Genomic DNA, 88,073 nt, shown 5'->3' on the forward strand with positions numbered 1-88,073 from the left:
ATCGTGGCCCACGTCTGCAGCGCGGGCGCCGTCAGATACGGCGCCAACGTGAATCGGCCCACCACCAGCAGCACGATGACGAGCGTGAACCCCCACGGCAGGGTGCCGCCCGCCGAACCTGTACGTCCCCAGGAGTCGGGGGACAGGCTCTCGTCGTCGGCCCACACGCCGCGCGGACCGGATCGAAGCTCGGGCATGCGCCCCATTGTGGCAGGCCGTCCCGGCAGCCCAGGCCGAACCTCCTCTAGAAATCTACAACGTAAAGGCGTTCGGTAGTTTCAAGATCAACAAAAATACAGTCGACTAAAGACCCAACCTCAACAAGCAAAGGCCATCCCGGCGATGCGCCGGGATGTAGCAGTGCAGGTGGCCGGGTGTCCTCCAGCCAGGCCACCGAAGACGCTACGAGCCGGTTGGACGAGGAGGTGTCAGCGGACTCCACAACCACGCGAACGCATCGGGCTGGGGCCGTGCCGGAGAGGGTTCGGGGGCGTAGAAGTTGAACGAGTAAGTCCGATGCCCGAGGAACATGCGGCTCCCTCACCTGTGATGGAACCGCAGGTGAGGGACGACGCTTCGTAGCTTTTCGCAGGTCTCCTCGTATTCGCGTTCCGGGGTGGATTGGCCCATGATGCCTGCCCCGGCACGGAGCCAGGTGTGGTTACCATGCGCGAACAGCGTGCGCAGGACCAGTGCCGCGTCCAGTGAGCCGTCGGTTCCCGCTCGGAACACCGCCCCGCCATAGAGCCCTCGGGGTTCGGGTTCATGGCGGTTCAGGGCCGCGAGGGCGGCGCTCTTCGGTACGACGGTGACCGCCGGGAAAAGTGCCGCGAACGCCGACCAGGGGCCCAGGTTCTCGCGCAACCGCCCGGCGACCCGGGACGCGAGATGCTGTACCGAGCCACGTGCCTTGACCGTCATGAACTCCTCGATCACCACCGAGCCGGGCCGGCAGATCGTTTCCATTTCCTCAGCGGCCAGTCGTACCGAGATCGCGTGCTCGTGCACCTCCTTCGGGTCGGTGCGGAGTTCCTCGCGCAGGCGGTCGTTCTCGGCGGCGTCGGGTCCCAGGGATCGGGTGCCCGCGAGTGGCTGGGTGCGGATCCGGCCGTTCGCCTCTACCTCGACGATGGTCTCCGGGCTGAAGCCGGCGGCTCGCTGGCCGCCGAGGTTCAGCAGGAAGGAAACCGTGGCCAGGAGTTCGAGGGCTCCCAGGGTCTTGATGGCGTTGGCGCTGAATCCCGCGGTCCATTCGGCGCCGTGGATGGTGGCGAGCTTCTTCTTCGGGATGAAGGACTTCGTAGAGCCCCCGGTGATCGCGACCAGGGCGAGCATACCGGCGGCGATCCAGAGTGCGAGGTTCATGACTCCTCCGTAAGGTGTTAGGCGGCCCGGAGGGGCCGGGTGTGGCTGATATGGCGGCCCGGGCGAGTGATCCCGGGCCGGGCGGTGGTGTGGCAGTGCGGGTCAGTTGGCCATGCCGGCGAACTGGCCGGGCTGGTAGGAGCCTCCGGGGTTGCGCACGATCACGTTGAGCCGGTTGTTGGCGTTGATCATGGCGATCAGGGAGACGAGCGCGGCGATCTGGTCGTCGTCGTAGTGCTCGCGCACCCGGTCCCAGGTCTTGTCCGACACGGGGTGGCGGGTGTCGGCGATCCGGGTGCCTTCCTCGGTCAGCGCCAGCGCCGCGCGTTCGGCGTCGGTGAACACCGTGGACTCGTACCAGGCAGCGACCAGGTTGAGGCGGTCTGTGGTCTCGCCGGCGGCGGTGGCGTCCTTGGTGTGGTAGTCGACGCAGAAGCCGCAGCCGTTGATCTGGCTGGCGCGCAGCATCACCAGGTTCTGGGTGGCCTGGGGCAGCGGCGAGTCGACGATCGCCAGGGCGACGTTGTAGATCCGCTTGGCGATCTTGGCGCCGAGATTGTTGTTCATCAGGTCGAAGCGGGGTTCCATGGTCTGCGTCCTTACTCGTGGGTTGGGGGTGCCGCGCGTATTGCTCGCGCGGCCGATGGCAGGAGGCTTGTTGTTCGCGGGTACCGGTCAGCCGAGATTGCCGGGCTGGTAGTCGCCGCCGGGTTGGCGGACGATGACGCCCATCCGGTTGGTGGCGTTGATCAGGGCGATGAGGACCACCAGGTCGGACAGCTGGTCGGCGTCGTAGTGCTCGGCGGCGGCGGCCCAGGCCTCGTCGCTCACGCCGCCGGCCGCGTCGGCGATGCGGGTGCCCTGCTCGGCGAGGGCCAGGGCGGCGCGTTCGGCGTCGGTGAACACCGTGGACTCGCGCCAGGCGGCGACCAGGTTGATGCGGGTGGCGCTCTCTCCGGCGGCCGCGGCGTTCTTGCTCCACACGTCGGTGGCGTAGCCGTCGCCGTTGATCTGGCTGGTCCGCAGCAGCACCAGCTTCTGGGTCGCGGCTGGCAGGCTCGATTCGGCCAGGATCGTCTTGCTCGCCGTGCCGAAGTGGCCGGCGGCCTTGGCCGCGGTGCCGTCGGGGTTCGCGAATAGGCTCAAACGGGCGGTCATGGTGTGCTCCTCGGAAGTCGTCGTCGGGCGAAGTCGGCAAGGAGATGCCGGTGGCCGGTGCGGCGTGACAGCTCCGGCGGTGTGACCTATGTCACTGCTGGTGGGCGTCACGAGAAGCGCGGGGTCGGCATCTGGTGTGGGATACCGAAAGATCCAAAATGGAGGGAGCCGCCGATGACCGAGCACGGTGACCGGACTGTGGAAGCGACCAAGCCATCCGATGGGGGCACCGGCGTGGATGGCGCCACCGAGGCCTTCGTCGCCCACCGGAACCTGTTGTTCACCGTCGCCTACGAGATGCTCGGCTCGGCGGCCGATGCCGAGGACGTCCTGCAGGAGACTTGGATGCGGTGGGTGGATGTCGACCTGGACATTGTGGAGGATCCCCGCGCGTATCTGGTCCGGATCACCACCCGCCAGGCGCTGATGCGGCTGCGTTCGCTGCGCCGGCGCAAGGAGTCCTACGTCGGCCCCTGGCTGCCCGAGCCGTTGCTGACCGCGCCGGACGTGGCCGAGGACGTCGAGCTGGCCGAGGGCGTATCGATGGCGATGCTGCTGGTGATGGAAACGCTCACGCCGACCGAGCGCGCAGTGTTCGTGCTGCGCGAGGTGTTCGACCTGGACTACAACGAGATCGCCGAGGCCGTCGGTAAGACCCCGGTCACGGTCCGCCAGATCGCGCACCGGGCCCGGAACCACGTCGCCGCCCGCCGCCCGCGCACAGCGGTTTCGCAGGCTGAGAACCGCGCAGCCCTGCTGGCCTTCCAACGGGCCGTCGACACCGGCGACATGAAGAGCCTGCTGGACCAACTCGCCCCGGACGTCGTCTTCCTCAGCGACGGCGGCGGTGTGGTCCCGGCTGCGCTGGAGCCGGTCGTGGGCGCGGAACTGGTCGCCAACTTGTTGACGGCGGGGCTGGGCCGGCTGGCAGGCTCCGCCTCGGTGCAGCCGGCGCAGGTCAACGGCCATCCGGCCCTGATCATGCGGATCGATGGGCAGATCGAGGGCCTGCTGGCAGTGCGGACCGAACAGAGCCTGATCACCGGCCTGTACTTCGTGCGCAACCCCGAGAAGCTGTCACGCCTCGATCAAGAAACCGCCCTGCATCGCTGAACCGCAGCCTTGGGAAATGAGGAGTTTGATGATCGACGTGGTCGTGGTCGGCGGCGGGCCGACCGGCTTGATGCTGGCCGCCGAGTTGCGGCTGCACGGCGTGAACGTGCTCGTGCTGGAGCGGGGCACTTGAGCCGACCAAGCAGGTCCGTGCGCTCGGTCTGTACGTGCGCAGCATCGAGGTGATGGACCAGCGCGGTCTGCTGGAGCGGTTTCTCGCCCTCGGTAAGCAGTACCCGATCGGTGGTCTGTTCGTCGGCATCCGCAAGCCGCCGCCGGACCGGCTGGACACCGCACATCCCTACATCCTCGGCATCCCGCAGACAGTCACCGAACACCTGCTGGCCGAGCACGCCACCGAGCTCGGCGCGGAGATCCGGCGCGGCTGCGAACTGGTCGGGCTGAGCCAGGACGACGAAGGCGTGACCGCCGGGCTGGCCGACGGCACCCGCCTGCGCTCACGCTGGCTCGTCGGGGCCGACGCCGGAACCCGGTTACACCTTCGCCCTGCCCGACCTCGCGCCCGGCGCCATCCGCGACCTGCGTGACTCCGACGCGGAGCAGGACGACGACGGGATCTGACCAGCGCAGCGGAACAGAGGGTGGCACCGTGGGAGCCATGGAGGAGACACCGGACTCAGCACCGGCGACCTACGAGGACCTGCTGCGCCAGACCCGCCGGATCTACCGGGAGCTGGATCGGCGTCAAGGTGCTGGAGGGCATCGCCGCCGGCGAGCACACCGAACGCTCCTTCATCCTCGACCTGGCCCTCGCCCTGGCCGAGGACCGCCGCCGCGACATCGTCCGCAAGACCAAGAACGGCCTGGAGACCGCCCGCAAGCAAGGCAAGGTCGGCGGCCGCCGACCCGTCGTCGACGACGACAAGCGCGCCGCGATCCTGGCCCGCCGCCGGCGCGGGGAATCCATCCGCACCATCGCCGCCGGGGTGAAGGTCTCCGTCGGTGTCGTCCACAAGACCCTCAAGACCGCCGAGGGCAACCCCACCGACCAGCCCGGCCTCATCGACTGACCCGACCCCCAGCCACCCGCGTCGGAACGGCCAGTCACGGCAAGACGAGCCCGCCGGGCTCCTTAACGTGACTGGCCGTTTGGTTGCTGCTCAAGCCCCGTCGTGGGCCACCTCCCAGGCGACGGCCGAGCTCATGCTGTGCCCGAACAGGGCGTAGGGGCGGTCGAGCAGCGGCACCAAGGCATCGGTGACGGCCGTGACCAGCTCGTCCATCCGGTCCACCGGGGGATCTTCGAAGCGGTCTTCCCTGCCTGGGTACTGGATGCCCCACAGCTCGATCTCTGGCGGCAGCAGGGCCGCCCAGGGGCGGTAGAAACCGCACGCCGCCACCGGCGTGCGGGAGACAGATCAGCCGTAGCCGGGCTGCCGGCCGCGGGCTCCAGCACCGGATCCACGGGCCGAGACGCCGCGGCGCCGGGTGGTGGCTGGTCTCTGGCCATGGGGCGGGCCCGCCGGGATGGGTATTCACCACGTCACCGGCAGCCGCTCGATGCCGAAGGTGGCCGAATCGTGTTTGAAGTCGATTTCCTCGTCCGGGGTTGCCAGGCGCAGCGTCGGCACGCGGCGGATCAGCGTTTCCAGGGCCACTTCAAGCTCCAGCCGGGCCAGGTGCTGGCCGATGCACTGGTGGACGCCGTAGCCGAAGGCGACGTGGTGGTTGTCCGGGCGGCGGAAGTCGATCCGGTCGGGGTCGGGGAACTGCTCGGGGTCGTGGTCGGCGCCGGCCAGCAGAGCGATGACGCCGTCGTCGGCGGGTATCACCGTGCCGGAGATCTCGATGTCCTGGGCGGCGATCCGCAGCGGGATGGAGTCGGCGATCGACATCACCCGCAGGAGCTCATCGACGGCGGCCGGCATCAGGGAGGGGTCGGCTCGCAGTTCCTCCATCAGATCCGGCCGCTGGAGAAGCAGCAGGGTGCTCAGAGCGATCATGTTCGTGCTGGTCTCGCGTCCGGCGTTGATGGTGATGCCCACGGTGGACAGCAGTTCGGGCAGGGTGACGTTGCCGGTCTGCAGGTGGTTGACGACGAGTTTGGAGAGCAGGTCGTCGCCCGGCTGCTCCTGCCGCTGGGCCACCAGGTCGGAGATCAGGGCGAACAGTGCGTCCAGCGCCTCGGCGACCTGCTCGGCGGTGCTGTGGCGGGAGCCGGAGATGCGGGTGACGTCGCGGAAGAACTCCAGGTTTTCTGCGGGGATGCCCAGCAGTTCGCAGATCACGGAGGTGGAGACGGCGTTGGCGTAGAGGGGGACGAAGTCGACGGGGGCCTCGGTCGCGAGCATGGAGTCCAGGAGGCCGTCCACGATGGTCTGCACGGCGGGCCGCATGGCGCGGATTCGGCGGACGGTGAACTCCGGCAGCAGCATCCGGCGGTAGCGGGTGTGTTCGGGGGCGTCGGTGCGGATGAAGGGGCGCAGCCGGGCCCCGATTTCCTGCTCGCCCTCGCCGCGAGTGGCCGTCGTTTCCCCCTGGCGGAGACGACGGCCACTCGCGGCGATGTCACCGTTGGGCAGCCGGCACCGCCCAGTGCTTGTCGACGAACAGGCGAATCTCCCGCGCCCGCTCGTGGTCCTCGGGCGCCATGCCGAGGAACATGGCGTGGGGTGCGGCCTCGAAGACGTGCAACTGCGCGGGAACGCCGGCCGCCAGCAGTTTCCGGTGCAGGCGCACGGTGTCGGAGAGCAGGAAGTCACGGGTGCCGCTGGTGAGGATCGTGGGCGGGAAGCCCTTGGTGAAGTCCCCGAACAGTGGTGACAGGTACGGATCGCGCAGGTCGTGGCCGCTGGCGTACAGCTCGATGACAGGGGTCAGATCGTCGGCGAACGTGATGTCGATTCCCTTGTTGGTCACCAGGGTGTCACCGGTCTGGGTGCAGTCGGCGGGCACGGTTTCCACCACTGCTCCACCCGGCAGCGGCAGCCCTTCGTCCCGGGCCCGCAGGAGCAGGGCGACGGTGAGGTTGGCCCCCGCCGAGACACCTCCGACGACGATCTCCTCGGGACGGTGCTCTTGAAGCAGCCTGCGGTAGACGGTCAGGCAGTCGTCGAGCGGGGTCGGAAACGGGTGGTCCGGCGGCATCCGGTAGTCGACAGCCCACACACGCGCGCCGACGACTCCGGCTGTCATGATGGCTCCCGGACGGCACAGCTCCCCTCCGCCCTGGATGAAGGCTCCGCCGTGGATCGCAAGGTAGGCCTGGCGATCGTCCGGTGTGACGCCGTCAGGCGTGGCCACGTAGACGGTCACGCCATCGACGTCGATGACCTCGACCTCGGCGTTGACGCCGGTGTCGGCCATGCCGAAGCACGATGCCACCATGGGCCCGGCCGCCTCCGCCGGTACCATCGCGTTCCGCTCCGCTATCAGCGTCCGCCAAGCCTGTCGATCATCGACCGGTGGCCACTGCGTCGGCGGCTGCACCATGCCCATCGCCAGAAACGCCCGCGCCTGCTCGCTCACCGAGGCCGGCACCGGGATGTCCCGCGCGGGCACGTGCATCGCGGCGTGTGTCCCGTCAGTCGTCGTCACTGTGATTCTTCCTTTCGTTATGCGGTGTTGGGCAGGTTGGAGAGGTGCTGCGCCCGGGGAACGTCGAGCTGGGCGCAGCGAAGACCGTCGCGGGTGTTGCCTGCTCGTCCTTGGCGAAGAAGCCGCCGTCGGTAGTGCGGATCGGCGTCGTGGTGTGTCCCGCGATCACCGCGTCCGACGCCCGCAGCCGCTCGAGGGCGACGTCATCCGGAGGCCGGCCCGCAGAAAGCCGGTCATCACGACAGAATCGATCACGCCCGGTGAGCGCACCACCCCCGTTCTGGGGTGGTTGGGACGCTGGCTCGCCGCCCACTCTTGATACGGGACAGCAAGAAGGGCGATCAATGATGGCTGATGGTTCACCTCCGGCGCTGCACGTGCCGGCCCGGGACATTCCCGTTCCCGCATCGGTAAGCGCCCAGGCACAGGCCTTCCTCGCCCAGGGACTGATGCGGACATCGCCGCGCCCATCCCTCGATGACCTGGACGCATGGCGGAAGATGATCGCGGCGACCGAGGACGCGATGCTGCCGATGTACGAGCAGCGTGCTTCCCGGGTGGCGGCCGACATCGCGGAGATCGACGCAGAGGGCACGCGCGTCTATGTGGTCACACCCGACGGAACACTCGGAGACGACCGGCGGGTCTTCCTGGACGTCCACGGCGGTGCCTTGATCCAGGGCGGCGGGGAAACGTGCCGGTTGAACGCCATCGCCACAGCCGGGCAGGTCGGCGCGCGTACGTGGGCCGTCGATTACCGGATGCCTCCCGACCACCCCTACCCCACCCCGCTCGACGGCTGCGTCTCGGCCTATCGGGCGATCCTGCGCGATCACCGCCCCGATGAGGTCATCGTGGGTGGTGGTTCGGCCGGCGCCAACCTCGCGGCCGCGCTCATCCTCCGGGCCAGAGACGAAGGCCTGCCGCTACCCGCCGCCGCGGTGCTTCTCACCCCCGAACTGGACCTCACCGAGTCGGGCGATTCCTTTCAGACGAACGCCGCCGTCGACATCGTCGGCAGCCAGAGCTTGATCCCCGTCAACCTTCTCTACGCCGACGGCCACGACCTGGCTCACCCATACCTCTCGCCGCTTTTCGGTGACTTCGTCAAGGGTTTCCCGCCCACGCTGCTCACCGCGGGCACTCGCGACGTCTTCCTTTCCAATGCCGTACGCATGCACCGCGCGCTCCGAACGGCGGCGATTCCGGCTGAACTTCACATCTTCGAGGCCGCGCCCCACGGAGGGTTCTTCGGCACAGCTCCCGAGGATGGAGAGGTCGACCGGCAGGTGCGCCAGTTCGTCGACACCTGTTGGGCCCGCTCGAACTGATCGCTCACGGAAGCTGGCCGATCATCCTGGCAGCGTTGACGGCCTGCACCCGCGAGTGCGCGTCGAGCTTGCTCATCGCGCTGCGCAGGTAGCTCTTGACCGTTTCCGGACCGATCGCGAGGGTTCGCGCCGTCTCGACGTTGGTGCATCCCATGGCGACACACGCCAGAACATCCACTTCACGCTGTGACAGCCGTGGGGTGTGCCTGTCGCTCGGGGCGGCGGTGAGAGTGAGCGTGGCGCACACCGCGTCGATTCGCGTCCGCAGCTCGGGGTCGGTGAGGGTGCTGCCGATGGCTCGTAACTCGGCGTGGCCGCGGCGCAGCGCTTCACGTTCCGCCGACGACGCCGACGAGAGGGCCGACGCGGTGTGGGCGTGGAGCTCGGCCATCCGCCGCTCGACCTCGTCACGGATCGCGAGCTCCTGCTCAAGGTCGCGGGCGGCGTTGACGGCCGCGCCGATCGACACGTCGGCGAGCAGGCCCATCTCGCGGACCGCGCCGTAGAGTACCGCCCGCACGACACGGCGCACGATCACCGGTACCGCGACCAGTGACCGGATCGACTCGGCCCGCGCCACCTCGTCGAAGTCATGGCTGATCGCGTCGCTGGTGTAGTAGTCGCCGACCGCGACCGGCCGCCGCGTCGCCAGCGCCCGCCCGCCGACGCCGCGCCCGCCTGGCACCAGCAGCCCGCGCAACGACTCTCCGGCGTTCCCGAGCAGCGTGCTCACCCGCAGCTCGCGCTCCCGGGCAACCACGCCGCCGAAGACGAGCGGGAACCGCGCGCCGCGCTGCAGCACGGCGAGCGTGTGCCGAACCTCGGCGGCTTCTCGATCGGCCGGCATCCGATCACCTCCATTCGGGGGTAGCCGATACGGCGTGACGGACTGGATAGTTCGGACAGCGATCCTCGATTCCCCAGCGCCCAGGGAGCCTTCCATGTCTGCACCAGAGCGGATCGTGTCCGAGCTGCTGAGCGTCTACGACCAGCCGGACGCCAACGCCGTCGAGCTTCTCTGCCGTCGGCACCGGTCCGGTGCCGTGGCGTTCACCGTGATCGAGCCTGATCTGTCGAGCCGGGACGTGACGTTCGGCGAGCTGGAGGAGGCGTCCGGCCGATTCGCGGCGGGCCTGGCGGCGCTCGGGGTGTCCGCGGGCGACCGGGTCGCGACCCTGATGGGCAAGTCGGCCGAGTTGGTGATCGTGCTGCTGGGCATCTGGCGGCTCGGCGCCGTGCAGGTGCCACTGTTCACCGCGTTCGCGCCGCCGGCCATCGCCCTGCGCATCACCGGCAACAACACCACGGCGATCGTCGTCGATCCCTCCCAGCGGGCCAAGCTCGACCCCGGCGACGACATCCCGGCCGACCCCGGCTGGACGATCATCACCACCGGCGAGGCGACCGGGCAGGACGTGTCCTTCGGTGACCTGCTCGCCACCGACAGGCCGGTCCCGGAGCCGGTCGCGGTCGGCGGCGACGGCATCTTGATCGAGCTGTTCACCTCCGGCACCACGGGCACACCCAAGGGCGTGCCGGTGTCGCTGCGCGCGCTGGCCGGGGTGCACGCCTACCAGGTGCTCGGTCTCGATCACACCAGCGAGGACGTGTTCTGGAACGCCGCCGATCCCGGCTGGGCCTACGGGCTGTACTACGCGGTCGTCGGCCCGCTCGCGTCCGGCCGGCGCAGTCTGCTGCTGCGCGCCGGCTTCTCGCCGGAGCTGACCTGGCAGGTGCTGTCTCGTTTCGGCGTCACCAACTTCGCCGCCGCCCCCACCGTGTACCGCGCGCTGCGCGACGCCGGTGTGCCCGTGCCGAAAGACCTGAAGTTGCGCCGCTGCTCCTCGGCCGGTGAGCCGCTCACACCGGACGTGGCCACCTGGGCCGGGCGCGAGCTGGGCCTGCCGGTACGCGACCACTACGGGCAGACGGAGACCGGGATGACCGTCGTCAACGCCTGGCACCCCGGCCTCGTGGCTCCCATCAAGCCCGGCTCGATGGGCCGAGCGTTGCCCGGGTGGCGTGTGGAGGTGCTCCGCTCCGACGCCGATGAGGTCGCTTCCACCGGCGAGGTGGGCAGGGTCGCGGTCAACGTGCCCGACAGCCCGCTGATGTGGTTCACCGGATACGGCAACGCCCCCGACCGGACAGCCGAGCGGTTCAGCGCCGACGGCCGCTGGTACTACACCGGGGACATCGCCGCGAAGGACTCCGACGGCTGCCTCACCTTCGGCTCCCGCGACGATGACGTGATCCTCATGGCCGGTTACCGGATCGGCCCGTTCGAAGTCGAGAGCGCGCTGCTGCGACACCCGGCCGTGGCTGAAGCCGCCGTCGTCGGCGAGCCCGACGAGCTGCGCGGCGAGGTCGTCGTCGCCTACGTCGTCACGCAACCCGGCACCAGCACCGGCGACGCGCTCGTCGGCGAACTGCAGCAGCTGGTCAAGACCCGCCTCGCCGCACACGCCTATCCCCGCCGGATCCACTTCATCGACGAGCTGCCCAAGACGCCCAGCGGTAAGATCCAGCGCTTCCTCCTCCGGCAACGCCAGGCCGCCGCGCCCTCGGCCACATGACGCTGGGGCCAGGGTGGCAGGCGGGTCTTTGGGGCTCATCGAGACTCCACGAGTTCGCTTCCTAGCACGTGCTAGTTAGGTAGGAGCGTACGCCTCGCGGTTTGCACGTGCAAGCTACAATCTCATCCGGTGAGCGGGTGGCGACGGCGAAACGGAGTGAAGACCGGTTGGGTGAGAACGCGAGCAAGCGGGTGACAGCCGCGGACGTTGCGCGCTCGCTGGGCGTCTCGCGCGCCACGGTCGGATTCGTGCTGAACAACACGCCTGGGCAAACGATCTCCGAGCCCACCAGGCGGCGCGTGCTCGCCGAGGCCGAACGCCTGGGCTACCGGCCGCACCGGGCCGCGCAGGACCTGCGGCGCGGCAGCAGCAAGATCATCCTTGTCGTGCTGCCGGACCTGCAGATGGAGTACCGGCTGCGCCAGTACCTGGAGGAGACCTCGCTCGCACTGGACGAGGCCGGCTACTCCCTGGCCGTCTACGCACGCCAGCCCGTCAGCCGGGCGCGGCCCCTATGGGAGCTGCTCACCCCGGACGTCGTCTTGGGGATCGGCCCGTTCAGCGACGAGGAAGCGGCCTCGATGCGCGCCTGCGGCGTCACCAAGATCGTCCCGGATCCCGGGCAGTCCGAGACGATGGACGAGGCACCCACGATCATCGCCGGTCCGGCACTGCAGGTCGAGCATCTGCATGATCTGGGCCACCGCCACCTCGCCTTCGCGGCGACCGCGGACCCGCGCGCGTCCTCGCTCCTCCAGGCTCGGGCGGGTGCCGCCCAGCGGACCGCCGCCAGGCTCGGCCTCGATCCCCTCGACGTGCGGGCCATTGAGTACCGAGGCGACTCGGCCGCCGCCGCGGTCCGGCACTGGCACAAGGCCGGTGTGACCGGCGTCGTGGCCTACAACGACGACGTCGCGGCCATGATGGTGGGCGCCGCGATCCGCGCGGGCCTGTCCGTGCCCGGTGATCTGGCTGTGATCGGCCACGATGACATCCCGTTGGCGGCCGTGTTCGTCCCCTCGATCTCCAGCGTGAGCATCGACGCCGCCGGCCTCGGCCGCTATTTCGCCGCGGTAGCCCTGCACGTCGCCGACGGTCGCCCTCTGCCGCACCGGGATTTCGATTCCGACGCCACCCTCGTGGCACGTGAATCCACCGTCGGGAACGGCTGACCTCTCCAGGGCGGACCGTTGGCACGACTCGAAGGCTGGTGGCATGTGGTAGTTAACTGGGCGCGAAAGCACCGATACCTGCCGGTGAGGTAGATCGCGCGGATCGTCTCCGCTACATGGCGCTCGCCCCCGCCCACGCCGTATTTGGCGGCGGGCGAGCAGGCTTGCCGGCTCCGCAGGCGGTGATCTCCCGGGATGCCCGTGCCGCCCGGCCGAGCTGGTTGCACCGCCTCCTCTCCGGGAGAGGCGACCACGTTCGCACCGGAAAAGACCTCTCGGACGGCTGACGGTCAGTCGCCGTCCTCCACGCCCAGCGTGGACAGCGCTGGAGATGATGTCGCTCGGTTGTTCGCTGTCGTGTCAACAACGCACGGCCACCGGGGCGACAGGCTGGAGTACGGGTGACGACGTGCTGCCGGGCGACGCCGAACACGGCGAACCGCGATCGGAACACGACCCGCAGGCGTTCGCGACCATGCCCCTGGCCCTCATCGACGGACTGCGGGCACAACGGCTCTTCGGCCGCGACTTGGTACGCGTGGAGTCGGCCATCCGTGCGTCCCTGGACTCCGCCGTCCCGGCCCTGGCTGGGACGGCGGCGACTCCTCAGCGCCGAGCAGCGGGCACGGGGATGTGAAGCGCGGGTACCTGCGGGCTGGGGCACGTACTGTCGGTTATCGTCACTCTCCTGATCAGGCTGCCCAGTGCCGGTCGGCGAAACTGCGGATCTCACGTGCGTGCTCACGGTCTTCCGGCGCTTGCCCGAGGAAAATGCCATGGCCCGCGGCCTCGAATACGTGCAGTTCGGCCGGCACGCCAGCGGCGCGCAGGGCCCGGTGCAAGCGCACGGTGTCCGACAGCAGCAGGTCGCGGGTACCCGTCAGCAGGACGGTGGGCGGGTATCCCTTGGTGAAGTCGCCGAACACCGGTGACAGGTAAGGGTCCCTCATGTCGTGATCACCGGCGTACAGGCGTGCCGCTGGTTCCGCGCGGTCGGGCAGCACGGTGTCGAGCCCGAGGTTGGTGTGTATGGTGTCTCCCGCTCCGGTCAGGTCGGTGGCCGGGGTGCTCAGTACCAGGGCGGCGGGCAGCGGCAGCCCCTCGTCGCGAATGCGAAGCATCAGGGCCGCCGCGAGGTTGCCGCCCGCCGATGCGCCGCCGACGATGATCTCCTCGGGGCGGCGTTCCTCCAGAAGAGCCCGGTAGGCGGCCAGGCAGTCGTCCAACGCCGTCGGGTAGGGGTGGTCGGGCGGCATGCGGTAATCCACCGCCCACACCCGTGCGCCGACGATGGCAGCGGTGGAGGTTCCCGTGCCACGGCACATCGCCCCGCCGCCGAAGATCCAGGCGCCGCCGTGGATGTCCAGGTAAGTGCGGCGATCGTCGGGCGACACGCCCTCCGGTGTGATGATGTACACCGGGAAGCCTCCGAGATCCTTTTCCTCGACGTTGTCCGCAACGGCGGAGAACAGGCCGCCGAGCATCTGCGCCGACGCCGCGTCGCCGTCGGCGATCATCTTGCGCCAGCCGTCCAGATCCTCCGGCGACGGATAGTCGGGCGCCGGTCCCAGCGGGCCACGAGCCAGTACGGCCTGGGCCTCCTCACTGATCGACGTGGGCACCGGGATGTCCCGGGCGGGCAGGTGAAGCATCGGGTGTGTCTCGTCACTCGTCATGGGTTCCTCACTACGATGCACCTATCACGTGCTAGTTCACTGGAGCGTACGTGGGGGTGTTAGCACGTGCAAGTTACGGCTTACGCTCGATTGCGCGATCAGGTGTGTGGCGCGCGCGGTTGAGATGGATCTGGAGAAACCCGAGACCGCGCCCTGGTCCGACCCCAACGTCATCGGCCTGGACAGCCCCGCGATCGGCCCTCCGGGGCGCTGCTCTGTCAGCGGCCCGGTGCCTGGCGCGTGGTGATGTGGCCGGCTCAGGGGCGAGGCCGATGATGATGGCGGTCTCCACGCGGGGCGGTAGTCGGCAAAGGCCGTCACGATCTGCTTGATGCCCATCGACGTCGTCTTGTCGAAGGCGTCTCATCGATCCTCCTGCTGTGAGCCCCGAACGGGTGTCTTATCTGTCAACGGCTTGCTCCCCGCTCGGGGATGCGCTCGGCGGAGACCGCGGTCCTGCTGTCATGGTCCTGTGATCTCGTTCGACTGATTCAGTGGCTAAGGATGCGTGCCGGGTTGTCGACGACGAGCTTGCGGTAGACCTCGTCGGCGAACCCGAGCTGCGCGAGCATCGGCGGGATGAACTGCGGGAAGCGGGTGAAGCCGTAGTAGCCCCACGTTTTGCTGTGCGCTTTGGTGAAAGTGTCGTGGCCGAGGACGATACGGTCGCCGTTCCCGGCCCGCAGAAGGTCGACGAGACCCTTCAACCGGTCGTAGTCGTCCGGAAGGATCGCCGTCGTCGCCGACCAGGAGTCGAAGCCGATGTTCACTCCCTGATCGAGCACCTTGCGCTGCAACTCGGTCGAGACGTTCCTGACCGCGGACATGTCGTCGACGTACTTCGTGAGCGCGTCCCAGGGACGCAGGAACGAGTCCATATGGATCATCACGAGCCGATCCGGCGACATTCCCGTGGCAAGTGCGACCTCGACGCCCTGCAGCACCTGCGCATGGGACATCGGGAACGAGGTATGGACATGAAGGCTCAGCCCCGTCGCCGCCGAGACCCGCCCGAGCGCACGCAGGGTGATCAGTTCCGTCTCGGGCAGCTCGGCCGCCGGGTCGGCCGCCGACAGCCCGCACTTGAGCAACCCCGGTCGCAGGCCCGTATCTCCGACGCCCTCGACGACCTCGCGTGTGAAGAAGTCGCGGAGGTCGTCCTCGCTTCGGTTGTCGAACCCCTCGGGACGTGAGCCGGCGACGTAGAGCCCGGTGGCGAAGAGCACGTGCACGTCGGCGCGCTCGGACGCGGCCTTCAGGTCACGGACGTCACCGCGCATTCCGAGCGGTGAGGCGTCGCAGACGGCGTTGCCGCCCACCTGCTTGAAGAACCCGAGTTCGGCGGTCGTGAAGTCCACGTCGCCCGCGCTCTCGCACTCCCGCGAGCTCGCGGCCCCGAACTCACGAAGGAACGCGAGATTGTCCACCCGTAGCGCGCCCATCTCGGCGGGCAGCGCCGAACCGGTGTAGCGCTCGACGAACTGCCGCATCAGGGTGCCGTCGGCGTTGAGGTGCTCGTGGACGCTGGTGTAGCCGAGGTCCTCAGGGGCGATGTCGCCTCGGACCGTGGTGATGACACTCATGTCAGGCCTCCTTCGGGGTCGGCGCGCCGATGTGCTGTTCGATGAAGCGCTGGATTTCTGTGTCGCGTTCGCGATCCTCGGGAGCGAACCCGTTGAACAGGGAGTGTGGCGCGGCCTCCCAGGGGTTCGCCGTCGTCGTGCGAAGCAGCACATCGCACAACGAGCGCGCGTTCTCAAACCCTGCGGGTCCGAGAAGCCCTCTTACCGTCATAACTTCTCCTCTTCCGCCTCATGCCGCTCAGGCGCGTCGCTCGGGCCTGATGTGCGGGAATCGTGTGGTGTCCGGCAGCATCTCAATGGGTGGCGCACGGCGATACACCCGATCGGGGGGATCGCCGGCAGACCCGAGACCCTGCGGGGCTCGGCAATGGGATCTGGTGACAGGCCGCGCACAAGGCCTCGGCCACCGGTTCGGTGCGCAGGTGATCAGCAGTGGTCCAGCCCACCACCCGGCGTGAGGCGATGTCGATGACGACCACTGGAGCGGAAGTCACGAAGGCGGGCCTTTTCGCTACGTCGCAGGTCGGGTCCACCAATCTCGGTTGGGTAACCTCAACCACACGTCAGGCGGGCCGATGATCGCCCGGGCGTCGATCAGCCGCAAGCCGACGCAGCAGTAGGCCACGAGCCGGTAGCAGTAGAGGTGGGAGGCGAGGACCGGCCTCGAACTGCTGTATCGCTTCTGGCGGAAGAAGGGACTCCTGGGCTCCTGCGTGGACGAGGGTCTCCTGACGGTTATGGGCTCGGGGCATCGTTTTCCGGAGAGACGTCCGGCGAGGACGGTTCAGGGAGCTGGGGCAGGACAGGCGTACCGGGCCGGGCCGGGCCGGGCCGGGGCTTCCGGCCCGGGGATTGGTCAGGCACGCATGGTGGTGCCGCCGTCGACGCAGATGGTCTGGCCGGTGACCCAGGCCGCGAGGTCGGACAGGAGGAAAGCTGTCATGGCGCCGAGGTCGGCGGGTTCGCCGTGACGCCAGGACGGGGTGGTGGTGAGGATCATCTCGCGGTAGTCCTCGGGCAGATTGCGCTTGGTCTGCTCGGTGAGGACGAGGCCGGGCGAGATGTTGTTGGCGCGGATCTTGTCCTTGCCGTACTTGCGAGCGATGTGGCGGGTCATGGCGCTGATGCCGGCTTTGGTGGCCTGGTAGGCGACGCTGACCTCCATGCCGGCGTAGACGGCGTTGGAGATGGTGTTGACGACCGCTCCGCCGCCCGCGGCGATGATGTGCGGGATGGCGTGCTTGCAGGTGAGAAGGTATCCGGTGAGGTTGACGTCGAGGGTGCGCTGCCAGGCGGCCAGGTCGATGTCGACCACGTTGGTGTCGGCCGCGACCTCCTCGACGCCGATGTTCGCCGCGACGTTGAACAGCCCGTCGATGCGCCCATACGTGCTGAGTGCAAGATCGATCAATGCCTTGACCTGGGCCTCGTCGGAGATATCGGCCGTCGTGGCGACGCCCTGGCCGCCAGCGGCCGTGCAGGCCCGCACGGTCTGTTCCGCGGAGGCCAGGCTGATGTCGCTGACGACGATCTTGGCGCCGCCCTGGCCCAGGAAGCCTGCTGTCGCGGTGGCGATGCCACCGGCGCCGGCGAAGACGATGACCTTGTCGTCGAGTCCTTGCATGGATGTCTTCCTTTCCCGAGGGGGCCGGGCGCCAGCGGCACGCACTGGGAACCCGGCTCGTCCAGCGGCCGGTCGGTCGCGGGACGAAGTGATCCACCACACTATAAACGTGCAGTTGTGTATACTTTAGTACGCCTTAGATGCCGTGACACCCAGAACGTAAGACCCCTGGTCGACCACAGAAAACGCACAAAATCCCAGACGAAAGTCAATCTGCCTCAATCTTGAGGGTCGCTCAGCCTTCCGTTAATAGTGCACGAACGCACGCTTATTGCGTTGATCAGGCGCTCCGCTAGCCTGCTGGTATGTCTTCAGCTTCCGGCCGGTCACTGCGCAGCGACGCCTCACGCAACCGGGAACAGCTGCTGACGGCCGCCCGCCGGGTCTTCGCCGAGCAGGGGCCCGAGGCGGCGCTGGAGGAGGTGGCCCGGGCCGCGGGTGTCAGCCGGATGACCCTGTACCGGCACTTCGCGACGCGCGATGAGCTGATCGCCATCGTCCTGCAGGACAACGTCGCCCACATCGAGCAGCGCGCGCGGCAGCTCGACGGCGTCGTCGACGGGGCGGTCAAGCTGTTCCACGAGATCCTGGCGCTACAACTGGAGCACAAGGGCCTGGTCTACCTGGGCAGCCGCGCCGAGGCCGGATGGGTGGTGGATCTGTCCGCGCGGACCGCGGCGGCCTTCGCTCCGCTGCTCGACCTCGGCCGCGCCACGGGCATCGTGTGGCGTGAGATCACCGAGCAGGACGTGCTCTTGGCCCTCCACATGGCCGGAGCCGCCGTGACCGCCAGCGACGCCCGGGACTGGCCGCAGGTGAAGGACACCGTGCACGGCATGCTGCACCGCAGCCTGTTCGCCACCCAGTTCACCTCCTCCACGCCCACCCCTCCGTGACGCTCGCACCCTGAGTCAGGCGAGATCCGCCGTTCGACGCCTGGCCGGCAGTGGCCAGGGGCGGCCCGGCGTGCTATCGGCAGGTGAAGGCGGCGAAGGCCTTGTCCAGCAGGGCGCCCAGGTTGGGACGGCCTCCGAAATCGGTCCCCGCCCACGCCCCTCGCCCTGGACTGACAGGGGGATGTAGGGCCGCGACAGGACCCGGCCCGTGAGGACAGGACGCGGCGGTGCCACGGAGGAGGGATCGGCCCGCAGGGCCTCAGGTGGGTGAGGGCCGTCCGGTGAGGAACAGGGACCGGTGCAGCATGGCGCGGATCCGGTCGTGGTTCTCGGCGCGCCTGTCGCCGTCGGCGTCGTCCATGGCGCCCTCGGCCATCTGGTAGGCGAGGATCACGTCGCAGACGTAGACGTCGGGGTGGACGATGCCCTCGCCCCGGCCCTGTTCCAGCAGGGGGACGAACGCGGACGCGGTCCGCCCGGCGAGGGTGGAGAACCACGAGGCGCCGGCCTGGGAGAGCATGTGCGCGATGCCGCCGTGCTCGAATTGCAGGCCCAGAACGAAGTCGAACAGCTCGACGACGGCCCCGGGGCGGCCTTCCAGTTCCCGTGAGCGCTGTTCGATCCGCGCCACGTTGTCCTCGAACACGGTGGCGGCGAGCTCCTCGCGGGTGGCGAAGTTGCGGTAGAGCGTGGTCCGGCTGACCCCGGCGGTTCGGGCGACCTCCTCCAGCGGTACGTCGAGGCCATGCTCGGCGAAGGTCTTGCGGGCGGCGTCCAGCAGCCGTGCGCGGTTGCGCACGGCATCGCGCCGAGGGGCTCGCTCGGTGTCCTGCAGCATGGTCGAAGGATAACTTGCCCCTAATCCGTACAGTCGTGTACGTTTCGTGGCGTCCAGGGGTCGCGCACGTCCGGCCCATGTCTCCCGGCCCGGCCCCGCCCGCTCATCCGCTGGTCGCAGGGGCCTTGTCCCGGTGCACCACACCCCCTTTGGAGGGGATCATGTCGAAGCTCGCAGGCAGGACCGCCGTCGTCACGGGCGCTTCCTCCGGTATCGGCCTGGCGATCGCGGAGCGGTTCGCCGACGAGGGCGCGCACGTCTACCTGACCGGCCGCCGCAAGCCCGAACTCGACGAGGCGGTCGCCCGGATCGGCGCGAACGCGACCGGCGTCCAGGCCGACGTCTGCGACCCGGCGGCGCTGGAGGCGCTTTATGGCCGGATCGCCGCCGACGGCCGCCGGGTCGACGTCGTCGTGGCCAACGCCGGCGGCGGCGGGCTGTCCCGGCTGGAGGACGTCACGCGGGAGTCCTTCGACGGGATCTTCGGCACGAACGTCGCCGGGACGCTGTTCACCGTGCAGAAGGCGCTGCCGCTGCTCAACGACGGCGGCTCGGTCATCCTGCTGTCATCGGTCGCGGCCGGCGGCGGCAGCGAGTACTTCGGCCTCTACTCCGCGGCCAAGGCCGCGGTCCGCTCTCTGGGCCGCACCTGGGCCAACGAGCTCAAGGGCCGCAAGATCCGCGTCAACACCATCTCGCCCGGCGCGATCGCCACCCCCGGCCTGGCCGCCGCGGCCCCCGACCAGGACGACACCGAGGGGTTCTACGCGATGCTCGCCCCCGGCATCCCCCTGGGCCGGGTCGGGCAGCCCGAGGACATCGCGTCCGTCGCGCTGTTCCTCGCCACCCCCGACAGTGGCTACATGACCGGCGCCAACCTCTACGTCGACGGCGGCTCAGCACAGATCTGACACACCGCCCAGGCCAAGCACGGAAAGAGGCAGATGGACATGCTTTGGGACTACGAGACCGACTTCCTGGTCGTCGGCAGCGGCGGTGGGCTGGCCGGCGCGGTGGCCGCCGGCGCGGCGGGCCTGGACGTCCTGGTGGTGGAAAGCTCGGAGTTCATCGGCGGATCACTCGGCGTCTCCGGCGGCGTGCTCTGGCTGCCCGACAACCCGATCATGCGACGGCACGGCCTGCACGACTCACCGGAGGCGGCGCTGGAACACTTCGCCTCCGTCGTCGGCGACGCCGGGCCCGCCTCTTCCGACGCCCGCCGCCACGCTTTCATCACCCGGGGCTCCGACATGGTCCGGCTACTGGAGCGCGAAGGCGTGAAGTTCGTGCTGTGCGAGGGCAACAGCGACTACTACGCGGGAATCCCCGAGATCGCGGGCGCGGTCGTCAACGGCCGGGCCATCGAGGCGGACCTGTTCGACACCCGGCGGCTCGGCGAACTCAGCCGCAGGCTCCGCCCCGCGATCGCCGCGCCGCTGGTGGTCCGGACCGGCGAAGCCGGCGCCCTGACCCTGTTCCGGGTCAGCGCCCGCAGCCTGCTCAAAGCCGTCCGGGTCGGCATCCGGACGGCGGCGGCGCTGCTGCAAGGCAGGCGGATGACCTCCAACGGCGGCGCCTTGGCCGCCCGGCTCCTGGAGGTGCTGCAGCGCCGCGAAGTGCCGCTGTGGACCGGGACGTCCCTGGAGGAACTGGTGCGCCAGGATGACCGGATCGTCGGCGCCGTCGTGCGGCGCGACGGCGCTCCGCTGCGGATACGCGCCCGCGCCGGGGTGCTGATCGCCTCCGGCGGATTCGCCCGCAACGCCGGAATGCGGACCCGCTACGGCGCAGACCGGCCCGCCGACGGAACCTGGAGCCTGGCCACCCCCGAAGACACCGGCGGCCCGATCCGCCTGGCCATGGACCTCGGCGCGGCCACCGACCTGATGGACGAGGCCTGGTGGGTGCCGGTCTTCCGCAAGCCCGACGGAGGCCTGGGCATGGTCTTGCCCGAACGATTTCGCCCCGGCTCGATCATCGTCGACGGCCGCGGCGAACGGTATTTCAACGAGGCCGAGTCCGCCATGGAAGCCGGCCGCCGCATGTACCAGCGCGAGGCCGAGACCGGCACGGGTATACCGTCCTGGCTGATCCTCGACAACCGGCACCGCTCCCGCTACCTGCTTGGCATACTGCCCCCCGGCCTCACCCCCAAAAGCTGGATCGTCGGCGGCCACCTCAAACGCTCCAGCACCCTCGCTGGGCTCGCCGAGCAGTGCGGCCTTTCGCCGGCGACGCTCACCGCCACCGTCGAGCGGTTCAACGGTTTTGCCGCCACCGGCGTGGACGAGGACTTCCACCGCGGGCGCGGCGTCCACGAACAATCCCAAGGCGACCCCACCCACCGCCCGAACCCTTGCCTGGGCCCCCTCACCAAGGCCCCGTTCTACGCCGTCCAGATCTTCCCCGGCGACGTCGGCACCAGCGGCGGCCTGCTGTGCGACGAGCACTCACGCGTCCTCGACCACGACGGCGCCCCCATCCCCGGCCTGTACGCCACCGGCAACGCCACCGCCTCCATCATGGGCCACGCCTACCCCGCCGGAGGCGCCAGCATCAGCGCGACCTGCGTGTTCGCCCACATCGCCGGTGAACACGCCGCCTCCGGCGCAGGCGAACCGGCTTGAACCCGCTCTACCGGACACCGCGGGCCGTCACGACCGGCCGCAGACCCCGGGGAGACTGTGCGGCGTTCGGAGACCGAGGAACTCTTGCCATGTGGGGGCGCTGGCCTGGGCCGGTGCCAACCTGATCGGCGGCATGCTGGGCGTCACGGTCGTTTTTGGCGCCGCCCTGGCACTGTCGGCGCTGTTGTCCCTGGTCTCACGGCGGCGGCCGGTCAACGCCGGCAACGTCACCGGGCGCCTGGCCTCGGCGATGAGGGAGCGCGCGGCATGAGCGACTACATCGACCTGGACGCGCTGTGCTCTGCCCGAGGTGTGGGCGGGCAGGATGATCTGGACTTTGGCGCCTGTGCGACCGACAGTGATCGTTTACGCCTGGGTCTGGGTCTTCTGCTTGAGGCGTTCGTAGGGGGTCTGGCCGCCGAGGCCGCCGTGGGGTCGATGGTAGTTGTAATAGTCCTCCCATTCGCGCAGCTTGTCGTTGAACACCTCGGCGTCGTCGATGACGACATCCTCCGGCATCCGGTGGAACTCTTCGGCGTCGATGCGGTGTGAGCGCTCGACCTTGCCGTTCAGCCGCGGAGTGCGCGGTTTGATGTAGGTGTGGGCGATGCCCTTGTCCAGCACGTGCCAGTGAAAGGCCGTCTGAAACTCCGCGCCGTTGTCGGTTTGGACAACCTGCACCTGGAAGGGCAGGCGCTGCAGGACGTAGTCGAGGAACTGGATGGCGGTCTTCTGGTTGAGCTGCGGGTAGATGCGCAGCACTCGCAGGCGGGTGCAGTCGTCGATCGCGGTGAACTGGTAGTACTTGTTGCGGCCCCCTTTGCGGCCGATGACGCCGGCGATGGGTTCGATGAACTTCACATCGATCTGCACCCGGTGGCCGGGCAGCTGCTTCTCGTAGCGCTTCCACCGCTTGTCGTGGCGCTTGTAGCGCTGGGAGGCCGGAAGCCGGCCCATGTTCAGGTGTTTGAGGATCCGCCACACGCCCGAGCGGCTGATGGTGACGTCGTGGTAGCGGGCCAGGTACATGGCGATCTTCTCGGGGCCGAAGTGGTAGTTCTGCCGCAGATGGATGATCTTTCCGACGACTTCGGCGTGGGTGGCGTTCGGGCTGGTCTTGGGCCGCTTGGACCGGGTGCGCAGGCCCTCGACGCCCTCGGCCTGGTAGCGGCGGCACCAGATGTAGTACGCCTGCCGGCTGATCCCGTAGTAGCGGCACGTCAGCGCGACGTTGCCCGAGACCTCTTCGACGTGACGGATGATGGCCAGGCGCCGCTTGGCCTCACGATCCAGCGGGGGGGTTGGGGTGGACATAGATGGTCTCCGTAGTGGCCGGAGATCCGGGTGTCAACGATGTCTGTCAGTTTTAGACTTTGGATGTGGTGCGGGGGCCGGGTGGCCAGGCGCGCATCCGGCAGCCGCTGACCGGGCACAGCAGCACCGGGTCGGTCGCATCGACGGGCACAGCCTGCTTAGGGTCGAGACGTCCGCTGTGGCGGTTGATGGTCAGGCAGCAGGCCGCCTCCGGGATCGGAGGGTTGCCTCAGGTGACGGCGCGGTGCAGCCGATCCGGCCGCGTCATGGGGCCGACATCGCTGGCCAGCGGGGGAGCGACCACCGGCCTTCCGGTATCGGGGGTGCCCGGTGGCCGGTAGGGGAGCATCGGGCCGCGTCGTAGATCGCTCATCGCCTCAGGAGGCACCGGGCGGCAGGGCGCGGCCGGTGCTTCTGCGGCGCCGGGCCGGGAGCCTGTCGTCGACGCGCTCGGCGCGCATCCGGACCGGCTGCGGCTGGGCCGCCCGGGTCGCGGGGAGCGGTGTTGGCGCTGCCGATGTAGAACGAACAGAGAAGCAGGAAGAAAAGAGCAGTCAGGACGATGCGCGACGAGGGGACAGGCACATGGGATGGTCGAGGCCCTCGGCCGAGCGGCACCTGCGGGCTCTGCTCGGTCCCGTGACCCGGCTGCGCCGACTGACCAGCAGTCCACGCTCGCGCGTGTGGCGTGCCGAGATGGACGGAACCACCGCGGTGATCAAACAGATCGTCGGTGGTACGGACGCCGATCTGCGCTTCCAGCGTGAGGTAACCGCGTTGCGACTCGCCGCGCGAGCCGATCCGCCCCTGGTGCCCGAGATCCTCGGCACCGACCCAGAGCACCGGATCCTGGTCCTGGAACATCTTGACGCCGACGACCCGGCCGACGGCTGGGCTGTCGACTACGCGGCGGCGCTGGCCCGGCTGCACGCGACGACGAACGCCGCCGACGCCGGGACGCTACCGCGCTGGTCCCCGCCTGGACCCGGTGATCTCGACGCATTTCTCCGTTTGGCCGACCGGCTCGGCGTCACGGTACCGCCGACGGTTCACGCGGAGTTCGACGGCGTGCTCGACCGGCTCGGCCACGCGCCGGGGAACGCGCTGCTGCACGGGGATCCCTGTCCTGGAAACGACCTGTACACCCGCGACGGAGTCCGCTTCGTCGATTTCGAGCAGGCCGCGCTGGGCAACGGATTGACCGAGTTGGCCTACCTGCGTATCGCCTTCCCGACCTGCTGGTGTGCCGCCGCCACACCTTCACCGCTGCTGCACCGCGCCGAGGAGGCATACCGTGTGGCTTGGCGCGCCGCCACCGGCACCGAACCCCAGGGTGACCTCGCCGACGCGTGCACCGGCTGGCTGCTGCGCGGCGACGCCCTCGTCGAACGGGCCCGTCGCGACGGTACCGACCATCTGGCCAGGGCGACTCACCGTGACTGGCGCTGGGGCACGGCCACCGCCCGCCAACGCCTGCTGCACCGTCTGGGTGTCGTCGGCGAAATCACGGCCGACAGCGCCGATTTCGCGGGCATCGGCGGCCTTACCGCGATGATGCGCAGACGCATGCTCGATCGCTGGCCCACGCTACAACCGCTTTCCCCGAGTCGCCCCTCAGGTCACCACGGCCGTCAAAAAATCAGCATTTTTCGAAGATCATGGAATCGGTCCCGGAACCCGCCCTGACATTTCGAGCACCGGACGATTCCGGATGAGGAGTGTGACGGGGCTACAACTCGGGGTCCACCGATTCCTCGTATGGGGTTGTCACGCCACTTGTCGGCGGCCCGGATGCAGCCGTGCACGACCAGGGACTTCTCCGACCAGCGGCCATGGCGGGCGATCGCCGAGACCGGCGCCCCGTTCTTAGCTGCGGCGGTGGCCCCACCGGAGCGCGGCGATCTCCTGGACCGTCTGGATCCTGCCCGCCGCACTCGGGCAGGTCGCCGGCCCCCTCTAAGGGTGGTGGGGCGGCAGCCCGCTGGAGCCGTTCCACTACATCCCCAACGCCTTCGCCGCAGCACCCATGGACGCCAGACCGATCCTGGCCCTGCTCGCCATTACGGCGGTCCTGCGACGAACAAGACCTCGCCGCGCAACTGGACGCGCTCGCCGAGCTCGGCGTCAGCGCTCGACCCGATCGGCAAGCTGCTGTTCACCGCTTTGGCGATGGTCGCGGAGTTCGAGGCGGACCTGATCCGGATGCGGACTCGTGAGGGAATGAAGATCGCCAAGGTCAAGGGGCGGCTGCGCGGTAAGAAGCCGAAACTGAACGCGCGGCAGGCGGCGCACCTGGTGGCGCTGCACAAAGCGGGCGAGCACACCAGCGCCGAGCTGGCCGAGTTGTTCGGGGTGGCCCGCTCGACGGTGTACCGGGCGGTCGAGCGAGCGGCGGGAGGACAGGGGGCAGCCAAGAGCTGACCGGGACGGTGCCGGCTGACCGCCCCGGTCATCACTCACTCGGATCAACACTCGGGATCTACCAGGGTTCCGTCCCGTGGCTGCCACAAAGTCGTTCGGCATCAGCTCTGCTGGGCAAGGTGCGATGATTCCGGCCGCTGCGTCGTATCAGTCTCAGAGACCTACACGCGACGAAGGGAAAGAGCGGCACGATGGCCAACTACATCGATGTGAACGGCGTGCACACGTGGTATGACGAGCGCGGTGCGGGAGACCCGCTGGTGCTCCTGCATGGGGGCCTGACCGACAGCCGGGACTTCACCGGTAATCTCGACGCGCTGGCCGAGCGGTTCCGGCTGCTGCTCCCCGAGCGCCGGGGCCACGGCCGCACGCCTGACGTGCCGGGACCGTTCTCCATGGAGGCGTTCGCGGACGACACCGCGGCGTTCATCGAGAAGACGGTCGGCGGTCCCGTGCGGCTGGCCGGATACAGCGCCGGGGCGATCGTGGCGCTGTGGACCGCCGTGCGCCGTCCCGACCTGGTTGACCGGCTCGTCCTGATCAGGGGTTCAGGGCGCCCGCCGGGTCGCACAGGCCTTTGACCTCGCGCATCACGTCGTAGAGCTCGTCGCCGTACTGGCGGCGGACGAAGGGGGCCATGACGCGGCCGGTGCCGTGCTCGGCTTTCAGCGTGCCGCCGCGGCGAAGGACGGCCTCGACCAGGTCCTCGGTGAAGTCGGCGTAGCGCTGCAGGTCGGTGCCGGAGCGCTCGTTGAGCATGAAGTGCAGGTTGCCGTCCTTGGCGTGGCCGAAGATGACGCTGCGCTCATAGCGGTGCTTGGCGAACAGTCCGGTCAGCTCATCGCACAGGTCGGCCAGGGTGGGCACGGGAACGGCGACGTCCTCCAGCAGGGCGGTGGTGCCGCTGGGCCGGGCTTCGGCGACGGCGGCGTACAGGCCTTTACGGATGTGCCACAGCGCTGCCCGGCTGCCGGTCTCCCGGCTCAGCCGTGCCGGAGCCGACAGGTGCAGGTCGGCGAACGCCTGCTCGACGGCGCACTCGCGCTCGGCCAGCAGTTCGGCGTCGGATTCCTGCCATTCGACCAGGAGCGTGGCGTGGTCGGCGACGGTGAGCGTACGCAGGGCGTCGTCGGCCTTGGGGTCGGTCTGGGCGACGTGCAGGGATCCGGAGTCCAGCAGCTCGACGGCGGCCGGCTTGGCGACGACCAGGCCGGGCATGGCGGCCATCGCCTCCCGCAAGCTCGGGAAGACGAGCAGGCCGGTGGCGGCCAAGGGGTGCGCGGGACCGTGCGGAAGACCGCCTCGGCGACGAAGCCGAGCGTGCCTTCGCTGCCGATGATCAGGTGGGCGAGGATCTGCGCGGGCGAGGAGTGGTCGAGAGAGCTGTTGAGGCCGTAGCCCATGGTGTTCTTCAGCGAGAACTGGGCGTGGATGCGGCGCACCGAGTCGGAGTTGCCGCGCACACGGTCGCGCAGGCGAGTCAGACCTTGCGCGAGGTCGGGTTCGAGGGCGCGCAAGCGGTCGTCGGCGTCGGGGGCGCCGGTGTCGAGGACTGTGCCGCTGGGCAGCACGATCGTCATCGACTCCAGGGTCCGGTCCTGGTTGACTCCCGCGATCGCGCTCGCGCGCTGGTGGCGGTCCTGGTCACAAGCGGTCCCGCCCGCTGAACTGCAGCAACTGCTCGACGCGGTCGGTGCAGGTCATGGCCTGCGCCTCTATCTCCCACCTTGATCCAACGAACTACCGTAGTGCTCCGTTCCTCAGCGGAGGTTGCGAACGCGCTGCAGGGAAACCGAGATTGTCGGCCCGCCTTCCTGATGCCAGGACCGAGGTGGATCTGTACTTCCGGTGAGGAACGTCGCAGTAGCCACACCTCAATGCATCATGTTCCACCCCATTGGGGCACTTCAGGCAGGGTCCAAGCGCTGCGAAAACCCATCAAGTCGCCCTCTCAGAGATCAGGTGTCCACCAAACCGGGTCAACTCCAGTCCCTCCAGAAGAGCCGCACCCAATTCGGCCGCCGACACGGCAGGCCGTTGGCAGATCCCCGGTCGCCCTGCACTCGTTGCGAGCGGTGCTGTGGCGCCACACCCTTTTGCCGTGACGAGTCACGACTTTCGTCGGCCTAGGGCAAAAGAGTATGGGCAAGTTGCAGATCTTGCTTTATATTACGGCGCATAGCAGCGTTATTTCCTCCGTGTTACAGCGAATGAGACCCGGCATCCGCCGTTCGATCGGCCATATCGGCGGTGCCGTAACCCCCACGCCGCGCTGAACGCGGCGCCCTCACCGAGATGGGACTGGTCATGCGGAAATTACCCCTGTTATCCGTCTTACTGCTCACCGCACTCTCATGGCTCGTCGTACCCGCTCAAGCGCGCGCGGCGGTGCCGCCGCAGGAGCCGGGCGTCACCCTGCGCACCTACGACGTCCAAGTCGAACTGTCCAAGCTCTGCACGCTCAAGCCCGGTCAGACACCCAACGTGGACAAGCTGATGCCCACGATCGACTGGACCTCCGACGCCGACTTCGGCCTGGCCGACATGTTCGTCACCGAGGTCATCGGCAACATCTCCATCGCCGCCGCAGGCACGTACGAGTTCCGGCTCACCAGCGACGACGGCTCCCGGCTGCGCATCGACGACACCGTCGTGATCACCAACGACGGGCGGCACGGGCCGATCGCCGTGGACGGCACGATCACCCTGACCACCGGCTACCACGCGTTGCGCGTCGACCACTTCGAGCACCTGTACGGCCAGCGGCTCAAGCTGGAGTGGAAACCACCCGGATCCTCGGCGTTCACCCTCGTGCCGAACTCGGTGCTGAGCACGGACGCGGACGTGGTGCGGGTCACCGCCCCCGGGCGCAAGGAGTGCGAGAGCGGTGCCGACTCTCCGGGCGACGGGCTGCCGCTGGAGTCGGTACACCCTGACTTCACGCTCACCGACCTGCGACCGAACGGTTTCCAGCCGCAGGTGACCGCGATGGACTGGCTGCCCGACGGCCGGTTGGCGGTCGCCACGTGGGGTGGCTCGGAAACCAAGCTCGGCGAGGTCTACCTGCTCGACAACGTCACAGGCAAGACCTCACCCGCGCAGGTGACCACCAAGAAGATCGCCGACGGGCTTCAGGAGCCCATGGGCATCAAGTACGTGGACGGCAAGCTCTACGTGTCGGAGAAGTCCCGGCTGGTGGAGCTGAACGACACCAACGGCGACGAGGTCGCCGACAACCTCAGGACCGTGGCGAGCTGGCCGTTCGGCGGCAATTTCCACGAGTTCGCGTTCGGGCTGCTCTACCGTGGCGGCCACTTCTACATCAACCTCTCCGTCGCCATCAACTACGGCGGCGCCACCACCGACCCGCAGCCGGCGCGGAACAGGGGCACGACCATCAAGGTCAACAAGGCCACCGGCGAGGTCGAGTACATCGCTGGCGGTCTGCGCACGCCCAACGGGCTCGGCTGGGGGCCGGAGGATGACCTGTTCGTCATGGACAACCAGGGCGGCTGGCTGCCCGCCTCGAAACTGGTGCACATCAAGAAGGACCGGTTCTTCAACCACTACACCAACCCTGACGGCCCGTTCGATGACAACCTGGTGAGCGCGCCCGTGCTCTGGCTGCCGCACAACGAGATCGCCAATTCCCCCAGCACGCCGCTGGTCATGAGGGGGGGCAGGTTCGCGGGGCAGATGTTGTTCGGCGACGTCACCTACGGCGGGATCCAGCGCGGCTACCTCGAGAAGGTCAACGGCGAGTACCAAGGCGCGGTCTTCCGCTTCACTCAGGGCCTCGAGGCAGGGGTCAACCGGATCAGCCTGGGGCCCGACGGCGCCATCTACGCCGGAGGTCTCGGCGCCGGCGGAAACTGGGGCCAGCCGGGCAAGCTCACCTACGGACTGCAGAAGCTGACCCCCGACGACGACAAGGCTTTCGACATCCTGAAGATGCGCGCGATCGAGGGCGGCTTCGAGCTGGAGTACACCCAGCCGCTGTCGGCCGAGACCGCCACGTCGCTGGCGGCCAAGTATCAGGCCACCCAGTGGCGGTACGCCGCGGCCTCCACCTACGGTGGCCCCAAGGTGGACGAGGAGCCGCTGACCGTCACCTCCGCGAAGCCGACCTCCGGCGGGAAGAAGGTCACGCTCAAGATCGCGGGTCTCAAGCCGGGGCGCGTGGTGCACCTGCGGTCGCCGCGTCCGTTCAGCTCGGCATCGGGGCAGCCGCTGTGGAGCACCGAGGCCTGGTACACGCTTAACTCGATGATCGACGGCCCGACGGCGGATACCATGTACGAGGCGGAGAGCGCCTCACACAGCGGCGGCGCGAAGCTGAACACCGACCATCTGAGCTACTCGGGAAGCGGCTTCGTCGACGGCTACTGGGCCGCGGGAGCGGCCACTCAGTTCGCCGTACGCGCAGCCGAGGCTGGCACGTACCACGTGGGCCTGCGCTACTCCAACGGCCCGCACCCCGCACCCGGCACCAAATCTCTGAGCGTGTACGTCAACGGGACCAAGGTCAGGCAGGTGCCGCTGCCCACTACGGAAACGTGGGACCTGTGGGCCACCCGGGTCGAACCGCTCGCGTTGAAGGCAGGCGCCAACATCATCGCCTACAAGTACGACAGCGGCGACACGGGCAACGTCAACCTGGACTCCATCACCGTGGCCGCGCGACCGGTACTCGAGGCGGAGAACGCCTTGCTGCGCGGTGGTGCGAAGGTGAGCACGAACCATCAGGGCTACACCGGCAGGGGCTTCGTCGACGGCTACACGGCCGCGGGCGCGAGCACGTCGTTCACCGTGCGGACGGACTCACCCGGCATGCACAACGTCGGGCTCCGCTACGCGGCCAACGCCGGCACGTCGGTGAGCGTGTACGTCAACGGCGACAAGGTCAGGCAGGTGCGGCTGGCCGGCACCGGCGGCTGGGACGCCTGGGCCGTCCAGACGGAGGCGCTCAACCTGAAGCGGGGTTCGAACAGGATCGCCTACAGGTACGACTCCGGCGATATGGGACAGGTCAGCCTCGACCACATCACCGTGTCGAAGGCGCAGCGGATCACGCTGTTCGACGGGTCCAGTCTGGCGGCGTGGGAGAAACGGGCCGGCGGGTCGGCGACCTGGCCGATCGCGAACGGCTCCATGGAGTCCTACGGCGGCGACATCCGTACCCGGCAGACGTTCGGCGACTTCAAGCTCCACGTCGAGTGGTACGAGCCGGACTACCCGCCGGACGTGACCGGGCAGCAGCGCGGCAACAGCGGCGTCTACCTCCAGGAACGCTATGAGGTTCAGGTCCTCGAGTCATACGGTGACACCACACCGGCCGCCAACGAGGCGGGCGCGATCTACTCCAAGCGCGCGCCCGACCGCAACATGGCCACCGCCCCAGGAACGTGGCAGACCTACGAGATCACCTTCCGCGCGGCCCGCTACACCAGCGCGGGAGTGAAGGTCGACAACGCGCGGGTCACGGTCGTCTGGAACGGCGTGGTGGTGCACAACGACGTGGCCATCGACGGCGGCACAGGCGACAACATCCCGGAGAGCGCGGCGTCGGGCGGGATCCGCCTCCAGGACCACGGCGACCCTGGCGAGAATCCCCGCTTCCGCAACGTGTGGATCGAACCCGTCTCCTGACCTCATCCGCCCGGCAGGCCGTCCCGCCCTCTGCGCGTGGCCGGCCTGCCGGGCCACGAGCGCGCCGCGATGCCATCGTCCTGGACGATCGGCAGATCGGGCAGCGGATACGCTTGCCGACGGCGCGCCCCACCGCCTTGCCCGCCCCCGACGATGCCGCTGTCGACCAAGCCATGAACCAGGCCCTGAACGCCGAGTTCTGCATCTGAAAACAGACCGCCATGCCCGCGCTGACCCGCGCGCCGCTCCTGGCTGCCGCGACCCCAACGCAGTCACCGGCGGGACCATCGAGTTCAGGCCGAATCCGCCGCGCGATGCCCCTGAGCGGGTCAGGGGAGCAGTTCGATCGCCAGGGTGAGTGCGGCGACGATGACGATCAGGGCGAGGAGCACGAGGCCCTCCGGGCGGAACTTCAGGGGTTTCATCATGCTCCTTCCGATGAGGGTGAGCAGGAAGGGAGGGCCGCCGGAGTGCGTCACAGTCCCACCTCACGCCGGAGAAGGTCTTCCGGTTCCTCACGGCGGACCACGAGGCGGGCCTGTCCATCCGCCACGGCGACGACGGGTGGCCGGCCGATGAGGTTGTAGGTGGAGGCCATGGAATGGTGGTAGGCGCCGATGGCGGCCACCACCAGCAGATCACCCGGGCGGACGTCCGCGGGAAGCGGCACATCATCGGCGACGACGTCACCGGACTCGTTGTGGTGGCCGACCACGGTGACCTCGCGCATGGCCTCGCGCGAGCGGCGGCCTATCATCCGGACGGTGTAGCGAGCCCCATACAGCGTGGGGCGGAGGTTGTCACTCATCCCGCCGTCGACCGCGACGAAGATCCGGCTGCCGCCACGCTTGACAGCGATCACCCGGTACAAGGTCAGCCCGGAGGACCCGCTGATGGCTCGGCCCGGCTCTACGGTCAGCCGGGGCACCGCGAGGCCGAGCCCGGCGCACCGCTCCGCGACTGCCGTGGTGACAGACCGGACATAGTGGTGCAGGTCGAGTTCGTGCTCCCGCTCACGATAGGCAATCGCCTGGCCACCCCCGAGGCCGAGCTCGGGCAGGACCACGCCGTGCGTGTCGCGGATGTGGGCGAGCTGCCGCACCATGATCCGAGCCGCTTGCTCATACGGCTCCGCCGTACTGATCTGGGAGCCCAGATGGCAGTGCAGTCCCACCAGGTTCAGGCCGGGCTGCTCCAGGACCCGCGTCACCGCGGCGCCCGCCTCACCGGCGACGATCGACAGGCCGAACTTCTGGTCCTCGCCGTCGGCGCGGATCGCGGAGTGCGCCCCGGCTTCGACGTCGGGGATGACACGGACCAGCACCTTCTGCCGCCGGCCCACGGGGACCAGCGCGGCTATCCGCGGGATCTCGGTGAGGTTGCCCACCACAAGGCGGCCAATCCCGTACTCCACCGCGTCGTGGAGTTCCCGGGGGGTCTTGGCGTTGCCGTGGAAGATGATCCGCTCGGCGGGAAAACCGACGGAGCGGGCGATGGCCAGCTCGCCGGCCGAGCAGACGCCGAGGCTGAGCCCTTCCTCCCGAATCCAGGTGGCCATCGCCCTGCACAGGAACGCCTTGGCCGCGTAGGCGATGGTTGCGCCGGGAAAGGCGGTGACATAGTCACGGCAGCGCTGCCGCACGTCCGCCTCGTCGACGACGTAGGCCGGGGTGCCGTAGCGGCGGGCGATCTCCGTAAGCGACGCGTCGCCGGTCGTGGCGTCGCCGGTGTCCGGGAAAAGGGTCGTCGCCGACCAGGGGCCGCGCGACCTGTCGGTGCTCTGGTTCGCGAGGTCCTGTTCGAGGGTGCACATCACGCGGCTCCGGTGACGGAGGGGATCATCGTCCCGGCAGGGTCGATGACGATGCCGATGACGTCCAGGTCCCGGATCATGCCGCGCAGGGCGGGCTCGCTGAGCCGCATCCACTGCTGCTCGGTACCGAGCACATCGGCCAGACACAATGAAGAGGAGAAGGCCACTGCGGTCTTCCTGCCCGCGGCCGTGCGGAACAGCCGCAGCGAGACGCTGAACCGGCCCTGCCAGATCGGGACGAATAGCGGCACTTCTGACATTTGCTTCCTCCTGGGAGAACTCGTGCAAAAGCGACGCTATGGCTGGGGTAAGCCGGACAAGCGCGACCGATACGGGATCTGGACGCCGGTCGGCGAAACCCTGACACGTGATTGACGCCTACGCCGGGCGAGACCCTGTCCCGGGGCGGTTATCGGCCTGCTCCGGTTCGCTGCGGCTCGGTCGAACAGGCGCGGCGGGGAAAGGCTGATCATCGTCAGGGGTGGATCCCGCCTAGTCGGTGGTTTGTTGATGTTGGGCTGATGTCGCAGTAAGCCGGTGGATAGGGGTGGTCGTGATGGCGACCGCGCGACGTCCGTGTCCGCCGGCGCCGGGTCCGTTGGAGGAGTACGCGGCCCGGTTCGATGATCTGTGGTGCTCGCTCGCGCAGCGCCGGGGTTTCGCGAATATCTGGCCGGGCTGCTGCTACCGCGGGACCGCAACAAGACGCTGACGGCCCTGGCCGGTGCGGAGCCGGTGGCCGGGGCCCAGAACGCGGCGGTGCAGCGGATGCAGTTCTTCTGAGTCGGAGTCGCCGTGGGACCACGAGAAGGTCAACGCCCGGCGTCTTGAGCTGCTGCGGGCCGATCCGGTGACCGCGCCGCATGCGGGCGGGGTGCTGGTGGTCGATGACACCGGGGACCGCAAGGACGGCACCGCCCATCAGTACCTGGGCTCGGTCGGGAAGATCGAGAACGGGATCGTGGCGGTGACCACGCTCTGGGCCGACGAGCGGGTCTACTATCCGCTGCACGTGGTGCCCTACACCCCCGCGGGTCGGCTGCCTGGTGGCCGTAGCGATCCGGCGTTTCACACCAAGCCGCAGTTCGCGGCCGCTCTCGCGGGCCGAGCTCAGGCCGCCGCCGTGCCGTTTCGGGCGCTGGTGGCCGACTGCGCCTACGGCGACAATGCGGCCTTCACCGCTGAACTATGGGCCGCTGGGCTGCCGTTCGTGCTCGCGCTCAAGCCGCATAAGGGCTCCTGGGCCCCGGCCGATGAGGCGCACACGCCGATCGACGCCGCCCGCGAGCTTGCCTGGGGAGGTCCCCCTGGACCAAGGTCGTACGGCGGTTTCGCGACGGCCACACCACCGTGTGGTGGGCCGCCGACGCGGTGCTGGGCGGCTACGGCCCGCACCAGGCGGTCCGGCTGATCGTCGCGACCACCGACCCGGTGACGCTGCCGGCCAAGGCCACCTGGTACCTGGCCACCAACCTGCCCCGCCCCGGCGGTCCGCGTGCTGCCCTCTCGTCTTTCCTGGCCGCCGACCTGGCCGAGATCGTGCGCCTCTACGGTCTGCGCACCTGGATCGAACAGGGCTACAAGCAGGTCAAGGACGAACTCGGCTGGGCCGACTTCCAGATCCGCTCCGATGCCGCGATCCGCCGCCACTGGGCCCTGGTGATGTGCGCGTTCACCTTCTGCTGGCATGCCTGGCCCGCCGATCCGGTCCCGCCACCACATCTCCCGTTCACCCCGGCCGACGCCGACGGCGGAGAGAGGGGGCCCATCGCTACGGCCGTCCGTGCCACTGTGCCGGCCCAGGGCCGCCCGCTACGTCCGCGGTTGGCTGACCCCCTGCGCGCTGCTGCAACGCTGGTGGCGCAGCTGGTCAACCAGGCCTCGCCCGCTGAACTACAAGCCCTGGTCACAGCCGTCACCACAGGATGACCCCTCAACCTCTACGCCCTGCCTTAACAAACCACCGACTAGTGCGTCTCGCGCCACTTGTCATGCAGCAGGGGGATCTCCCGGTGCATGAACAGGTAGAAGTCGCGGAGCTCGGTCATGGTCTGCCCGGCGTGGGTCTGCGGTCCGCCGAGCGCCTCGATGCCCTCGTCGACCATGTCGGCGAGGGTCTTGTAGAGGCCGACCTTGGTCAGCGCGACCTCCCACCAACTGTCGTGGACCAGCCGGTAGACGTCGCGCCGGGATCCGGGCACCGGGTCTCGGGCGACCATTCCCAGCTGGACGAGGTAGCGGACCGCGCCGGAGATGGCGGCCGGGCTGACGTCGAGGCGTTCGGCCAGGTCGGGGGCGCTCAGCGTGTCCTCTTCCGCGACCGACAACGTCACCAGGACCCGGCCCGCCATCGGCGGGAAGCCCCAGTCGGCCAGCATCCGGCTGAGCCGCTCGACGAACTGACGCACCGCTTCCTCGTCCCTCATCCTGCTCCTCTCACCCCGTGTCAAGGATCCGTAGTTTAGTGTCTTCATATCTTTCACGAACTCGTGAAGGCTATGTACATTCTAAAGCGTGAGCAACGTCATCTCCATGTCCGGCGTGACCAAACGGTTCGGCCGGACGACCGCACTGGACGGCCTCGACCTTGAGGTCAGGGCCGGTGAGGTGCATGGCTACCTGGGCCCGAACGGCGCAGGCAAGTCCACCACCATCCGCGTCCTTCTCGGGCTGCTGCGCGCCGACGCGGGCAGCTCTTCCATGCTCGGTGGCGACCCGTGGAAGGACGCCGTCGAGCTGCACCGCCGCCTGGCCTATGTGCCCGGCGACGTCACCCTCTGGCCGGGGCTGTCCGGCGGCGAGGTCATCGACCTGCTCGGCCGGCTGCGCGGCGGCCTGGACCCCCGGCGCAGGGCCGAGCTGATCGAGCGCTTCGAGCTGGACCCGCGCAAGAAAGGCCGCGCCTATTCCAAGGGCAACCGGCAGAAGGTCGCCTTGGTGGCCGCGCTGGCCTCCGACGTCGAGCTGTTCCTGCTGGATGAGCCGACCTCCGGGCTCGACCCGCTCATGGAGGCGGTCTTCACCCAGTGCGTCGGCGAACTACGCGCGCAGGGCCGTACGATCCTGCTGTCCAGCCACATCCTGGCCGAGGTCGAGAAGTTGTGCGACCGGGTGAGCATCATCCGCGACGGCCGCATAGTCGAGACCGGCACCCTCTCCGAGCTGCGCCACCTGACCAGGACCACCATCACCGCGGAGCTGGCCGGGTCGCCCAACGGCCTGCACGGCGTGCACGACCTTCGTATCGACGGCAACCGGGTGACCTTCCAGGTGACGACCGGCGAGCTCGACGCGGCGTTGCGCCAGCTGACCAGCGTGGGCGTGCGCACGCTGATCAGCCAGCCGCCGACGCTGGAAGAGCTGTTCATGCGCCACTACGCCCGGGTGGACAGCTGATGACGGGCACGCGAGCGCTGGTCCGGCTGATTCTGCGCCGCGACCGCGTGATCCTGCCGATCTGGGTGCTCCTGCTGGCGATCATGCCCGTCACCCAGATCTCCGCCATCGGCGGACTCTATTCCACCGACGCCGAGCTGCAGGCCTTCGCCGCCTCCATGCGTGCCACTCCGGCCTTCTTCGCCCTGTACGGCCCGCTGCTGGACTGGCACGTGGCGGCGCTGGGCGTGTGGCGCGCCGGATTCGTTCCGGTGATCCTCGGCCTGGCCAGCCTGCTCACGGTGATCCGGCACACCCGGGCAGAAGAGGAGAGCGGACGCCGCGAGCTGCTGGGCTCCACCGTGCTCGGCCGCCACGCCCCGCTGGCCGCCGCCCTCATCGTCGTCGCGTCGGCCAACGTGATCGCCGGCCTGATCGTGGCCGGCTCCCTCGCCGGGACGTATCCGGTAGCCGGCGCACTGGCGGCCGGGCTCGACTACGCCCTGGTCGGCATCGCCTTCGCCGCGATCGGCGCGGTGGCCGCCCAGCTCACCGAGAGCGCCTCCGGAGCTCGGGTGATCGGCATCGCCGCTCTCGGGCTGGCGTTTCTGCTGCGGATGGCCGGTGACACCACCGACGCCTCCTGGCTGTCGTGGTTGTCGCCCATCGCCTGGGGGCAAAAACTGCGCCCCTTCGCCGACGAGGAATGGTGGCCGCTGGCTCTGTTCGCCGCCTTCATCGCCGTGACCTGCTACGCCGCCTACGCGCTAGCTGCCCGGCGCGACGTCGCAGCCGGCCTGCTACCGCCCAGGCTGGGTCCCGCGCAGGCCGCGCCCGGCCTGGCTGGCCCGCTCGCGCTGGCCTGGCGCCTGCACCGCGGGCTGCTGCTGGCCTGGTGCGCGGGCTTCGCCGTCTTCGGCGCGGTGATCGGCAGCGCCGCCGACGCCGCCTCCTCCGCATTGCGGCAAAACGCCCAGATCATGGAGATGCTCAACCGGCTCGGCGGCGGAACCGACCCGGCCGACCTGTTCATCGCCGTGCTGATCGGCATCTTCGGCATCGCCGTGTCCGGCTACGCCATCCAGGCCGCGCTGCGGCTGCGCACCGAGGAGAGCCTCGCCCGCGCCGAGCCGCTGCTGGCCACCGCGGTCAGCCGCGTCGGCTGGGCGGCCGGCCACACGCTGTTCGCCGTGCTCGGCCCGGCGGTGGTCCTCGCCGTGACCGGCCTGGCCGTCGGTCTGTCGTACGGTGCGGCCTCAGGAGACATAGCCGCCCACCTGCCTGCCACGCTGGGCGCGGCTCTCGCTCAGCTCCCCGCGGTATGGACCTTCTCCGGCCTGGCCCTCGCCCTGTTCGGCCTGCTGCCCCGCCTGGCCGCCGCGGCATGGGCGGTCCTGGCGCTGTTCCTGCTCTTCGGCCAGGTGGGCGCGCTACTGGAGCTGCCCCAGGTGCTGCTGGACCTGTCACCCTTCAGCCACCTGCCCACACTGCCGGGCGGCGAGGTCTCAGCGACCCCGCTGGTGGCCATGACCGCGATCGCCGCGGCGCTGACCATCGCCGGCCTGTACGGCTTCCGCCGCCGCGACGTCGGCTAAGCGTGTTCTTTAACCTCGGGCCTCGAACGGTTTTCGGGGGGTGCGGGTGGCCTCGGTGACTGAGACACCGTCGTCGACCAGGCGGCGCAGCGTCGCCGGTTCGGCGGACCCCCGCAAGACCTTCACTGGCGCTGAACCCGCCGCGGTCGACGCTCAGCTGGGTGGGTTCTTCCACCTGGACGTCGCCGCCCGCCGCCGGGCGATGGCCGCCAACGGGGCCCGCTCGGGCGCTGCAGTTGGGCACGGTGCGTTTCCTGGGCACCTTCCTACTGGACCCCCAAGTTCCGCCACCAGCACCTGGCCGGCCTTGGGCACCACATACGGCTCGGCGAAACTGCTGCCCGCGTCACCGCCGAGGCTGCCCCCGCCACCCGCTGACCTCATTCACAGAAACCCGCTCCGGTGGAAGATGATCTCCATCAGCGCGGAGCTCAGTAAGAAATTTCTGACCGTCTTCCCTGGTCAGATAGTTTCGTCGGCGCCCGAGTAAAGGTCGATAGTGGAGGGCCAGAGGTGGACGACGTTCTCGCCGCTGACGAAGCCGGCAACCTTCTGACCGCGTTTCATCCGGTTACGGAGGAAGTTCGCTTCGATGACGGACCCCTGCCGCTGGCGCTGACGGCGGTGTGGAATGACGAGCGGCTGCTGCTGGTCTCACCGCCTGCGCCGGTGCTGGGAACTGCCCGGCGGCATGATCGACCCAGGTGAGACACCACGCCAGGCGGCCCTGCAGACCGGCCTGGAGGTCGCTGACCTCGTGTTTGCCGGACACGCGCGTTTCGTGCTCGGCCCCGAGAGGCGCGTCGAGTACGCGGCCCTCTACACCGCGCTCACCACCGCGCACCCTGGCTTCACCCCCGACGAGGAGATCAGCGCGATCTGCTGGTAGGACGGCGTTCAGCCCCTCGTCGGCCGCGTCGAGCTGCTGGACGCCTATCTGGGAAAGCTGGCCAGGGTCAGGTAGCTCTGGATAGACCATCAGTGAAGCGCAGGACTGATGTCAGCGGAAACTCAGGTCTGTGACAGTGAAGTCGGGCAAGCGCAGAACATCGTGGCCAGCGCCTCGTACCGGCCCAACGCGCCCTCCACAGGCTCGCGGTGGTGCGGTCCATGGTCGCGGGTGGCGGCGATCGAGTGGCTGGATCCGCTGTGGCCCGCCGGTCACTGGGTCTCCGAGCAGATCCGGGCGGCGGGCGGTGAGCCGCTGCTGGCCGAAGCGGGCGAACGCACCACAGCCATCGACTGGGAGAGGTTGCGAGCCTCCCACCCCGAGGTGGTCCTGCTGATGCCCTGCGGCTTTCCTCCCGAGCGGACGCGAGCGGAGTGGCCTCTGCTGACCCGCCTTCCGGGCTGAGCCGACCTGCCGGCGGTCCGCGCGGGCCAGGTGTGGGTGCTGGACGGTCCGGCGTACTTCAACAGGCCCGGACCTCGCGTGGTGCGAGGGGTGGAGGTCCTCACCCAGGTGCTCCACGGTGTGCGCGCCGGTGCTCCCGTCGAATGTGGGGAGGCGCGCCGGGTCTGACGGGTGGTACGCACTTTGTCGTTGATGGGTGGTGTGCGAGCATGGTCGGCGTAGGCGAGCGCGGAACGAGGAAGCCGGTGTGAATCCGGCGCGGTCCCGCCACTGTGATCGGCGAGCGAATCCCGACGAAGCCACTGCCCGGATAACGGGTGGGAAGGCCGGGAGGAGCGTTGACCCGAGAGCCAGGAGACTCACGCGGTCGCCTCCTCAGAGAAATTGGGGCGGATCTCCCCAAGAGAGGAACGGTGATCGCCATGCCTGGACCTCGGCCTGTCGGCCCTGGGCATGCTCGGCGTGCTGGACTCTCCTGGTGACCCGGCCTCCCACCCGTCGCGGAGGCCGTCGAGGAACGGCGTCCGCGGCCCGCCTTCAGGAGCACGCATGGGCATCCCCCGCTCGATCACCGCGGCACTGCTCGCATCCTTACTCGCCGTCGCCGCCTGCGGCGCCCCGGACGCGGCCACGCCCGCGGCCCCGGCGGCCGAGGGCCGCTGCGTCACCGGTTTCGACCCGGGCCGGGACTACTTCCCGGTCAAGCAGAAGGTGGAGCACGCGACGAACTTCACGCTGACCTACGCCAAGAACCATCAGGTCCTCACTGTCAAGCAGCCCGCCCCCGGTGCCAAACCGGAGACCTACGTGCTGGTGCGGTGCGGTACTCCGGCTCCCGCGCTCACCGGCGAGCTGGCCGCGGCGGTCACCGTCGAGACCCCGATCGAGCGGCTGTTCTCCGCTTCGACCACCCACCTGCCGTTCATCACCGACCTGGGCGTGCTGGAGCGGCTCACCGGTGTTTCGTCGGCCGGGTACATCACCTCCCCTCAGGTACTGGCCCAGGTGAAGGCCGGGAAGATCACCGAGTACGCCAAGGGTCAGGAAGTCGACACCGAGAAGGTGATCGCCGCCAAGCCGGACGTGCTGATGAGCGGCGGCACCGAGGACAAGGCCTACGGCCCGTTGCGCCAGGCCGGGATCAAGGTGGTGGCCAACGCAGAATGGCTGGAGTCCACCGCGCTGGGCCGCGCCGAGTGGATCAAGGTGATGGCCGCGCTGACCGGTACCGAGGCCAAGGCCGGTGAGGTGTTCGGCAAGGTCGAGACCGACTACACCGCCCTGGCCGCCAAGGCCAAGGCCTCCGCGCCGGTCACCGTGCTGCCGGGCCAGATGTATGAGGGGCAGTGGTCGGTGCCCAACGGCGGCAGCTACGTCGCGGGGCTGATCAAGGACGCGGGCGGCACCTATCCGTGGGCGGACACGCCGGGCCCCGGCAGCACCACCATGGACCTGGAGGCTGTGCTGTCCAAGGCCAAGGACGCCAAGGTGTGGCTGGCCACCGTGAACGAGTGGAAGAGCCTGGCCGATGTGGAGAAGGCCGACCCGCGCTATGCCAAGTTCGGCGCGTTCGAGTCCGGGAGCCTCTGGTCGGCGAACAGGACGCTCGGGCCGGGGGGCGGCAACGACTTCTACGAGCGCGGCGTCGGCCACCCGGACCTGATCCTGGCCGACCTGGTCGCGATCTTGCGCCCCGACCTCGCGCCAGGGCACGCCTTCACCTTCTACCAGCAGCTGACCAGGTGACGGCTCTGGCCCTCGCGGGTGTTCCGGCGGCGGCCCAGCGCCGCCGGAGCGTCGTCCTGGCCGCCATCGGGATCACGGTGCCGCTGACGTTCGCGCTGGCGGTCCTGCTCGGCTCGACCTCGATCCCGCTGAACCAGGCGCTGCTCGCTCTGGTGCGTGACACCGGCGCGGACCCGGGGGTTCAGGAGATCATCTGGACGGTACGGCTGCCGCGCGCCATCACCGCGGCCCTGGCCGGAGCGGCCCTGTCGGTCTCGGGAGTACAGCTGCAGACCCTGTTTCGCAACCCGCTGGCCGAGCCGTACATCCTGGGGGTGAGCTCGGGTGCGAGCCTGGGCGTGGCTCTGGTGATCATCGGGTGGGGCGGCGCGGCCGGCGCGTTCACCGCGGGCATCGCGGGCCTGGGCCGGGCGGGCGTGGTGGTGGCCGCCTCAGCCGGTGCGGCCACGGTGCTGGGGCTGGTGATGGTGCTGTCGCGGCGGGTCAGGTCGGTGGTGACGTTGCTGATCATCGGCGTGATGGTGGGGTCGGCCGCCGTCTCGGTGATCACCTTGCTGCTGGTCTACACCGACCCGCAGCGGGCCCAGCAGTTCATCATGTGGGGTCTGGGCAGCTTCGCCGGCACCACCTGGGGGGACCTCGGGGTGTTCGTGCCGGTCTGTGTGGCCGCGCTGGCGGGTGCGCTGGCCGGGGTCAAAGCGCTCAACGCGCTGCTGCTGGGCGAGAACTACGCGCGCACGATGGGCGTGCGGGTACGGGTGGTGCGCACGCTCACCCTGCTGACCTCCTCGGTGCTGGCCGGGGCGGTGACCGCCTACTGCGGGCCGATCGCCTTCCTCGGCCTGGCGGTGCCGCACGTGGCCCGGCTGCTGCTGGGCACCGCCGACCATCGGGTGCTCATGCCCGCGGTCGTCCTGCTGGGCGCCGCCGTGGCACTGGCGTGCTGTGTGGCCACCCAGGCGCCGGGCAGCGGGGTCGTGCTGCCGCTGAACGCCGTGACCACCATCTTGGGCGCGCCGGTGGTGATCGCCGTACTGCTGCGCAGCCGCGCGGCCCGAACCGGACTGGCGGTGTGAGCATGAGCCTGGAACTGCGCGGACTGCACGCCGGATACCCCGCCAGGCGGGGACAGCGGGAGCGTCGCGTGCTCGACGATCTGGACGCCGAGGCCCTGGCGGGCGAGCTGACCGTGCTGATCGGCCCGAACGGCACCGGCAAGTCCACGCTGCTGCGCACCATGGCCGGGCTCCAGCCCGCGCTGGGCGGCCAGGTACGCGTCGACGGCGTCGGCATCGAGACCCTGCCCGCCGCCCACCTGGCCAGGAGCCTGGCCGTCGTGCTCACCGAACGCGATCTGCCGCCGCTGCTGAGCGCCCGCGAACTGGTCGGGCTGGGCCGTCACCCGCATACCGGATTCACCGGACGGCTGTCGCCCGGTGACCACGAGATCGTCACGTGGGGGTTGACCGCTGTGAACGCGGGCCATCTGGCCGACCGGGCGGTGAGCGAGCTGTCCGACGGCGAGCGCCAGCGGGTGCTCGTCGCCCGCGCCCTGGCCCAGGAACCGGCGGCGATCCTGTTGGACGAGCCGACCGCCTTCCTCGATGTCACCTCCCGGGTGGCGCTCATGGGCCTGCTGCGCCGTCTGGCCCGTGAGAAGAACCTGGTCATCGTGGTCTCCACCCATGATCTGGAGCTGGCGCTGCGGGTCGCCGACCGGATGTGGCTGATCGACCCGGCGGGCCGTCTGCACACCGGAACCCCGGAGGAGCTGACGCTGCGGGAGGTGATCGGCGCCTCCTTCGACGGGGCTGAACTGACCTTCGACGCGGCTTCCGGCATGTTCGTGCCGCAGAGCGGGACCGGCGCCACCGTCCGTATCCTCGCCGAGGGCCTGCACGCTCCGCTGCTGGAGCGGGCGCTGGCCCGAGAGGGCTGGCATACGGTCGGCGCCGGGCCTGCTGAGCTGGCGGTGGAATGGACGGGCGACGGCTACGAGGCGGCCTACGACGGCACCACCCACTGGTTCGCCGCCTTGCCCGACCTGGCCACCTGGACGCGTACGGCGCACTCCCGGCTCACCGTCGCCCAGCCCGGACTGCTTCCCGCCTCACCGCCGACGGTGTCTGCGGCGATCGCCGACGTCTCCACGATCAGCGGCTACTTCGACGTCGGGATCGGCCCGATCGAAGCGGGCTGGCGACCGCTCATCGACCTGCTGGTCGACCCCGAGCCCCTGCGGCAGCGAATCACCGATGTCGCCGAACGCCTGGGTACCGACGAGATCCGGGTGGCGGCCTCCATCTTGTTCCAGGGGCTGGCGGCCCGGCTGTGGTCACCCGTCATCGGCGCGGCGGTAGCGCACGACCTGCTCTTGGACCTGGCCCCCTTGCGAGTCCACTGGCAGGCGGCGTCCAGCGGGCCGCTGCCGCTGCGGGCCGAGCGCCTGACCGGCTGGCAGATCCTCGACCCCGCCAGGATCGCCGAACCGCTGCACCGCAACGTGGTGACCGAGTTGCTGGAGCCGCTGGCGCAGGCCGTACAGGAGATCGTGAAGATCGCCCCTGGGCTGCTGTGGGGCAACGCCGCCTCCGCCCTGGCAGGCACCGTCCGTGCCGTCGCCCGCGAACGCCCCGAGCTCACCGCGCGGGCCGTCTCACTCGGACGCGAACTGCTGACGCTGGGGGTGCTGAGGGGCGGCGGCGACCTGGTCGAGCCCGCCCCCGGCCAGCCGTTCTTCGTCCGGCGCAGTTGCTGCCTGTACTACCGGCTGCCCGGCGGCGGCAAGTGCGGCGACTGCGCCCTGAGCGACCCCGAAACCCGCCGCGAGCAGTGGGCGCTGTCCCTGCGACAGACCGAAGGAGCCTGATGAGTCACACCGTCGTCGAGGAGCTCGGGACCGGCACCCTGCACGTGTGGGCACTGCCCACCGACGAGCAGACCCTGCTGGCCCTGGTCACCGGCATCTTCGAAAAACACTGGGAGCACATCTGGTTCGGCGTGATCGTCCAAGGCGCCGCCTGGGAGGTCGCCGCGCCCAACGCACCCGAGCGGATCAGCCTGTACGACGGCTATGTCACCGTCGACTTCGGCCGCTGGCACTTCCACCTGTGCATCGGCGAGCACACCGCGAGCGGTCCCGAACTCGGGCGGATCCGCCGCTGTGCCCGCGCCGAGCTGTATCGCTCCATCGGCGCCGACGGCAGCCCCGTCTCCTGGGGCGTGCGGATGTTCAACGGCCAAGGCGACCAGCTGATGACAGTGCTGCTGCCCAACCCCTTCCTCACCGACCGCCAGCAGATCCTCGACCCGCCCGACTATGAGCGCCTGGCCGCCTGGGACGAACTGCGCGCCACCTACCTCGGCCTCGGACCCGACCCGCTGGACCGCACCGGAAAGGGGTTCAAACACACATGAGCAAGATCACCGCCTGCCGGGACTGCTGCTGCGGCAGCGCCCGGAAGGTCCCCGGTCTCGACCACGGCGAGCAGCTCCGCCGCCTGTCGGAAATCGCCGACATCCACATCAGCGACTGCCTGGACGTGTGCGAGCAGGCCAACGTCATCGTCGTCCGCCCCTCACCCGCCGGACGCGCCGCGGGCGGGCGGCCGGTATGGCTCGGCCTGGTCAACCACCCCGATGCCGCCGAGGACATCGCCGCCTGGATCCAGGCCGGCGGCCCCGGCCTCGCACCGATGCCCGACATCCTCACCCTGCACGCCTTCACCCCGCCCGGCCTGGTCAAAGCGAGGAAAGACCCGCTCGTCCGAGGGCTTTCCGTGGCGAGCCCCGCAGAAGGCGTCTCAGCGAACAGGGAACCGTGATGCCGAACCAGCGCTCTAGCGGCCAAGCGTCGTGTCCGGGCCGGTCTCGCCGGTGCCGTATCCGCTTTTTGTCGTTGATGGGTGGTGTGCGAGCATGGTCGGCGTTGGCGAGCGCGGAACGAGGAAGCCGGTGTGAATCCGGTGCGGTCCCGCCACTGTGATCGGCGAGCGAATCCCGAATCAGCCACTGCCCGTGTGCGGGTGGGAAGGCCGGGAGGAGCGTTGACCCGAGAGCCAGGAGACTCACGCGGTCGCCTCCTCACAGAAATTGGGGCGGATCTCCCCAAGAGAGGAACGGTGATCGCCATGCCGCGCATCTGGCATGAGGGCCTTCGGGATGCCCGCGTCACGAGCTTCTTTTAAAGATCCGGCTCCTTGCCCCATCCCGCTCATCGGGCTCAGCCCGTGAGTGAAAGGACCTGTTCATGACGAGCCGACGCTCGCTTTTCTTCCTCCCACTTCTCATATCCGCCTTGCTGGTGGTCGGCTGCGGAACCACCGAGCAGACCGCCGGTCCCACGGGCGCCGCGAACCCGGCGGCGAGCTCGGCCGCCGCGGGGTTCCCCCTCACCGTGACCAACTGCGGCGTGACCACTACCTTCCAGAAGCCACCGCAGCGGGCGGTGACACTCAACCAGCACGTCACCGAGATCATGCTCGCGCTCGGACTGGAGAAGTCGATGGTCGGGACCGCCTACCTCGACGACGAGATCCAGCCCGACTACCAGGCCGCCTACAACGGAATCAAGGTGCTCGCCGAGGAGTACCCCTCTTACGAGGCGTTGCTGTCGGCCGAGCCCGACTTCGTCTACGGCGGATTCAACAGCGCCTTCGCCGAGAAGGAAGGGCGCGGCCGGGACGCCCTGGCCAAGGCCGGGATCGACTCCCATGTCAACATCGAAGCATGCCCGACCGGTCCGGTGACCATGACCCAAGTCGAGGACGAGATCCGGACGATCGGCAAGATCTTCGGCGTGCCCGACCGCGCTGAGCGGCAGATCGCCGCGATGCGCGGCGTGCTGGACGGCGTCACGGCCAAGATCGACGGGGCCGACCCGATCAAGGTGTTCGTCTACGACAGCGGCGACAAGACCGCCTTCACCGCCGGCGGCGCCGGAATCGGCAACGAGATGATCAAACTGGCGGGTGGGACGAATCTGTTCGCCGACCTTCCCAAGTCCTTCGGAGACGTCTCCTTCGAGCAGGTCGCCGAGCGGGCGCCCGACGTGATCGTCATCTACGACTACGGCGACGATTCCGTGGAGGGCAAGAAGAAGTTCCTGCTCGCCAACCCGGCCCTCAAGGACGTGCCCGCGATCAGGGACCAGCGGTTCGCGGTGCTACCGCTGTCGTCCACGGTGCTGGGCGTACGGATGCCCTCTGGCGTGGAGTCACTGGCCCGCCAGATCCACCCGGACCGCTTCGCGTGACCAAGATCGCCCCGTCCAGGCCGTCGGCACCCGTGGTCGTCGGCGGCCGCGGGCGCGTGCCGTACACGCTGGTCCTGGCGGTGCTCGCCGTCGCCGTGGTGGCGGTCGCCACGGCCGGGATCGCGGTCGGTTCGGTGCTCCTGCCGTTCGGCGAGGTGTGGGCCATCGTGCTGCACCGGCTGTATGCGCCTCTGGTCGAGCCCACCTGGGCACCGGTCAGGGAGACGATCGTGATGGACGTCCGCGTCCCTCGCATTCTGCTGTGCGGCGTGGTGGGCGCGGGGTTGTCGGTGTGCGGGATGGCCCTGCAGGCGCTGGTGCGCAACCCGTTGGCCGACCCGATGCTGCTCGGGGTGTCCTCGGGCGCGACGGTCGGCGCGGTCGTCGTCATGGTGTTCAACGTCTCGCTGCTGGGGGCGTTCTCGCTGCCGCTGGCCGCTTTCGCCGGTGCCTTCGCGGCGCTGGTGCTGGTCTACTTCCTGGCCCGCACCGGCGGGCGGATGACGACGGTGCGGCTGGTGCTGTCCGGGGTCGCCACGGCCGAGGTCCTCTCGGCGGTGGCCAGCTACCTCATCGTCACCTCCAACGACCCGCACAAGGCCGATTCGGCGCTGCGCTGGATGCTGGGCGGCCTGGCCGGCACCACCTGGGACCTCGTCTGGATCCCCGCGGCGGCGGTGCTGCTCGGCACCGGCGTGCTGCTGGGTCTTGGCCGCCCGCTCAACCTGCTGCTGGCCGGGGAGGAGGCCGCCGCCGCCTTGGGGCTGAACGTGCACCGCTTTCGCGGCGCGCTGTTCGCGCTGGTCGCCCTGATGATCGGCGCGATCGTCGCGGTCAGCGGTTCCATCGGGTTCGTGGGGCTGATGCTGCCGCACGTGGTGCGCCTGCTGGTCGGCGCCGACCACCGGCGCGCGCTGCCGGCCGTCGCCCTGCTGGGCGCGGCCTTCCTCATCGCCGCCGACCTCGCCGCCCGCAGTGTGATCGCCCCCGAGGAGATCCCGATCGGCATCCTGACCGCCCTGACCGGAGGGCCTTTCTTCCTGTGGCTCATGCGGCGGAGGGCGGCCCGGTGATCCCGGCGGACAGACCCGCGGCTCTGCGCCTGGAGGGCGTCGGCGTCGTCGTCAGCGGCAAGGTCCTGGTGCGGGAGGTGTCCTTGGACGTCGCCCCGGGCGAGGTCGTCGCGCTTGTCGGCCCCAACGGCGCGGGCAAGTCCACCCTGCTGCGCACCCTCTACCGCGCACTGCGCCCCACGTCGGGACAGGTGACGTTGGACGGCGAAGACGTCTGGCGGATGACCGGCAGGCGGCTGGCCCGGCGGCTGGCCGCCGTCCTGCAGGAGGCGCCCGGCGAGTTCGAGCTGACCGTGTACGACGTGGTGGCGATGGGCCGCACCCCCTACAAGCGGGCGTTCCAGGGCGACGACGCCGACGACCGGGCCATCGTCACGGGCGCGCTGCAGGAGTTGGACGTCGCCGATCTCGCCCAGGCTCCGTTCGACCGGCTGTCCGGCGGCGAGAAGCAGCGCGTCCTCATCGCCCGCGCCCTGGCGCAACAAGCCGGGACGATGGTGCTGGACGAGCCGACCAACCATCTCGACCTGCGCCACCAACTGGACGCCCTGCGGCTGGTGCGGCGGCTCGGGGTGACCGCCGTCGTCGCGCTGCACGACCTCAACCTGGCCGCGGCGTTCTGTGACCGGATCTGCGTCATGGACACCGGCCGCCTGATCGCCGCGGGCCCGCCCGCCCAGGTGCTCACCACGGCACTGCTGGCCGAGGTCTACCGGGTCGAGGCCGAGGTCACCCTGCACCCCCGCACCGGCGTCCCGCAGATCAGCGTGCTTGCGGGAGAGCTGACATGACCCGCCTGCGGCCCGCCCGGCCCGAAGCCGTCGCCACCGCACTGGTCGACCTCGCCGACCTGGGCCCTTTCTTCACCCTCGCCGTCGGCGAGACCGACGGCGCCTGGCGGCCCGTCACAGACGCCTACACGGATGGGCTCGCCTATCTGGTGGCCGACCGGGTGACCCGGTACGGTACGCCCGAGCACCGCATCGCCGCGTCCGTCGTCCAGCTCGGCCACGCCGCCCGGCTGTGGTCTGTCGTCCTTGGCTGCGTCGTCGCGCACGATATCGTCCCCGACCTCGGAGACCTCCACCAGCAGGTGGACGGGCCCGCTCTCCGGCTGCCCGCGGCCCGCGGCTGGTACGCACCCGAGGGCGAGGAGACCCCACCGGGGCTCGACGTGAGGCCACCTACGACGATCTGGGCCGCACCATCACCACCACGCAGATCGAGCGCATCCCCGCCACCGTCGCACACACCACCGCGCTGACCTACGACACGGCGGGCAACCTCACCAAAACCGTCGCCCCAGGCAACAAGACCACCAGCTACACGGTCAACGCCGCCGGAGAGGTCACCGTCGCCACCGACCCACTCAACCACTCTTCCACCTTCGGCTACGACCTGCTGGGCCGCACCACCAAGGTGACCGACGCACTTAACAACTCCACCGAGGCCGAATACGACCTGGCCGGACGCAAGATCGCGACCAAGGACCTCACCAGTACCAACGCAGTGGTGCGGACCTTCGGCTTCGGCTATGACCCAGCCGGCAACCCGACCAGCACTACCTCCGGTGAAGGTCACGTCACCCAGCGCACATTCGACGAGCTCGGCCGAATGACCTCTCTCGTCGAGCCAGTCGCCGCGAGCACGTCGATCACCTCGACGTTCGGCTACGACGCCAGTGGCGCCCGCACGCGCACCACCGACGGCCGCGGTAACCCCGTCTGGACCACCTATAACAGCCTGGGTTTAGTCGAATCCATCATCGAACCATCCACCGCCGCCCACCCGAATGTGGCCGACCGGACCTGGACCAGCGTCTACGACGCCGCCGGTAACACCACCGCCACCCTGCAGCCGGGCGGGGTGCGCATCGACCGCACCTTCGACCATCTGAACCGGGTGACAGAGGAGAGCGGCAGCGGCGCGTCGGTGACCACCCCCACGCGCACCGTCACCTATGACCAGGCGGGCCGGATGACCGCGATCGGTGACTACACCCTGGAATACAACGACCGCGGCCTGCTGACCAAGGTCTCCAAGGCCACCAACCAGGTCGCCGCCTACACCTACGACGCCGCAGGCAACCCCACCCAGCGCATCGACCCGACCGGCACCGCGACCTACACCTGGGACGGCGCCGACCGGCTCAATACCGCCTCCGACCCGGTGACCGGCCGGACCTGGACCTACGGCTACGACAACGCCGACCGCCTCACCACCAAGACCTCAGCCACCCCGGCGGGCACCCAAACCTACGGCTACGACGCCGTCGACCGGCTCACCTCCCAGGCGGTGAAGAACAGCTCCGGCACCGAATTGTCGAAGATCGTCTACGGGTGGGACAAAGACGACAGCCTCACCACTAAGCCCACTACCGGCACCGCCGGCGCCGGCGTCAACACCTATGGCTACGACCGTGCCGGACGGCTGACCTCCTGGACCGCGCCCGGCGGCGCCGTCACCACCTACGAATGGGACAACTCAGGCAGCCGCACCAAGGCCGGCAGCGAGACCTTCGTCTACGACCAGCGCAACCAGTTGACCTCCGGCGCCGGCGTCGACTACACCTACACTCCCCGCGGCACCACCGCCACCGAAACCAAGGCGGGCATCACCCGCAACCTCGTCTTCGACGCCTTCGACCGAATGGTCTCCGACGGTGAGGCCACCTACGGCTACGACGCGCTGGGCCGGATGGCCTCACGCACCGCCGGCACCACCCAGCAGCGCTTCACCTACTCCGGCCTGAGCAATGACCTCGTCACCGCCGCTGACGGCACCAATGCCACCATGGCCAAGTACGGGCGCGACCCTTTCGGTGGCCTGCTCAGCCTGCAAGAAGGCGCAAGCCCCGCGCTCGCCACCATGAGCGACCTACACGGGGATATGGTCGCCACCTTTTCCGGCACCGCACTGGTCGACTCGGTCGCCTACGACCCCTTCGGGAAGGTCACCCACCGTTCCCGCAAGTTACCGGCCGGTACAACAGGGTTTTCCGGGGCGCACACCGGGGCCCCGGCGGTAATGCCGGACCCGCCCGGCGCGGCCGCGCTCCGGAGCCGCTCGGCCCGGGCGGGCAGAAGGCGACGCAGAGGCCTCCAAGTCGATCTCAAGCGTGATCTTCTACACCTACGGGTGTGAATACGACCCCGCCACGGCAGCGCCGCTCACTATCTCGCCGGACCCTGCTCCTGGGCGGACTCGGCGCCCTGGCCGTCATCGGCGTGCCGACCATGGTCGCCTGCACCCCCGACCCCACATCGAGCACCCCCGACCCCACACCGAGCGCCGCCAACCTCGCACCGAGCGCCACCCTCACCGGCCACACCTCCTTTGTCACCTCGGTGGCGTTCAGCCCGGACGGCGAAACCCTCGCCACCACCAGCGGCGACAACACGGTGCGGTTGTGGGACGTGGCCGGCCACAACACCGCCGCCACCCTCACCCGCCACACCAACGAGGTCTGGTCGGTGGCCTTCAGCCCGGACGGCGAAACCCTCGCCACCGCCAGCGCCGACAACAGCGTGAAGTTGTGGCCGACCCGCTGACCCAGTAGATGGGGTGCCACCGGAATACGGCTGGCATGGGCCGTCGAGCGACAGGGACTTCTTGGACGTAGGTTTTCGGACGGCATTCGCGCAGGTGAGCCCGTCGTCCGAGAACGTGTACGTTTCCGGACGACGGGCGGCTGGGCTTGCAACGTCGCATGTCAGAGGCTCGGCGGCCCGAATCTGCCGTATTCCGGGGTCTCGGTAGCAATGAAGAAATTTTCAACGAAGTAGCGTCTGACCTGCGGTAACGGAGGAGTTTGACCTCCTGTGGCGGGTTGATGATCACTGCCGCTACGTTCGTTCCGGTTTTGTCCGGTACGGCACGTGGAGTGGTGCGTTGTCAGAGAAGATGTTCTCCGAGGAGCAGTTGGAGCAGCTGCGTTCGTTCCCGGAGATCAGTGCAGATGAGTTGATCCGGTATTTCACGCCAACGGCGGCTGACGTGGCGTTCGTTGATCCAGGTCGTGGGCGGCGCTCCGTGGACCAGCTGGGCATGCTGGTCCAGCTCTGCACGCTGCCGTGGCTCGGGTTTGTGCCCGACGATGTGGGTTCGGCGCCGCCGGCGGCCGTGGCCCGGGTCGCGGAGCGGCTGGGTGTGTCGCCAGCGGCGCTGCGGCTGTACGGCAAGCGCGATCAGACCCGCTCGAACCATCTCGGCCAGGTCGCCAAGTATCTGGAGTGGCAGACCGCCCCGGCGGGCAGTCAGGCGATGAAGGAGCTGGAGCAGTTCCTGCTGGACCGGGCGATGGAGCACGACGCGCCGACGCTGCTGTTCAACCTGGCGCGCGAGTATCTGATGGCGGCCAAGGTGATCCGGCCCGGCGCGCTCATCTTGGCCAAGATGGTCGGCGCCGCCCGCAAGGCGGCCTCCGATCTGACCTCGCAGCTGGTGGGGCACCTGCTGACAAAGGAGCTCCGTGCCGATCTGGAGCGGATGCTGGTGGTGGATGCGGGGCTGGGGATGACCCGGCTGGAGTGGCTGGTCAGTCCGGCCAGGGACGCTTCGGCGACGTCGGTGAAGACCGCGATCGACAAGCTGACCTGGTTGCGCGCGATCGACGCCCACCAGATGGATGTGTCGGTGCTGCCGAACGAGCGGCGCCGGTTCCTGGCGCAAGTCGCGCGCCGTTCGAGCAATCAGGGTTTGGAGCGGCGCAAGGAGCGTAAGTTCCCGATCCTGCTGGCCTTCGTCGTCCAGGCCGCGGTCGACCAGCTGGATGAGGTGGTGGCCCTGTTCGACCAGGCGGTGTCGGCTCGTGAGTCGCGGGCGAAGTCCAAGACGGATGAGGCGCTGGTCGAGCGGGCCAAGAAGGGTGAGGCTCGGCAGCTGGTGATGGAGATGATCCTGCCGGTGCTGGCCGACCCGTCGATTCCCGACGATGAGGTGGGCGGGATGCTGCGCGAGCGGATCGGCATGCAGCGGCTGCGGGAGATCACCTCCGATGCGTGGAAGCCGCTGCCCAGAGATCACGGTCGGCTGTCGGAGCTGGAGTCCTCCTACACCTACCTGCGCCAGTTAACTCCGAACGTGCTGGCCGCGATCGACTTCCAGGGCGGGCCAGGGACGGCCGAGCTGATGGAGGCGGTGGCCATCTTGAAGGAGATGAACCGGCTCGGCGGCCGTAAGGTGCGGCGCTGGCCGGCTGATCGCCGAAGATCAGCCGGGTGTGGGCCTCATCCACCCCGATGGGGCCCCGGCAGGGCGGCCCGTGCCTGACAAAGCCATCATGAACCAGGTCATCTCACGGGTGCGCCGCCCGCGATTCTCGATCGGCGGAGTCAGTGATCGTCTCGTGCGTCGGCGAAGGTGGCGCCGATCTCTGTCATCCGCTCGGCCGCGTAGGCGGGGTCGATCAACGCCTCGGGGGTGTGGATGCCGGGTGGCACGGGGTCGCCGCGCAGGCCGAGCAGCCGTTCGACGCCGAGGGCGATGCCGAGTGCCGTCAGGGGGCGCTGCCCCTCCGGGTGGAGGAGGTAGCGGCTCGTCCTGAGTGGTGCGCCCGCGCGGTCCACGCCTTCGAGGTCGATCTTGACCTCCGTGGACGCGGGTCCGCCGCGGCGCCGGCCCGCGGATTCGCCGATCGCGAACGCGAAGCGGACGTTGGGCGCGCCCGTCGCGACGGCCAGGCTCGGCACGTCGAGGATGGGGACGATCTGGGCGGGCAGGACGGTGCCGTCGACGCTGGTGACCTCCACCTGCGCGTCGGGGCCGCTGACCCAGCCGAAGACGCCGTCGCGGCGGACGTGTCCCGCCGAGCTGGCGGCCAGCAGGCGTGCCATGTCCACCGTGGCCGCGGGCCCGCCGCTGTCCTGTTCATCCAGTACGCCGCTGACCTCGATGGTGTCGATCCGGTCGAACTCCCTGGCGAGGTCGAGCACCGCGAGGACGACGAGCCCGGCGTACCAGTGGCTGGCCAGCAGGATCGGCGCCGCGTCGGCTCGCAGGCCGGCGGCGACGACCTCGGGGCCGATGTCGACCAGGCCGCTGGAGATGCTGACGTACGGCAGGCCGCGGTCCTGTGCGTAACGCAGTCCGTTCAGGTGGCTGTCCCACACCGTTGCCACGACGGCCGAGTAGCCGTCGGTCCGCTGGAGGCCGAGGTCGCTCCGCCGCAGATCGATGGTCACGGCTGTCGCGGCGCCGAGCTCGTCGGCGACCCGGCGGGCGCGGCCGAGATCGCGGCCCGCGATCGTCAGCGGCAGCTCCGGGTACCACCGGCGCAGGAGGGCTGCGGTCCCCGCGCCCGCCTGGCCGGATCCGCCCATGATCAGTACGGAGTGCTCCACGGTGATGTCCTCTCGCTAACCTGCATTCTGTAACTTACATTTTGTAGCTTACGCTGGGAGGCAACGCAAGGGAGGACGATGACCACGGGATCGACTCGCCTGTCCAAGCCGGCCAGGCGGGAGCAACTGCTCGACACCGCCATGGCGATCGTGCGCGCCCACGGCACCGACAGCCTCACGCTGCTCAGCCTGGCGGAGGCCGCCGGAGTGAGCAGACCGATCGTCTACGACCACTTCGGCACCCGCCCCGGCCTGCTGATCGCGCTCTACCGGCGGCTCGACGAGCGGCACCGGGCCGCCTCGAAGGAGGCCCTGCGAGACGCCCCGGCCGTCCCCCGCGAGATCGCCCGCGTCCTGAGCGCCGCCTACTTCGCCTGCGCCACCGACATGCCGGAGTGGACCGTCGTCTCCGCCGCGCTCAAGGGCAACCCGGAGATGGAGGCGATCGAGCGCGAACTGCTCGACGACTACACGAACCTGATGGCCACCGCCCTGCGGCCGTACTCCGGCCTCACGCCGGAAGCCCTCCGGCTGCGCTGCGCCGGCGCGCTCGGCGCGGCCGAGGCGATCGCCGCGGAGCTGAACCGGGGGCGGGTCACCGTCGCGGACGCGGTCACGGCGCTGACCGACCTGATCGTCGGCGGCACCGGCGCCGGGACCCGGGTCTGAGACGGTCCCGGGTGTGGCGGTGCTGTGGAGGTATCGGGCGGGTACCGTGCAAGGCATCCCCTAACCGCGGGCGGGGCGACGGCGCACGTGGTAGGCGTAGGCCAGGGCGAGCACTATCGGGCCCCACAGCGCGACCGGGGTGATGCACACCCTGGCCAGCGCCTGCCACCAGTCGTTCTCGTACGCTATACCGTCGGAGACGCCGACCCAGGTGAGCGCCATCCAGACCGAGATCGCGGTCAAAAACAGCCCACCGACCATGGCAGGGACGACCGCCGCCATCGGCGGCACACGTCTGCCGCCGATGACCGGGATCCAGCTCGGGACCACCTCGCCCCAGCCGCGCACCAGACCGATGCTGAGCAGCGCCACCAACTCAGTGAGCACACTGAGCCCGAAGACATAGGGGATAGTGATCCACAACGGTGCCACAAGCGCATCGTTGAGCTGGCCCATGTCGAAGTGAAAGGCAAACGGCAACCGCCACAGGCACGAGGGGAGCAGCAGCCAGGGAAGCGCGTAGGCGGCACGGAGCGCCCAGCGTGGGACGGGCTGTTCGGTGTCGCTGGTGGCCGGGGCCGCATGTAGCAGTTTGATCGCCATAGCTGCACTCTCTCGCGGCATTTGAGGACAAATGATCCCCCGTGAGGGCGAACCACCTCCCCCGCGTGAGCTAGTTACGGGGTCGGTACTGTGGCCGCCGCCGACCTGATGGCCGCGACCGGCTCCGCCGACCTGACCGCCGCGATCGGCACCAGCGCCGGCGAGCTCGCCGAGCACAGCCTGCGCTGCCTCAACGGCACTCAGGTCACCCGCCGCATGGCGATGCGCGCCCTGGCCGACCTATCTGGGGTCCCGGTAGTAATCGGGGCATGACGAGCATCCGAACGAAAAGTCCCGTTAGCAGAGGAGAGTTGAGTGGCTTACCGTGACTTTTCGTTCAGGTGTGTGTCGCCGGGAGATTTGCACAGGTCATAACTGGAGGCCTGCGGGCACACCCGGTTATGGTCGGCGGTCGTCTGAGCTACCGGCGACAACGAGTCGGCGTTCCTCATCGGCGTGTTGAGCGTTCTACTCCCGGACGCGTCCCCAGCCGCCAAGCCGCGTGGGGTACCTGACGTGTGATGGAGGCATGTCTTTTTCGTCTTCGCATTCGGGTGAGGTTCCGAGTACTGCCGGGCAGCCGCCTGTTGTCCACGCGGTCGATCTGACGCGCACGTTCGGCCGCCAGAGTTCGCTGGTGACGGCTCTGGACCGGGTTTCCGTGGGGTTCGAGGCGGGCCGGTTCACCTCGATCATGGGGCCGTCGGGGTCTGGGAAATCGACGCTGCTGCATTGCCTGGCGGGTCTGGAGCGGCCGACGTCGGGGTCGGTGCTGATCGGGGGAACCGATCTGGCGCGGTTGTCGGACGGGCAGTTGACGACGCTGCGGCGGGATCGGCTGGGGTTCGTCTTCCAGGCGTTCAACCTCATTCCGACGTTGACCGCAGAGGAGAACATCACACTGGGCGAGCGGATCGGCGGCCCTCGGGTGGATCGGCAGTGGATGGCGCATCTGGTGCGGGTGCTGGGGCTGGGCGACCGTCTAGGGCATCGCCCGAGCGAGATGTCCGGCGGCCAGCAGCAGCGGGTGGCGATCGCCCGGGCGCTGGCGCACCGCCCGGCCGTGGTGTTCGGCGACGTGTCGGGCGACCGAGTCGACGCCAGGGCGGGCGTACCGCTCCAGGGAGCGGACGGAGGCGTGACGGGAGCGGGCCAGCAGTATCGGGGTGGAGGTGCCGTCCTTGGCGTCGTGTGTCAGGGCACTGTGACGTAGCCGGTGAAGCGTCCACCCGTTCAGGTCCTCGATGTCCTCGGGTGAGGCGAGCGGGTTGGCCGGCAGCCGGGTGTTCTCCTCGAAGATCTCCTCGGCCCGGCGGTAGGAGAGCCGGGGCCGGCTCCGAGCATCACGCAGTGCTGCATGTCCGTTCGCCGTGGCTGTACGAGAACAGGGCCGAATGCGCGAGCCCGCCAGGAGATCGGGCCACCACGATCGGGTCATTGTTAAGGAAGTACTTGACTATAAATGTGTGCCGACTCATAGTTAAGGACATGCCTAACTATGGCGGATCGCTGGACCGGGTGTTCCAGGCGCTGGCGGATGGAACGCGCCGGGCGATGGTGCAGCGCCTGATCCGCGGGCCGGTGTCGGTCAGCGAACTGGCCAGGCCACTGGAGATGTCGCTACCGGCGGTCATGCAGCACATCCAGGTGCTGGAAGCGTGCGGGCTGGTCAGATCCGAGAAGATCGGCCGCGTCCGCACCTGCCGCATCGAGCCGGACGTACTGCGGACGGCCGAGGACTGGCTTGCCGAGCAGCGCACGTCCTGGGAACGACGCCTGGACCGGCTCGGCGACTACCTGCTCGATGATCCCGGCACACCGGAGCAAGGGAGCTTGTGATGATCGACCGTTCTGTCACACACGCCACGTTCACCCTCGAACGCCTCTACCCGGCCACGGCGGCCCGGGTGTTCGCGGCATGGGCCAACCCGAAGGCGAAGGCCCGCTGGTTCTCCACCCCCGATGCGGACCATGAACTGGACTTCCGGGTCGGGGGCCGGGAGGTCAACCGCAGCCACCCGGACAGCGGCCTGTCGATGACGTTTGAGTCGTTGTACCGCGACATCGTCCCAGACGAGCGCATCGTCTACACCTCCATGTTGCACGTGGGAGACGACCTAGCGACGGTGTCGCTGACGACCGTGGCGTTCTGCCCGGCCGATGGGGGCACGCAGCTGGTCCTCACCGAGCAGGGCGCCTTCCTCGATGGCCGGGAGGAGCCCTCCTGGCGGAAGCACGGCACCGGCGACTGGCTTGACGCGCTGGGCGTCGAGCTGGGTGCGGGAGGGCATGAGTGAGCCCGCGGGCGGCCGCCTTGAGGTGGCGAGTGCTGGTGCTGCTGGGCACGGCGTTCTTCATGACCATCCTGGACGGCACCAGCTTGCTCACCGCCCTGCCGGCCATCGAGCGGGAGTTTCGGGCGCTCGGCCTCGCCGTCCAGTGGGCGGTCACGGCCTACGCGCTGGCCTTTGCGGGCCTGCTGCTGTTGTGCGGCCGCGCCGCGGATCTGCTCGGCCGCCGCAGGGTCTTCCTGGCCGGAATGTCGCTGCGCGTGGTGGCCTCGTTGGGATGCGGGTTCGCCCCGACGGTCGAAGCCCTGGTCGCAGCCCGCGCTTTGCAGGGTGTGTCGGCCGCCATCATCGCCCCCGCAGCCTTGTCCATGGTGATGAACGCCTTCGCCGAAGGCAGCGAGCGGAACAGGGCACTGGGAATCTGGGGCGGGATCGGAGGGCTCGGTGCCACCGCCGGGCTGCTGCTGGGCGGCCTGATCACCGATACGCTCGGCTGGCAGTGGGTCTTCTGGATCAACGTCCCGGTCGGGGTGGTGGTGCTGATCCTCGCGCCGGTGGTGCTGATCGAGAGCCGGAACGAGGTGCGTGTCCGCTCCTTCGACCTGGCCGGGGCGCTGACGGTCACTTCGGCTCTCGTGCTGTTCGTCTACGCCATCACCGGCGTCCCTGACGTCGGATGGTCCAGCCACCAGGTCCTCGGGCCGCTGGCGGGTGCGATGGCGCTGACCGGCTTGTTTGTCGTGATCGAACGGCGGTCCAAGGCGCCGCTGGTGCCATTCGGGGTCCTGCGGTCGCGTTCCCTGGTCGGTGGCGACCTCCTGCTTCTCGTCACGGGCATGGCGGTCGACGGCATGCTCATCATCCTCACCGCCCACGCGCAGTCGGTGCTCGGCTGGTCGCCCGTGCGGTTCGGCCTCACGGCCGGGGTGATGACCGTGGCGGCCGTCGTCGGCGCTCTGGTCTGCCAGCGGGTTGTGACCAGGATCGGCGTGCGTCCGGTCGCGACCGTCGGCACTGCCCTGCTCGGTGGAGCCTGCCTGCTGCTCACCCGGGTGGTGTCCGAGCACAGCTCGCCGGAACTGCTGACTTTTGCCCTGTTGGTCTTCGGGGCGGGCATGGGCACCGCCACCGTCTGTGCCCAGATCGCGGCGTTCACCGGTGTCGCCGAACGGCACTCCGGTCTGGCCGCCGGACTCGCCGATACCTGCTTCGCGGTTGGCACTGCCCTCGGCGTAGCCATCGCCGGCAGCGTTGTCGCCGCGCATGCACCCACGCCTGGGATCGCCGCGCCGCAGACGCTGGTTCCCGGTCATCAGGCCGCGTTCGGCGTGGTCGGCCTCGTCGCGGCACTGGGCCTGGTCATCGCTCTGGCCATGCTCGGCAAGCGATCGGCACCGGTCCCCAAAGAGACCGCGGCGCCTCCCGTTGACCAGATCGTGACCGACCGCATTCCCGCCTGACCCATTGAGGAGCTTCCATGTCCGGCTGTGACCCGGTCGCCGAGATCGGCCCCTTCAGCGACTCCGGCGCCGACGTGATCCCCTGGCCGATCGCACTGCGTGAGCTGGAGCAGGCGCGACTGTTCTGGCTGTCTACCGTCCGCCCCGACGGCCGACCCCACGTGACACCGTTGCTGGCCGTCTGGACCGGCGGCGCCCTGTACTTCGCTACCGGCGACCAAGAGCGCAAGACGCGTAACCTCCACACCAACGACCACTGCGTCATGACGACCGGCACGAACGTCCTGGACGGTATCGACATCACCATCGAGGGACGTGCCGAGTTGGTGTGCGACCCGGCTGAACGCAGCACCACCGCCGACGCCTACGAGGGCAAGTACGGCGACCTCCTGACCAGCTCGGACGGCACCTGGTATGGCCTCGGTGATGCCATCCGCTCCGGCAAGGTTCTGCTGTACCGCATCGATCCGGAGGTCGGATTCGCTTTCGGCAAGGGCGAGACGTACAGCCAGATCCGCTACCGCTTCCAGCGCTGACCGTTGATTCCGCGGCCGCGTGTCAGGCGGCCGAGCACCGGCCACCGTCGCAGAATGAGGATGTCGGGCTCGCTCTCGCGCATCCAGCACGACGTACACAGACCGCTCCGGCGGACCTGGCGGTTGGTCCAGAAGGCGGGTTCGACCCCGGACCGGTGGGCCTCTCGGTCATCGTCCGGCAGGCGCCACCACGCGGGCGAGGTCAGCACGGTGGCCCAGGGCCCGGGGCAGCCACATGCCGGGGTCGCGCCATGCGAGACGGAGCTTGAGCAACAACGGAACGGCCAGTGGCGGTAAAGGGTGCCCGGAGTTGGTGAACACTCCAACTTCTCAACACGTTTTCCGACACCGGTCGGGCGGTCCGCCATCCGGACCTGCCAGTAGGAGTGGAACGGTGAGCCGGGCTTACTGTCACATCAGTTGACAGTTGGGCCGATCGGCCCAACTCATGCCCCCTGTTGAGAAGAGGAGACCGGGTACCTACTCTCGCAAACGATCCATTCCCGGAGCAAGATCGAAGTCCGAAGGCGAGAGCAGCCGGGCCCTCGATCTGCTCCCACAACTCGTTCTCACGCGAACGCGGAGCTGCTCATTTCTGAACCGGAGGGGACCGGCCACCTGATCCGAGAGAAAGCAGGCAGCGTCCCGGTAGGGGAGGACTGACCGCAGGCCGGAGATGCCCCGAGCCATATACCGGACAGTGCATGGATTCTGTCCGGTTCCCGAGACGGCGTCTGACCAGGTCAGAGCAGTGAGACCGCTGCGGGAGCCAATCCGGCCCCACCCCGGGCACGGCTATCCACAGCCGAAACCCCGGCTGCCGTCTCCATCGCCCGACCAGCCCTATTAGCCCTTTCCGGCGTACTTGGTCTGCCCCCCGGTAGGGCTGAAGCGGTGATGATCTACTGGGTCAGCGGGTCGGCCACAACTTCGCGTTGTTGTCGGCGCTGGCGGTGGCGAGGGTTTTGCCGTCCGGGCTGAACGCCACCGAGTAGATCTCGTCGGTGTGGCCGGTGAGGGTGGCGACGGTCTTCCGGCTCGCGACGTCCCACAACCTCACGCTGTTGTCGGTGTCGGCGGTGGCGAGGGTTTTGCCGTCTGGGCTGAACGCCACCGAGGAGACGCTGTTGGTGTGGTCGGTGAGGGTGGCAACGATGTTGAGGCCGGCCACGTCCCACAACTTCACGCTGTTGTCGTCGCTGCCGGTGGCGAGGGTTTTGCCGTCCGGGCTGAACGCCACCGAGAAGACGCTTTCGGTGTGGCCGGCGAGGGTGGCGACGGTCTTCCGGCTCGCGACGTCCCACAACTTCACGCTGTTGTCGGCGCTGGCGGTGGCGAGGGTTTCGCCGTCCGGGCTGAACGCCACCGAGAAGACCCAGTCGAGGTGGTCGAGGGTGGCGATGGTTTTGCGGCCGGCCACGTCCCACAACCTCACGCTGTTGTCGGTGCTGCCGGTGGCGAGGGTTTCGCCGTCCGGGCTGAACGCCACCGAGCGGACCTCGCGGGTGTGGCCGGTGAGGGTGGCGACGGTGTCGCGGCCAGCCACGTCCCACAACCGCACCGTTCCTTCGACTCCTTCGACGTTGTTGTCGTCGCTGCCGGTGGCGAGGAGTTTGCCGTCCGGGCTGAAGGCCACCGAGCGGACCCAGCCGGTGTAGCCGGTGAGGGTGGCAACGGTTTTGCGGCCAGCCACGTCCCACAACCGCACCGTGCCGTCGAAGCTGGTGGTGGCGAGGGTTTCGCCGTCCGGGCTGAAGGCCACCGCGGCGACCGGCCTGGTATGGCCGGTGAGAGTGGCGCTCGGTGTGAGGTCGGGGGTGCTCTGTGTGGGGTCGAAGGTGATCGGTATGACGGTGGTGCAGGCGGCCGTGGTCGGTACGCCGATGGCCAGGGCGCCGAGCCCGCCCAGGAGCAGGGTGCGGCGAGATAGTGAGCGGCGCTGCCGCGGAGGAGTCGTATTCACACCTGTAGGTGTAGAAGATCACGCTTGAGATCGACTTAAAGGTGTCTGCATCACCCTCTGCCCGCCCAGGCCGAGCGGCTCGCCGACGGCGAACGGCTCCGCAGCGCGGCCGCGCCGGGCGGGCCCGGCATCACCGCCCAGACCCCGATGCGGGCCCCGGAAAACCCGGCCGTACCGGTCGGTAACTCACGGGAATCTGTATTCCCGTGAGTTGGGAAAACCCACACCCGTTGGGGGCATACGTCTTTACAGTGAAGACATATGTCTTCACACTGAGGACATGGATTCGGTAGGCGCGTCGGTGACGCGATTCGAGGAACTGGCGACCGCGCTCGGTCAGGTACGGGCCCGGGAGAGCGAATTGGAGGCCGAGCTGCTGACGATGGCCCGGCACCTGCGGGGCGCGGGCGTCCAACAGCGGCTGCTGGGCCGCCTGCTGGGTGAGCGCGCTGCGATGAAGCCCGCCACCGCCCTCAAGTGGCTGCAACGTCACGGCGTCGAGGCCGACCCGACCATCGGCGCGGCCGACGGCCAGCCGCCCGCCCCGCTCCCCGTGCAGGCGGTCGAGGCAGTCGCACCGAAGGAGCCCGCCACGAAGCCGAAGACGCTGGAGACATCTGTCCCCGACGTGGTCGACGACGCGCCCGGCCCCGCCGCCGCACCGGCCGCCGTGCCCGCTCCACCGGCCGAGACCACACCCTCGCCCTGGGAGCGCTACGGTGACCCGGCCAACCGGCGGCGCTGGTACAGCGACGACGAGCTCACCGCCGTCCAGCTCGTCGCCACCGGCGATGTCGACGGCGGCTCCTGGGTCATCGTCGCCGGCGACATCCTCGGCACCGTCCGACCGCACCTGTCGGCCCGCGGCACCCGGTCGGGATGGGAGGCCCGTCACCGCGGCGGCGGCACCGTCTACCACCTGAGCGGCAAGGGCCGCGGCAGCCACCCGGCCACCCGGGACACCGCGGTCGCCGAGCTGGTGGCCGACGTCCGGCATCGGTGGGCCGAGCAGCGCCGGCGCTGACGCGACGGCTGAACCGTACCGACCGCAGTCCGATGTAGGGGGGCAGACCAAGTACGAGAGAAAGGGATAACGGCGCGATGACCCCCTCACAGCCGTCGCGCGACGGATGACCGGCATCCATGATCGAATGCAAACTTTCTTCACTGTTTTTTTCCAGGCGGCCCGCCCCGGAGGGCCGCCGGCAGGAACGAGTTGCCGAAAGATTTCGCGCCCTGATCGGCTGGGGCCGAACCGAAGCGAAGCTCCATGTCACACAGAGCTACTTTGCCCCTGGTGACGCCGACCAGAGTGGGGGCCACCTTGGCCGGCTGCGGGCAGGCCAAGCCGGACTCGGTCGACCGGTCACGTGTTGGACGCGATAGAGCCGGCGACCGTGCCCACCACCCCCACCACGGCTACCGCGCCGGCGGCGGACATGAACGGCCACAACCTGTTCACCGGTGCGAAGAACACCAAGCCCATCAGTGCCACTCCTAGAAGGGCCAGGCCGCCAAACGCGGAGGTGAGGTGGGCCAACACGCCCTTCACGTCCCGCAGCCCTGCCTTGTCGCCTTCGGGGGTGATCCGGGCGGCGTAGACGTCGCCCGGATCCGCTTTCCTATGGGCGCTGACCTGGACCGTCTCGCCGGTAGCGTCGTAGACGAAGGTTCCATAGCAGAACCGCTTTCGTCTGGAGTAGTCCTGACACCCCAGCACGGTCACGGTTCCAGGTGCGGCGCTCTCGCTGATCGCCAGCCGGACGTCGGGCATCGCCTGGACGGTGGCCGCCGCGGTCCATCCCACGCCTGGGGCGAACATGATGACCACAATGCAGATATTCCTCAGGAGTGACTGAACGGACGTGTCACTCCAGCGAACCTTGCGAAAGGGCCCGGAACTCCTATAGCTGCGGCGAGCCGCGACTCGGTTGACCAGCGGAGAGGTGGGGCGGCGTTTACTGCGGGTCGTCCTGGTACGACGTGAGCGGCTCATGACCGCAACCTGGACCAGAGCGCTTGCAACCCGTTTGCGAACGACTGATCACCTTCGCGGGGATCCAGGGCGCCCCGCCATCGCGGGACGCCGACGTGCCGCTGGGTGGACACGGGCAGGGCTGCGGCTCTGCGGCCGGTCCCGACCCGCGACGCCGCGGACCCAAACGGCGGTTGCCGAAAGAACCCACGCCGATGCGGGCCAGTGGCGTTAACGAGCCCGCGAGGATGCCGGGTGCACGGTGAGGAATCCGTCGCCGCGCCTCCGTAGGATCACGCTTGTGCCCCCTCGATCGATCGCCAGACTCCGCAACGCCGGTGTGACCACCATCTGCGTCGGCGTTCTCGCCGTCATCCTGATCGTTCTGAGACAGACCCCGTTGCTGGCCCAGTTGCTGGGCTTCCTCTCCAAGACCCTGAGACGCAACAACTCGTCGCCGGTGGAGCCCGAGGTGGCGAGCATTCTCATCCTCTGCGGGGCCGGTGTCGTGGTGCTGGGGATCGTGATGGTGGTGGCGGCCACGGTGCTCCAGGCACGCGCTGCGCAGGGGTCCCAGTAGCTAAGTTGCCGAATTGTTCTTATAGGGGTCAAGCGGCGGCCCTGCGGCCGCGCGGCCCGCCGCGCGCCCGGCGGCCAGCCGGCCGGGCATGCGGCCTGGAGGCCGGTCCCGGCCGCCGCCGCCACGCGCGCTCGGTCCCGCTCACCGGGGCCGCCCACCCCAGCACGTGACGTCAGGACGGCAGCATCCCCCGGTAGTGCCAGATCCAGGGATCGGCGTCCTGGAGCGGCTCATACACCGCCCGGCGCTCTTCACCGGGGACGACCATGTACGCCCCGGTCTCCAACGCATCGTTGGCCAGCACCATCGGCCCGGGGACCGTCGCCCCGTCCAAGGGGCCACGGGGCATGACGAGCATCGGAACGAAAAGTCCCGTTAGCAGCGGCCCCAGCTAACTATTTGATCTTCTGCTCGCCCTGGTTGCTGGGACTGCCCTACTTTCGGCGGCTATGCCAGTCGAGTTTTTGAGTGATGATGAGGCGGCCGCGTACGGCCGGTTCTCTGGGGCCCCGTCGCAGGCGGAGCTGGAGCGGTTTTTCTTCCTGGACGACGCGGATCGGGCGCTGATCACCGAGAGGCGCGGGGCGCACCACCGCCTTGGTTTCGCCCTCCAGCTGACCACCGCTCGGTTCATCGGGCGTTTCCTGACCGATCCGCTGGACGTACTCGACGAGGTGCTGCACTACCTCGGCGATCAGCTCGGGATCGAGGAGATCTCGCAGATCAGCCGGTATACCGAGCGGCGCAACACGCCGTTCGAGCACCAGGAGGTGATCCGGGACGCTTACGTGTTGAAAGAGTTCTCCCAGGCGGAAGCGGAGTTCGTCGCCTGGGTTGACGCGCGGGCGTGGAACACCGGCGACGGCAAGAAGACGATTTTCTACGACGGGGTGACGTGGCTGCGCACCAACAAGGTCCTGCTGCCGGGGGTGACCACGCTGGCCCGGCTGGTCGCGCGGGTGCGTGATGAGGCCACCGACCGGCTCTACGACACCCTGCACGAGGTGTTGTCGCCACGGCAGCGGGTGATCTTGGAGATGCTGCTGGAGGTGCCCGACGGCAGACGTGCCTCAGACTTGGAACGCTGGCGCAAGAGCCCGGCGGTGCCCTCGGGCAGGAACCTGGAGAAGGCGCTGGAGCGTGCCGCGGAGATCCTCGGGGTCAGGCTGGGGGCGATGGTGCTGCCACCGCAGGTGCCGCACCGGCGGATGGTGGACCTGGCCCGCTACGGCATGCAGGCCACGGCGACCACCCTGCGCCGCCACGGCCCTTCCCGCCAGCTCGCCACGTTGCTGGCCACGGGGATCTACCTGGAGGGCAAGGCAGTCGACGACTGCCTGGAGATGCTGGATCTACTGGTCACCACCGAGCTGCTCGGCAAGGCCGAGAGCGCGACCGACAAGGAGCGGGCCCGCCGGCATCCGAAGCTGGCCAAGCACTCGGCCACGCTCGCCGCGGCGGTGGAGATGCTGCTGGAGGTCAGCGAGTACGGCGAGGAACTCCGGCTGGATCAGGTGTGGGAGGCCATCGACGCCATCGTGCCCAGGCGGGAGTTGCGGGAGGCTGTCGCGGCGGTGACCGAGATGGTGCCGCCGCCCGACGCCGACTCCGACGGCGAGATGCGGGCGCTGCTGGCCTCCCGGATCGCGACTGTGTCGGGGTTCCTCAAGACGCTGACCACGGTGATCGAGTTCGGGTCCAACGCCGAAGGCGCGCGGGCGCTGGCGGCGATGAAACAGCTGCCTCGGCTGCTGGACGGCCGCAAGAAGAAGGTCACCGATGCCGACATCGATCCCGCGCTGGTGACCGGGTCCTGGAAGCGGTTGGTGTTCAAGCGCCTGCCGAACGGCAGCACCGTGGACAAGAACGCCTACGCCATGTGCGTGCTCACCCAGTTCCACCGCCACCTCAAGCGCCGTGACGTCTACGCCGAGGCCTCGGCACGCTGGCGGGATCCACGCGGGCAGCTGCTGGACGGCGCGCGATGGGAGGCGGCCAAAGGGCCTGCGCTGGTGGATCTTCAGCTGCCTGAGGACCCTGGGCAATTGCTCGCCGAGCACGCGCTGGTACTGCATCTTGCGCTCAACGATGTCGCGGGCCGGGCCGGGCGCGACGGGGTGGACGTGAGCGTGGACGCGGAGGGACGACTGCACGTGGCCAAGCTGACCGCCCTGCCGGAGCCACCGTCCCTGATCGACCTGCGCAAGCGGATCCTCGCGATGCTGCCGCGGGTCGACTTGCCCGAGCTGCTGCTGGAGGTGATGGGCCGGGTTCCGGCGTTCGAGGCCGCGTTCATCTCGGTCGCCGGCGGGGTGAGCAAGCTGGCCGACTTCCCCATCTCGGTCGCGGCCTGCCTGACGGCCCAGGCGCTGAACATCGGGTACGCGCCGGTGGTGAAAGCCGGGACGCCCGCGCTGGAGCGTGGCCGGCTGTCGCACGTGGCGCAGAAATACCTGTCGGCCGAAACCTACACCCTGGCCAACGGCCCGCTGATTGACGAGCAGGGCAAGATCGGTTTCGCCCAGGTGCTCGGTGGCGGGCTGGTCGCGGCGATCGACGGGATGCGATTCGTGGTCCCGGTGCCCTCGATCTACACCCGCCCGAACAAGAAGTTTTTTGGCCGCTCACGAGGGGTCACCTGGCTCAACATGATCAATGACCGTGGGGTGGGGCTCGGGGCGAAGGTCGTCACCGGCACCGTGCGCGATTCCCTCCACATGATCGACGTGGCGTTCCGGCGTGATGGTGGGCCGCGCCCGGAGGTCTTGGTGACTGACACCGGCTCCTACAGCGACGTCGTCTTCGGCCTGGTCCACTTGCTGGGCATGCAGTACCGGCCCGCACTGGCCGACATTCCCGACCAGAAGGGCTGGCGCATCCAAGACGCCGACTACGGCAGCCTGTCCCGGTTCGCGCGCGGGAAGATCGATCTGGAGAAGATCAAACGGCACTGGGGCGACATCCTGCGCGTCGTGGTGTCGATCTACACCGGCGAGATCCGCGCCTACGACCTGATGCGCATGATCCAGCGCGACGGCAACCCCACCCCGCTCGGAGAGGCTATCGCCCACTACGGACGCATCTTCAAGACCCTCCACATCCTCACCTACGCGGTCGAAGAGCCCTACCGGCGCGACATCAAGGGCGTGCGCAACCTTCAAGAATCCCGACATTCGCTGGCCGGGAAGATCTTCCACGGCAAGAAGGGCGAGCTCTACCAGCGCTACCACAAGGGCATGGAGGACCAGCTCGGCGCGCTCGGCCTGGTGCTCAACTGCGTCACGTTGTGGAACACCTTCTACATGGACCGGGCCCTCGATCAGCTCAAAGCCGAGGACTATCCCCTGGCCGAGGAAGACGTCGCGCGCTTGTCGCCCTTCGTCCGCCGGCACATCAACGTGATCGGCACCTACTCCTTCGCCCAACCTGACCTTGGTCCAAGATCCTTTTCTGTGATCTTTGTGTTGTGATGATGAGTCTGACAAATGGTTCATATGGTGTCTATGGGTTGTACTGCTGTGATGGTGTCTTACTGATCGTTTAATGCTGTTGTTGCGGTCTTGATCGCTGGTTGTTGTCATGGCCCTTGTCATGTCGAGTGTCGGGTTGGCTGCCTCTGCCGTACCGTTCGCCGGGCTTGTCCGGCACTCGGTGGTGGGGCCGCTCTGGCAGGGTGGAGTGCCGTGAGTACCGACGAGCAGCATCTGGTTCCGGCCTCGCGTCGCCGTGGCGGCCTGGCCGCCACACGCGGTGGCCACCAAGAGAGCGAGCGGTCGTTTTTCTGCCGGATCTGCCAGCGCGCCGAGCGCGGGGTATGGGTGCCGGCGGGCTGGTATCTCCTCGAGCGCGCGCCCGGCGGCAAAGGCCGCCACATCCGCCTCGGCTTGTACTGCAGCGTCGCCTGCCTGGTGCGCGCCGGGGAGATGCTGGAGGCCGGGGCGGCCGAGCACGCCGCCCGGATGGACCTGCCCACCGAAGAAGACCGGCGCCGCGAACGCGCCCGCGTCGTCGACATCGCCCAGACGTTGCTCTCGGGCGGGCTGACGATCCGCCAAGCCGCCGAGAGCCTGAAGGTGGAGACCTTCACCTTGAAGGCATGGTTGAAGGAAGCCGGCATCCAGATCAGCCCGGCCGCGGCCGCGCCAGTGACGGCGGGGTCGTCGGGCGGAGCGGGTCCGGGGGAGCGTCATCCTGTGAGCGTGGTGAACGAGCTGACCCAGCAAGGCCGCATCGAGGCGGTCACCTGGCAGGTGGAGTCGACCGGCCCGTCGCACGCGCCGGCCTTCACCGCGGCTGCCAGCACCCGTCTGCTCGCCACGAACACGCCGGTGCGCGGTGAGGGGAGCGGGGCAAGTAAGGCGGCCGCGCGGGCGGCGGCCGCGGCCGCGCTCCTGGCCCACCTCGATGCTCTGTAAGGGCCGACAGCCGACGAGCGGGGTTCATTGGCCAGGATCAGCACCGCTCGCGTGTACGTGGTGACAGCTTCGTTGACAACAAGCCGTGTTCCGGCCGCCCCCCTTTAGCGGTTTGGAGCCTTGGGCAGGAAGGGGCCCTCCGCTCCCTTCAGCTTCGTGGTCACCGTGGCGGCCGCAGGGGCTTTGATGGAGACATTGCGCCCCCAGCCCGTGTAGCGAATCTCCGCGCGCTTCTTATTGCCGAAGGAGCTGTAGGTGGTCAGCCGGTGGGGCAGGCCTGAGGCGCTCACGACCAGCTTCCAGCGCACGACTGCCTTGTCATTGACGCCCCACCATATGGTGGTGCGCGCCCAGGGCGAGAGCTTGATGAGCTCCTTGAGGGTGATCTCTCCGGCGTAGGTGCTGCCACTGCGCTTGGATTTGGCGAGCATCATCTTGAGGGTGCCCGGATCGGCGGCGTTGATGAGCTCGCCCAGCATGGCCGAGCGGCCGGAGGTCCATCCGGGTGACTGTTTCCACCAGACCTTGCCCTTCGGCATGAGGGTTCCGACGATGAACCCCCGGACGTAAGAGGTCCTGCCGATCCTGATGGTCTGCTCGGGATCCCTCATGAAGGAGAGGTCCTCTTTTTCATCGGTGTCGAAGGAGTCCTTGGGAGGTTCGTCCTCGACGTTGAGCCTCGCTGTGATGTCGGAGGCCACGATCCCACTCCTGTCGTACTGCAGCAGACCCTTGCGTTCGAAGAACGACTTGTCACCGGCTCGCGTGGCCGATCGTTCGGTGTAGGAGACGCCCCGGCCCTGGGCGAGCTGCTTGGCCAGCGCCTTAACCGGATCTGCGGGGGCGGCCTGAGCGGGGGTAGCGGTCATGACGGTGGCGATCGCCGTGGTGAATACGACCGCGAACGTTTTCTTCATGTGACGAGATCTTGGTCTACGCCGATCACGCCCGTGTTTCGATTCCACGCGGTGATCAGCCAGAATCCGGTCTTTCAGCAACGCGGTCGGCGCGGTCGGCTGTCATAGTCATGCGGCGGCCGCCGGACGGAGCACAGTTCGGGTGGCAGCCCATGGCCGACACCGTGTCGGGAACGGCGTCGGGAACGGCTCCGGCGGCTGGGACGGAGCCCCCGAGCGCGTCCTTCCGGGGTCGGTCAGGAGGTGGTCGCCGGGTGCGGGTTGCCGAGGTACGGGAACCGGTCCAGGGTGTCGGTGTGCGGCGTCAGGCCGGTGGGCGGGGCCTCGTTCTTGGTGAGGAGCGCGACGCGGATGTTGATGACGTCTTCGGTGAAGGTCCGGCCGTTGGGGTAGGCGGCCGGCTTGGACGGGTCGAAGTGCAGCACGTCCGGCAGGAGGCCGTGCTCGTCGAGCGCGGTGATAGCCTCCTCGCGTGAGTAGCCGCCGGTGTGGCCCAGCAGGTGGACGAACTGGTCGGTCCAGTTGTCGCGGTCGTTGACCGGCTCGCCGGCGTTGTAGTCCTCTTTGGTGTCGTTGGTGTTGAAGAAGCTGCTCATGGACGGGTGTCCGGCCCGGTCGGCGTGGACGAGCTCACCGTCGCGCAGGACGCTGCACCGGCCCCAGATGTGCAGTTCGGGCTGGGGCGCCAGTTCCACGGTCGGCAGTTCGACGGCCATGGAGAAGACGTTGGCCGTGAGGTTGGAGTCGACACCGGTCCACGGGGACTGCCCGCCCAGATGCGGGGCGGTGAAGTTCCGCTTGCCGCTGGTGTCGAACAGGTTCTGGATGCCGTCGTTGTCGAAGAAGAAGGCGTCGCTGCGGCTGCCGGCGGCCACCTGGTAGTCACCGCTGGTGACCACGTTGGCCTGAGGGCCGAAGGAGACGGCGGCGTCCGACACGATCTTGGTGCCGGCCGCCTCGGGCTTACGGGACTCCGCGCCGGTCGCCATGAAGACGCTGTAGGTCTGGGAGCCGTCGGACGCCGGTGGGCTGAAGACCCAGCTGAAGGCGATGTCGGTCAGGTAGTCGCCGTCGTTGTCGACGTTCAGGCGGTATACGGCGTCAGGGTGCAGGGCGTCCGCGATGGGATTGGCGTTGAGGATGATGACGGTCCTGCTCGGGTCCCCGGGTGCCGCGAAGGCGTAGAGGTCGCACAGGTCGAGACGCTGGTCACCGAGCGGTGGCCCGAGGCTGAGGCCGGTGAAGTGGTTGGACATGTCAGGCCCTTTCATGGCTCGCTCACAAGACACCCATTGGAACGCTCCATTCGACTGCCCGTGTGGCGTGGTCACGTCCCGTGGAGTGGTGCAGAAGTCGATCTCCGCTCGATCCCGTTTCTGCAGGTTAAGCCCTCCTTGTCAAAATTCACGAGAGGCAGTGACGGGTGGCGAGTCGCACCGGCGACACGTCCGGGAACGGGTTCGCCTGCCGGGCCAGCGCTCCCGCCAAGGTCTCCACGCCCCAGCTCCAGGTCCGACTTGGCCAGCGTCTTCTCGATCGTGCACGCGGCCAGCTCGTCGGCCAGCGCCAGGATGACGGGGGTTGCTCGCCGCGAACGGAGGTCTCGGTAGTATCGACGGAATTTTCAATGAATATGCAGGTCAGAGCTCCCTTAGGGACCTTCAGGCACAGCGTGGAAGATGGGCCGCTGACCTGCATATCCGTTGCTTCCTACGTGGTTACTACTGGGGGGCAGACCAAGTAAGCCGGAAAGGGCTAATAGGGCTGCTCAGAGTCCGCGCTGGAGCCTGATACGTGATCGGTTGTGCTGCTCGACCGGCGGCAGGGGCTCCTGGGCGGTGTCCTGTGAGGTGGGCTCCGGCGTCGGTTCCGGGCGGATGCCGAACGGGCCGGGCTGTCCCGGCAGCGCGGCGCCGAGTTGGGCGGCGCCGCTTTTGGCCCGGTAGGGGGTGCGGATCACCGGGTGCCTGCTTGCAGTTCGGCCGGGCGGCGGGCGGCGCGCAGCTCGCGCAGGTTGGGGATGTGGTTGTAGAGGGTTCCCGGGCTCACGCCGAGGAGTTTGGCGATCGAGGTCACCGAGTGTTCGGGGTTGGGCAGCATGTCGCGGGCGGCGCGCAGCAGGTCGGGGGTGACCACGGTGGGGCGGCCGCCGACCCGGCCGCGTGCCTTGGCCGCGGCCAGGCCCTCGCGGGTGCCGGCGACGATGAGTTCGCGGATGAATTCGGCCAGGGCGGCGAAGACGTGGAAGACCAGTCGCCCGCCCGGGGTGGTGGTGTCGAGGCTCTCGTGCAGCGAGGTGAAGCCGATCTCGCGGCGGCGTAGTTCGCCGACCATGGCGATCAGGTCGGCCAGGGAGCGGCCGTAGCGGTCCAAGGAGGGCACCACCAGGGTGTCGCCGGCGGCCAGGAAGGCATGGCAGGCATCCAGCTCGGGCCGCTCAGCACTCTTGCCGGACTTTTTGTCGGCGAAGACGCGGCGGCATCCAGCGGCGGCCAGGGCATCCAGCTGGCGTTCGAGCTTCTGCCCTTCGGTGGAGACGCGGGCGTAACCGATGCGGATCTCGCTGGGCCGGGCGGGGAAGGCGGCGAGCGGATCGTCGGGGAGCCCCAAGACGGTGGTCACGCCGTGGATTCTCTCAATAAACGGTGTTGTGGGGTTGTTGAACCACCGGGGTTTTTGAAGGGGTTTTTGAAGGGCTGACGGGCCGTTCGGCCACCCCTTCCGCTGATCGTCAATAAACGATGGTTTTTTGACGGCAGATGACGATGGGCATGAGCCGCGATACCGCATCAACCCGGCCGCTCCGCTACCGGCCGAGGTGCTCGCCCTCACCGCCGACGAACGTGCAGAGGAAGACCACCTGTACTGGAGCGACCTGTACCAGGAAGCTGAAGAGGCGGCCGGGCCCTGTACGGCCGCGGAGTGAGGCCGCTCATCGGTATCGGGCGCTCTGGGGTCGTGAGGTGATGGGCCTCTTACCGCTGTTGTCAGGTGGGCAACTTCAGCCAAGCCAGGCCGCGGCGAAGCCGGCGGAGCCGGTGAGCTCACGCCGGTCTTCTTGCGGAACTCGACCGTGTAGTTAGCGGGTCAGGTCGTTGGGGTCGAACGGCACCCGGAGCAGCAACGGGCCGGTGGTGATCCACAGGTGGTCTGGCGCCGCGGCGGAGCCTGGCCCGAGCCTCCCAGTGATCGACAAGCCGTTCCTCAGTGCGGGTCCCTAGCCTCGCACCATGGACGTCGAAGAGCGGATCGAGAGGTGTCTGAAAGGCTGGTCGAGCGAGCTCGACCTGTCCGGGACCCCTCTGGAGGCGATACCCGAATCGGTCGGCTCCCTCACCGGTTTGAAGGTGCTTCGCATGCGCGGTTGCGAGCTGACCGAGGTTCCGGACTGGGTACGGAACCTCACCGCTCTCACCATGCTCGTCCTGGAGAGCAACCGGTTGACCGCGGTGCCGACGTGGCTGGGCGATCTCACCGATCTCACCTCGCTTTATCTGAGCGACAACGGGCTGAGCGACCTGCCCGAGTCGCTGGGCCGCCTCACCGAACTCAGGGAACTCGCCGTGAACGAGAATCGGCTGACCACGCTCCCCGAGTCACTGAGCGGCCTCACCAGGCTCGCCCGGCTTGAACTGAGCGACAACGAGCTGACCGACCTGCCCGAATGGCTGGGCGGTCTCTCCGCGCTGGTCTGGCTCGATGTGCGCGGCAACGGCCTCACGTCCGTACCTGAACGACGCCGGAAGCTCGCCCCGGCCGAGGCTGCTCTTCGCGCGCTCAGCGACGAACTGCGCGCGCTGCGCCGAAGGAGCGGCCAGCCGAGCGTGCGGGAGCTGGCGTCGCGGATCAATGAGCTTCCCAGCGTCGTGCACACGGTGCTGCACTGCCGGTTTCTGCCGAGCTGGGCGCAGGTCGAGGACCTCGCGCGGGCGCTGGACGGGCAGGCCGAGTCGCTGCGGCCACTGTGGAGGGCCGCCTATGAGGCATCCCCCGAACGTGCCGTGGTCGACGGGCTGTACCGGCCGTTTGGTGGCGACCCGCGCACCGGCCGAGGCCGGCCAGCGGATCCGATCATGGTCGACTACGACATCGTCCCTGGGCCGGTGGTGCCGGACGGCCCGGGCCTGGAGTATCTGCTCGGCGGGATCGCCCCCCATCCGGGCGGTGTCCACGCCTTGGCCTACCATCCTGACGGCCACCTGCTGGCCACCGCCAACGACAGTCGGGAGGTGTGGTTGTGGGACGCGGATCTCTACGAGGCCGTCACCGGCGCGCTGACCGGGCCCACCCAAGACGTCACCCATCTGGCCTTTCACCCCCACGGCCACCTGCTGGCCGGCGCCGGCGCGGACGGCACGGTGTGGCTCTGGGACGTGGCCACCGGTGACCCCGCCGCGGTCCTCACCTCCGACAACGGCCATGAGGGCGACATCACGAAGATCGCCTTTCACCCCGACGGTCACCTGCTGGCCAGCGCCGGCGCGGACGGGACGGTGTCGGTGTGGCACCTCGACAGCGGCCGACCGGCCATGGAGCCCTTCGCCTGTCATACCGGACCCGTGTGGGCAATGGCCTTCCACCCCGACGGCCGGGCACTGGTCACCGCCGGCCGCGACCTCGCGGACGAAACCACCGCGACGCTGCGGTGGCACGATCTGAGCACCGGCGCCTCCGACACTCGCCTCCTGGCAGGTCAAGACATCCGCGACGCCGTGGCGGTCTTCGATCCCGACGTCACCCGGCTCGCCACAGCCGTACCGCAGCGGTACAAGACGCCGGCACCCCGACGGTCCTACACCAGCCTGGTGCGGTTGTGGGACACGGCCACCGGCGAGCCCGCCGGCGACCCGTTCCAGTCCGTCGTCGAGAGGGTCTGGGCACTGGCCTTCCACCCCGACAGCAGGCTACTGGCCATCGGCGGCTACAAGCACTCCATCGTTAACCATCGGTTGCAGCTGTGGGATCCGGTCACCGGCGCCTACCGGCTCCTGTCCGGTAGGTGCGATCAACCCGAACATGCCTACACACTGGCCTTCCATCCCGACGGCCAGGTCCTGGCACACGGCGATTACGAGGCCAGAAACGGCGTCCAGTTCTGGACCACCACCGCCAAACCGGTCGGCGCCCCTCTCCTGCACACCAATTCGGTGCCGCAGCTGTTCTTCCATCCCGACGGCCGGTCGCTGGCCACCGCGTGCTACGCCCAGGCGCTGAGGTTGTGGGATCCGGCCACCGGCGAACCCCTCAAGGCCCCACCCACCCCGGAGCTCGCCGACGTGGCTCTCGGGCCAGGCGGCCACCTGCTGGCCACCTCCGACACCGAAGGGGTGGTACGGCTGTGGGACTGGCTCACCCACGAGCCCGTCGGCACCCCCATGGCCGGCCACAGCATCGACAACCTCGGCATGTCCGAAACGATGATCGCCTTTCACCCCGACGGCCACCTGCTGGCCACCACCGACTTCACCTTCTCCCCAATCACCGGCTACCACGGGATCGTGTGGTTGTGGGACGTGGCCACCGGCGAGCTGGCCGACTTCTTCACCACCGACCCCGTCACGCAGATCGCCTTCCATCCCGGCGGGGAGCTGCTGCTCTACACCACCCCCAACGGGACAATGATCCGGTATCTGGCCACCGGCGAACTCATCTGCGACCCACTCCCCAGCGGGCCGATCGCCTTCCACCCCGTCAGTCATCTACTCGCCACCAACGAGCACGGCGCGGTGCGGTTGTGGGATCCGTTCACCGGCGAACGTGTCGGCGCTCCCCTCACCGGCGACGTCGACGCCTGCGCGATCGCCTTCCACCCTGACGGCGAAATGGTGGCCACCGGCCACGACGACGGCACACTACGGCTGTGGGACATGGCCACCGGTGGACTTCTGGGTGCTCCCCTGGCCGGACATCACAGACGTATCGAAGCGCTGGCCTTCCACCCCGACGGCAATCTGCTGGCCAGCTCCGGCGTGGACGGGGCGGCACGTCTGTGGATCCGCCGAGAGGGCTGACGCCGAGACCTTGGCCGCGACCGCCTGGGCGGGTACGACGCTGCGCGTGGCCAAACCTCAGATTGTGAGCACAACCGGGTCCGGTTCCGATTCAGGCGGCGAGGTCAAGAACGGTGAAGTCGACCTCCCTGAGTTCAGGGTTGAACGCCTCAGGCTCCACCCCGATCTCGTCGGTGGCATAGGCGCCGAACCGGCGGATGTGGGCGCGCAGGTAGGGCGAGATTGCGCCGAGCTCTTCGGCGGTGATGGGCCAGCCTTCGGCGATTAGGCCGCGCACCACGTCCATCAGGTCTAAGGCGTTGTGGAAGATGACCAGGTTGGCCAGCAGCGTGTTGAGCTTGATCAGTTTTTCCTGCTCGTCGGGGTCGTTGTGGGCGATCACGCCGTTGTTGCCGAACCCGAGCCACTGGGAAAAGGCGTTGTAGGTCTCGACCTTGTTGGCGGCCGCGGTGACGCGGGCGCGCAGCGCCGGATCAGCCAGGTAGCGCAGCAGTGCCACCGTGCGCACGCTGCGGCCGACCTCGCGAAAGACCTTGTAGATGCGGTTCTTGCGAGAGTTGGAGCGCAGCCGCCGCATCAAGGTGGCCGAGGACAGACGGCCCTCGCTGATGGAGATGGCCACCTGCATCAGGTCGCGCCAGTGCCGCTCGATCAGCTCCCAGTCGATCACATTGCGGCCGTGTTCGCCGAACAGCTCGTCGATGTGCGGGTAGATCAGCTGCGGGCCGGCCCGGAAGAAGATCAGATCCTTGAAGTTGCGGATACGCGGCATCAGGTCGAACCCGAACAGCGTGGCCAGGGCGAAGACCGGCGTCGACTGGCCCTGGGTGTCGGCGTGCACGGTGGTCGGCTGCACCTCGGAGGTGTTGGCCAACAGGCCCTCGATCAGGTGCACCGCCTCCCACACCCCGCACGGGATGAACCGGGAGAACAACGCGACATAGGTGTCGGAGATGTAGTGGTAGGCGATGCCGCCCACCCCGCCGTACCGGATGGACGTCTCGGCCAGCAGGTTGTCGATGTAGGTCTCCACCTGGGTGCCGTCGGAGGCCACCGCGCTGCCGTCCCCCCACGCCTTGACCACGTCCAGTTCGGCAAAAGCGTTGACGACGCAGGCGATCGCGGCGTTCAGCTTGGCGAGGTCGATGTGGCGGTTGCGCACCATCGACAGCTCCCGGGTCGAGATGCCGGACAGGTGCTTGGCCGCCTCGTACGGGCCGACGTTGATGCCGCCGGTGAACACCGCCAGCGAGTACCGGCCCAGCGGATCTTTGATCTTCGGGTCCGAGCCGGACGCCGGGCCGAAGTGGTGGTGCCAGCCCAGCCAGTGCGCGGTACGCGCCACGATGGACAGCAGCGAGCGCTCGGGCATGCGCCGGGCGATCGCCTCGGCCAGGTCCTCGGCGGCCTTGGGGGCATCAGAACCGCGGCGCCGCTTGAGCGCGGGCGCCCCGTCCTCAGTGATCGTCAGATCGGTGTTGTCGGCGTATCCGGCGTCCAGACGCGCGGCCGCTGCCAGGTGAGCGCCGCGCAGGTGCTCGACGAAGCCGGCCGCGGTAGGCGGCAGCCCGACCTGGGCGCAAAACCCCTCCAGCAGCGGCTCGCACTCACCCCACGACAGCAGGTTGGCGCTCCAGTCGGCGTACTCATTCGAGCCGATCACCGCGATGTCGCCGGTGCGCAGCTCCTCGGCCAGGTAGGTGAACACCATCACCTCGAAATGCCGCCGCACCACCATCCCCGCCTGGCGGCGGTCAGTGATGGCGCGCCGCCAGTTGCCCGAGGCGAACATGATGCCCGACTCAAGGCCGCCCCCGCCGACCGGTGGCGGCAGTGGGATGAAGTCGCGCCGCTTGGCCTCATGAGCGCGAGCGTGCTCCAGCGCCACCAGCACCGAGTCATCGCGGGAGGTGGCCTTCAGCTCCAGCTTGGCGACCAGGTCGAACATCACCGCCCGGTCCCGCTTGAAGAACCGGTGCGCCAAAACCTCATAGTTGTCACCGTGGAAGGCCGACACCTCCTCGATGTCGGCCAGCTGGGAGGTGAACCCGCCGGCCTGGCGCACCGCGGCGACCGCTCGGGCCGCGCCCTCGCCCGGTGTGGGGCCGTCGGGGTCGAGATGTTCCAGCACGGTGCGGTAGGTGCCGATCAGCCGCTCGCTGACCGTGCGCTGGCGCTGGCGGATCTCCTCCAGCGCGGCCTTGGCCTTCTTCAGGTTCGCCGCCACCCGCTTGCACAACATCTCGGCCAGGTCGTCACGGGCCCGCATCCGCGCGGTGTGCAGCAGGCACGCCAGCAGCGCCACCTGTTTGACCGGCTCATAGCGCGACAAGGTGTCGGCGTCCTGAGCAGCGGCCTCACCTGCGAAATCAGCGATCTTGGTGGGGGCGATGCCCTCCAGCCACGCCCCGGTCTCGCCCAGGGCCTCGATCTCCTCCAGGTAGTCGGCCTGCTTGCGAAACCTCGCCCAGCTCGCCCGCTGCGCCGGTTTCTTCAGCCGGTTGAACAGCGTCCGGCCATCCGGCCCCATCGTGGTCAGCAGAGCCCCGATGCGCTCCCGGCCATCAGGCCCCATCCGCTCGACCACGCGGGCAAACATCTCGGCGTTGACCCACGCCCGGATGGTCGTGGCCATCGCATCCAGTGTGGTGAACCCCGGCAGCTCCAGCGAGGCCTCGATAAGGCGCTCCAGCGCCACGTTGATCAGATCCGGCGGGTTGTTCTTCGCCAGTGCCGCCTTCTCCATGGCCTCGGCGGCGATGTCCCGGGCCCGGTCCTTGTCGTAGGTCACTCCTTGACGAGCTCGGATCTTCTTACGGTGCCATTTGGCCGTGCTCGTGGCCCCATGATCGGGCTCGATGCCGTCGGCCAACTCCAGGCAGCGCCGCACATGCTCGACAACGGCCTCGGGAACCTCCTGCGGAGAAGGGAAGCACGCCATCTTCTGAAAACACTTCAATGCCAGCACCAGCGCGAACAGCGCCTCGGGACTTCTGGCCAGTTCCTGAGCCCAGGCGATCTCCTCGGCCGTCGGGGTGAAGAACACATGCAGCACCCGCACCGAGGTCAGGCGCTTGAACTGTGGGTAGGCGGTCCGCTCGATCGACGTCACCGGCGAGCCCTTTCCGGTTGATCATCTCCAGAACCCGCACACCATAGCGACAGATGATCACAACGCGTCCCACGATTCACCAAACCGTAACTAAACCAGCACAGATGGTCACATCTCGGCTGTCATCACGCCCTCTGACCAGCCCTATTAGCCCTTTCCGGCTTACTTGGTCTGCCCCCCCGCAAGGGCAGGCTGCGCCTGTACGGCAAAGGCGGCAAGTTCCGCGAGGTCGACATCCACCCCAAGCTCCGCAGCGAGCTGCAGCTCTGGCTGGATGAACGCCCCAACTGGCCCCGCGCTGGCGACAACCCAGCCCTGTTCCTCAACGCCAAGGGCGGACGGCTGAGCGCCCGCGCCGCCGGCGGCATCATCGCCGAGATCGCTCAGAACGTTGGGCTGGATGATCCCACCACGGCGCACGTCCTGCGCCACACGCTCGCCACCACGCTGGTCCGTGGCAAGACCGACCTGGTCCTGGTCGCCGAGATTCTTGGCCACGCCCGGTTGGAGACCACCCGCCGGTACAGCCTGCCGTCCGACAAGGACAAGGAAGACGCCCTCAAGCTGATCACGGTTGACCGCTGACCGCCCGCCTGCCTGCAGAAACGGGCGTCAAGATCGACTCATGGCCGGTTTTACCTGTATCTCGGCTGGACCCGTAGGTCAGCAGCGTCACCTCCGCCGCGAGGAGCGCGGCGGTCAGGTCGTCACCGAGATCGGGTACCAGGATGGTCTTCACCATGTCGGTCTCCTTCGGGAGATGTCAGGTCAGGGAGGCGGCAGAGGTGGGGAGGTCGTCCAGCACCGCTGGGGCGGCGGTGGTGTCGTCGTGCTCGCGCAGCATGCGCAAGACGGTTGCCGTTGAGGGGTGCTGGCCCTTCTTCTTGCCCTTGGTGATGACCAGCCGGGAGGCGATGTCGCGCAGGCTCAGGCCTTGCTTGCGCAGCTGCAGGGCCATCGAGAGCATGGCGTCATCGGTGACAGCGGCGCCGCCGATGGTCTTGCCGCGGGTGCGGGCGCTCTCGTGGCCTTCCAGGGTGCACTCGCGCTCCATCCCACTCAAGGCGGCCAGCACGGTGAAGACAATGCCGGAGGGATCGTGGGTGCCTTGCAGCTCACTGGTGAGGAACTCCAGGGACGCTACAGGCCGGCTTTGCCCATGGGGTTGTCCTTCCAGCGGTCGACGGCGCGGACGTAGCCGTGCACGGTGGGGGAGGTGGGCTTCCACCGGCCCTGTTCGGCGATTTTTCCGGTGGGCACGTTCGCATCGGCCAGGGTGGTGGCGCCGCCGGCGCGTAGCCCGTGTGCGCTGTAGCGCTCGGCGTCGGCCAGACCGGCTCGCAGTGCGGCGTCCTTGACGATGGTGTTCAGCGTGACGCCGGAAAGGCGCAGTCCGCCGCGGCCGGCCCAGCCGGGGGTGCCGCCGATGCGGCCGAAGCGGTCGAAGCGGTCGATGGGGCGCAGCAGCGCCCCGGTGGTGATGCCGTGCTCGTGCAGCACGGCCAGCCAGGCCTGCACCGAGCGGACCGGGCAGGTGGAAAGGTGTGAGCCGTAGGGGACCGCGACGATCTGCCCGGCGGCGTCCTGGTCGGTTTTGCTCATCGGGATGAACACCTCCAGGCCTTGGCGCGGGAAGGTGAGGTGGTCGCAGTCGATGGCGGCGAGCTCGCTGCGTCGGCCCATCAGGGCGAAGCCGAGCACCAGCGCGGCCCGGTCCCGGATGCCGGTGGGTGTGTCGTCGGGGGTGTGTTCGATGAGGCTGCGCAGGATGTCGATGGTGATCGGCGGGGCCTTGCGCACCGTGTTGCCCGCCTTGGTGCTCCAGGTGCGGCGGTAGGCGCGCAGCGCGTCGCGGGCGGCGGTGGTGTGCGGTCTGGGCAGGCCCGCCTTGCCGTGCGCGGACGATACGCAGGCCAGCGCCTGGTCGATGCTGGCCGGGGCCAGGCCGCGCCCGGCCAGCTCGGCGACGAAACTGGCCAGGGTGGCGCCGGTGGCCGGCAGCGGGGTGCGACCGGTGGCGGTGCACCAGGACAGGTAGCCGGCCCAGACGCGGGCGTAGGCGCGGGTGGTGTTGGCCGCCGGAGCCGCGGCGATCAGCCGTGCCGCCTCCTCGGTCACCTGCTCGTCGGCTGGCCGCCGAACGCGCCGCGGCCGCTGAGCGCGCTACCCGGCGCATCACCTCCGAACGCGACGCCCTGCAGGGCGTCCTGGACGCCGAACGCCGTCAGGCCGCCACCGCGGCCGGCGACCACGACCGGCAGATCGCCACCCTGCAAACCGCGCTGGCCGACCGCACCGCCGATCTCGATCAGGCCCGCATCGACCTGAAAGTCGCAGGTAGCCGTACCGAGCGTGCCGAGACCGACTGGCAGAAGGCACAGCAGGACGCTGAGGTGGCCCGCGCCGAGACCGGCCGGGTCCGCGAGGAACTCACCGCGCACATCACCCGGCTGAAGGAGAAGCTCGCCACCGAACGCGAGGACCTGCGGCAAACCCGAATTCAACGCGATGAGGCACGCACCGCGACCGCAGTGGCCGACGCCCGACTGGAGGCCCTGCAGCAGGCACTGGAGCAAACCGAACACCGCGCCCAGGCCGCCGAGCAGCGCGAAGAGGCCGCCCAGCAGACAATCAGCCGTCTCCTCGCCCTCCAACCAGTCCCGGAGACCGCTCCGGCTGAGGGCCCGGGCGGCACCGCGCCTCGTGAGGACTTCCCTGAGCGCCCCTGAGACGCGCACGCCCATGCGCCGCAGCGGCCAGCGACGCCGGAAAACGCCTCTCTGAACGCCATCTCCCGCCCCCGAGGTGCAGGCATCGAACCGGCCGGGCGAAGAGACTGAGCGCTGAACCCAGAGCAGACGATCGTGGAGAGGGACCGTTGCCGCCAACACGGTCGGCTACTGGCGCGACAGCGCCGTACGCAAAGTCGATCTTTGATCCGTCCCCGACACGAGGGGAAACCACCGAAGGCGTGCTACTGACATCTCGATGACAACAGCACTGACACCCCATGGCAAAACCACAGGTCAGGCCGCCGATGAGGAATGTCAGTACGTGGCAAAGTGACACGACTCGTCAGTCGAGTGTGGCCGAAAAGCGGCGCCGGGGCACGTCAAAGGCCCCTCAGCAGGCCGCATGGGAGGCTGCTCGTGGAGGGGGAGAACGCGGCGTGCGCACAACGGCAGGCTCACGTCAAAGCAATGGGCTTGCCGGAGAACAAGGCTCGTAGCTGGGAAAACTACCTGCGTCCCGGGATCTTCACCGAGTGGATCAGGCGAGGCTTAGTGATCTTGCCGACACGAGGTGGCAAATCCACTGACATCAACTGGCATTACGCCAGGACAACTTCATGGCAGTTTGCAGCCGAAGGCCGCCAGCGTGACAACACATCCTGTGCAACGCCGACATGTACCCCGCAGACGCCTCCTGCGGCGTGCCCGGCCTCAGAGAAGATCACCACAGGTGATCATCGGCAGCCGAAAAGTGCCCTGACCTGCGCGCCGACACCTCATGCAGATTTCTACTGACATCTCGCTGCAGATTTGCAGGCCTCACAGATCCTAACTTGCGGGAATTCACATTCCCGGTAGTTACCTTCGTGCGAGGTAGACGCAACGGATCTTATTTATTGATTTTTAATTTCTGGAAAATCAAAGATGCTACGCTGAGGTCATGCAAGAGTCAGGCGCGGTGACGCCGTGTAAGCACTGCGGGACACCGATCGAACAAAAACCCGGGCGGGGGCGGCCAAGGGCGTACTGCGCGCAGGGGGACTGCCAGGCGGTGGCCAAGCGCGAACGCGAGATGCGGCGGGCGACGCCGGGACTTGAGGGGGCGCTGGCCAGAGCCGAGGAGTTCTATGAGCGCATGGAGAAGGGAATGATCGCGGCGATAGCGCCGCTGGCGCAGGTGCTGTCCGAAGAGCTGAGCCCTGCGGGGGTGGAGGCCAAGGTGAGCGCGGTACAGGCCGAGGCGCACACCCGGGTGGCGATCGCGCGCACCGAGCGGGAGCAGGCCTTCGAACAGGTACGGCTGGCACGCGAGGCCTCCGAGCACGCCCGGCGCGAGCGGGATGCGATGACGCTTCAGGTGGAGGAGGCCAACGCCGAACGTGACATCGCGCTGGCCGACGCAGAGACCGCCAGGGAGCAGGCGCTGGCCGCCCTGCACGAGGCGGCCGCCACCGAACGCCAGGCCAAGCACGCCGAGCAGGAGGCCAGACGCAGAGCCGAGCAGGCCGAGCGGGCTCGCGACGCCGCGGTACGGGAAATGGCCGAGCGGGTGGAGGCCGCCGAGGCCGAGGTGCGCGCGGCCCGGGCGCAGGCCGTACAGGATCAGCGGCAGGCCGAACAGGCGCGCGTGGAACGAGATCGGGCACACCAGGCGGCGGGGGAGGCCGAGGAGGCCAGAGCCCAGGCCGAACGGGCCGCTGTGGCCGAGGCCGCCCGAGCCCAGGCGATCGAGGCCGAGCGGGATCGGGCGATGGCGCGGGCCGACGCCGAGGCCCGGGCGCGTGGCGAGGCCGCAGCCGAGACCTCTGAGGCACGCGCCCAGGCCGCCCGGGCGCAAAAACAGGCGGCCGAGGCGGAGAGACGGACGGCACGACAGCTGGCCGAAACCGACAGGCGCGCGGCCAAGGAGATCGCCGAGGCACGTGAGCACGCCGCGGCGCAGGTGAACAAGGCGCAGACCGAACGCGACGAGGCGCGAATGCAGCTCGCCATGGAACAGATGCGGCTGTCCGACCTGCGCGAGCAGGCGCAGGCGTTGCGCGCCGAGGCCGCCCAGCTACGAGAGCGCGCGGTTACCGCAGAGTTGCGGGCCGGCCTGGACCGGCCTGATCAGACCCCACCCGAACCGTGACCCCCCGGGCGACGCACGCCGGCTTCCCGGTGAGGTGCTCCAGAGATTCCGGACACAGGTGGACCAGAGGAGGGTGGCCGACGGCAGGACCGCCCTTTCCGCGGCCACGTTCAGGGCGCCTGGCGGCATCTCGCGGCGTGTGCCTACCGCGACGCGAGTGCCAGGACTACCTGCCACGGCTGGGTGAATCGCAGCATATTGCCGGAGGGATCGAGGAAGGCACAGTCGTGGACACCGTCGGGCTGGTTGATCGGTTCTCGCATCACTTCCGCGCCCGCTGCCTCGATGTGCTCGAAGGTGGCGTCGCAGTTGTCGGTCACGAAGACAAGACGGCCCAGCAGGCCCTTGGCCATCAGGTCCTCGATCGCCTGCCGGTCGGCCGGCGAGGCACCCGGGTCCGCGCCGGGCGATTTGAGGAAGATCTGCACGTCCGGCTGCGACAGCGGGCCGACGCGTACCCACCGCATCCCCTCGAATTCGACGTCATTGTGTACCTCAAAGCCGAGCACGTCACGGTAGAAGCCGAGCGCATCGTCAACGTCGTGGACGGCGAGAGTGCAAGACGACAGCTTGAGATTCATGCCGGTCACGCTACGGATCGGTCGGGGGGTATGGCTCATTGCCGCTCCTTGTCGTTGGCGCTAAGAAAGACGATGTCGAGGTCGCGGAGCCTCGGTGAGGAAAGTGGGACCGGTATTCGGGGCAGGGCGGGCTGGATCCGCAGTGAGCCGGCAAGATAGCGAGAGCAGATCATGAAGTTTCGAGCCTACGTCGAGCCTGCGGAGCCCATGAGAGGGCTGGAAGTTCCCGAAGAAGTTGTGGAGGCACTCGGTGGAGGCGGGCGGCCGAGGGTGACCATCACGATCAACGGGCATTCATGGAAGAGCAGGGTCGCCATCATGCGCGGCCGCTACCTGCTCGACCTGAGCAACGCCAACCGGCAAGCCCCCGGTGTCGTGACCGGCGACGAGGTCGAGGTGGAATTCGATGCCGAGCCTCCTGTCGTCGTCGAGCCCGCGCCTTGGACGCCGACCCGGTCGCCCGCGCTGCCTACGACCGCCTGGCCTACAGCCACAAGCGCGAGCACGTGCTCGCTGAGGTCCACGTCCCGGTGACGACGGCGCAGCGGTTGCTCGGGATCGAGCGGATCAACGGGATGGCGGTGGACGCCTCCGGGCCCGATCGTTGCCGATGGGCGGGGTCGACATCTCCACGAGCAGGCGTTCACGAACAAGGTGGTAGCCGACCGCCCGATTCACGGCGAGCATCGACGTGTTCTCGTGGTTCACCGTAACCGTGACCGACTCGACCTTGGGAAACAACTCATGCAGGCGCAGTGTCTGCCGGGCCTTCATCCAGCGGGCCAGCCCGCCGCCCCTGTGCCCAGGCAGCACCGCGGTGTCGTGCTGATCAGCCACCGTCGCTCCCGAACCCGGGACCGTGGTTACCGTGGCACCGACGACCTCGCCCGAGGATGAGTGAACCACCGCGCAGACGAGCAGATGCTGCCCGTCCGTCCCCGCCTCCCACGCACGGACCGCCGCGGTGTCCCAGGCCCGAGACGCCATCTGCAGCGCGGCACCCGGCGCGTCGAGCACATGGCCCATCACCCGCCCGAACGAGGACACCCATTCCGCGGGCGCCGCGCTCCGCCAGGACACCACCCGGTAATCCGGGTGAGGGGCCATCGCCAGCTCATAGCAGCGCTTCAGCACGTCCTGATCGAGTCGCTGCTCATGCAGTTCCAGCCGCAACACCACTCGCCACCCGCGAACGAACGGCTCACCAGGCGGTCCCGCCAACACCGTCGCCTGAACCCGCTCCATACCCGCATCCGCCACAACGCGAGCGAGCAACTCCGACCCGACGCCCCTGCATCGCGCCGATGGCGCCACGAACAGGCGAAGAAACCCGATCGCAGGATCATGCTGCTGCGGCCGCACCTCCGCCACCCCGCAGATCCGCCCAGCCTGACGAGCCGCCCACCGCCGCGCACCGCCCCCAACCTCGGCGCGCAACCGCTCGGCCAACGCACCGGATTCAACCGCCCCGCCGGACAGCTCCGCCTGCCCCTCCCTGAACACCCGGCACCAAGCATCCAGATCACCCTCACCGGACTCCCGAGCCTCGAACACCTCAATTGCCAGCAAGTCCGCAACCTCTCTTGAGGAGTCGTCGATCGGCCGACTCCGGCCCGTCGATCACCAACCGGTCCCCGAACTCCCGGCGGCCACCGGGGCAGCCGCATTCGCGCACCGAAGCCGGCCCCTTCAGCGACCTCTCCCGGATAATCCGCTCGGACTCGGCCATCTCAGTGAAGACTCGAACCGGCGCCATGGCTAGCGCATGTGCTGTGCGGTGGCCAGCAGGTCGCGCACGGTGACGATGAGTCCGTGCATGGTGTGCTCGAACGCCTCGTCCACGGTCATCAGGGGAGCGGCGGCGACCGCTTCGCGCAGGTGTGGCACGGCGAGGCCGGGATGTGCCTGCAGCCAGAGCCGCGGGACGGGAGTGTGCTGCATGACCGGCTCGCCCCGGTCCTGGCGGTAGTCCACGAGCAGGACGAACGCGAAGACGCGTAGCGCGAGATCGCGGTGCACGATCTGAGCCTCGGCGATGTCCAGCCCGATGGTGCGCAGCATGCCGAGGAAGGCGTCGGTGTGGACAAGGCGGTCTTGGCCGATCGCGAGGTCGTCGATCTGCTCGTCCAGCGACACCAGCAGAGCGCGTGGATAGCGCCGGTAGACCGCGCGCAGCGCGGCGCCGTACTCGCAGATGCTGCGTTCCCAGTCCTCGGGGTCCGGCCGCGGGGCCGGCCATTGCTCGGTGAACAGCTGAACCGCGCGAGCCACGATCTCGCTGCGGTCATCGACGTAGTTGTAGAGGGCTCGCACCGTCACGCCGAGATGCTCGGCCAGTAGCCGCATGGTCACCGTCCGGAAGCCGTGAACACCGGCGAGGTCGAGCATCGTCTGGGCGATGAGGTCTTTGGTCAGGGTCGGCCGACCCTTGCGCGTGAGCGGCCGCCGGCGCCGGTGTGGGCTGTCGGTGCTGGTGGCGTCGGCCTTGTCGGGATCGTGGGGCACCGTCCGAGCATAACCGCCGTTAAACTTCACACATCGTTGACTTTAACGCCCGGTTTGCGCCACCCTCACTTAGGTGAGCCTTACCAACACGCATCTCCCCGGATTTCTCCGATGACCCCGCCGGCCGCTCGGGGTCGCGCGATTCTCGGCCTGGTCATCGCCGGCACCGCGCTGGTCGTGATCGACATGACGATCGTGACCATCGCCCTGCCTGCGATCCAAGCCGACCTCGGCGGAACGCTCGCCGGCATCCAGTGGGTGATCATCGGATACATGATCACCATGGGTGCGGTGACCCAGGTCGCGGGAAGCCTCTCCGACCGCATCGGCCGACGCCGCATCTACCTGCTCGGCATCGCCCTGTTCACCGCCGCGTCGCTCGTCTGCGGCGCGGCGCCGACCACCACGCTGCTCGACCTTGCCCGCGCCGTACAGGGCATCGGCGGCGCCATCTTGATGGTCAACGCACTTCCCCTGCTCTCTCAGCACCTGGAGGGGGAACGGCGCAACATGGCCATCTCCACCTGGGGCAGCGCGGCGACCGCGGCCGGCCTGATCGCCCCGCTGCTGGGCGGCGCCCTCGTCGACGCGCTGAGCTGGCGTGCGATCTTCCTGATCAACATACCGATCGGTGTCGCGGCCTTCGTGATCTGCCTGCGAACACTTCCCGCCGACGTCTCCGGCCGGGCCGCTCACGGCCGGATCGACTGGGCGGGCACCGCGCTGCTGATCGTCTCACTCGCCCTGGCCAACCTGGCGCTGCTTCGTGGCGAGGACCAAGGCTGGGGATCGGCGGCGACACTGACGCAGCTCACGGTCGCGGCCGTCCTGCTCGCCGCCTTCCTCCTTCTCCAATCCCGGGCCGGTGCGCCCACCTTGGACGTCGCCCTGTTCCGCAGGCCCGCCTTCACCGGCGCCGCCCTGGCGGTCTTCATCTCCCGCGTCCTGACCATCGGCGGCACGGTCTACTTCGTGCAGTACTTCCAGGGGTCGTTGCACCTGAACCCCACGCAGAGCGGCCTGCTACTGACGCCCGTCTTCCTCGCCCAGATGGCAGCGGGCATGCTCGGAGGCAAACTCCTGAGCCGATTCCCCTCCGGCCACGTCATCGCCAGCGGCTACGCCTGCAAAGCGGTCGGCGCCACCTTACTGGCACTGGCCTTCACTCCGACCATCTCACCGTGGCTCCTGACCGTCCCCCTGCTTATCTGGGGCATCGGCGGCGGCATCGCCGGCGCACCCGTGATGGCCGTCGCCATGAACGTCACCGACAAAGAACGAGCCGGTATGGTCGCCGGAACGATCACCAGCCTGGCCTCCATCGGAGCCGGCATCGGCACCGCCGTCCTCGGCGCCATCTACACCACCCGCATCGCCGACATCGTCGCCACCGGACCGTCCCTGCCCGCCGCGTCACGCGAGGCCGTCATCGCCGCCGCCGCCAATGGCGATATCCAACGCGTCCTCGACCTCACCCCCGCCACCGCCCGCGCCACCATCGAAGACCTCCTCAGCAACGCCATCGCCTCCGGCGCATCGGCCGTGCTCTACAGCTCCGCAGGCCTGGCCGTCATCACCATCGCGCTGGTGCTGACCCTCATTGGCAAACGCGACCTCCCGCAACCCGCAGCAAGCGGGCAGTAGGGGGTTGACGAGCATCCGAATGAAAAGTCGCGTTAGCGAGCCACCCAAGCGCGGCTTGGCGTGACATTCCGCTCCTAGCCGTTGGTGGGGAAGCCGAGGTTGACGCCGCCGTGGCTCGGGTCGAGCCAGCGGGAGGTGACGACCTTGCCCCGGGTGTAGAAGTGCACGCCCTCGGTCCCGTGGACATGGGTGTCACCGAAGAGCGAGGACTTCCAGCCACCGAAGCTGTAGAAGGCCATCGGCACCGGGATCGGCACGTTGATACCGATCATGCCGACCTCGACCTCGTTCTGGAAACGCCGGGCCGCGCCCCCGTCGTTGGTGAAGAGCGCGGTGCCGTTGCCGAACTCACCACCGTTGATCAGCTCCAGGCCCTCCTCATAGGAGGAGACCCGGACGATCGCCAGGACCGGACCGAAGATCTCCTCGGTATGGACCCGCGAGCCGGCGGGCACATGGTCGAGCACCGTGGGCCCCAGCCAGAAACCAGGACTCT

General features: G+C 68.7%; 88 protein-coding genes, 2 pseudogenes and 2 riboswitches. Of the genes and pseudogenes, 54 read left to right on the plus strand and 36 right to left on the minus strand.

The annotated features are described in order from the left end of the window. From ACWD3H_RS35040 to ACWD3H_RS35055, 4 genes and pseudogenes are all read right to left on the minus strand, one after another. Positions 1 to 197, minus strand: a pseudogene (locus ACWD3H_RS35040) (permease); the annotation flags it as partial. 343 nt (positions 198 to 540) lie between these two features. Next, complete coding sequence (locus ACWD3H_RS35045; RefSeq protein ID WP_451958047.1) at positions 541 to 1,365, minus strand: chorismate-binding protein; 825 nt, start codon at positions 1,363 to 1,365, stop codon at positions 541 to 543. Between the two features lie 102 nt (positions 1,366 to 1,467). Next, positions 1,468 to 1,953, minus strand: a complete 486-nt coding sequence (locus ACWD3H_RS35050; RefSeq protein ID WP_451958048.1) for a carboxymuconolactone decarboxylase family protein — start codon at positions 1,951 to 1,953, stop codon at positions 1,468 to 1,470. Between the two features lie 87 nt (positions 1,954 to 2,040). Continuing rightward, positions 2,041 to 2,523, minus strand: a complete 483-nt coding sequence (locus ACWD3H_RS35055) for a carboxymuconolactone decarboxylase family protein (protein ID WP_451958049.1) — start codon at positions 2,521 to 2,523, stop codon at positions 2,041 to 2,043. Positions 2,524 to 2,697: 174 nt separating this feature from the next. Between ACWD3H_RS35055 and ACWD3H_RS35060 the strand changes: the two genes are divergently transcribed. The 3 genes and pseudogenes from ACWD3H_RS35060 to ACWD3H_RS35070 all read left to right on the plus strand — a co-directional run bounded on the left by ACWD3H_RS35060 (position 2,698) and on the right by ACWD3H_RS35070 (position 4,667). After that, positions 2,698 to 3,636, plus strand: coding sequence for an RNA polymerase sigma-70 factor (locus tag ACWD3H_RS35060; RefSeq protein ID WP_451958050.1), 939 nt, complete (start codon positions 2,698 to 2,700; stop codon positions 3,634 to 3,636). Between the two features lie 28 nt (positions 3,637 to 3,664). Next, positions 3,665 to 4,124: pseudogene (locus ACWD3H_RS35065) on the plus strand (FAD-dependent oxidoreductase); the annotation flags it as partial. Between the two features lie 222 nt (positions 4,125 to 4,346). After that, positions 4,347 to 4,667, plus strand: a complete 321-nt coding sequence (locus ACWD3H_RS35070) for a hypothetical protein (protein WP_451958051.1) — start codon at positions 4,347 to 4,349, stop codon at positions 4,665 to 4,667. 90 nt (positions 4,668 to 4,757) lie between these two features. Here ACWD3H_RS35070 and ACWD3H_RS35075 read toward each other — a convergent pair whose 3' ends face one another. The 3 genes from ACWD3H_RS35075 to ACWD3H_RS35085 form a co-directional block, all read right to left on the minus strand. Then, positions 4,758 to 4,997 carry a thioesterase II family protein gene (locus tag ACWD3H_RS35075; protein WP_451958052.1) on the minus strand — a complete coding sequence of 80 codons (240 nt, stop codon included), beginning with the start codon at positions 4,995 to 4,997 and terminating at the stop codon, positions 4,758 to 4,760. 135 nt (positions 4,998 to 5,132) lie between these two features. Beyond that, a complete protein-coding gene (locus ACWD3H_RS35080) occupies positions 5,133 to 6,032 on the minus strand; it encodes a cytochrome P450 (protein ID WP_451958053.1) in 900 nt (299 codons plus the stop codon). Between the two features lie 133 nt (positions 6,033 to 6,165). Beyond that, complete coding sequence (locus ACWD3H_RS35085; protein ID WP_451958054.1) at positions 6,166 to 7,194, minus strand: alpha/beta hydrolase; 1,029 nt, start codon at positions 7,192 to 7,194, stop codon at positions 6,166 to 6,168. 44 nt (positions 7,195 to 7,238) lie between these two features. Between ACWD3H_RS35085 and ACWD3H_RS35090 the strand changes: the two genes are divergently transcribed. Next, complete coding sequence (locus tag ACWD3H_RS35090) at positions 7,239 to 8,525, plus strand: alpha/beta hydrolase (protein ID WP_451958055.1); 1,287 nt, start codon at positions 7,239 to 7,241, stop codon at positions 8,523 to 8,525. Positions 8,526 to 8,529: 4 nt separating this feature from the next. On the opposite strand, the gene ACWD3H_RS35095 is transcribed toward ACWD3H_RS35090, so the two are convergent. Beyond that, complete coding sequence (locus tag ACWD3H_RS35095) at positions 8,530 to 9,372, minus strand: helix-turn-helix transcriptional regulator (protein ID WP_451958056.1); 843 nt, start codon at positions 9,370 to 9,372, stop codon at positions 8,530 to 8,532. Positions 9,373 to 9,466: 94 nt separating this feature from the next. Between ACWD3H_RS35095 and ACWD3H_RS35100 the strand changes: the two genes are divergently transcribed. From ACWD3H_RS35100 to ACWD3H_RS35110, 3 genes are all read left to right on the plus strand, one after another. Further along, positions 9,467 to 11,101: an AMP-binding protein gene (locus tag ACWD3H_RS35100; protein ID WP_451958057.1), complete on the plus strand. Its 1,635-nt coding sequence runs from the start codon at positions 9,467 to 9,469 to the stop codon at positions 11,099 to 11,101. A gap of 167 nt (positions 11,102 to 11,268) precedes the next feature. After that, complete coding sequence (locus tag ACWD3H_RS35105) at positions 11,269 to 12,273, plus strand: LacI family DNA-binding transcriptional regulator (protein WP_451958058.1); 1,005 nt, start codon at positions 11,269 to 11,271, stop codon at positions 12,271 to 12,273. A gap of 409 nt (positions 12,274 to 12,682) precedes the next feature. Then, on the plus strand, positions 12,683 to 12,910 hold the full coding sequence (locus ACWD3H_RS35110; protein WP_451958059.1) for a hypothetical protein: 228 nt from the start codon (positions 12,683 to 12,685) through the stop codon (positions 12,908 to 12,910). Positions 12,911 to 12,965: 55 nt separating this feature from the next. Here ACWD3H_RS35110 and ACWD3H_RS35115 read toward each other — a convergent pair whose 3' ends face one another. The 4 genes from ACWD3H_RS35115 to ACWD3H_RS35130 all read right to left on the minus strand — a co-directional run bounded on the left by ACWD3H_RS35115 (position 12,966) and on the right by ACWD3H_RS35130 (position 17,156). Continuing rightward, complete coding sequence (locus tag ACWD3H_RS35115; protein ID WP_451958060.1) at positions 12,966 to 13,925, minus strand: alpha/beta hydrolase; 960 nt, start codon at positions 13,923 to 13,925, stop codon at positions 12,966 to 12,968. Positions 13,926 to 14,440: 515 nt separating this feature from the next. Then, positions 14,441 to 15,532: a phosphotriesterase family protein gene (locus ACWD3H_RS35120; protein ID WP_355563374.1), complete on the minus strand. Its 1,092-nt coding sequence runs from the start codon at positions 15,530 to 15,532 to the stop codon at positions 14,441 to 14,443. A 1-nt stretch (position 15,533) separates the two neighbouring features. Next, positions 15,534 to 15,743, minus strand: coding sequence for a hypothetical protein (locus ACWD3H_RS35125; RefSeq protein WP_451958061.1), 210 nt, complete (start codon positions 15,741 to 15,743; stop codon positions 15,534 to 15,536). A gap of 645 nt (positions 15,744 to 16,388) precedes the next feature. Continuing rightward, a complete protein-coding gene (locus ACWD3H_RS35130) occupies positions 16,389 to 17,156 on the minus strand; it encodes an SDR family NAD(P)-dependent oxidoreductase (protein WP_355563368.1) in 768 nt (255 codons plus the stop codon). A gap of 305 nt (positions 17,157 to 17,461) precedes the next feature. Here ACWD3H_RS35130 and ACWD3H_RS35135 point away from each other — a divergent pair, with 305 nt between their 5' ends. Further along, positions 17,462 to 18,052 (plus strand): TetR/AcrR family transcriptional regulator, encoded by a 591-nt coding sequence (locus tag ACWD3H_RS35135; protein ID WP_355563365.1) that lies wholly within the window; start codon positions 17,462 to 17,464, stop codon positions 18,050 to 18,052. Positions 18,053 to 18,311: 259 nt separating this feature from the next. Here the strand turns inward: ACWD3H_RS35135 and ACWD3H_RS35140 are convergent, their stop codons facing one another. Then, entirely contained in the window at positions 18,312 to 18,890 is a 579-nt protein-coding gene (locus ACWD3H_RS35140; protein ID WP_355563362.1) for a TetR/AcrR family transcriptional regulator, read from the minus strand. Positions 18,891 to 19,051: 161 nt separating this feature from the next. On the opposite strand from ACWD3H_RS35140, the gene ACWD3H_RS35145 reads away from it, so the two are divergent. The 3 genes from ACWD3H_RS35145 to ACWD3H_RS35155 all read left to right on the plus strand — a co-directional run bounded on the left by ACWD3H_RS35145 (position 19,052) and on the right by ACWD3H_RS35155 (position 21,788). Continuing rightward, positions 19,052 to 19,801: an SDR family NAD(P)-dependent oxidoreductase gene (locus ACWD3H_RS35145; RefSeq protein ID WP_451958062.1), complete on the plus strand. Its 750-nt coding sequence runs from the start codon at positions 19,052 to 19,054 to the stop codon at positions 19,799 to 19,801. A gap of 33 nt (positions 19,802 to 19,834) precedes the next feature. After that, a complete protein-coding gene (locus tag ACWD3H_RS35150) occupies positions 19,835 to 21,517 on the plus strand; it encodes an FAD-binding protein (protein ID WP_451958063.1) in 1,683 nt (560 codons plus the stop codon). A gap of 91 nt (positions 21,518 to 21,608) precedes the next feature. Continuing rightward, entirely contained in the window at positions 21,609 to 21,788 is a 180-nt protein-coding gene (locus ACWD3H_RS35155; protein ID WP_451958064.1) for a hypothetical protein, read from the plus strand. 95 nt (positions 21,789 to 21,883) lie between these two features. Here ACWD3H_RS35155 and ACWD3H_RS35160 read toward each other — a convergent pair whose 3' ends face one another. Further along, entirely contained in the window at positions 21,884 to 22,831 is a 948-nt protein-coding gene (locus ACWD3H_RS35160; RefSeq protein WP_451958065.1) for an IS481 family transposase, read from the minus strand. 229 nt (positions 22,832 to 23,060) lie between these two features. Beyond that, the gene (locus ACWD3H_RS35165) at positions 23,061 to 23,204 is read right to left on the minus strand and encodes a hypothetical protein (RefSeq protein WP_355563353.1); all 144 of its coding nucleotides are present in this window, start codon (positions 23,202 to 23,204) and stop codon (positions 23,061 to 23,063) included. 212 nt (positions 23,205 to 23,416) lie between these two features. On the opposite strand from ACWD3H_RS35165, the gene ACWD3H_RS35170 reads away from it, so the two are divergent. The 3 genes from ACWD3H_RS35170 to ACWD3H_RS35180 all read left to right on the plus strand — a co-directional run bounded on the left by ACWD3H_RS35170 (position 23,417) and on the right by ACWD3H_RS35180 (position 25,833). Further along, complete coding sequence (locus ACWD3H_RS35170) at positions 23,417 to 24,517, plus strand: hypothetical protein (protein ID WP_451958066.1); 1,101 nt, start codon at positions 23,417 to 23,419, stop codon at positions 24,515 to 24,517. A gap of 105 nt (positions 24,518 to 24,622) precedes the next feature. Beyond that, positions 24,623 to 25,252, plus strand: coding sequence for a helix-turn-helix domain-containing protein (locus tag ACWD3H_RS35175; RefSeq protein WP_451958119.1), 630 nt, complete (start codon positions 24,623 to 24,625; stop codon positions 25,250 to 25,252). A 191-nt stretch (positions 25,253 to 25,443) separates the two neighbouring features. Then, complete coding sequence (locus tag ACWD3H_RS35180; protein WP_451958067.1) at positions 25,444 to 25,833, plus strand: alpha/beta fold hydrolase; 390 nt, start codon at positions 25,444 to 25,446, stop codon at positions 25,831 to 25,833. Here ACWD3H_RS35180 and ACWD3H_RS35185 read toward each other — a convergent pair. Next, positions 25,793 to 26,524, minus strand: coding sequence for an FAD-binding oxidoreductase (locus tag ACWD3H_RS35185; RefSeq protein WP_451958068.1), 732 nt, complete (start codon positions 26,522 to 26,524; stop codon positions 25,793 to 25,795). The two genes, ACWD3H_RS35180 and ACWD3H_RS35185, sit on opposite strands and share 41 nt — an antisense overlap. A 270-nt stretch (positions 26,525 to 26,794) precedes the next feature. Here ACWD3H_RS35185 and ACWD3H_RS35190 point away from each other — a divergent pair, with 270 nt between their 5' ends. Both ACWD3H_RS35190 and ACWD3H_RS35195 read left to right on the plus strand, forming a co-directional pair. Then, positions 26,795 to 26,983, plus strand: a complete 189-nt coding sequence (locus tag ACWD3H_RS35190; RefSeq protein WP_451958069.1) for a hypothetical protein — start codon at positions 26,795 to 26,797, stop codon at positions 26,981 to 26,983. Between the two features lie 576 nt (positions 26,984 to 27,559). Next, the gene (locus ACWD3H_RS35195) at positions 27,560 to 30,901 is read left to right on the plus strand and encodes a family 16 glycoside hydrolase (protein WP_451958070.1); all 3,342 of its coding nucleotides are present in this window, start codon (positions 27,560 to 27,562) and stop codon (positions 30,899 to 30,901) included. Between the two features lie 475 nt (positions 30,902 to 31,376). Here ACWD3H_RS35195 and lysA read toward each other — a convergent pair whose 3' ends face one another. Together lysA and ACWD3H_RS35205 are read right to left on the minus strand one after the other, a co-directional pair. Beyond that, complete coding sequence (lysA, locus tag ACWD3H_RS35200) at positions 31,377 to 32,714, minus strand: diaminopimelate decarboxylase (protein ID WP_451958071.1); 1,338 nt, start codon at positions 32,712 to 32,714, stop codon at positions 31,377 to 31,379. Beyond that, positions 32,714 to 32,974, minus strand: a complete 261-nt coding sequence (locus ACWD3H_RS35205; RefSeq protein ID WP_451958072.1) for an SAV_915 family protein — start codon at positions 32,972 to 32,974, stop codon at positions 32,714 to 32,716. Before ACWD3H_RS35205 ends, lysA begins: the two co-directional genes overlap by 1 nt. 373 nt (positions 32,975 to 33,347) lie before the next feature. Between ACWD3H_RS35205 and ACWD3H_RS35210 the strand changes: the two genes are divergently transcribed. The 3 genes from ACWD3H_RS35210 to ACWD3H_RS35220 are packed head-to-tail and all read left to right on the plus strand — an operon-like array spanning position 33,348 to position 34,643. Beyond that, positions 33,348 to 33,497 (plus strand): hypothetical protein, encoded by a 150-nt coding sequence (locus tag ACWD3H_RS35210; protein WP_451958073.1) that lies wholly within the window; start codon positions 33,348 to 33,350, stop codon positions 33,495 to 33,497. Continuing rightward, entirely contained in the window at positions 33,439 to 34,125 is a 687-nt protein-coding gene (locus ACWD3H_RS35215) for an IS701 family transposase (RefSeq protein WP_451958074.1), read from the plus strand. The genes ACWD3H_RS35210 and ACWD3H_RS35215 overlap by 59 nt, the downstream gene beginning before the upstream one ends. Next, a complete protein-coding gene (locus tag ACWD3H_RS35220; RefSeq protein ID WP_451958075.1) occupies positions 34,065 to 34,643 on the plus strand; it encodes a hypothetical protein in 579 nt (192 codons plus the stop codon). The genes ACWD3H_RS35215 and ACWD3H_RS35220 overlap by 61 nt, the downstream gene beginning before the upstream one ends. Positions 34,644 to 34,681: 38 nt before the next feature. Here the strand turns inward: ACWD3H_RS35220 and ACWD3H_RS35225 are convergent, their stop codons facing one another. After that, on the minus strand, positions 34,682 to 35,140 hold the full coding sequence (locus ACWD3H_RS35225; RefSeq protein WP_350928315.1) for a GbsR/MarR family transcriptional regulator: 459 nt from the start codon (positions 35,138 to 35,140) through the stop codon (positions 34,682 to 34,684). Between the two features lie 106 nt (positions 35,141 to 35,246). Here ACWD3H_RS35225 and ACWD3H_RS35230 point away from each other — a divergent pair, with 106 nt between their 5' ends. The 17 genes from ACWD3H_RS35230 (at position 35,247) to ACWD3H_RS35310 (ending at position 52,382) form a co-directional block, all read left to right on the plus strand. Continuing rightward, positions 35,247 to 36,110: an ATP-binding cassette domain-containing protein gene (locus tag ACWD3H_RS35230; protein WP_451958120.1), complete on the plus strand. Its 864-nt coding sequence runs from the start codon at positions 35,247 to 35,249 to the stop codon at positions 36,108 to 36,110. Further along, a complete protein-coding gene (locus tag ACWD3H_RS35235; RefSeq protein ID WP_451958076.1) occupies positions 36,110 to 37,684 on the plus strand; it encodes an ABC transporter permease in 1,575 nt (524 codons plus the stop codon). The genes ACWD3H_RS35230 and ACWD3H_RS35235 overlap by 1 nt, the downstream gene beginning before the upstream one ends. A 513-nt stretch (positions 37,685 to 38,197) precedes the next feature. Further along, complete coding sequence (locus ACWD3H_RS35240; protein ID WP_451958077.1) at positions 38,198 to 38,392, plus strand: hypothetical protein; 195 nt, start codon at positions 38,198 to 38,200, stop codon at positions 38,390 to 38,392. Then, positions 38,376 to 38,573 (plus strand): NUDIX hydrolase, encoded by a 198-nt coding sequence (locus ACWD3H_RS35245; protein WP_451958078.1) that lies wholly within the window; start codon positions 38,376 to 38,378, stop codon positions 38,571 to 38,573. Before ACWD3H_RS35240 ends, ACWD3H_RS35245 begins: the two co-directional genes overlap by 17 nt. Positions 38,574 to 38,681: 108 nt before the next feature. Then, positions 38,682 to 39,038 carry a hypothetical protein gene (locus ACWD3H_RS35250; RefSeq protein ID WP_451958079.1) on the plus strand — a complete coding sequence of 119 codons (357 nt, stop codon included), beginning with the start codon at positions 38,682 to 38,684 and terminating at the stop codon, positions 39,036 to 39,038. 182 nt (positions 39,039 to 39,220) lie between these two features. After that, positions 39,221 to 39,419: riboswitch (cobalamin riboswitch) on the plus strand. 168 nt (positions 39,420 to 39,587) lie between these two features. Further along, on the plus strand, positions 39,588 to 40,784 hold the full coding sequence (locus tag ACWD3H_RS35255) for an ABC transporter substrate-binding protein (protein ID WP_451958080.1): 1,197 nt from the start codon (positions 39,588 to 39,590) through the stop codon (positions 40,782 to 40,784). Then, positions 40,781 to 41,860: an iron chelate uptake ABC transporter family permease subunit gene (locus ACWD3H_RS35260; RefSeq protein ID WP_451958081.1), complete on the plus strand. Its 1,080-nt coding sequence runs from the start codon at positions 40,781 to 40,783 to the stop codon at positions 41,858 to 41,860. Before ACWD3H_RS35255 ends, ACWD3H_RS35260 begins: the two co-directional genes overlap by 4 nt. Positions 41,861 to 41,862: 2 nt before the next feature. After that, the gene (locus ACWD3H_RS35265; RefSeq protein ID WP_451958082.1) at positions 41,863 to 43,653 is read left to right on the plus strand and encodes an ATP-binding cassette domain-containing protein; all 1,791 of its coding nucleotides are present in this window, start codon (positions 41,863 to 41,865) and stop codon (positions 43,651 to 43,653) included. Further along, complete coding sequence (locus tag ACWD3H_RS35270) at positions 43,653 to 44,201, plus strand: DUF7676 family protein (RefSeq protein WP_451958083.1); 549 nt, start codon at positions 43,653 to 43,655, stop codon at positions 44,199 to 44,201. Before ACWD3H_RS35265 ends, ACWD3H_RS35270 begins: the two co-directional genes overlap by 1 nt. After that, on the plus strand, positions 44,198 to 44,608 hold the full coding sequence (locus tag ACWD3H_RS35275; RefSeq protein ID WP_451958084.1) for a hypothetical protein: 411 nt from the start codon (positions 44,198 to 44,200) through the stop codon (positions 44,606 to 44,608). Before ACWD3H_RS35270 ends, ACWD3H_RS35275 begins: the two co-directional genes overlap by 4 nt. A 67-nt stretch (positions 44,609 to 44,675) precedes the next feature. Further along, a riboswitch (cobalamin riboswitch) is annotated at positions 44,676 to 44,873 on the plus strand. A 160-nt stretch (positions 44,874 to 45,033) separates the two neighbouring features. Further along, entirely contained in the window at positions 45,034 to 46,038 is a 1,005-nt protein-coding gene (locus ACWD3H_RS35280; RefSeq protein ID WP_451958085.1) for an ABC transporter substrate-binding protein, read from the plus strand. Then, positions 46,035 to 47,111, plus strand: coding sequence for a FecCD family ABC transporter permease (locus ACWD3H_RS35285; RefSeq protein ID WP_451958086.1), 1,077 nt, complete (start codon positions 46,035 to 46,037; stop codon positions 47,109 to 47,111). The genes ACWD3H_RS35280 and ACWD3H_RS35285 overlap by 4 nt, the downstream gene beginning before the upstream one ends. Beyond that, entirely contained in the window at positions 47,108 to 47,902 is a 795-nt protein-coding gene (locus tag ACWD3H_RS35290; protein WP_451958087.1) for an ABC transporter ATP-binding protein, read from the plus strand. The genes ACWD3H_RS35285 and ACWD3H_RS35290 overlap by 4 nt, the downstream gene beginning before the upstream one ends. Further along, the gene (locus ACWD3H_RS35295) at positions 47,899 to 48,375 is read left to right on the plus strand and encodes a hypothetical protein (RefSeq protein WP_451958088.1); all 477 of its coding nucleotides are present in this window, start codon (positions 47,899 to 47,901) and stop codon (positions 48,373 to 48,375) included. The genes ACWD3H_RS35290 and ACWD3H_RS35295 overlap by 4 nt, the downstream gene beginning before the upstream one ends. A 155-nt stretch (positions 48,376 to 48,530) precedes the next feature. Continuing rightward, positions 48,531 to 50,255 carry a hypothetical protein gene (locus ACWD3H_RS35300; RefSeq protein WP_451958089.1) on the plus strand — a complete coding sequence of 575 codons (1,725 nt, stop codon included), beginning with the start codon at positions 48,531 to 48,533 and terminating at the stop codon, positions 50,253 to 50,255. Next, positions 50,252 to 50,662 (plus strand): WD40 repeat domain-containing protein, encoded by a 411-nt coding sequence (locus ACWD3H_RS35305; protein ID WP_451958090.1) that lies wholly within the window; start codon positions 50,252 to 50,254, stop codon positions 50,660 to 50,662. Before ACWD3H_RS35300 ends, ACWD3H_RS35305 begins: the two co-directional genes overlap by 4 nt. A 340-nt stretch (positions 50,663 to 51,002) precedes the next feature. Next, positions 51,003 to 52,382, plus strand: a complete 1,380-nt coding sequence (locus ACWD3H_RS35310; RefSeq protein WP_451958091.1) for a DUF4158 domain-containing protein — start codon at positions 51,003 to 51,005, stop codon at positions 52,380 to 52,382. 62 nt (positions 52,383 to 52,444) lie between these two features. Here ACWD3H_RS35310 and ACWD3H_RS35315 read toward each other — a convergent pair whose 3' ends face one another. Continuing rightward, entirely contained in the window at positions 52,445 to 53,452 is a 1,008-nt protein-coding gene (locus tag ACWD3H_RS35315) for a hypothetical protein (RefSeq protein ID WP_451958092.1), read from the minus strand. 78 nt (positions 53,453 to 53,530) lie between these two features. Here ACWD3H_RS35315 and ACWD3H_RS35320 point away from each other — a divergent pair, with 78 nt between their 5' ends. Beyond that, entirely contained in the window at positions 53,531 to 54,121 is a 591-nt protein-coding gene (locus tag ACWD3H_RS35320; protein ID WP_350922339.1) for a TetR/AcrR family transcriptional regulator, read from the plus strand. 60 nt (positions 54,122 to 54,181) lie between these two features. Here the strand turns inward: ACWD3H_RS35320 and ACWD3H_RS35325 are convergent, their stop codons facing one another. Next, positions 54,182 to 54,724 carry a hypothetical protein gene (locus ACWD3H_RS35325; RefSeq protein WP_451958093.1) on the minus strand — a complete coding sequence of 181 codons (543 nt, stop codon included), beginning with the start codon at positions 54,722 to 54,724 and terminating at the stop codon, positions 54,182 to 54,184. Between the two features lie 90 nt (positions 54,725 to 54,814). Here ACWD3H_RS35325 and ACWD3H_RS35330 point away from each other — a divergent pair, with 90 nt between their 5' ends. The 6 genes from ACWD3H_RS35330 (at position 54,815) to ACWD3H_RS35355 (ending at position 59,011) form a co-directional block, all read left to right on the plus strand. Further along, positions 54,815 to 54,997, plus strand: coding sequence for a hypothetical protein (locus ACWD3H_RS35330; RefSeq protein WP_451958094.1), 183 nt, complete (start codon positions 54,815 to 54,817; stop codon positions 54,995 to 54,997). A 364-nt stretch (positions 54,998 to 55,361) separates the two neighbouring features. Next, positions 55,362 to 55,937, plus strand: coding sequence for an ABC transporter ATP-binding protein (locus ACWD3H_RS35335; protein WP_451958095.1), 576 nt, complete (start codon positions 55,362 to 55,364; stop codon positions 55,935 to 55,937). Positions 55,938 to 56,212: 275 nt separating this feature from the next. After that, positions 56,213 to 56,563: an ArsR/SmtB family transcription factor gene (locus tag ACWD3H_RS35340; RefSeq protein ID WP_350922330.1), complete on the plus strand. Its 351-nt coding sequence runs from the start codon at positions 56,213 to 56,215 to the stop codon at positions 56,561 to 56,563. Continuing rightward, the gene (locus tag ACWD3H_RS35345; RefSeq protein ID WP_355560472.1) at positions 56,563 to 57,021 is read left to right on the plus strand and encodes an SRPBCC family protein; all 459 of its coding nucleotides are present in this window, start codon (positions 56,563 to 56,565) and stop codon (positions 57,019 to 57,021) included. The genes ACWD3H_RS35340 and ACWD3H_RS35345 overlap by 1 nt, the downstream gene beginning before the upstream one ends. Further along, on the plus strand, positions 57,018 to 58,475 hold the full coding sequence (locus tag ACWD3H_RS35350; protein WP_451958096.1) for an MFS transporter: 1,458 nt from the start codon (positions 57,018 to 57,020) through the stop codon (positions 58,473 to 58,475). Before ACWD3H_RS35345 ends, ACWD3H_RS35350 begins: the two co-directional genes overlap by 4 nt. 17 nt (positions 58,476 to 58,492) lie before the next feature. Continuing rightward, on the plus strand, positions 58,493 to 59,011 hold the full coding sequence (locus ACWD3H_RS35355; RefSeq protein ID WP_433358970.1) for a pyridoxamine 5'-phosphate oxidase family protein: 519 nt from the start codon (positions 58,493 to 58,495) through the stop codon (positions 59,009 to 59,011). Positions 59,012 to 59,921: 910 nt separating this feature from the next. Here the strand turns inward: ACWD3H_RS35355 and ACWD3H_RS35360 are convergent. Continuing rightward, positions 59,922 to 60,974 carry a WD40 repeat domain-containing protein gene (locus tag ACWD3H_RS35360; protein ID WP_451958097.1) on the minus strand — a complete coding sequence of 351 codons (1,053 nt, stop codon included), beginning with the start codon at positions 60,972 to 60,974 and terminating at the stop codon, positions 59,922 to 59,924. A gap of 280 nt (positions 60,975 to 61,254) precedes the next feature. Here ACWD3H_RS35360 and ACWD3H_RS35365 point away from each other — a divergent pair, with 280 nt between their 5' ends. Next, positions 61,255 to 61,998: a hypothetical protein gene (locus ACWD3H_RS35365; RefSeq protein WP_451958098.1), complete on the plus strand. Its 744-nt coding sequence runs from the start codon at positions 61,255 to 61,257 to the stop codon at positions 61,996 to 61,998. Between the two features lie 342 nt (positions 61,999 to 62,340). Here ACWD3H_RS35365 and ACWD3H_RS35370 read toward each other — a convergent pair whose 3' ends face one another. After that, a complete protein-coding gene (locus ACWD3H_RS35370) occupies positions 62,341 to 62,796 on the minus strand; it encodes a hypothetical protein (protein WP_451958099.1) in 456 nt (151 codons plus the stop codon). 454 nt (positions 62,797 to 63,250) lie between these two features. On the opposite strand from ACWD3H_RS35370, the gene ACWD3H_RS35375 reads away from it, so the two are divergent. After that, positions 63,251 to 63,529 (plus strand): hypothetical protein, encoded by a 279-nt coding sequence (locus tag ACWD3H_RS35375; RefSeq protein WP_451958100.1) that lies wholly within the window; start codon positions 63,251 to 63,253, stop codon positions 63,527 to 63,529. A gap of 172 nt (positions 63,530 to 63,701) precedes the next feature. Here ACWD3H_RS35375 and ACWD3H_RS35380 read toward each other — a convergent pair whose 3' ends face one another. Further along, complete coding sequence (locus ACWD3H_RS35380) at positions 63,702 to 63,878, minus strand: hypothetical protein (protein WP_451958101.1); 177 nt, start codon at positions 63,876 to 63,878, stop codon at positions 63,702 to 63,704. A 115-nt stretch (positions 63,879 to 63,993) separates the two neighbouring features. On the opposite strand from ACWD3H_RS35380, the gene ACWD3H_RS35385 reads away from it, so the two are divergent. After that, positions 63,994 to 66,999, plus strand: coding sequence for a Tn3 family transposase (locus ACWD3H_RS35385; RefSeq protein ID WP_451958102.1), 3,006 nt, complete (start codon positions 63,994 to 63,996; stop codon positions 66,997 to 66,999). Between the two features lie 213 nt (positions 67,000 to 67,212). After that, positions 67,213 to 67,944 (plus strand): putative dsRNA-binding protein, encoded by a 732-nt coding sequence (locus tag ACWD3H_RS35390; RefSeq protein WP_451958103.1) that lies wholly within the window; start codon positions 67,213 to 67,215, stop codon positions 67,942 to 67,944. Between the two features lie 104 nt (positions 67,945 to 68,048). On the opposite strand, the gene ACWD3H_RS35395 is transcribed toward ACWD3H_RS35390, so the two are convergent. The 4 genes from ACWD3H_RS35395 to ACWD3H_RS35410 all read right to left on the minus strand — a co-directional run bounded on the left by ACWD3H_RS35395 (position 68,049) and on the right by ACWD3H_RS35410 (position 71,483). Then, positions 68,049 to 68,861: a hypothetical protein gene (locus ACWD3H_RS35395; protein ID WP_451958104.1), complete on the minus strand. Its 813-nt coding sequence runs from the start codon at positions 68,859 to 68,861 to the stop codon at positions 68,049 to 68,051. Between the two features lie 236 nt (positions 68,862 to 69,097). Beyond that, positions 69,098 to 70,132, minus strand: a complete 1,035-nt coding sequence (locus ACWD3H_RS35400) for a DUF4331 family protein (protein WP_350928198.1) — start codon at positions 70,130 to 70,132, stop codon at positions 69,098 to 69,100. A 497-nt stretch (positions 70,133 to 70,629) separates the two neighbouring features. Further along, a complete protein-coding gene (locus tag ACWD3H_RS35405; protein WP_397360968.1) occupies positions 70,630 to 70,821 on the minus strand; it encodes a hypothetical protein in 192 nt (63 codons plus the stop codon). Continuing rightward, a complete protein-coding gene (locus ACWD3H_RS35410; RefSeq protein WP_451958105.1) occupies positions 70,818 to 71,483 on the minus strand; it encodes a recombinase family protein in 666 nt (221 codons plus the stop codon). The genes ACWD3H_RS35405 and ACWD3H_RS35410 overlap by 4 nt, the downstream gene beginning before the upstream one ends. Positions 71,484 to 71,610: 127 nt before the next feature. On the opposite strand from ACWD3H_RS35410, the gene ACWD3H_RS35415 reads away from it, so the two are divergent. Both ACWD3H_RS35415 and ACWD3H_RS35420 read left to right on the plus strand, forming a co-directional pair. Further along, entirely contained in the window at positions 71,611 to 71,787 is a 177-nt protein-coding gene (locus tag ACWD3H_RS35415) for a DUF6042 family protein (protein WP_355569464.1), read from the plus strand. A gap of 304 nt (positions 71,788 to 72,091) precedes the next feature. Beyond that, the gene (locus ACWD3H_RS35420) at positions 72,092 to 74,872 is read left to right on the plus strand and encodes a WD40 domain-containing protein (RefSeq protein ID WP_451958106.1); all 2,781 of its coding nucleotides are present in this window, start codon (positions 72,092 to 72,094) and stop codon (positions 74,870 to 74,872) included. A gap of 91 nt (positions 74,873 to 74,963) precedes the next feature. On the opposite strand, the gene ACWD3H_RS35425 is transcribed toward ACWD3H_RS35420, so the two are convergent. Next, on the minus strand, positions 74,964 to 77,984 hold the full coding sequence (locus ACWD3H_RS35425; protein ID WP_451958107.1) for a Tn3 family transposase: 3,021 nt from the start codon (positions 77,982 to 77,984) through the stop codon (positions 74,964 to 74,966). A 234-nt stretch (positions 77,985 to 78,218) separates the two neighbouring features. Between ACWD3H_RS35425 and ACWD3H_RS35430 the strand changes: the two genes are divergently transcribed. Further along, positions 78,219 to 78,569 carry a tyrosine-type recombinase/integrase gene (locus tag ACWD3H_RS35430; RefSeq protein WP_451958121.1) on the plus strand — a complete coding sequence of 117 codons (351 nt, stop codon included), beginning with the start codon at positions 78,219 to 78,221 and terminating at the stop codon, positions 78,567 to 78,569. Here the strand turns inward: ACWD3H_RS35430 and ACWD3H_RS35435 are convergent. From ACWD3H_RS35435 to ACWD3H_RS35445, 3 genes are all read right to left on the minus strand, one after another. Then, the gene (locus tag ACWD3H_RS35435) at positions 78,553 to 78,726 is read right to left on the minus strand and encodes a hypothetical protein (protein ID WP_451958108.1); all 174 of its coding nucleotides are present in this window, start codon (positions 78,724 to 78,726) and stop codon (positions 78,553 to 78,555) included. The genes ACWD3H_RS35430 and ACWD3H_RS35435 overlap by 17 nt on opposite strands. Positions 78,727 to 78,747: 21 nt before the next feature. Next, entirely contained in the window at positions 78,748 to 79,047 is a 300-nt protein-coding gene (locus tag ACWD3H_RS35440) for a hypothetical protein (RefSeq protein WP_451958109.1), read from the minus strand. 77 nt (positions 79,048 to 79,124) lie between these two features. Continuing rightward, positions 79,125 to 80,102 carry a site-specific integrase gene (locus tag ACWD3H_RS35445; protein WP_451958110.1) on the minus strand — a complete coding sequence of 326 codons (978 nt, stop codon included), beginning with the start codon at positions 80,100 to 80,102 and terminating at the stop codon, positions 79,125 to 79,127. Here ACWD3H_RS35445 and ACWD3H_RS35450 point away from each other — a divergent pair. Continuing rightward, positions 80,084 to 80,713 carry a hypothetical protein gene (locus ACWD3H_RS35450; RefSeq protein ID WP_451958111.1) on the plus strand — a complete coding sequence of 210 codons (630 nt, stop codon included), beginning with the start codon at positions 80,084 to 80,086 and terminating at the stop codon, positions 80,711 to 80,713. The genes ACWD3H_RS35445 and ACWD3H_RS35450 overlap by 19 nt on opposite strands. A gap of 1,054 nt (positions 80,714 to 81,767) precedes the next feature. Next, entirely contained in the window at positions 81,768 to 82,847 is a 1,080-nt protein-coding gene (locus ACWD3H_RS35455; protein ID WP_451958112.1) for a hypothetical protein, read from the plus strand. 143 nt (positions 82,848 to 82,990) lie between these two features. Here ACWD3H_RS35455 and ACWD3H_RS35460 read toward each other — a convergent pair whose 3' ends face one another. Then, the gene (locus ACWD3H_RS35460; RefSeq protein ID WP_451958113.1) at positions 82,991 to 83,428 is read right to left on the minus strand and encodes a VOC family protein; all 438 of its coding nucleotides are present in this window, start codon (positions 83,426 to 83,428) and stop codon (positions 82,991 to 82,993) included. Between the two features lie 171 nt (positions 83,429 to 83,599). Between ACWD3H_RS35460 and ACWD3H_RS35465 the strand changes: the two genes are divergently transcribed. After that, positions 83,600 to 83,962 carry a DUF1905 domain-containing protein gene (locus ACWD3H_RS35465; RefSeq protein ID WP_451958114.1) on the plus strand — a complete coding sequence of 121 codons (363 nt, stop codon included), beginning with the start codon at positions 83,600 to 83,602 and terminating at the stop codon, positions 83,960 to 83,962. 33 nt (positions 83,963 to 83,995) lie between these two features. Here the strand turns inward: ACWD3H_RS35465 and ACWD3H_RS35470 are convergent, their stop codons facing one another. Further along, positions 83,996 to 84,997, minus strand: coding sequence for an N-acetyltransferase family protein (locus ACWD3H_RS35470; RefSeq protein ID WP_451958115.1), 1,002 nt, complete (start codon positions 84,995 to 84,997; stop codon positions 83,996 to 83,998). 189 nt (positions 84,998 to 85,186) lie between these two features. After that, positions 85,187 to 85,933: a TetR/AcrR family transcriptional regulator gene (locus tag ACWD3H_RS35475; RefSeq protein WP_451958116.1), complete on the minus strand. Its 747-nt coding sequence runs from the start codon at positions 85,931 to 85,933 to the stop codon at positions 85,187 to 85,189. A gap of 111 nt (positions 85,934 to 86,044) precedes the next feature. On the opposite strand from ACWD3H_RS35475, the gene ACWD3H_RS35480 reads away from it, so the two are divergent. Then, the gene (locus ACWD3H_RS35480) at positions 86,045 to 87,577 is read left to right on the plus strand and encodes an MFS transporter (RefSeq protein ID WP_451958117.1); all 1,533 of its coding nucleotides are present in this window, start codon (positions 86,045 to 86,047) and stop codon (positions 87,575 to 87,577) included. A gap of 74 nt (positions 87,578 to 87,651) precedes the next feature. Here ACWD3H_RS35480 and ACWD3H_RS35485 read toward each other — a convergent pair. After that, positions 87,652 to 88,073 (minus strand): aldehyde dehydrogenase family protein (locus tag ACWD3H_RS35485; protein WP_451958118.1); only part of this gene is annotated, 422 nt, incomplete at its 5' end.

The sequence above is a fragment of the Streptosporangium sp. NPDC002607 genome (genome assembly GCF_053592655.1).

What these genes read in the sequence shown, in the direction of transcription:
- ACWD3H_RS35080 (WP_451958053.1), bottom strand. Translation starts at nt 6,032, where the DNA reads ATGCTGCTGCCGGAGTTCACCGTCCGCCGAATCCGCGCCATGCGGCCC.
- lysA (WP_451958071.1), bottom strand. Translation starts at nt 32,714, where the DNA reads ATGTGCACCCTCGAACAGGACCTCGCGAACCAGAGCACCGACAGGTCG.
- ACWD3H_RS35370 (WP_451958099.1), bottom strand. Translation starts at nt 62,796, where the DNA reads ATGTTCGCCCCAGGCGTGGGATGGACCGCGGCGGCCACCGTCCAGGCG.
- ACWD3H_RS35380 (WP_451958101.1), bottom strand. Translation starts at nt 63,878, where the DNA reads ATGCCCCGTGGCCCCTTGGACGGGGCGACGGTCCCCGGGCCGATGGTG.
- ACWD3H_RS35230 (WP_451958120.1), top strand. Translation starts at nt 35,247, where the DNA reads ATGTCCGGCGTGACCAAACGGTTCGGCCGGACGACCGCACTGGACGGC.
- ACWD3H_RS35160 (WP_451958065.1), bottom strand. Translation starts at nt 22,831, where the DNA reads ATGTCCACCCCAACCCCCCCGCTGGATCGTGAGGCCAAGCGGCGCCTG.
- ACWD3H_RS35270 (WP_451958083.1), top strand. Translation starts at nt 43,653, where the DNA reads ATGAGTCACACCGTCGTCGAGGAGCTCGGGACCGGCACCCTGCACGTG.
- ACWD3H_RS35345 (WP_355560472.1), top strand. Translation starts at nt 56,563, where the DNA reads ATGATCGACCGTTCTGTCACACACGCCACGTTCACCCTCGAACGCCTC.
- ACWD3H_RS35420 (WP_451958106.1), top strand. Translation starts at nt 72,092, where the DNA reads ATGGACGTCGAAGAGCGGATCGAGAGGTGTCTGAAAGGCTGGTCGAGC.
- ACWD3H_RS35115 (WP_451958060.1), bottom strand. Translation starts at nt 13,925, where the DNA reads ATGCTTCACCTGCCCGCCCGGGACATCCCGGTGCCCACGTCGATCAGT.
- ACWD3H_RS35170 (WP_451958066.1), top strand. Translation starts at nt 23,417, where the DNA reads ATGGGATGGTCGAGGCCCTCGGCCGAGCGGCACCTGCGGGCTCTGCTC.
- ACWD3H_RS35460 (WP_451958113.1), bottom strand. Translation starts at nt 83,428, where the DNA reads ATGAATCTCAAGCTGTCGTCTTGCACTCTCGCCGTCCACGACGTTGAC.
- ACWD3H_RS35225 (WP_350928315.1), bottom strand. Translation starts at nt 35,140, where the DNA reads ATGAGGGACGAGGAAGCGGTGCGTCAGTTCGTCGAGCGGCTCAGCCGG.
- ACWD3H_RS35255 (WP_451958080.1), top strand. Translation starts at nt 39,588, where the DNA reads ATGGGCATCCCCCGCTCGATCACCGCGGCACTGCTCGCATCCTTACTC.
- ACWD3H_RS35395 (WP_451958104.1), bottom strand. Translation starts at nt 68,861, where the DNA reads ATGAAGAAAACGTTCGCGGTCGTATTCACCACGGCGATCGCCACCGTC.
- ACWD3H_RS35175 (WP_451958119.1), top strand. Translation starts at nt 24,623, where the DNA reads ATGCAGCCGTGCACGACCAGGGACTTCTCCGACCAGCGGCCATGGCGG.
- ACWD3H_RS35135 (WP_355563365.1), top strand. Translation starts at nt 17,462, where the DNA reads ATGTCTTCAGCTTCCGGCCGGTCACTGCGCAGCGACGCCTCACGCAAC.
- ACWD3H_RS35125 (WP_451958061.1), bottom strand. Translation starts at nt 15,743, where the DNA reads ATGACGGTAAGAGGGCTTCTCGGACCCGCAGGGTTTGAGAACGCGCGC.
- ACWD3H_RS35150 (WP_451958063.1), top strand. Translation starts at nt 19,835, where the DNA reads ATGGACATGCTTTGGGACTACGAGACCGACTTCCTGGTCGTCGGCAGC.
- ACWD3H_RS35245 (WP_451958078.1), top strand. Translation starts at nt 38,376, where the DNA reads ATGATCGACCCAGGTGAGACACCACGCCAGGCGGCCCTGCAGACCGGC.
- ACWD3H_RS35130 (WP_355563368.1), bottom strand. Translation starts at nt 17,156, where the DNA reads ATGCAAGGACTCGACGACAAGGTCATCGTCTTCGCCGGCGCCGGTGGC.
- ACWD3H_RS35145 (WP_451958062.1), top strand. Translation starts at nt 19,052, where the DNA reads ATGTCGAAGCTCGCAGGCAGGACCGCCGTCGTCACGGGCGCTTCCTCC.
- ACWD3H_RS35365 (WP_451958098.1), top strand. Translation starts at nt 61,255, where the DNA reads ATGGATTCGGTAGGCGCGTCGGTGACGCGATTCGAGGAACTGGCGACC.
- ACWD3H_RS35095 (WP_451958056.1), bottom strand. Translation starts at nt 9,372, where the DNA reads ATGCCGGCCGATCGAGAAGCCGCCGAGGTTCGGCACACGCTCGCCGTG.
- ACWD3H_RS35340 (WP_350922330.1), top strand. Translation starts at nt 56,213, where the DNA reads ATGCCTAACTATGGCGGATCGCTGGACCGGGTGTTCCAGGCGCTGGCG.
- ACWD3H_RS35275 (WP_451958084.1), top strand. Translation starts at nt 44,198, where the DNA reads ATGAGCAAGATCACCGCCTGCCGGGACTGCTGCTGCGGCAGCGCCCGG.
- ACWD3H_RS35100 (WP_451958057.1), top strand. Translation starts at nt 9,467, where the DNA reads ATGTCTGCACCAGAGCGGATCGTGTCCGAGCTGCTGAGCGTCTACGAC.
- ACWD3H_RS35180 (WP_451958067.1), top strand. Translation starts at nt 25,444, where the DNA reads ATGGCCAACTACATCGATGTGAACGGCGTGCACACGTGGTATGACGAG.
- ACWD3H_RS35060 (WP_451958050.1), top strand. Translation starts at nt 2,698, where the DNA reads ATGACCGAGCACGGTGACCGGACTGTGGAAGCGACCAAGCCATCCGAT.
- ACWD3H_RS35045 (WP_451958047.1), bottom strand. Translation starts at nt 1,365, where the DNA reads ATGAACCTCGCACTCTGGATCGCCGCCGGTATGCTCGCCCTGGTCGCG.
- ACWD3H_RS35400 (WP_350928198.1), bottom strand. Translation starts at nt 70,132, where the DNA reads ATGAAAGGGCCTGACATGTCCAACCACTTCACCGGCCTCAGCCTCGGG.
- ACWD3H_RS35235 (WP_451958076.1), top strand. Translation starts at nt 36,110, where the DNA reads ATGACGGGCACGCGAGCGCTGGTCCGGCTGATTCTGCGCCGCGACCGC.
- ACWD3H_RS35250 (WP_451958079.1), top strand. Translation starts at nt 38,682, where the DNA reads ATGTCAGCGGAAACTCAGGTCTGTGACAGTGAAGTCGGGCAAGCGCAG.
- ACWD3H_RS35055 (WP_451958049.1), bottom strand. Translation starts at nt 2,523, where the DNA reads ATGACCGCCCGTTTGAGCCTATTCGCGAACCCCGACGGCACCGCGGCC.
- ACWD3H_RS35465 (WP_451958114.1), top strand. Translation starts at nt 83,600, where the DNA reads ATGAAGTTTCGAGCCTACGTCGAGCCTGCGGAGCCCATGAGAGGGCTG.
- ACWD3H_RS35140 (WP_355563362.1), bottom strand. Translation starts at nt 18,890, where the DNA reads ATGCTGCAGGACACCGAGCGAGCCCCTCGGCGCGATGCCGTGCGCAAC.
- ACWD3H_RS35325 (WP_451958093.1), bottom strand. Translation starts at nt 54,724, where the DNA reads ATGGCGATCAAACTGCTACATGCGGCCCCGGCCACCAGCGACACCGAA.
- ACWD3H_RS35480 (WP_451958117.1), top strand. Translation starts at nt 86,045, where the DNA reads ATGACCCCGCCGGCCGCTCGGGGTCGCGCGATTCTCGGCCTGGTCATC.
- ACWD3H_RS35205 (WP_451958072.1), bottom strand. Translation starts at nt 32,974, where the DNA reads ATGTCAGAAGTGCCGCTATTCGTCCCGATCTGGCAGGGCCGGTTCAGC.
- ACWD3H_RS35120 (WP_355563374.1), bottom strand. Translation starts at nt 15,532, where the DNA reads ATGAGTGTCATCACCACGGTCCGAGGCGACATCGCCCCTGAGGACCTC.
- ACWD3H_RS35280 (WP_451958085.1), top strand. Translation starts at nt 45,034, where the DNA reads ATGACGAGCCGACGCTCGCTTTTCTTCCTCCCACTTCTCATATCCGCC.
- ACWD3H_RS35195 (WP_451958070.1), top strand. Translation starts at nt 27,560, where the DNA reads ATGCGGAAATTACCCCTGTTATCCGTCTTACTGCTCACCGCACTCTCA.
- ACWD3H_RS35265 (WP_451958082.1), top strand. Translation starts at nt 41,863, where the DNA reads ATGAGCCTGGAACTGCGCGGACTGCACGCCGGATACCCCGCCAGGCGG.
- ACWD3H_RS35320 (WP_350922339.1), top strand. Translation starts at nt 53,531, where the DNA reads ATGACCACGGGATCGACTCGCCTGTCCAAGCCGGCCAGGCGGGAGCAA.
- ACWD3H_RS35295 (WP_451958088.1), top strand. Translation starts at nt 47,899, where the DNA reads ATGACCCGCCTGCGGCCCGCCCGGCCCGAAGCCGTCGCCACCGCACTG.
- ACWD3H_RS35355 (WP_433358970.1), top strand. Translation starts at nt 58,493, where the DNA reads ATGTCCGGCTGTGACCCGGTCGCCGAGATCGGCCCCTTCAGCGACTCC.
- ACWD3H_RS35165 (WP_355563353.1), bottom strand. Translation starts at nt 23,204, where the DNA reads ATGAGCGATCTACGACGCGGCCCGATGCTCCCCTACCGGCCACCGGGC.
- ACWD3H_RS35435 (WP_451958108.1), bottom strand. Translation starts at nt 78,726, where the DNA reads ATGGTGAAGACCATCCTGGTACCCGATCTCGGTGACGACCTGACCGCC.
- ACWD3H_RS35050 (WP_451958048.1), bottom strand. Translation starts at nt 1,953, where the DNA reads ATGGAACCCCGCTTCGACCTGATGAACAACAATCTCGGCGCCAAGATC.